Source organism: Pseudomonas sp. KH_046_1, assembly GCF_057839025.1.
On the sequence record NZ_CM174481.1, the window covers coordinates 227,049 to 342,391 of the forward strand.

Genomic DNA, 115,343 nt, shown 5'->3' on the forward strand with positions numbered 1-115,343 from the left:
CGGACTTCAGTGTCGGCACCCAGCTCCGACTGCATCTGCCGCTGGTAAATCTCGCTGTAAGGCCAGTGCTGTTCGCCTTCCGGCACGCCGGCACCCACCACCCGGATCAGGGTCGCGGCCTCGGCGATCTTGCCGCGGTTTTCTTCATCGGCAGCCCAATAGGCGCGCAGCGTCAGGGCGACACCGTGGCTGTACTGGCGGTCCACCAGAACGTCTTCGTTCATCAGCAGATAAACCAGGGTCAGCGCTTTGGAGAAGAGTACGACGATCAGCACCAGCCAAAGGGTGCGGGAGAAGAAGCTCTGGGGAAACCAAACGGGGGTTTTCATGGATAACCGTTAAACACTTGCAGGAGCGAGCGATGCTCGCATATTGCGGATCGCGAGTCTGCGGACAGGATCGATTGACCCGCTGTCCGCGTGACCCGCTCCTACAAATCGCCAATCACTTGGTGGCGGTACCATCCGGTACAAACACGTAACCCACGCCCCAGACAGTCTGGATGTAACGCGGTTTGGACGGATCGGGCTCGATCATCCGGCGCAGACGGGAAATCTGCACATCGATGGAGCGCTCCAGGGCATCCCACTCGCGGCCACGGGCCAGGTTCATCAGTTTGTCGCGGGTCAACGGTTGACGCGCGTTCATCACCAGGGCCTTGAGTACAGCGAACTCACCGGTGGTGAGCATGTGCACTTCTTCGCCGCGCTTGAGCTCGCGGGTAGCCAGGGACAACTCGTAGTCACCGAAGGTCACGCTTTCGTCTTCGCTGCCTGGCGCGCCCGGCACCGGAGCCGACTGGCGACGCAGGACCGCTTTGACGCGAGCCATCAGCTCATCGGGGTTGAACGGCTTGGCCAGGTAATCGTCGGCGCCCAGCTCCAGGCCCTTGATGCGGCTCAGCTCATCGCCCTTGGCGGTCAGCATGATGATCGGAATCTGGTTGTTCGCATTGCGCAGACGGCGGCAGGCGGTCAGGCCGTCTTCGCCGGGCAACATCAGGTCGAGGACGACCAGGTTGAACACTTCGCGCGCCAGCAGGCGATCCATTTGCTCGGTGTTCGGTACGGCGCGGGCGCGGTAGCCCTTGCTGACGAAAAAACGCTCCAGCAGGCTGCTGAGCCCCGGATCGTCGTCAACGATAAGAATTTTTTCGCCTTCAGCAGTTTGTGCAGTGCTGCTCATTGGATGCTCCTTTGATCTCGGCGCGCATTATGGCGTAGCTGCCGTTATACGCACCGTGTGCATTGTTAGCAGATTTTTCCTTTAGTGCCAGAAAACCGGCCATTGCACCGGCAACCCGCGATGCCCCCGAATGCCGTAACGCTGGTTATAATGCGCGGCCTTTTGTGTCAGGCAACATCAGACAGGTACTACAGACGGACACCATTTTTTTTCATGGCGTCGGCAGTAATTGTTCGATTTCACGGGTCAACGGGATACCTTTTGATCCAGGTAGCGGCGCAGGTCAGGCCGCTCAACCAGACTCGCCGAGGCCCTATCCCTGCGCCTGCGAGCCTGCTTTCACAATTTGTCAGGTGGTTTTATGGACAGCATCAACAGCCGCATCGCCGAGGAACTCGGTGTACGCCCACAACAGGTCGAAGCGGCCGTCGCGCTACTCGATGAAGGCTCTACCGTTCCCTTCATCGCCCGTTACCGGAAAGAAGTGACCGGCAGCCTCGACGATACGCAATTGCGTCATCTGGAAGAGCGCCTGCGCTACCTGCGAGAACTCGACGAACGGCGTATCAGCATCCTCGCCAGCATCCAGGAGCAGGGCAAGCTGACCCCGCAACTTGAACGCGACATCAAGCTCGCCGACACCAAGACCCGTCTCGAAGACTTGTACCTGCCGTACAAGCAGAAGCGCCGCACCAAGGGCCAGATCGCCCTGGAAGCCGGCCTGGGCGAGCTGGCCGACGGCCTGTTCAACGACCCGTCCCTGAGCCCGGAAACCGAAGCCGCACGCTTCATCGACGCGGAAAAAGGCGTGGCCGATGTGAAGGCTGCCCTCGAAGGCGCCAAGTACATCCTGATGGAACGCTTCGCCGAAGACGCAGGCCTGCTGGACAAGCTGCGCAACTACCTCAAGCAGGAAGCCACCCTCAGTGCCCGCGTGATTGCCGGCAAGGAAGAGGAAGGCGCCAAGTTCCGCGATTACTTCGAACACGACGAACCGCTGAAAAGCATGCCGTCGCACCGCGCGCTGGCGATTTTCCGTGGTCGCAACGAAGGCATCCTCAGCTCCGCACTGAAAGTCGGCGACGAACTGCCGGGCACCATGCACCCGTGCGAAGGCATGATCGGCCAGCAATTCGGCATCCAGAACCAGAACCGCGCCGCCGACAAATGGCTGGGCGAAGTGGTGCGCTGGACCTGGAAGGTCAAGCTCTACACCCATCTGGAGACTGATTTGCTGGGCGAGCTGCGCGATGGCGCGGAAACCGAAGCGATCAACGTGTTCGCCCACAACCTGCACGACCTGCTGCTGTCGGCCCCGGCCGGCCCGCGCGCCACTCTGGGCCTCGACCCGGGCCTGCGCACCGGTTGCAAGGTCGCCGTGGTCGACTCCACCGGCAAGCTGCTGGATCACGCCACGGTTTACCCGCACGTGCCGCACAACAAGTGGGACCAGACCCTCGCCGTGCTCGCCGCCCTGTGCGCCAAGCACTCGGTGGACCTGATCGCCATCGGCAACGGTACCGCCAGCCGCGAGACCGACAAGCTGGCTGCTGAACTGATCAAAAAATACCCGGCCATGAAGATGACCAAGGTCATGGTTTCCGAGGCCGGTGCATCGGTTTACTCGGCATCGGAGCTGGCTTCCAAGGAATTCCCGGACCTCGACGTGTCGATCCGTGGCGCCGTGTCGATTGCCCGACGCCTGCAAGACCCGCTGGCCGAGCTGGTGAAGATCGATCCGAAATCCATCGGCGTCGGCCAGTACCAGCACGACGTGTCGCAGCTGAAACTGGCCCGTGGCCTGGATGCAGTGGTCGAGGATTGCGTGAACGCCGTCGGCGTCGACGTGAACACTGCTTCCGTGGCGCTGCTGGCACGGATCTCCGGCCTCAACGCAACCCTGGCGCAGAACATCGTCAGCCACCGCGACGAGCACGGTGCGTTCAAAACCCGAGCAGCCTTGAAGAAAGTCGCGCGCCTGGGCGAGAAAACCTTCGAACAGGCCGCCGGATTCCTGCGCGTCATGAACGGTGAAAACCCGCTGGACTCGTCGGCGGTTCACCCGGAAGCCTATCCGCTGGTTCAGCGCATCGCCGCCGAAACCGACCGAGACATCCGCTCGCTGATTGGCGATGCCGCGTTCCTCAAGCGTCTCGATCCGAAGAAGTACACCGATGAAACCTTCGGTCTGCCAACCGTGACCGACATCCTTCAGGAGCTTGAAAAGCCTGGGCGCGACCCGCGCCCCGAGTTCAAGACCGCCGAGTTCCAGGAAGGCGTCGAAGACCTCAAGGACCTGCAACTGGGCATGATCCTCGAAGGCGTGGTGACCAACGTGACCAACTTTGGCGCGTTCGTCGATATCGGCGTGCATCAGGACGGTTTGGTGCACATCTCCGCACTTTCGGAGAAGTTCATCAAGGATCCACGGGAAGCGGTGAAGGCCGGTGACGTGGTGAAAGTAAAGGTCATGGAAATCGACATCCCGCGCAAACGCGTGGGCCTGTCGATGCGCATGAGCGACACTCCGGGCGAGAAAATCGACGGCGCTCGCGGCGCGCGTCCGGGATCGGCGCCACGCCAGTCCCAGAACAGCGCACCGCGCAAGGAAACCACGGCGGCAGCACCGAGCAACAACGCCATGGCTTCGCTGTTCGCCAATGCCAAGCAGTTGAAGAAACGCTGATGGACATTCCCGCCGGGCTGACCGAAAGCGCGTTTTTCAAGCTGCTGGGCTGCCGCTTGCACAGCCTGGAAACCGGGGTGGCGCAAGTCGCCCTGGCGCTGGAACCGGAGCTGCGCAATCGCGGTGGCAAGCTGCACGGCGGGGCCTTGTTCAGCCTGGTGGACATTGCCATGGGGCTGGCCTGTTCCAGCACCCACGGCTTTGACCAGCAGAGCGCGACCATCGAGTGCAAGATCAACTACATCCGCGCCGTCTCTGACGGCGAGGTGATGTGCACGGCGCGGGTGATCCACCCGGGCCGCCGCACATTGGTGGTCGAGGCCGATGTGATGCAGGGCGACAAACTGGTCGCAAAAGCACAAGGCACGTTCGCTGTCCTGTAGCTAGATGTCATCGATTTGAGTTAATTTCGGCGCTAAGACCTGTAGGAGCGAGCTTGCTCGCGATGAACGTCAGGGCGCCGTTTTCATTCAGGCACCCCGCGTTATCGTTAACCTCCATCGCGAGCAAGCTCGCTCCTACAAAACCAGGCGAAAACGCCAGTTTTAACCTCACCCTTGTAGACCGTCTTGCCCACCCCCATATTGGGGCGACTGACGCGTGAAGGAATCCAACTTGAGCGAACTTCTCAACCGCCGCCTGGCTCTGCTCGGCGAGCGCGCTAACCTCTCTCTGCTCGAACAGTGCCTTCACGGCATCGAACGTGAATGCCTGCGCGTGAACGGCGAAGGTCGCCTGGCGCAAACGCCGCACCCGGAAGAATTGGGTTCCGCGCTGACCAATGAACAGATCACCACCGACTATTCCGAGTCGCTGTTGGAGTTCATCACCCCGGCCCTGCCCGATCCTGCCGATACGCTGGCGAGCCTGGACAGCATTCACCGCTTTGCCTACAGCAAGCTCGGCAACGAGTACCTGTGGAGCCCATCGATGCCGTGCCCGTTGCCGGCCGAGGAAGACATCCCGATCGCCTATTACGGCACGTCCAATATCGGGCAGCTCAAGTATGTCTACCGCAAGGGTCTGGCCCTGCGTTACGGCAAGACCATGCAATGCATTGCCGGCATCCACTACAACTTTTCCCTGCCGGAAAAACTCTGGCCGTTGCTCAAACAGGCCGAAGGCTTTGTCGGTACCGACCGCGATTTCCAGTCGTCGTCCTACATCGCGCTGATCCGCAACTTCCGCCGCTACAGCTGGCTGCTGATGTACCTGTTCGGTGCTTCACCGGCACTGGACGCCGGCTTCCTGCGCGGTCGTTCGCATCAGCTGGAACAACTGGACCCACAGACTTTGTACCTGCCGTACGCCACCAGCCTGCGCATGAGCGACCTGGGTTACCAGAGCAACGCCCAGGCCGGCCTGACGCCGTGCTACAACGATCTGAACAGCTACACCGACAGCCTGCGCAAAGCGGTGGCCACGCCGTATGCGCCGTACGTCGAAGTCGGCACCCACCAGGATGGCGAGTGGGTACAGCTCAACACCAACATCCTGCAGATCGAAAACGAGTACTACTCCAACATCCGCCCGAAACGCGTGACCTACACCGGCGAGCGCCCGATCCAGGCACTGATGGCCCGTGGCATCCAGTACGTCGAAGTACGCTGCCTGGACATCAACCCGTTCCTGCCAATGGGCATCGACCTTACCGAGTCGCGCTTCCTCGATGCGTTCCTGCTGTACTGCGCGCTCAATGACAGCCCGCTGCTGACCAACACCAGTTGCGGCAACGCGACCTCGAACTTCCTCAGCGTGGTCAAGGAAGGTCGCCGTCCGGGCCTGCAACTGCAACGGGATGGCCAGCCGGTTGACCTGAAGGAATGGGCCGGCGAGCTGCTGGAAAAAATCGCTCCGCTGGCGGCGATGCTCGACCAGAGCCATGGCGGCGATGCCCACAGCAAGGCCCTGGACGCCCAGATGTCCAAGGTTCAGGACCCGTCCCTGACGCCGTCGGCCCAGGTATTGGCGGCGATGGCCGAACACAAGGAAAGCTTCGCCCAGTTCTCCCTGCGCCAGAGCCAGGCCCATGCCGAGTTCTTCCGCAGCGAGCCGTTGCCGGCGGAGGAACAGGCGAAATTTGAAGAGCGGGCGCGTTCGTCGCTGGCTCAGCAGGCTGAGCTGGAACAGAACGAAGTCGGCGATTTCGATGTGTTTGTCGGGGCGTACCAGGCGAGCATTCTGGCGATCAGTAACTAACCGCAGACTATTGTGGCGAGGGAGCTTGCTCCCGCTGGAGGCCGTAGGACTCCCATTTTTGCGGCTGCTACGCAGCCGAGCGGGAGCAAGCTCCCTCGCCACAAAAAGCGGTACGCGGTAACTCCTGTCTAAAGTTTTCCCCTCATAAGCTAATTCGAAAAAGTTATTTATTTTATAATTCTTAGATCATTTAGTCTCTTTATCACGCCGACATTCGGTCGCCTGACAAGGAGCTTTCTGATGAAACTGACTTTCCCTCTACGCTTGCTGGCGGCCGCGTCCTTGGCTACCGCGAGCTTTTTTGCCCAGGCGGCCGACTTCACCGTCGCCTACCAGACCACCGTTGACCCGGCGAAAGTCGCCCAGGCTGACGGCGCCTACGAAAAGGCCACCAAGGGCGATATCAGCTGGCGCAAATTCGACAACGGTGCCGATATCATCGCCGCCATTGCCTCGGGCGACGTACAGATCGGCTACCTCGGCTCCAGCCCCCTGACCGCCGCCATCACCCGCAAAGTGCCAGTGGAAACTTTCCTCATCGCCACCCAGATCGGCGCCGCCGAAGCCTTGGTCGCCCGCGACGGTTCCGGGATCAAGACCCCGCAAGACCTGATCGGCAAGAAGATCGCCGTGCCGTTTGTATCCACCGGCCACTACAGCCTGCTCGCCGCGCTGAAGCACTGGAACATCGATCCGTCGAAAGTCACCGTTCTCAATCTCGCCCCACCCGCGATCGTTGCCGCCTGGAAACGCGGTGACATCGACGCCACGTACGTGTGGGACCCGGCCCTCGGTGTCGCCAAGGAAAACGGCAAGGTACTGATCACCTCCGGCGAGCTGGCCAAGTTCGGCGCACCGACCTTCGACGCCTGGATCGTGCGCAAGGATTTCGCCGAGAAGCACCCGGAGATCGTCACCGCGTTCGCCAAAGTGACCCTGGACGCCTACGCCGATTACCGCAAAAACCCACAGGCCTGGCTCGCCAACCAGGGCAACGTCGACAAGCTGGTAAAACTGTCTGGTGCCAAGGCCAGCGACATTCCGCTGCTGCTGCAAGGCAACGTCTACCCGCTGGCAGCTGACCAGGTCATCACCCTCGGCGCACCGACTACCAAAGCCATCACCGACACCGCGGCGTTCCTCAAGGAACAAGGCAAGGTCGAGGCCGTACTGCCGGACTACGCGCCGTACGTCAGCGCCAAGTTCATCACCCACTGATCGGGAGTCAACGCGATGGCCTTGCTACAGCTGGAGCGCATCAGCGCACAGTACCCCGGCAACCCGGAACCGGTGTTGGCGGATATCTCCCTGAGCCTGGGGCCCCGGCAATTGCTGGTCGCCCTCGGCCCGTCCGGCAGTGGAAAGACTTCGCTGCTGAACCTGATTGCCGGTTTCGTCGAACCCAGCGCCGGGCGCATCACCCTCGATGGCGTACCCGTCAAAGGCCCGAGCGCCGAGCGCGGCGTGGTGTTCCAGGACGACGCGCTGCTGCCGTGGCAAGACGTGTTGGCCAACGTCGGGTTCGGCCTGGAGCTGGCCGGTGTCGCCCGGGACAAACGCGAAGCTCGCGCCAGGGAAATGCTCGCCCTGGTCGATCTTTCCGGTTTTGAACAGCGTCGCATCTGGCAGCTTTCGGGCGGCCAGAAGCAGCGTGTCGGCCTGGCCCGCGCCCTCGCCGCCGACCCGCGCGTGTTGTTGATGGACGAACCTTTCGGTGCCCTCGACGCCTTCACCCGCGAGCAGATGCAGGAGCTGTTGCTGCAAGTCTGGCAACGCACCGCCAAACCGGTGTTCCTGATTACCCATGACATCGAAGAAGCCGTGTTCCTCGCTACCGACCTGATTCTGTTGGCGCCCAACCCAGGACAAATCGTCGAGCGCCTGAGCCTCGATTTCGGTCAGCGTTATGCCGCCGGTGAGTCGGCCCGCTCGATCAAATCCGACCCGAGTTTTATCGAAACCCGCGAACACGTACTCGCCAAAGTGTTCTCCCAACGCAGCGCCGCCCAGCGGCAGGAGCGCGCATGAGCACCTACGAAATTCCCGTCGCGGCGATAACGCCAGGCTCAGCCGTGATTCCGGCAAGTCGCCGTTTGAGCACTCGCTGGATCAGTGTGCTGACGCTGGTCGCTCTCGTTGCCATTTGGTGGGCCGTGACGGCGACCGGCTTGATCGAGCCGCTGTTCCTGCCGCCGCCCTCCGCCGTGCTGCAAAAAGGCTGGCTGCTGGCGACCTCGGGTTACATGGATTCAACCCTGTGGCAGCACCTGGGCGCGAGCCTGAGCCGTATCGGCCTGGGCCTCGGCTTCGCGATTCTCACCGCCGTGCCGGTGGGCATCGCCATCGGTGCCAACCGTATCGCTCGTGGTGTGCTCGACCCGCTGATCGAGTTCTACCGGCCGATTCCGCCGCTGGCTTATCTGCCGTTGATCGTGATCTGGTGCGGCATCGGTGAATTGTCGAAAGTGCTGCTGATCTACCTGGCGATTTTCGCCCCGATTGCCATCGCCACCGCCACCGGCGTGCGCACGGTCGATCCGGCCAAATTGCGTGCCGCGCAGTCGCTGGGCGCAACGCGCGTGCAGTTGATTCGCCACGTCATCTTGCCGAGTGCCTTGCCGGACATTCTGACCGGTGTGCGCATAGGCCTGGGCGTGGGTTGGTCGACGCTGGTCGCCGCCGAATTGATCGCCGCCACCAGCGGTCTGGGCTTCATGGTGCAATCGGCCGCGCAGTTTTTGGTCACCGATGTGGTGGTACTGGGGATTCTGGTGATCGCACTGATCGCCTTCGCGATGGAGTTGGGCCTGCGTGCCCTGCAACGCAAGTTGGTGCCGTGGCATGGCCAGGCCCACTGAATAATTGTTCTATGCAAAACCCTGTGGGAGCGAGCTTGCTCGCGATTGCATAGTGTCAGACACCACGGCTGTAACTGACAAATCGCTATCGCGAGCAAGCTCGCTCCCACAGTGGTCAACAGCCCGAATTTGAAGAGAACCACCATGAGCCAGTTGACCATCGTCCCCCTAAGCTCCGCCCTCGGCGCACAGATCAGTGGCATCGACATCAGCCAGCCGCTGAACCTTGAACAGCGAGATGCCATCGAACAGGCCCTGCTCAAGCATCAGGTGCTGTTCTTCCGCAACCAGCCGATCACGCCACAGCAACAGGCGCGATTCGCCGCGAATTTCGGCGACCTGCACATTCATCCGATCTACCCGAATGTGCCGGAGCAACCCGAAGTGCTGATCCTCGACACCGCCGTCACCGACGTGCGCGATAACGCGATCTGGCACACCGACGTCACCTTCCTGCCGACCCCGGCCATGGGCGCGGTGCTCAGCGCCAAGCTGCTGCCGGAGTTTGGTGGCGACACGTTATGGGCCAGCGGGATTGCGGCGTATGAAGCCTTGTCGGAGTCGCTGAAAACCTTGCTCGAAGGTCTGACCGCCACCCATGACTTCACCCGTTCGTTTCCGCTGGAGCGCTATGGCAACACGCCTGAGGCACTGGCCCAGTGGGAAGAAGCACGGCGCAAGAATCCGCCGCTGTCGCACCCGGTGATCCGCACGCACCCGGTCAGCGGGCGCCGCTCGCTGTTCGTCAACGAAGGCTTCACCTCGAAGATCAACGAGTTGTCGGAAACCGAGAGCGAGGCGATTCTGAAATTCCTGTTCGCCCATTCAACGCGGCCTGAGTTCACCATTCGCTGGCGCTGGCAGCAGGATGACATTGCGTTCTGGGACAACCGCGTGACCCAGCATTACGCGGTGGACGATTACCGACCGGCGCGGCGGGTGATGCAGCGGGCGACGGTGTTGGGGGATGTGCCTTTCTTTCGCTGACCCCTGAAATCTTTACTGTCAGGGCTGGCCCCATCGCGAGCAAGCTCGCTCCCACAGGGTCCGTGTCGTACACAAAATTTGTGAACACCGCCGAACCTGTGGGAGCGAGCTTGCTCGCGATGGCGATCTGAAAGGCGCCGAACAATCCGGCGCCAATCACTTATTCAGCAGTAGAAGGCTTCTCCCAAAGATTGATCCCGCCCTCCTGGGCAAACCGGTCAATCTCCGCCAGTTCCTCTGCACTGAAACTCAGGTTCTTCAACGCCCCGACGTTCTCGATGATCTGCTCCGGCCGGCTCGCGCCGATCAAGGCCGAAGTGACCCGAGGATCGCGCAGGGTCCAGGCCAGTGCCAGTTGTGCCAGGCTCTGGCCACGACGCCTGGCGATTTCGTTGAGTGCCCGCACCTGGGCGATGTTGGCCTCGGAAAAATGCGACGCCTGCAACGAACCACCGCCCGGACGGTTGACCCGCGCATCCGACGGCACGCCGTTGAGGTATTTGTCGGTCAGCAAGCCCTGGGCCAGCGGGGTGAAGGCGATCACGCCGGTGCCGAGTTCGTCAGTGGTGTCCAGCAAGTCTTTTTCCACCCAGCGATTGAGCAGGTTGTAGGCCGGCTGATGAATCAGCAGCGGCACTTTCCACTCTTTGAGCAGCAAAGCCATTTCGCGGGTTTTCACCCCGGAATAGGACGAGATGCCGATGTACAACGCCTTGCCCTGCTGCACTGCTGTGGCAAGTGCGCTGGCGGTTTCTTCCAGCGGGGTGTCTGGATCGAAGCGGTGGGAGTAAAAGATGTCGACATAGTCCACGCCCAGGCGTTGCAGGCTCTGGTCGAGGCTGGCCAGCACGTACTTGCGCGAACCGCCGCCCTGACCGTAAGGGCCGGGCCACATGTCCCAACCGGCCTTGCTGGAAATGATCAGCTCGTCGCGGTACTGCTTGAAGTCTTCACGCAGTAAACGGCCGAAGTTGATCTCGGCGCTGCCATACGGCGGGCCGTAGTTGTTGGCCAGGTCGAAGTGGTTGATGCCCAGGTCGAATGCCGTGCGCAACAACGCGCGCTGGGTATCGATCGGCGTGCTGTCGCCGAAGTTGTGCCACAGGCCCAACGACAGCGCCGGCAGCACCAGCCCGCTGCGGCCCACACGGCGGTAGGGGATGGAGTCGTAGCGGTTTTCGGCAGCGGTGTAGGTCATCGAATCCTCTCTTGTCGGTCTTGAATCTGGTATCGACTGCTTCGCCAGTCGTCCAGCATACGCCCGGACAAACACCAGAAAACCCCTGATTCGACTAATGACTGAAACGTTTCACGTGTTTCCCCGCCAACAAGCTACCGTGCCCCCGCAAACACCTCTCCCAACCAGTCCACAAACACCCGGACCCTGGGCGACATGTGTCGGTTGTGCGGGTACAACACCGATACCGGCATCGATGGCGGAGGGGTGTCGACGAGGACTTCCTGCACCAGGCCTTGGGAGATCTGCGTTTCCATTCGGTAGTGCGGGCACTGGATCAGGCCCAGTCCGGCAATCGCCGAGGCGGCGTAGATTTCTGCGCCGAACACCGAGACCGCACCGTCGATGACCACTTCCTTGAGTTCACCGTCCACCATGAATTCAAACGGGAACAACTTGGCCGTCGTACGCGAAACGTAGTTCACCGCACGGTGCCGGCTCAGGTCGGCGAGGCTTTTCGGTTCGCCGTATATACGTAAATAGGCGGGGCTGGCGCAGGTGATCTGACGCAGGTTGGCGACACGTTTGCCGATCAGCGTGGAGTCGCCCAATGTTCCTGCGCGCAACACGCAATCGATACCTTCGGTGATCAGGTCGACCTGGCGGTCAGCCTCGCTGATGGACAGCTCGATGTCGGGATAACGCGCCATGAATTGCGGCAACGCCGGGATCACGAAGTGCTTGGCCAATGTCCCGTGCAAGTCCACCCGCAGCCGCCCCTTCGGGGCCACGCCGCGAAACGCCAATTCCGCGTCTTCCAGCTCTGCCAGCAATTGCACGCAACGCAGGTAGTACGCCTCGCCATCCAGCGTCGGACGCACTTTACGCGTGCTGCGTTCCAACAAACGCGTACCCAGCCAGGCCTCGAACTGATTCAAGGTGTGGGTCAGCGTCGCGCGTGGCAGGTTCAGGTCATCGGCCGCCTGCGTGAAGCTGCTGCGCTCGTAGATCCGCACAAAAACCTTCATCGCTTTGGCTTGGTCCACAGCTCACTCCAGACACTCGATTGTTGGTGATTATTGAACAGTAAAGGCAACTCTCGTGCATTTATCGGCCTGAGTAAACATGTGAAATTGGCTTCATACCCCTTCAACAGGAACACCAACATGGCTCATCAAACTCCGAAAGTCGCCATCGTGACCGGCGCCTCCCGCGGCATCGGCGCGGTCATCGCCAAACAACTGGCCAGCGAAGGTTTCGCCGTTGCCATCAACTACGCCAGCAGTGCCACCGAAGCCTCGAAACGGGTGGTGGAATTGCGTCAGGCCGGTCACCAGGCCATAGCGATCAAAGCCGATGTGGCCAATGCCGACGACGTGCGCCGGATGTTCGACGAGGTTGAAACCCAGTTCGGCAAGGTCGATGTTTTGGTGAACAACGCCGGCATCCTCAAGGTCCTGCCGTTGGCGCAACACAGCGACGAACTGTTCGACCAGAACTTCAACATCCACGCTCGTGGCACCTTCAACACCCTGCGTGAAGCCGCGACTCGCCTGAACAGCGGTGGCCGGATCATCAACTTCTCCAGCAGCACCGTCGGCATGAACCTGCCGGGCTACGCGGTGTACATCGCCAGCAAAGCGGCAGTGGAGTCCCTGACTCAGGTGTTCGCCAAAGAGATGCGCGGGCGCAACGTCACCGTCAATGCGGTGGCTCCCGGGCCGGTGGCGACTGAGCTGTTTTTGCACGGCAAGAGTGAGGAGCAGATTCAGAATTTCGCGAAGATGGCGCCACTGGAGCGTCTCGGTCAGCCAGAAGACATTGCCCGTGTCGTGTCCTTCCTCGCCGGACCGGAGTCGGCGTGGGTCAACGGGCAGGTTTTGCGGGTCAATGGTGGGTTGGTTTAACTATGCTCAGACAAATACCGCAGTGACCCTATCGCGAGCAGGCTCGCTCCCACAGAGCTCGCCGTGATCTTTGTAGGAGCGAGCCTGCTCGCGATAGCGGCCTCGATGGCAGCACACATCTGAAGGCAGAGCCCACCATGCACACCACCATCATCATCACCTTCGGCCTGATCCTCCTGGCGCTGATGCTCTACATCGGCGAGAACATCGGCTTCACCCGCCAGACCCTGGCCTACAGTTTTATCCTGCTGTGGCTGGCGCTGACGCTGATCAATGGCGCAGTCGGCATGGTGCATGCCGGCCAGCCATTGAGCACCGAACTGGTGGTTGGTAGCGCCGTATTCGGTGTCCCGGTGGCGGCGCTGGTGTTGTTCATGGTGTTGACCACCGAGACGTGAAGGCCTTGATCAACGCACCAGATGCAGGAACTGCATGTGCCGTTCGTACTGGTCGAGGATGTCGTTGATGATCTGCTCCTTGGTGTAGCCGACCAGATCGTAATCCTGACTGCCCTCGCTCAAATGCACTTCGGCCCGGTAGTAGCGGCGATTGTTAAGTTGCTTGGAACCCATGCCGCCACGGGCAAACGACGGCGTGAAGTAGCCACGCATCTGCACCTGATAAACGAACGGATGCTGGTCGCCATGGCCGATTTCCAGGCTGACGCTGTCATTGGCCGGGTCCGGGTGTGTCGCTACGTGCAAACCCTTTTCGATGAACACGGCAGACACTTCTTCAATCGCCGGACGCACCGTCGTGTCGAGGAAGCGGTAGACCTCATCCCGTGACGGGAAATGCACCGCCTGACTCAAACGCTGACGCCAACCGCCCCGGCGGGAACCGGACACCGGTGCCAAGGAATGCATCTGCGCAATCTGCTTCTGCGATTCCAGATAAAACGCCTTGTGCAGACCCCACATCATCAACAGCAAGATCAGCGAGAACGGCAGCGAGGTCAGGACCACCGCCGACTTCAACGCATCGATGCTGCCGGAAAACAGCAGCGCGCTGGTCACCAATGCGGTCATCGCGCCCCAGAACACCCGCAGCCATTTCGGTCCGTCTTCATCCGGGTTGCCGCCCTTGGCGGATAGCGTCGACAGCACCACAGTGCCGGAGTCGGCGGAGGTGACGAAGAACACGAAGCTGATGAACACCGTGACCGCGATGACGGTTTTGCTCCACGGGTAGGTTTCCAGCAGCAGGTAGAGCGTCATCGACGGATTGTCGATGGCCGACATGCCGAGCGCGCTCATGCCGTGGTTGAGCACTTGATCGATGGCGCTGTTGCCGAAGATCGACATCCACGCCAGGGTGAAGCCGAGCGGAATCAACAGCACGCCGAAGACGAACTCGCGGATGGTGCGGCCACGGGAAATCCGTGCGATGAACAGACCCACGAACGGCGACCATGCAATCCACCAGGCCCAGTAGAACACTGTCCAGCCGCCCAGCCAGTCGCTGGGTTTGTCGTAGGCGTAGAGGTCGAAACTCTTCATCGGCAAGGCGCCGAGGTAATCGCCGAGGTTCTGGATCAGGGTGTTGAGCAAGTGCTGCGTGGGGCCGGCGAACAACACGAACAGCAACAGCGCGCAGGCCAGCAGCATGTTGATGTCGGACATCACCCGCACGCCCTTGTCGACACCGGATACGGCAACGATGATCGCAGCGCCCATCATCAAGGTGATCAGGCCGACCTGAATCCATTGGGTGTGGGCGATGCCGAACAGATAGTCCAGGCCCGAGTTGAGGTGCAACACGCCGAAGCCCATATCGGCACCGAGGCCGAACACCGTGGCGATGATGCCGAAGCCATCCACTGCGTAGCCGATGGGGCCATTGATGCGCTTGCCGATCAGCGGATACAGCGCTGAGCGCAGGGCCAGTGGCAGGTTATGCCGGTAGGCAAAGTAGGCCAGCGCCATACCGACAAAGGCGAACACGCCCCAGCCATGCAGGCCCCAGTGCAGAAACAGAATCTGCATCGCCTGGCGCGCCGCATCCGCCGTACCGGCCTCGCCCTGGGGCGGTTGCAGCATGTGGGTCAGCGGCTCGGACACGCAGAAGAAAAACAGGGTGATGCTGATCCCGGCGGCGAACAGCATGCCGGCCCAGGACAAATAACTGAATTCGGGTTCGTCGTGGTCGGCACCGAGCTTGATCTTGCCGTAGCCGGACAAGGCGGTGACCACCACGAAGACCAGATACAGGGTCATCGCCAGCATGTAGTACCAGCCGACCGTGTTGGCCGCCCAGTTTTGCGCCGCCAGCAACCAGGCACCGGCCTGCTCGGGCATGGCGATGACAACGACACCAAACAACAGGATGAAACTCGCCGAGAACCAGAACACCGGCGGATTCATGCGGATCAGACCGCTTGGAGGGATGGACGATGCACTCATGTTCGGTGCACCTCGAAGGGGTAAAACGTGGCTGTAGAAATCGGACTCAGCAAAGGCAAGCCTCCTGTTGTGAGCGGGCAGCGAACCGCCGGTTTAACTTGAATGAACGTTCAAGTTAAACATGGATAGGGGGCTAAGGACTAATCGCAGGGCTCGGCGGTACTGGTTGTACGCTAGCTCAAGGGAGGAAATTTGCTGAAGACCAACAACTCGATTCGGCTTGAAATCCAATCGCGAGCAAGCTCGCTCCCACAGTGGATCCGGGTTGAACACAAAAGCTGTGAACGCCAGGAAACCCTGTGGGAGCGGGCTTGCCCGCGAAGAGGCCAGAACAGTCAACAAAGATTCAGGAGACTACTTCTGCGCCCCATCATCCAACTGCAAATTCGCCTGGGTCAGGTTGCTGCCCGCCGGCACGCTGCGGGTCAGCCAGACGTTACCGCCAATGGTCGAGCCCTGGCCGATGGTGATCCGCCCCAGAATCGTCGCCCCGGCATAAATCACCACGTCATCCTCGACAATCGGGTGCCGTGGCTGGCCTTTCTGCAACTGACCGTCTTCGTCCGCCGGGAAACGCTTGGCGCCCAAGGTCACCGCCTGATAAATCCGCACTCGCTCGCCGATGATCGCGGTTTCGCCAATCACCACACCCGTCCCGTGGTCGATGAAGAAACTGCGGCCGATCTGCGCACCGGGGTGAATGTCGATGCCGGTGGCCGAGTGAGCGATTTCCGCGCTGATCCGCGCCAGCAGCGGCAACCCGGCGCGATACAAATGGTGGGCCAGACGATGGTGAATCACCGCCAGAATCCCCGGATAGCACAACAACACTTCATCGACACTGCGCGCCGCCGGGTCACCGTGATAGGCGGCCAATACGTCAGTGTCCAGCAGGCTGCGCAACCCAGGCAAAGCGAGGGCGAAATCCTGAATGATCTGGATGGTTTTGGCTTCGACTTCAGTCTCGGCCTGGGCACTGTGGCGCGCGGCGTAGCGCAATTCGAGTCGCGCCTGGGCCAGCAGAGCATTCAACGCCACATCCAGGGTGTGGCCGACGTAAAAGTCTTCGCTCTCTTCGCGCAGGTCAACCGGCCCCAGGCGCATCGGGAACAACGCACCGCACAGGGCTTCGAGAATGTCCGCCATGGCTGCGCGGGACGGCAATTCGCGACCACCCTGCTCGCCGGTGGCCCGGCCGTTTTGTGCACGCCACTGTTCACGTGCCGTGCGCAGCTGGCTGACGATGGTCTGCAATTGCCAATGGCTGGAACGCTCACTCACGGTAAAAACTCCTCACGGGCGGCCGGACTGTCTGGCCGCACTGACCGCGATTACTTTACGGCAAGGGCCGCGAGGCAAATTAAGAACCAATAGTGCTGTGCTCAGTTCGATTGGCTATAAGCGATTGGCGGTTGCCCCAACTTTTTGGCGTGCCTATAGTCCTGAGATCTTCAACCGCCAGTACGGACTCATGATCAAACAACAGCTCGCCCGCTTTAACCGCCTCGACCTGCTCGGTCAGCCCACCGCCCTGGAAAAACTCGAACGCCTGTCGACCTGGCTGGGGCGCGACCTGTACGTCAAGCGCGACGACCTGACGCCGCTGGCGATGGGCGGCAACAAGCTGCGCAAACTCGAATACCTGGCCGCCGATGCCTTGGCCCAGGGCGCCGACACCTTGATCACGGCGGGCGCACTGCAATCGAACCACGTGCGCCAGACAGCCGCCATTGCCGCAAAGTTGGGGCTGGGCTGCGTAGCCCTCCTGGAAAATCCTCTCGGCACTGGCGACAGCAATTACACCGGCAACGGCAACCGCCTGCTGCTCGACCTGTTCGATGCCAAGGTCGAATTGGTGGAAAACCTCGACAACGCCGACGAGCAACTGCAAGCCCTGGCCAACCGACTGCGCAGCAACGGCAAGAAGCCGTACCTGGTGCCGATCGGTGGTTCCAATGCACTGGGTGCCCTGGGCTACGTGCGCGCCGGGCTGGAACTGGCCGAGCAGATCAAGGACACCGGCCTGAAGTTCGCCGCCGTAGTCCTGGCCTCGGGTAGTGCCGGTACCCACAGCGGCCTGGCACTGGCCTTGAGTGAAGCACTGCCGGATCTGCCAGTGATCGGCGTGACGGTTTCACGCAGCGATGAAGATCAGCGGCCAAAGGTTCAAGGCCTCGCCGAACGCACGGCCGAGTTGCTGGGCGTGAATCTGCCGGAGGCTTTCAAGGTCGAGTTGTGGGATGAATATTTCGCCCCGCGTTATGGCGAGCCGAATGCCGGGACACTGGCGGCGGTGAAGCTGCTGGCCAGTCAGGAAGGCTTGCTGCTGGACCCGGTCTACACTGGCAAGGCCATGGCGGGCTTGCTGGACGGGATCGGGCGTCAGCGTTTCGACAACGGTCCGATTATCTTCCTGCACACCGGCGGGGCACCGGCGTTGTTTGCCTATAAAGATTTTCTGTAGGCGATACAGAAGATCAAAAGATCGCAGCCTGCGGCAGCTCCTACAGGTGCATGCCGATCCCTGTAGGAACTGCCGCAGGCTGCGATCTTTTCCTATGAAGCACATATTCAATTAACGAATAACAAATAGTATATTTATTATTTTCCTATCTAACGGCATCATCTTATAGTCACGCCGCAGGCGAATTTGCAACGAGACGCATAAGCTGCTTTAGGGCAGGATATCGCAGTCGTCAAAATCCCGAATTTGCCAACTTTCCTAAAGCGTCTTCCATAAGAAAACACAGGGGCTTGTCATGAATTTTTCCGCACTACGTCGCAATCTGCTGATGGGTTCGCTGAGCCTGGCACTGAGCGCCGGCCTGATTGGCCAGGCGGTTGCCGGTGAGCAACTGCAACAAATCAAGGACAAAGGCGTGATCAACGTCGGCCTGGAAGGCACCTACCCACCGTTCAGCTTCGTCGACGCCGACGGCAAACTGACCGGCTTCGAAGTCGAGTTCTCCGAAGCCCTGGCCAAAGAGCTGGGCGTGAAGGTCAAACTGCAACCGACCAAATGGGACGGCATCCTCGCGGCCCTGGAATCCAAGCGCCTGGACGCAGTGATCAACCAGGTGACGATCTCCGAAGAGCGCAAGAAGAAGTATGACTTCTCCGAGCCGTACACCGTTTCCGGGATTCAGGCGCTGGTGCTGACGAAGAAGGCTGCCGAGCTGAACATCAAGTCCGCCGCCGACCTGTCCGGCAAGAAAGTCGGCGTAGGCCTGGGCACCAACTACGAAGAGTGGGTGAAAGCCAATGTGCCGACCGCTGACATCCGCACCTACGAAGATGATCCGACCAAGTTCCAGGACCTGCGTGTCGGCCGTATCGACGCCATCCTGATCGACCGCCTCGCCGCGCTGGAATACGCCAAGAAAGCCAAGGACACCACCGCCGCCGGTGATGCGTTCTCCCGTCAGGAAGCCGGCATTGCCCTGCGCAAAGGCGAGCCTGAACTGCTGGCCGCGGTGAACAAGGCAATCGATAAGCTACGCGCCGATGGCACCCTGAAAAAGCTCTCGGAAAAATACTTCAACGCAGACGTCACTCAATAATGGGAGAAGCTTTCCAACTCGCACTGGACTCCGCGCCCTTTCTGCTCAAGGGCGCGTATTACACGGTGATCCTCAGCCTGGGCGGGATGTTCTTCGGCCTGGTGATGGGCTTCGGCCTGGCGCTGATGCGCCTGTCGCGCTTCAAACTGGTGAGCTGGATCGCCCGCATCTACGTGTCGTTCTTTCGCGGCACGCCGTTGCTGGTGCAACTGTTCGTGATCTATTACGGCTTGCCGCAACTGGGTCTGGAACTGGATCCGCTGCCGGCGGCCCTGATCGGCTTCTCGCTGAACATGGCCGCCTACGCCTGTGAAATCCTGCGTGCCGCGATCAGCTCCATCGAGCGCGGCCAGTGGGAAGCGGCTGCCAGTATCGGCATGACCCGCGCGCAAACCCTGCGCCGGGCCATCCTGCCGCAGGCAATGCGCACTGCATTGCCGCCGCTGGGCAACAGCTTCATTTCGCTGGTCAAGGACACTGCGCTGGCCGCCACCATCCAGGTGCCGGAGCTGTTCCGTCAGGCACAGTTGATCACCGCTCGCACCTTCGAAATCTTCACCATGTATCTTGCCGCCGCACTGATCTACTGGGTCCTGGCCACGGTGCTTTCGCACCTGCAGAACCAGTTGGAAGCGCGGGTCAATCGGCACGACCAGGAGTCCTGACCCAATGATTGTCGTGGAAAAACTGACAAAGCAGTTCAAGGGTCAAGTCGTGCTCAACGGCATCGATCTTGAGGTCAAGGAAGGCGAGGTGGTCGCGATCATCGGCCCTAGCGGCTCGGGGAAGACCACCTTCCTGCGCTGCCTGAATTTTCTGGAAGAACCCACCAGCGGCCGGATCAAGGTCGGCGATATCGAGGTAGATACCAGCCGCCCCCTGAACCAGCAGCAGAGCCTGGTGCGGCGTTTGCGCCAGCACGTAGGTTTCGTGTTCCAGAACTTCAACCTGTTCCCCCATCGCACCGCCCTGGAAAACGTCATCGAAGGCCCGATCATCGTGAAGAAGATCGCGCACGCCGATGCCGTTGCCCTGGGTAAAAAGCTCCTGGCCAAGGTCGGTCTGGCGGGTAAGGAGGACGCTTACCCGCGTCGCCTCTCCGGTGGCCAGCAACAGCGCGTGGCGATTGCCCGGGCGCTGGCGATGGAGCCGGAAGTGATCCTGTTCGATGAGCCGACCTCGGCCCTCGACCCGGAGCTGGTGGGCGAGGTATTGGCGACCATCCGCGGCCTGGCCGAAGAGAAGCGCACCATGGTGATCGTCACCCACGAAATGGGCTTTGCCCGGGACGTGGCCAACCGTGTGGTGTTTTTCGACAAGGGCGTGATCGTCGAGCAAGGCGAAGCAAAGGCGTTGTTTGCCAACCCGAAAGAAGAACGGACGAAACAGTTCCTGAGCAAGTTCCTGAATAACGCTCACAACTAATAACCCTGCGCAACAACGGTGTAATCTTCCACGGATGGAAGTTACCCCCCCTCGAAATACGCGTCATCAATATCAAACTAAACCTATCTATTCGAGACGCATATCTTGTGTGCGCACACCGCACATACATATGCATCGCCACAATTAAACAGTGTCAACCAAACCAGATCACCCATCGCAAGACAGTGCTTGCGACTTGCACAAACCCTCCCGTATTTCCCCGATTTCAGTAGATAAATTCGACGCAACGGCGTGGTTTACTTACTTGGGAGCGTAGGAACTTTCTGAATAGCACCACACACCACCCACAACTAACAAATCTTATTGACACCTGATCTTCCTGGCTCTTATCTAGCCTCCAGCCAGCGACACTCATCACGCTTGAATCATTATTTAAACTCAAAGTAATGAATGGTTTTTCTGTTCAATTATTGGTTTTTGATATTCCAGAAACGGACTTCGTTGCAAGACTTCAAGGAGACTTCATGAACAGCACCTCGAACAAATCCGGGCTTGTGGCCCCGACCCTGGCGCAATCCAACAAGACCGGCATCAACGTCACTTGCGCGGCGCGCCTGCTGATCGAGGTAGCGCCCTACCCCGCCATGGACGAAGGCGACCTGATCGAACTGTTCTGGGACAACTGCTACGTGGCCTCCCGCGTGCTGACGGCCAGCGATGTCGGCCAACCGGTGCAGCTGCGGGTGCCTGAAAGTTTTGTCGCCAACGGTACTTCGTGCATTCACTACCGGGTCATGCAAGTTGGTCGAAGCCCGACGATATCGGCCAGCCGAAACGTGCAGATCAAACTCGACTGCCCGGGCGGCCAACCCTCCGCGCTGTGCGGCGATGAAAACCAGTGCCTGGCACCGGTGAGCATTCCCGAGGCGATTCGCCGTCAGGGGGTCAATCCGAGCCAGGTCAAGCGCGGTGTTCCCTTGACCATCGAGCCGTACCTGAACATGGCCGTCGACGATGAAATCACCCTGCGCTGGGGCGATGTGCGCATGGATCTGCCACGGCTCAAGTCCGCCGATGTGGGTCAGCCGGTTCAGGTCTGGATACCGCCGGCCATCATCCTCGAAGCCGGCGAAGACCTGCGGCTGGAAGTGACTTACTGCATCCTCGACCGGGTTGGTAATAACTCCCGCTGGGCGCCAGCACGTACGCTGAAGATTGGTTGTGCCAATCCCTATCTGAAAGTCCCGAAGAAACATCCCCTCAAGGCTGCTGAACCCCGCGAAAAATGATCACACCCCCTGTGGCGAGGGGGCTTGCTCCCTCGCCACAGGGGTCGGTGCACACCAGCGGAATCATCCTTCTATGCATATTCCTAAAAGTTAGTTCATAAAATATTTATACACGTTTAGGGTATATGCACCGGACCACCGGACATCCTTGTTTTCATGCGCGGCCACAAGCGGCGCTTCCATAAGATGTGAGGTAGGTATGGTCCGGAACACAATCACCCCAGTGCAGATCGCCAGGGCATTGCGTGCAGCCAAGGAGCGGCACTGATGTCCAGTCTGGCAGATGCAATCGTCCAGAGTGATCTGGACATCGCCCCGCTGTTGTTGCCCGCAAAAGTCTTGCGCAATGACGCTCAAGCCATCAAGGCGGCCCACGAACTGGCGCAAGTCGCCCGCCTGCAAGCGGCCAAACGTGACCGGCAGCGCAAGCTGCCATGGGCGGAAATCGAACAGTTCACCCGCAGCGGCCTGGGCAGCATTTCCATCCCCCGCGAGTACGGCGGCCCACAGGTTTCGTTCGTCACCCTGGCCGAGGTCTTCGCGATCATTTCCGCGGCCGACCCGGCGCTTGGGCAGATCCCGCAAAACCAGTTCGGCATTCTTAACCTGGTACTCGGCAGCGCCACCGAAGCGCAGAAAAATCTGCTGTTCAAAAGCGTTCTGGATGGCTGGCGCATCGGCAATGCCGGGCCGGAACGCGGCAGCAAAAACACCCTGGAACTGAAGGCTCGCATCACCGCTGACGGCGTCCTCAATGGCCAGAAGTTCTATTCAACCGGCGCACTGTTCGCCCATTGGGTCGCGGTCAAAGCGTTGAACGATGACGGCAAACAAGTGCTGGCGTTCATCCGGCGCGGTACACCGGGATTGCGCATCGTCGATGACTGGTCCGGGTTTGGTCAGCGCACCACCGCCAGTGGCACGATTTTGCTCAACAACGTGCAGGCCGACCCCGAACTGGTGGTGGATAACTGGCGGATCAACGACACACCGAACATCCAGGGTGCCGTCTCGCAGCTGATTCAAGCGGCCATCGACGCCGGTATCGCCCGAGGTGCCATCGACGACGCCATCGACTTCGTGAAAACCCGCGCCCGACCGTGGATCGACGCCAAGGTCGAGCGGGCCAGTGATGACCTGTACGTGATCGCCGATATCGGCAAGTTGAAAATCGAATTGCACGCCGCCGAAGCGCTGCTGCGCAAGGCCGGACAAGTGCTCGATGAAGTCAGCGCCACACCCTTCACCGCCGAGTCTGCCGCCCGCGCCTCGATTGCCGTGGCCGAGGCCAAAGTGCTGACCACCGAGATTTCGTTGCTGGCCAGCGAAAAGCTGCTCGAACTGGCCGGCAGTCGCGCGACCCTCGCCGAATTCAACCTCGACCGCCACTGGCGCAATGCCCGGGTGCACACCCTGCACGATCCAGTGCGCTGGAAGTATCACGCGGTCGGCGCCTATCGCCTCAACGGCACGCTGCCTAATCGCCATTCCTGGATCTGACGACCAGACATCTGGAGAAACACATGACAAGTTCTCACCCCGTCGCGGTCATCACCAGCGATGAGCAAGCCCTGATCGTCGCCAGCGACCTTGCCGAAGACTTCAAGCGCGACAGCGCCACACGCGACCGCGAGCGTCGTTTGCCACACCCGGAACTGGAGGTGTTTTCCCGCTCGGGCCTGTGGGGCATCAGTGTGCCAAAGGAATACGGCGGCGCCGGTGTTTCCAACGTCACCCTGGCCAAGGTCATCGCCTTGATCGCCCGGGCCGACGGCTCCCTGGGGCAGATCCCGCAGAACCATTTCTATGCCCTCGAAGTACTGCGGGTGAACGGCAGCCATGAGCAGAAGCAACGCCTGTACGCCGAGGTTTTGGCCGGTCAGCGCTTCGGCAATGCGTTGGCCGAACTCGGCACTAAAACCGCACACGATCGCGTCACCAGCCTGACTCGCGACGCCAGCGGCTATCGCATCAACGGTCGCAAGTTCTACGCCACCGGCGCGATCTACGCCCAGCGCATTCCCACTTCGGTGGTGGATGAAAATGGCGTGCAGCAACTGGCGTTCGTCCCGCGCAACAGCAAGGGCCTGAGCGTGATCGACGACTGGAGCGGCTTCGGCCAGCGCACCACCGGCAGCGGTTCGGTGGTGTTCGAAGATGTCTACGTCGCCGCCGAAGATGTCATCCCCTTTCAGAGTGCTTTCGAGCGCCCGACCCCGGTCGGCCCGCTGGCGCAGATTCTCCATGCCGCCATCGACACCGGCATCGCCCGCGCCGCCTATGAAGATGCACTGCACTTCGTGCGCACGAAAACCCGGCCGTGGATCGACGCCACCCACGAAAAAGCCACGGACGATCCGCTGACCCTCAAGAGCTTCGGCCACCTGAGCATTCGCCTGCACGCCGCCGAAGCACTGCTGGAGCGTGCCGGTGAATACCTCGACAAGGCCCAGGCCGACACCCATGCACAGACCGTCGCGGCCGCGTCGATTGCCGTCGCCGAAGCCCGCGCCCTCAGTACCGAAATCTCCCTGGCCGCCGGCAGCACACTGTTCGAACTGGCCGGCAGCCAGGCAACCCTGATCGAACACGGCCTCGACCGCCACTGGCGCAACGCCCGGGTGCACACCCTGCACGACCCGGTGCGCTGGAAGTACCACGCCGTCGGCAATTACTACCTCAACGATGAAAACCCGCCACTGCGGGGGACCATCTGAATGGCCGCCGTGAAAAAGAAAATCCTGCTCAATGCCTTCAACATGAATTGCATCGGGCACATCAACCATGGCTTGTGGACGCATCCGCGCGACACATCCACCCGCTACAACACGATCGAATACTGGACCGAACTGGCGCAGCTGTTGGAGCGCGGGCTGTTCGACGGCCTGTTCATCGCCGACATCGTCGGGGTCTACGACGTCTACCAGAACTCGGTGGACGTGCCGCTCAAAGAGTCGATCCAGTTGCCGGTCAACGACCCGCTGTTGCTGGTTTCAGCGATGGCGGCGGTAACGAAAAACCTCGGCTTCGGCCTGACCGCCAATCTCACCTACGAAGCCCCGTATCTGTTCGCCCGCCGCCTGTCGACGCTGGATCACCTGAGTCGCGGGCGTGTCGGCTGGAACATCGTCACCGGCTATCTCGACAGCGCCGCCAAGGCCATGGGCCTGAGCGAACAGGTCGAGCATGACCGCCGCTATGACCAGGCCGACGAGTACCTGGAGGTGCTCTACAAACTCCTGGAAGGCAGTTGGGAAAACGGCGCGGTACTCAACGATCCGCAGCAACGGATCTACGCGCAGCCGGACAAAGTGCACAAGGTCGAGCACAAGGGCGAGTTCTATCAGGTCGAGGGTTATCACCTCTGCGAACCCTCGCCGCAGCGCACGCCGGTGCTGTTCCAGGCTGGCAGCTCGGATCGCGGGTTGCTGTTCGCCGGGCGACATGCCGAGTGCGTGTTCATCAGCGGCCAGACCAAGGCATCGACCAAGGCGCAGGTGGACAAGGTGCGCACCGCGGCCGCCTCCGCCGGGCGCAATCCCGAGGACATCAAGGTGTTCATGGGGCTGAACGTGATCGTTGGCGCCACCGAAGAGCTTGGCTGGAAGAAGCACGCCGAATACCTGGGCTACGCCAGTGCCGAGGCGGGTGTTGCGCACTTCTCGGCGTCCACCGGGATCGATTTTTCCCAGTATGAAATCGACGAGCCGATCCAGTACGTGAAAAGCAACGCGATCCAGTCCGCCACCAAACACCTGCAAAACAACGACTGGACCCGACGCAAATTGCTGGAACAACACGCCCTCGGCGGTCGCTACATCACTGTGGTCGGTTCGCCGCAGCAAGTGGCGGATGAGCTGGAGTCGTGGATCGCCGAAACCGGGCTGGATGGCTTCAACCTGACCCGCATCGTCACGCCGGAAAGCTATGAGGATTTCATCGAACTGGTGATTCCCGAGTTGCAACGGCGGGGCTCGTACAAGACGGCGTACGACAGCGGCACCTTGCGCGAAAAGCTGTTTCAGCGAGAGGCGTTTTTGCCTGAGCAACATACCGGCTCGGCTTTCCGACGCTAAAAGCATCGCGAGCAAGCTCGCTCCCACAGGGGTTTTGTGAACACCCGAGATCCACTGTGGGAGCGAGCTTGCTCGCGATGAGGCCCGAACAGACACCACAAACTCTATGCACTGACTGGAAAACCTGATCATGAAAAAGAACTACCTCTCTCACCCAGTCAAAGCACTGGCCCTGACCCTCGGCCTGCTCAGCTCGGCAACCTTCGCCGCCGACGCGCCACTGAAAATCGGCACCACCGCCGCCTTCGCCATTCCCCTTGAAGCGGCCGTCGAAGAGGCCTCCAAACAAGGCCTGAAAGTCGAGCTGGTGGAGTTCAGCGACTGGATCGCACCGAACGTCAGCCTGGCTTCAGGCGACATCGACGTGAACTACTTCCAGCACATCCCGTTCCTGGAAAACGCCAAGGCTGCATCAGGTTTCGACCTGGTGCCGTTCGCACCGGGGATCATCAACAACGTCGGCCTCTACTCGAAAAAATACAAAAGCTTCGACGAACTGCCGCAAGGCGCCAGCGTGGCCATCGCCAACGATCCGATCAACAGCGGTCGTGGCTTGCAGCTGCTGGCCAAGGCCGGTCTGATCACCCTCAAGCCCGGCGTCGGCTACAAGGCCACCGAAGAAGACATCATCGCCAACCCGAAGCACATCAAGATCCTCCAGGTCGAAGCCGTGCAATTGGTTCGTGCCTATGACGATGCCGATCTGGTGCAGGGCTATCCGGCCTACATTCGCTTGTCGAAAACCTTCGACGCGGGCTCCGCGCTGCTGTTCGACGGCCTTGATCACAAGGAGTACGTGATTCAATTCGTGATCCAGCCGAACAGCAAAACCGACCCGCGCCTGATCAAGTTCGTCGACATCTACCAGCACTCACCGGCTGTGCGCGCCGCGCTGGATAAAGCTCACGGCAAGCTCTATCAAGCCGGTTGGGAAAGCTGAACATGATCGCCGCCATCCAACGGCGACTGGAGCTTCCAGAGCCTGCAAAAGCTGCACAAACGGAGCTGCATCCCGAGCTCAATCGTGCTCATGTGCGCTTCATCAATCTGGGTAAAACCTACAACGGCCAGCAAGGACCGGTGGCCGCGTTGCACGGCATCGACCTGGCGATCCAGCGCGGCGAAGTGTTCGGCATCATCGGCCGCAGCGGCGCCGGCAAGTCGTCGCTGATCCGCACCATCAATCGCCTCGAACAGCCGAGCAGCGGTCGGGTACTGATCGATCAAGTGGACATCGGCGAGTTCGACGAAGACCGCCTGGTGGCGCTGCGTCGGCGCATCGGCATGATCTTCCAGCACTTCAACCTGATGTCGGCCAAGACCGTTTGGCAGAACGTCGAGCTGCCGCTGAAAGTCGCCGGCGTGCCCAAGGAACAACGCGAGCAGAAGGTCCGCGAACTGTTGGAATTGGTGGGCTTGCAGGCCAAGCACAAGGCTTACCCGGCGCAGTTGTCCGGCGGGCAGAAACAGCGCGTGGGCATTGCCCGGGCGCTGGTGCATGACCCGCAAATCCTGTTGTGCGACGAAGCCACCTCGGCGCTCGACCCGGAGACCACGCAGTCGATCCTCGGCCTGCTGCGCGAGATCAATCAGCGCCTGGGCCTGACTATTGTGCTGATCACCCACGAGATGGCGGTAATCCGTGAGATCTGTGATCGCGTGGTTGTCCTGGAACACGGGCGCATCGTCGAGCAAGGGCCGGTGTGGGAAGTGTTCGGCAATCCACAGCATGAGGTCAGCAAGACATTGCTGGCACCCTTGCAACACACATTGCCGAAAGAGCTGCAAAGCCGTTTGCAGGCGCAGCCAAATTCCTCGGACGCCGCCGTGGTCCTGCGCTTGCAGTTCACCGGCAGCCAACGCGACGAACCGGACCTGGCGGCACTGTTCAGCGCCCTCGGAGGCCGTGTGCGATTGCTGCAAGGCGGCGTGGAACGGATTCAGGGCCATGCCCTCGGGCAACTGCTGCTGGCAGTGACCGGCTCGACTCTCGATGCCGAGCAATTGCGTCAACGCGCCGGCCATTGGGCGCAACAAGTGGAGGTATTGGGTTATGTGGTTTGATCGCTTGCTGCAGGGTTTCATCGACACGTTTTTGATGGTCGGCGTGTCGTCGTTGATCGCACTGTTGGCGGGCATTCCGCTGGCGGTGATCCTGGTCACCAGCTCCAAGGGCGGCATCTACGAAGCCCCGGCGCTGAACCGCGCACTGGGTGCGTTCGTGAACCTGTTTCGCTCGATTCCGTTTCTGATTTTGATGGTGGCGCTGATTCCGTTCACCCGATTGATCGTCGGCACCACCTACGGCGTGTGGGCGGCCGTGGTGCCGCTGACCATCGCGGCTACGCCGTTCTTTGCGCGCATTGCCGAGGTCAGCTTGCGCGAGGTCGATCATGGATTGATCGAAGCGGCGCAGGCGATGGGTTGCCGGCGTTGGCACATCGTTTGGCATGTGTTGTTGCCGGAAGCGCTGCCGGGGATTGTCGGCGGGTTTACAATTACGCTGGTGACCATGATCAACTCGTCGGCCATGGCCGGGGCGATTGGCGCGGGTGGGCTGGGGGACATTGCCTATCGGTATGGGTATCAGCGGTTTGATAGCCAGATCATGTTGACGGTGATTGTGTTGCTGGTGGTGTTGGTGGCGGTGATTCAACTCGGTGGGGATCGGTTGGCTCGGGGGTTGAACAAGCGTTGAACCGAAGGAAACCCTCACTCAATGGATCGCGCAAACAACTATCTAAGCCCAATAGATGCAACGAGCATGGCATATGAATCAGCATTATTTAACAACACGTTAGTCGTCAAATCAGGGCTTTTACTCAACGCTTCCCGGATGCCTTCTTCCTTCGATGTTTTAAAAAATTTTTCCCGCTTGCCCTTTGAAAGTGATTCCACGGATTGTCGAGCTATGTGCGCCTCTAACAGCTCTCTCTTCATCATTTTTTGATCCGACGCAGATTCGTCTACTACCACCTTTCTGAAGTCCAGGTATGCGAAATCCAGACTATTCAACCCAACTTTGTCATCGAGTGTTTTAAAATGCGTCCCTTCATGATATATCGACCATGCAACTTTATCAGGTGATTCATCTAGCAAGTCTTCAGAAATGAAAATACGCCTATGAGGGTCAATGGGAGTAGTGTGTGCCAGTTCAGCATTGCTCCTTGATTTAAACATAATAATATCTCTTTTACCTGTAGCGTATTCCTTAATAGCTGAGTCCATAAGCCTGATTTTTGGCAACAAAACTGACACAGGTACATCTCCGACAAACACAATGGAAACTAATTTTTTTACCCATTCATCGACTGTAGGCATTTCCAGAGCATTGGCGGCTTTTGTCGACCACTGAGACGCTATTTCTAGACCTTCAGTTAACCGCTGACCTTTTTCAGGGCTTTTACTCTTTATCTCGTCAATGCCCCGAGCGAGAAACTTTACGCCTTTAATCCTCTGGGCAATTTCAAATCTATCGCCACGCCCCCTTACCAACCCGAATTCATCACGATGGTTAATTGGGTTGTTGGCACAAAAACAATAAAAGTTTAAACCATCAACATCCCCGGCCGGATCAGTGCTGACCCAGCGCTGCAACCACGGCGCGTAATACCGGTAGCCATAGTAATAAAGCCCGGTCGCATCCCGCTCTTTACCCGAGTAGCGAATAGTTTTGTACTGCGCCACCAGCGCACTTTTCCCCGCCCAGCACGCCGTGCCGCCAAAGGGATAATAGTGTTCCTGGGTCAACACGCCCGCCTCGTCATCCAGTTCCAGGGTGCTGGAACCGAGGTGATCGCTGAGGCTGTAGCGCCATTGATCGTCATGAGCACCTTGGGGCCAGTGCAGTGCCCGCACGCTACTGCGCCCGGCTTCGACGCTGATGACGTGGTGTTCTTCACCGTCGGCCTGACGGTGGATTTCCAGACCGGGGAGGTAACGGACTTCGCTGCGCAGGGTGCGGCCGCTGCTGTGGGCGAATCCCGTTTTGCGCAAGCGGTGGCCGGGGCGGGCGTAGCGGTAGCATTCGTAGTCGTCGGGCTCGGTTTCGCGGTTGACCAACGTCACGCGGCTCAATTGATTGCGGCTGTCCCAGAGCATGGCTTGCCCGCGTTGCAGCTCCCATTGATTGCCACCGGCATCGAAACCCAAGGCGATTTCAGGCTCGCCCGGCAGTGATCCGTCGTCCCGTTGCGCGAGGCTGCGGTTGCTTCGTGCCGAGGTGAACATCGAGAAGCCGGGCGCGCCGTTGTGCTGGCGGCTAATCAAATTCCCGCCCCGGTCGTACTCGAAGCATTGGGTGTAATTGCGCCGCTGGTTGGGGTCCAGCGGCGTGGGCAGCAGTGTCGGCAGGGCCGGGCCATGACTCGGCTGGCTGACCTCCCAGCCCTGGGCTTCGACCAGTTGATACAGGCTGTCGTAGCGGTAGCGATTGATTGGCTCGATGCGCTGGTTGTTGAAATGGCTGACGGCTTGGGACTCGTCGTGCAGCTTGACGATATTGCCCACCGGGTCGTAGACGTAGTTCAGGTCCTGCAAGGGTTTCTGGTTTCCGACTGCCGCTACCAGCCGGATCAGCCGGCCGTCATCGGCAGCGTATTCGACTTGGGTCAGCACCCCATTGCCGGCGGTTTCGCGGTCGACCTGATCCTGGGCGTTGTAGCGAATGTCGTGGACCAAGGATTGCGGCTGCTTGCTCTCACCGGCCATTTGCAGCCAGACCTCACTCGGTTTGCCCGCCACGTCGTAACCAAAGGTGCGAACGTTGCCCATGGCATCGGTTTGTTCCTGAAGCTCACCGCCGGGATTGAAGATATGGCGGGTGATGAATGATTGGGCTTCCAGACACGCCTCGCGGTCATCGATATCCAAGGGCCAATCAGGTATTTCGAGGTCAGCGAGGAAGCGTCGATCTTCTACCAGCACCGCACCGGCAAGCCCATAGACGGGAAAGATTTGAGTACCCGCCGGATCGTCATGACGGATCAACTGCCCGCACTGGTTGTGTTCGGCGAATGCAGGATTGGAATCACCGTAGGTCAAGCGTTCCACCACACGAGGTCGTTCCCCCGCGGCCTGTTCCGTGACGGTGACGGGCCGCTGTTGGGCGTCAAACTCGGTGTGACGCTGACTGCCTCGTGCATCCCAGAATGAACAGGGCGAACCCGCCTGATCCAGCACACTCAACTGCCACCCGGCATCGACGCTGTCCGTCAGCACCGGCTGGCCAATCAAGCCGTAGACCGTGGTCAGGTTCGGCTTCGGCGCCGTGCCCCACAACCGAGGGTCCCACGACTCGACCAACCGCCCCGCCGCGTCGAAGCGTTGCCGGGTGATACGTGGGTCAATCTCCGGGCTGTCGGGATGGCGGCAATAGCCGACGTTGCGAACCAGCAAGGTGCGCGGATCGATGACCGACAGCGTCGGTGTCGCGGTGTGGTGATGAGCGTTCACGGCATTGACGGTCCTTCGCTTTGACTGAGGACAGACTGGGCCTTTTTTCGCCGGACCGAAACTGTAAGAAGTAACAGGTCGATGTCCGCGAAATGGCCATCGTCGGAACGCCGCCCGGAGCAAGCTCGCTCCCACAGGAGGTTGTGGTGGTGCTTCAGCCGGTGAGTTTCGGCAAACGCTGCCGGGCGATGTCGAGCAGGTCATTGCCGTCCTGGGTCAGCAGGTACAGCGCGCTGACGATCTTGGGGATGTCGCTGGCATTGGCCTGTTTGAAGCACATGCAATAGAGGGTTTCGAGCAGGTCGCTGGCGGCGTGGATGCGTTGTCGGGCGGCGTCGAGGATCTCGAAGGGGTCGGCCTCGGTATCGATGACCAGCACCGGGGTTTCGCTGTAGCGGGTCTTGAGAGGGTGGTAGCGGGTTGTCAGTGGGTCGGGGTTTTTCATTGAGTGGGTCCTGTGCGAAATCGGCAAGTGTTCCCGGCAGGCCGAGACACTGTTTTCAGCCGCGCTGGAAACTATAGGAGGGTATGGCGTTACGGGACAAGACGGCTGAGATCGACAGGCTTTGTAAGGGTTTTGTCATATTTTGAGGAAGGGGACTACACGTTGGTGCTGGGTTTTCAACGTGGAATGGCGAGAGGTAAAAATGCTTACAGCGTTTTCAGCCGCTTCGCAGTAAATCTCGGTAGAGGGGGCCCAGGACAATGTCGGCTATTTCGAATTTTGCGGTGGGTGTGCTGGCCTCTTCGCGAGCAGGCTCGCTCCCCCACTGATCTATGTTTGAGCATCAGAACCCTGTGCGCTGAAGATCAAATGTGGGAGCGAGCCTGCTCGCGAAAGCGATCTGCCAGTTACCCGATTCCTCAAGCCCTTTGAATCATCCGCTGTATCATCCCCTATCGTTTTTGCCCCCGACCTTTTCTCGACTCGCTGCGATCGCCGGCCAGGCTTTTGACTCCGCAGCGGTCAATGGAGTGACAGCTTATGCACAACACCCTGGAACAGGTTTTCGGTTATCCACAATTTCGACCCGGTCAGGAGGCGGCCGTCAGTGCCGTGCTGGCCGGGCGTTCGGCGGCGGCGATTTTCCCCACCGGCTCCGGCAAATCCCTTTGCTACCAATTGCCGGCGCTGTTGCTGCCGCACCTGACGCTGGTGGTCTCACCCTTGCTGGCGTTGATGCAGGATCAACTGGCGTTCCTGCAACGCCACGGCATCTCGGCGGGCAGTATCGATTCGGCGCAGAGCCGCGATGACGCCAGCGACGTCATGGCCCGGGCCAGATCCGGCGAACTGAAGATCTTGATGATCTCCGTGGAGCGCCTGAAGAACGAGCGCTTCCGGCATTTTTTGCAGCAAGTACCGATCTCGTTGCTGGTGGTGGACGAGGCGCACTGCATTTCCGAATGGGGGCATAACTTTCGCCCGGACTACCTCAAGCTTCCCGACTATCAACGCCAGTTCAACATCCCGCAGGTGTTGCTGCTGACCGCAACGGCGACGCCCAAGGTCATCGCCGACATGCAGGCGAAATTCGCCATCGCCGCCGACGATGTGGTGACCACCGGTTTCTATCGCCCGAACCTCAATTTGCTGGTGGAGCCGGTTCGCGGAGCGGACAAACGCCGACGCCTGGTCGAGTGGATGAGCCAGCGTCCGGACCAGCCGAGCATCATCTATGTGACCTTGCAGAAAACCGCCGAGCACATCGCCGAACACCTGAACCGCAACGGCATTCAGGCCGAGGCTTATCACGCCGGGTTGCCCCATGAGCAACGGGAAGCGATCCAGCGTCGCTTCATGGGCGGGCAGTCCAATTGCATCGTCGCCACCATCGCTTTTGGCATGGGCATCGACAAGAGTGACATCCGCAACGTGGTGCATTTCGACCTGCCAAAATCCATCGAAAACTACAGCCAGGAAATCGGCCGCGCCGGGCGTGACGGGCAGCCGTCGGACTGCCTGGTGTTGGCCAACCGCGACAGCCTCAACGTGCTGGAGAATTTCGTCTACGGCGACACGCCCGAGCTGGATGGCATCCGTTGCGTGCTTGACGAGATGCATGCCGCGGCAACTGAAGGGCAGTGGGAGTTTCTGCTGGGGCCATTGGCCGATCAGAGCAATATTCGCCAGTTGCCGCTCAAGACCTTGCTGGTGCAACTCGAATTGCGCGGGTTGATCGCCCCGCGCTACGCCTACTACGCCGAGTACCGTTTCAAGTATGTGCAGGAGCCCGAGGCGCTATTGGCGCATTTTGAAGGCGAGCGCAGGGATTTTGTCGCGGCGATCATCGAGACTTCCAGCCGCGCCAGGACCTGGGCCACGGTGAATTTCGAGGCGTTGTACGAGCAGCATCAGGCCGAGCGCAGTCGGGTGGTCAAGGCACTGGATTATTTCCAGGAGAAGGGCTGGGTGGAGCTCGAAAGCAAGCAGATGACCGAGGTCTACAGCGTGCTGCAAAGCGGGTTCGACAGCGTCGCATTGGGCGAAGAACTGCACGGCTATTTCACTCGGCATGAGCACACCGAGATCGCGCGGATTCACGCGATGCTGGATCTGTTCGCCACCGACCGTTGCCTGGGTTATCGCCTGGCCGAGTATTTCGGTGACCACAATGCCCCGCAGCAATGCGGGCATTGTTCGGTGTGTCATGGGCAAGTGGCGCGGCTACCGGCACCACCGGAGTTGCCGGCGCTTGTGGATAAGAATTTCGAGGCGCTGTGTGGCGGTTTTATCCACAGGCACGAACAGCACACGGGCAACTTGCCTTCGGCTGAACGCGTGACACGGTTTCTGTGCGGGATCAGCGTGCCGTTGTTCACCAAGCTCAAGGCGCGGTCGATTCCCGGGTTTGCGGCGCTGGAGGATTATCCGTATGCCAGGGTGCGGGAGTGGGCCGAGCAACATCTACCTGGTTGAAACACGGTCAGTGTAGGAGCGAGCCTGCTCGCGATGAGGCCGGCACATTCAACAGTGATGGCGACTGACACACCGCTATCGCGAGCAGGCTCGCTCCCACAGGAATCTCAGGGCCTGGCAGTGCTACATCCATCCGCTGAATGTTGCTCATCACAGGAATAAATTTCAAAAAAACCCGGTGGCTGACTATGGTGATGGCTGTCTTCGGATCGCCAACAAGAGAACAAAACATGAGCCAGACACCGTCGAATATTCAGCGCGCCGCCGTCATCGGCGCGGGCACCATGGGCCGTGGCATTGTCATGTGCCTGGCCAACGCCGGAGTGGCCGTGCAGTGGGTCGACAATAATCCGCAAATGCTGGAGCAAGCGCTGGTTACCGTAGCGGACACCTACGCCCACAACGTGCGCCAGGGCCGGATTGATCAGAGCGAAGCCGATGCCCGTGTCGCGCGCGTTACGGCGGCAGATAGTTATACGGCCATCCGCGATGTCGACCTGGTCATCGAAGCGGTGTACGAAAACCTTGAGCTCAAGCAGAAAATCTTCCGCGAGCTCGATGACCTGCTCAAACCCGAAGCCATTCTGGCCAGCAATACCTCGGCGCTGGACATCGACGCCATTGCTGCGGTCACACGCCGTCCGCAACAAGTACTGGGCCTGCACTTCTTCAGCCCGGCGCACATCATGAAGCTGCTGGAAATCGTCCGTGGTGCACAGACGGCGCCGGCGGTGCTCGACGCGGCACTGGCGCTCGGCCAGCGCATGGGCAAGGTCAGTGTGGTGTCGGGCAATTGCGACGGTTTCATCGGCAACCGCATGCTCAATACCTATGTGCTCGAAGCGCGAAAAATGCTGCTGGAAGGCGCTTATCCGTATCAGGTGGACGCAGCGCTGCAAGGCTTCGGTTTTGCCATGGGGCCGTTCCGCATGTTCGATGTGGTGGGCGTCGACCTGCAATGGCGCGCGCGCCAGTTATCCGGCATTGGACAGGATGCGCCGCAAGTTCAGGTGGATAACCGTTTGTGTGAGCAGGGACGTTTCGGCCAGAAGAGTGGCAACGGCTTTTACCACTATGAACCGGGCAGTCGTCAGGCCGAACATGATCCACTGGTGGATGCGCTGGTGCTGGAGGTCAGCGAAGGGCTAGGGTTCCATCGCCGCGAGATCGGCCCGGAGGAGATTCTCGAGCGCTGCTTGCTGGCACTGGTCAACGAAGGCGCGAAGATCCTGCAGGAAGGCATCGCCGGGTCGGCTCACGATATCGATCTGGTCTACCTCAACGGCTATGGTTTCCCGGCGGACAAGGGCGGGCCGATGGCCTGGGCGGATCAGCAAGGGCTGGCGGACATTCACCGGCGCTTGATGGACCTTGAGACGCGTCAGGGCGATCACTGGCAGCCAGCGCGGTTGATTGGGGAGTTGGCGGCGGCTGGCAAGGGCTTTGCTGACAAGTGATTGATGCGGCGCCTGTGAGGGCGCCTTCGCGAGCAGGCTCGCTCCCACAGGTGATCGGGTGAAGACAGCTAGTGCGTCTGGTCGAGATCCAATGTGGGAGCGAGCCTGCTCGCGATGAATACAACGCGGTTTCGCCTTAGACTGGCGAACCCACTCAGGAATCAACGCCAATGCCCCAACGCACCGACTACCCCCACTTCCAGCCCATCACCACCCGCTGGCACGACAACGATGCCTACGGTCACGTCAACAACGTTACCTACTACAGCTTCTTCGATACGGCGGTGAACACTTACCTGATCGAAGTTGGCGGCCTGGATATCCATGATGGTGAGGTGGTGGGGTTCGTGGTGAGCTCCTCCTGTGATTACTTTGCTTCCATTGCCTTCCCGGACCGCATCGAGATCGGTCTGCGGGTGGGCAAGTTGGGCAACAGTTCGGTGCAATACGAACTGGCCGTGTTCAAGCAGGGAGAAGACGAGGCCTGCGCGGCGGGGCGCTTCGTGCATGTGTTTGTCGATCGTGCGTCGAATCAACCCGTGGCGATTCCTGCAGGGTTGCGCGGGGCGCTGGAGCGTCTGGTGGATCAGTAAGGCAAAAAAAATCGCAGCCCTTGGGCTGCGATTTTTGTTGTACTTACCAGCGAGGTGCTCGAGGCCTTAGTCGCGGTAGTACTTGTGGTGCTTCTTGCGATGGCCATAGGCATGGCCACGGCCCGGATGGCCGTCACGGTAGTAACGACGATCACCATGGCCGCGATACGAACGACGATCGTCGTCGTCATCATTATCGTACTCTTTGCCCATGTAGTTACCCAGCGCGCCACCGGCGCCGCCGCCTGCTGCTGCGCCGATCAGGCTGCCGGTGGTGCCGCCCACGCTGCGGCCGACCACGTTACCGCCCGCGGCGCCCAACGCACCGCCAAGGGCTGCTTCGCCACGGCTGTGTTTGTTTGCACCGACGGCGCTACCACCCGCGCCACCCAGGGCCGCGCCGATGGTGGAACCTGTACTGCCGCCTAACGACTGACCGACGACCGAGCCTAAAACCCCGCCCAATGCGCCGCCTACACCGGCTTCGGTGGTGCCGCCAGCAGACGCGATACCGCTGACCAGGCCAAGGGACAACAAGAGAATCGAGGAGAACTTCATGGAGGAACCTCAAGGGGATGACGGCGCGATCCTGAGGCTCTGGAATGGGCGTGACAATCGAAATCCGACGAATAACACGACCTGTATACAATATTGCAAGTTACTGTTTTTTGGGCGGAACTTAACGTTTTTTTGCCGGTCTTTTACTACTTCGCAAAGGCCGTTTTCATAAGAAAGCGGCCTTTTTTGTGGGCGAAAGGAAAGTGCAGGGTCCGGAGTTTTTGGTGATTGGTCTGGCCCTATCGCGAGCAAGCTCGCTCCCACAGGGATTTCAGTCGAACGCAGATTATGTGAACAACAGAAAAAACCTGTGGGAGCGAGCTTGCTCGCGATGGGGCCAGTTCAGACAACATATTAAGCAGACCTGGCCATGATCAGCCCAGTCTCACTCGCCGCTTCCAACCGGATCGCCACAAACTTCGATGTCGGCGTATGGCTGTCATCGCCGGTGCTTTCCAGCGGCACCAACGGGTTCACTTCCGGATAGTAGGCCGCCGCTTGCCCGGCCGGGATATCAAACGCCAGCAGCGTGAAGCCTTTTACCCGACGTTCCACGCCATCGTCCCAGAGCGAAACGATGTCGGCCTTTTGCCCCGGCTTGAAGCCCAGGCGAATGATGTCGGCTTCGTTGACGAACAACACGTCCCGCTGACCCTTCACGCCGCGATAACGGTCGTTGAGGCCATAAATGGTGGTGTTGTACTGATCGTGGGAACGCATCGATTGCATGATCAGGTCCGGCAGCACACCGGTAGCGCGGGTGCGTTCGTGTACCAGGTCTTTGGGCAGTGCGTTCGAGCGGAAATTGGCCCGGCCCGAAGCGGTGCTCCACTTGCGTGCGCCAGCACTGTTGCCCAGGTAGAAACCGCCCGGGTTCTTGATCTTCTCATTGAAGTCCTTGAAGCCGGGAATGGTCTCGGCGATCAGGTCGCGGATGCGGCTGTAGTCGGCCACCATCCAGTTCCAGTCCACCGGGTGGCTGCCCAGGGTCGCGGCAGCGATGCCGGCCAGGATCGCCGGCTCCGAGCGCATCTGGTTCGACAGCGGCTGCAGCTGACCATTGGAGGCGTGGACCATGCTGAACGAGTCTTCGACGGTTATCGCTTGCGGGCCTTGGGTCTGGATATCGATGTCGGTGCGGCCCAGGCACGGCAGGATCAGCGCGTCTTTACCGTGGGTCAAATGGCTGCGGTTGAGCTTGGTGCTGATCTGCACGGTCAGGTCGCAGTTTCGCAGGGCCTGGAACGTGCGCGGGCTGTCCGGCGTGGCCTGGGCGAAGTTGCCGCCGAGGCCGATGAAGACTTTCGCCCGGCCTTCAGCCATCGCATGAATCGCCTCGACCACGTTGTGGCCGTTGCCGCGTGGCACCTTGAATTGGAAGCGCCGCTCCAGGGCATCGAGGAACGCGACAGGAGGGCGTTCATTGATGCCCATGGTCCGGTCGCCCTGCACGTTGCTGTGGCCACGCACCGGGCACAGGCCGGCACCCGGCCGGCCGATGTTGCCGCGCAGCAGCATCAGGTTGGCGATTTCCTGGATGGTCGCCACCGAATGGCGGTGCTGGGTGATGCCCATGGCCCAGCACATGATCACGTTCTTGCCTTTGGCGTACATGCGCGCGGCTTGCTCGATTTCCACCAGGCTCAGGCCGGACTGCTCGACGATCTGTTCCCACGGGGTGTTGTCGATGACGGCCAGGTAATCCAGCACGTTGACGCTGTGCTCGTTGAGGAAGTCATGGTCGAACACCGCCGGGGCACCGGTTTTCTGTGCGTCGCGCTCCCACAGCAGGAGGAATTTTGCCATGCCGCGCATGATCGCCATGTCACCGCCCAGGGCCGGGCGGAAGAACGCGGTGTTGGTCGGCTTGTCGCCGTTGGTGAGCATTTCGAGCGCGTGCTGCGGGTGCTGGAAACGCTCCAGGCCACGCTCCTTGAGCGGGTTGATGCACACCACTTGCGCGCCGCGTTTTACCGCTTCGCGTAGCGGTTCGAGCATTCGCGGGTGGTTGGTGCCGGGGTTCTGGCCCCAGACGAAAATCGCATCGGCGTGTTCGAAGTCGTCGAAGGTCACGGTGCCTTTGCCGACCCCGACGCTTTGCGACAACGCGACACCGCTGGCCTCGTGGCACATGTTCGAGCAGTCAGGGAAGTTGTTGGTGCCATAGGCGCGCACGAACAGCTGATAGAGGTACGCCGCTTCGTTGCTGGCACGGCCGGAAGTGTAGAACTCGGCCTGATCGGGGCTCGACAGGCCGTTCAGATGCCTGGCGATCAGGGCGAATGCGTCGTCCCAGCTGATCGGCTTGTAGCGATCGGTCTCGGCGTCATAGCTCATCGGCTCGGTCAGGCGGCCCTGGTATTCGAGCCAATAGTCGCTTTGCTCCAGCAGCGAAGTGACGCTGTGTTTGGCGAAGAACTTGGCGTCAACACGACGTTTGGTCGCCTCCCAGTTCACCGCCTTGGCGCCGTTCTCACAGAACATCACCATGCCCTTTTCCGGAGAATCACCCCAGGCGCAACCCGGGCAGTCGAAGCCACCGTTCTGGTTGGTCTTGAGCATTATGCGCAAGTTTTTCAGCGCGTTGTCGCTGGTCAACCAAGCCTGGGCCACGCTGATCAGTGCCCCCCAGCCACCAGCCGGGCCTTTGTAGGGCTTGTAGCGAGGGACGGGTTTCTGATCGGCTTGACGGTGTTGACTCACGCTTGATTCTCCAACGTTGGGCTGTAGACCCGCGGTGCATTCTTCTGTGGCAGATGGATGAGATTGAGGTTGTGGCGACGGGCCCATTGCACGGCAAGACCCGTGGGCGACGACAGGCTGACCAGGGTCTGGATGCCGGCGCGCAAGACTTTCTGGATCAATTCGAGGCTGCAGCGGCTGGTGACAATCGCCAGCCCGCCAGCGGTCGGGATCTTCTGGCGGATCAATCCGCCGATCAGTTTGTCGAGGGCGTTGTGCCGGCCGATATCTTCGCGGCCGAGCAACAACTCACCTTTGTCATTCATGAACACCGCGGCATGCACCGCACCGCAATGTTGGCCCAAGGGCTGGAAGGCGCCGATGCGCTCGCGCAGGCCATTAAGCCATTCGACCGGCGGCAACGGGGCGCCGGGCAATACCTGAAGGTCCGGCAACGCCTGCTCGAGCGCTTCCACGCCACAGAGCCCGCAACCGCTGGTACCGGCCAGTTGCCGACGCTGCTGCTTGAGGTTCCAGAAGGCGCGGTTGGCGATGGTCACTTGTGCGTATTGCGCCGAACCCGAGCCGCTGAGTTGCAGGTCATAGATGTCCGTGGCGTCCTGGATGATGCCGCTGCCCAGGCTGAAGCCGACGATGAAATCTTCCAGGTCCGTGGGCGTTACCAGCATGACTGCCTGGCTGATGCCGTTGAAGGCAATCGCCAGCGCGACTTCCTCGGCCAGCGCGGTGCTGGCCGATTCGGCGCTATCCGTTTCGGTACGACGCAGATTGCAGTAGCTGTAAGTCTGGCTGGCGGCGGGTGCGGGCGTTTCGAGGGCAGGCGCCGCGCAGGCTGGGCGCTTGGTGTTCATGGCATCACCGACGGATTGATCAGCTTTAAGACTAGGCGCGGCAAGTTGTCGCGTCTAATCGCTATTACTGATCTACCGATAGATGCCGTCGATCAAGCGCCGATCAATGATTGTTGATAGATCGCGAAACAGGCCTCAGCCAAGGCCGAGCGCGGTGCGCTGCGACGCATGATCAGCCCCAGTCGGCCAAGGGTCTGGGCGTTCTCGATCGGTTGCAGGCGCAGGTGTTCGGTCAGTCCTTCGAGGCCACCGTCCAGTGGCATCACGGCGCAACACAGGCCGCCGTGCACCGCTTGTAACAGTTGATGGACGGCGTCGGTCTGCAACAGCGGTTGTGGGGTGAGGCCGCGGCTGTGGAAGTTATGGTCGATGGATTGGCGAAAATGCATGCCGCTGGTGAGCATGCCCAGTGGCAGTTCGATCAACGATTCCCAACTCAATGGCGCTTCGCCAAAGGTGAAGAAGCGTTGGTCGTAGAGCAGGCCCATGCGGGTTTCGCTGAAGGCCAGGGAGTCGAAATGTTCGGTGTCGAGGCGTTCCAGGTAGGAAACACCGAGGTCCAGGCGATTGTTCGCCAGTTGCTCGAGGATCTGCTCGGAACTCAGTGCCGAGAGTTCGAAGCGCAGGTTCGGATGCTCCCCGTGCAGGCGTTGCAGCAGCGGCAGCGGATCGAAGCTCGACAGCGGCACCATACCCAGCCGCAACGTACCGACCAGACTGCCGCGACAGGCGGCCGCCTCGGCGTATAAGCCGTCGTAGGCCGCCAGTACGGTGCGCGCCCAGGCCAGCACCCGCTCGCCCGGCGCGGTGAAGCCTTCGAAACGCTGGCCGCGATTGACCAGCGGCAGGTCGAGTTCTTCTTCGAGGCTGCGCAGGCGCATGGACAGGGTTGGCTGGGTGATGTGGCAGCGTGCGGCGGCCTGGCCGAAATGACGGGTTTCGTCGAGCGCGATGAGGAATTTCAGCTGCTTGATGTCCATCTGCGCTCCAGGGGGTGGGAAGGTGCGGATTCTATCGCAAGCGGGGTCATTGGTCGGGTTGGATTCGCAGGTGACGACCGTGGTCTAGGCTTTGACGTCTGGAACCCGAAACCCAAGGAGAGTGCACCATGAGTCTTTTGAGCTTTGTGAAGGAAGCAGGCGAAAAATTGCTGGATTTGCTGACGCCAGGCAACGCCAATGCCAGTGAGCAATTGAAGGCGCACATCAGCAAGGTCGGTCTGGGTAACCCGAATGTGCAGGCGACGGTCGATGGCGACAAGGTCACGGTGACCGGTGAAGTGGCGAGCCAGGAAGAGAAGGAAAAGATCCTGCTGGCGGTGGGCAATATCGCCGGGGTTGGCAGTGTGGATGATCAGATTACCGTGACCGGGCCTGTCGTTGCTGCCGCGCGCTTCGTGGTCGTGAAAAAGGGCGACACCCTCAGCGCCATATCCCTGGCTGTGTATGGCAGTGCCAACCAGTACAACAAGATTTTTGAAGCCAACAAACCAATGCTGTCGCACCCGGACAAGATCTATCCGGGGCAGTCGTTGCGGATTCCTGAGTAAGTCGTCAAACCGCGTGATGGCCATCGCGGGCAAGCCACGCTCCCACAGGATCTGAGCCGTTCACGAAGGATGCGAACGACGCAGATCCTGTGGGAGCGTGGCTTGCCCGCGAAGCAGGCGCCTCGGTATCAAAGTCCTGCAATCAAATCCCGATAATCCCCGACCGCCGCAAACTCCGCCGTATCCTTCGGCCCCTTGCGGCTGTCCGGCTCGCGCACGGCCAGCAAATGCGCCACGCCAAAGTCCCGTGCGCTGCGCAGGATCGGCAAGGTGTCGTCGATGAACAGGCTGCGCGCCGGATCGAAATCGATATCGGCTTGCAGCGCATCCCAGAATTGTGGGTTTTCCTTGGGGAAGCCGTAGTCATGGGAACTGATCAAGCGTTCGAAGTAGGGCGCCAGTTCGATTTTTTCCAGCTTCAACGACAGCGCATCCCGATGGGCATTGGTGATCAGCACCACGTGCTTGCCGGCACGTTTGATCGCCGCCAGAAAGGTGTCGGCATCCGGGCGCAGGGCGATCAGATGCGCGGTTTCCAGTTTCAGGTCGCGCACCGACAGCTTCAGTTCGGCGCTCCAGAAGTCCAGGCAGTACCACTGCAACTGGCCGGCATTACGCTCGAACAACGGCTGCAATTCCATCTCGGCCATGGCCCGGCTGACCCCGTGCAGTTCGGCGTAACGCTGGGGCAGGTGCTCCATCCAGAAGTGATTGTCGAAATGCAGGTCCAGCAGCGTGCCGTCCATGTCCAGCAGAACGGTATCGATGTCGGACCAGGGTAATGAAGGCATGGCAACGTCTCGGGCAGTAGAAAGATTTCTGGCGTAAACAATCGGGAAAGCCGCGTTATAGTAGCGCGTTCACGCCAAGGAGCTTTGCATGCGCCAGAAACCCACCATACTCGCCCGCGAAATTGTCGCCACCAGTCGATTGTTCTGCGTGGAAGAGATGAAGCTGCGCTTTTCCAACGGCGTGGAGCGCACGTATGAACGCCTGGTCGGCAAGGGCGCCGGGTACGGCGCGGTGATGATCGTGGCGATGCTCGATGCCGAGCATGCGGTACTGGTCGAGGAGTATTGCGGCGGCACGGATGCATATGAAATGTCATTGCCCAAGGGTTTGATCGAGCCGGGTGAAGACGTTCTGGCGGCAGCCGAGCGCGAGCTCAAGGAAGAGGCCGGTTTTGGCGCGCGGCAACTGGAGCACCTGACCGAGTTGTCGCTGTCTCCCGGTTACATGAGCCAGAAGATTCAAGTGGTGCTGGCTACCGACCTCTACGAAGAGCGCCTTGAAGGCGACGAGCCAGAGCCGATGCGAGTGGACAAGGTCAATCTGCGTGAGCTTTCGGCGCTGGCGCAAAACCCGCAATTTACCGAAGGCCGTGCCTTGGCGGCGCTGTACCTGGCCCGAGACTTGTTGACTCAGCGCGGAGCGTTCCAGCCATGAATTTCCCGCATCCGTTGATGGCACCGGTCATTGAGCTGGCCTTGCAGGCCGGTGATGCGATCCTGCCGTTCTGGCGCACAGGCACGGCCGTTACGGCGAAGGCTGATGACTCGCCAGTGACCGCTGCCGACCTGGCTGCGCACCACCTGATTCTGGCCGGGCTGACGGCGCTCGATCCGAGCATCCCGGTGCTCTCCGAAGAGGACGCCAACATTCCCCAAAGCGTGCGGGCCGGATGGCAGCGCTGGTGGCTGGTCGATCCGCTGGATGGCACGAAGGAATTCATCAACGGCAGCGAAGAGTTCACCGTCAACATCGCGCTGATCGAAAACGGTCGGGTGGTGTTCGGCGTGGTGTCGATGCCGACCAACGGGCGCTTCTATGTCGGTGGCGCCGGCCTCGGTGCCTGGCGCGGCGATAAAGGTGGTACGCCCGTGGCGATCAAGGTGCGTGATGCGTTAGCGCCCGGCGAGTCGTTCACCGTAGTGGCCAGCCGTCGCCATTCGAGCCCGGAGCAGGAACGTTTGCTGACCGGGCTGAGCGCCAGCCTTGGCGAGCTGCAACTGGCCAATATCGGCAGTTCGTTGAAGTTTTGCCTGCTGGCTGAAGGGGCGGCGGATTGCTATCCGCGCCTGGCACCGACTTCCCAGTGGGACACGGCAGCGGCGCAAGGTGTGCTGGAAGGCGCAGGCGGTGAGGTGCTGGAGTTGAGCGGTGAGCCGTTCAGCTATCCAGCGCGGGAGTCGCTGTTGAACGCGTTCTTTCTGGCATTGCCGGCGAAGGCGGCCTGGCGGCAGAAGTTGCTGGAACTGGCACGCTCCTGAGACTCACACCTTTTTGTGGCGAGGGAGCTTGCTCCCGTCGGGTCGCGAAGCGGCCCCAATGCTTTCTAGCGGCTACTGCGTAGCCTAGCGGGAGCAAGCTCCCTCGCCACAGGGTTTCTTACCGATCTGAAGTTCAGCGGTGCAACACGTACTGCCCGACAAACCTCACCGCATCCTCATCACGGCCTTCATTGACGACCCGCGTATGCAGCGTCAACCGCGCTCGGCTGTATCGCTGGAAGGTGGTCAAAAATTTCTTCCAGATCACCGGGTCCGGCGCCTGGCAAATGGCGTTGGCATCCCCCGTCACCGGCAGCGGATAGCTGATCTGCCCCTCCTGAATCACGATGTGCCCGTCGGTAATGCCTTCTTCCTTGAGGCGCAAATGCAGCCAGCCCCAACCGGCCAGGACCGCGCCACAATACAGGCTGCCGCCGAACATGGTGCTCTTGTGGTTGACGTTGGCTTCCAGCGGCAAGTACAGGCGCAGTTGCTGGTCATGCCAGTCGAGCACTTTGAGGCCCATGTCCCGGGTGAGGGGAATGTCGTGATGAAGAACGGATTCCAGTTGTCGACTGTCGCGGCTCATTCAGGGGCCTCTGGCTTGAAGTGGATGATTGGACGGTAGCTCAGTCGAGATCGTCAGGGTGGGCCGAGGCGCCACTGTCGGTGAAACTCAGACCGTGCTTGCGCAGTTTGTCGTGCAGGGTCTTGCGCGGAATGCCGAGGGCTTCGGCGACGCTGCGCACCGAGCTGTGCGAGCGTGCCAGTTCGGCGGCGATGAGGGTTTTTTCGAAGTTCTCCACTTGCTCGCTCAAACCGCCGCTGACGACTTCGACCCTGTTGCCAGCGCCGCCATCCAGCGTGCTGTGGTCGAGATCCAGTTCCAGCCCGAGGGCAAAACGCTCGGCGGCATTTTGCAGCTCGCGCACGTTGCCAGGCCAGGTGTGGCGCAGCAGCAAGGCACGTTGTCCCGGTTGCAGTTCATGGGTCGGCAAGCCGTGGCGGGCACTGGCTTCATCGGCAAAATGCTGGAACAGCATCAGCGCATCTTCGCCCCGTTCGCGCAGCGGTGGAATCCGTAGCGGCGCGACGTTGAGGCGGTAATACAGGTCGGCACGGAAACGCCCTTGATCCGCCGCCTGACGCAGGTCTTCCTTGGTGGCGGCGATGATGCGGATGTCCAGCGGGATCAGTTGATTGCCGCCCAGGCGTTCGACCACCCGCTCTTGCAGCAAGCGCAGCAATTTGACCTGCACATCCAGGCTCATGCTTTCGATTTCATCGAGGAACAGCGTGCCGCCATTGGCGAATTCGAACTTGCCGATGCGACGTTTCTGCGCGCCGGTGAAGGCTCCGGGCTCGTGGCCGAACAACTCGCTTTCGACCACTGATTCGGCCAGGGCACCGGCGTTGATGGCTACGAACGGTCCGTTACGGCGACTCGACAAATCATGCAGCGCCCGGGCCACGACTTCTTTGCCAGCACCGGTTTCGCCGAGGATCAGCACGTCGGCCCTGGTTGCCGCCAGTGCACCGATCTGCTCGCGCAAGCGCAGCATCGAAGGTGAGTGGCCAACCAGCCGCGTGCTCAGCTCGTTGCGGTCGCTCAAGGCCAACCGCAGGCTGCGGTTGTCCAGCACCAAACGGCGCAGGGCCAATGCGCGGCGCACGCTGTCGAGCAGGGCGTCGCTGGCGAAGGGTTTTTCCAGGAAGTCATAGGCCCCGGCGCGCATGGCCTGCACCGCCAGCGGCACATCGCCGTGGCCGGTGATCAACAGCACCGGTAGCTCAGGGTCCTGGGCGTGCAGTTCGGTCAACAGTTCGAGGCCGTCCATCCCGGGCATGCGGATGTCGCTGACCACCACTCCTGGCCAATCACGTTCAAATTGCGCGGCCAAGCCCTTGGCTTCGGCCAGTGGCAGGATTTTCAGGCCGGCCAGATCCAGCGTCTGGCTCAAGGCCTGGCGCAAGTGGGGATCGTCGTCGATCAACACGACCTGAATGCGGTTGTCGATGGTCATGCACTTCGGTCCTCGGACGGTTGCAGGCTCACGCCCGGTGCGCCTGCGCGCAGCTTCAAGGTAATCAGGGCGCCACCCTCCTTGTGATTGGCGAACGACAGTTCACCGCCGAAGGCGCGCATCAGGGTTTCGCAAATCGCCAGCCCCAAACCGAGACCCTGGGTGCGGGTCTTGGTGGTGTAGAACGGCTCGCTGGCGCGCCCAAGGGCTTCCATGCAAAAGCCGGGACCATTGTCGCGAATGTACAGGTTGACGCCATCGGCCGTGGATTGGGCACTCAACCAGAGTTTTCGTGGCGGGCCTTTTTCCGTCAGGGCGTCCAGGGCATTGGCCAACAGATTGCCGAGTACCTGGCGCAGGCGGGTTTCCCCGGCTTCGACCCACAGGGTGGCGGCGGGCAAGTCGCGGATCAGCTCGACTTCCATGCTGCGTCGACGCTTGGCCAGCAAGGCCAGGGCATCGTCCAACGCCGGTTGCAGGGCGACGCTTTCCGGAGCATGCCGGTCGCGCCGGGCAAAGGCGCGCAGGTGAGCGATGATCGAGGCCATGCGACCGGTCAATTCGCTGATCAGCTTGAGGTTGCCGCGGGCATCGTCGGTGCGCTGGTGATCCAGTAACACTTCGGCGTTTTCCGCGTAGCTGCGAATCGCTGCCAGCGGCTGATTGAGTTCGTGGCTGATGCTCGCCGACATGGTACCCAGTGCCGACAATTTGCCGGCCTGTACCAGATCATCCTGGGCGCGGACCAGCTCCTGCTGGGCCTGTTCGCGTTCCAGCACTTCCTGTTTCAGGCGCCGGTTCAGGCCTTCGAGATCGCTGGTGCGCTCGGCGACCCGACCTTCCAGTTCGCGGCGGGCCTTGGCTTCGAAAGCGATGCGTTCGAGGTAATGGCGACGGCGCTGCATCATCAGGCCAAGCAGCAGCATCAACACCAGCAACGCTGCGCCACCGATGGCCACCACCGTGCGCACCGGGCGATCGATCAAGGTGCGCGGGGCGAGGATGCTGACGTCCCAGCCGGTTTCGGCGATCTGCTGGGTTTGGGTCAGCCAGGCATTGGGATTGAGCTTCAGCGGTTTTGGATCGCGGGTTGGATAGGGTTGGATCGCCGTGATGGCTTTGCTTTCGTCCTCGCTCAACGGGCGGGTCGAGCGGAATCGCCACTCCGGTCGCGAGGTGAGAATGACCACGCCGTTGTGGTCGGTCAGCAGCAGTTGTTCCGGGGTTTTGCCCCACAGGCTTTCGGTGTGGTCGAGGTCGACCTTGACCACCAGCACGCCGACGATTTTTTCGCCGTTGCGCACGCCGGCGGCGAAAAAGTAACCGCGCTTGGCGGAGGTCGTGCCCAGGCCGAAAAAGCGCCCGAGCCGCCCGGCCATGGCTTCGCTGAAATACGGCCGGAAGGAAAAGTTGCGCCCGACGAAACTGTCGTGTTTGTCCCAGTTGGAAGCGGCCAGGGTCTTGCCGGTGGCGTCCATCAGGTACATGACCTCGGCACCGGTCTGGGTGGCGATGTTTTTCAGCAGGCGATTGGCGTTGCCTTGGGTGACGCCATCGTCCGGCGCACCGAGCACGGCACGCAAGGCCGGCAGGTCGCCGAGGATCTGCGGCAACACTTCATAGCGGTGCAGGGTACCCAGCAGGTTAGCGACGTAGAGGTCGAGGGTCTGACGATTCTGACTGGCCAGCTCGCTGCGGTAGTAACGCTCGGCGAGATGCTCCAGCGGCCACAGCAACGGCGCCAGGCACAGGGCCAGCAGGGCCAGGCTGCGCCAACGGGGTCTGGGGGGAAGAGTCGGTTTCATGAGCAGCATGCGCCTGTGGGTACAGGCGCATTATGCCTAGGCTTGCCCGCCTTGGGTCAGCTGCATCTTGATCGGCGAGCTTCAGCCGGCCTTTCAGGCAAAGACGTCGGCATCCTTGAAAAATACCCCGGCCTGATCTTTCGCCGACAGTTGCGGCGTGCCTTCCAGTTGCCAGTCGATGGCCAGGTCCGGGTCGTCCCAGCGAATGCTGCGCTCGGCCGATGGCGTGTAGTAGTCGGTGGTTTTGTAAAGGAACTCGGCAAATTCGCTCAAGACCACGAACCCGTGGGCGAAGCCTTCCGGGACCCAGAGCTGGCGATGATTGGCGGCAGACAGGCGCACAGCGACCCATTTACCGAAGTGCGGTGAGCTGCGGCGGATGTCTACGGCTACATCCAGCACTTCACCGACCGTGACGCGAACCAGTTTTCCCTGGGTATTTTCCAGTTGGTAATGCAGACCGCGCAGCACGCCCTTCTGCGAACGGGAGTGGTTGTCTTGAACGAATTCAGTGTCCAGTCCGGTGGCCTCTTTGAAAGCCCTGGCGTTGAAGCTCTCGTAGAAGAAACCACGTTCGTCACCAAAGACCTTGGGTTCGAGGATCAGAACACCGGGCAGGTCGGTGGTCACTACATTCATGGTGTTTCTCCATTAACAGGCGTTTGATGGCCGCCATTCTTGCGCAAAGTGCTGATCGAGGCGAGTACGCAGGGATAAAACGCTCAATACCGCCCTGACAAACGACCAGCGCCGGCCCCGGGGGGTTGCGTATCGCCCGAACCAGTGGCGATATAGGCGCCTAATAAAATTTCAGGGGTCGTTGTATGCCGCTCGCCACGTTGATTCATCGCGCCAGTTTGCCCAGCCCGCAGGTGTCTGCGGAGCAAGCGCTAGGGCTGCTGGAGGAACATTACGGGTTCAGCGGCAGGTTGCAGGCCCTTGGCAGCCAGCAAGACCTGAACTACCGCGTCGACAGCGAGCGGGGACGTTTCGTCCTGAAAATCTGCCGTGGCGACTACTCGGTACTGGAGCTTCAGGCGCAACATGCCGGGCTCAAGCATCTGGGCGAACATCCCGATGTACAGGTGCCGCGTGTTATCGCGGCGAAAAACGGTGCAGACCTGCTGTCGCTGGACGTTGATGGCCAGGCGGTACACGTTCGCCTGCTCGACTACATCGAAGGCCAGCCGTTGACGAGCCTCGGCCATTTCAACCCGACGGTGGTGTCCGGCTTCGGGCGCCTGTGCGGTGAAATGGACCTGGCCCTGGCGGATTTCGACCATCCGGGGCTGGTGCGAACCCTGCAATGGGACGCCCGCCATGCTCACGCCCTGATCGCGCACTTGCTACCGGTGATCAAGGACGAAGCCCGGCGCAAACTGATCGTCGAAGCGTCCGAACAAGCCGAGCGGCATTTGCAGCCACTGCAGGACAAGCTGCCGGTGCAGGCCATTCACATGGACATCACTGACGACAACGTGGTGTGGCAGCGTGATGCGCAGCGCCATTGGCAGCTGCAGGGCGTGATCGATTTCGGCGACCTGGTGCGCACCTGGCGCATTACCGATCTGTCGGTGACCTGCGCCGCGCTGCTGCATCATGGCGAGGGCGATCCGTTCTGCATTTTGCCGGCAATCCAGGCCTATCACGCGGTCAACCCGTTGCAACACGAAGAACTGTTGGCGCTGTGGCCGCTGATCGTCGCCCGCGCGGCGGTGTTGGTGCTCAGCGGCGAACAGCAGGTCAGCATCGATCCGGGCAATGCCTACAGCCGCGACAACCTGGTCCATGAATGGGAAATCTTCCGTGTGGCCACTTCGGTGCCGTTGGCGTTGATGGAGGCGGCGATCCTCACCGCCGTCGGCCAGAACCTGCCCACCATCGGCAGCGAAGGCTTCGCGCCGCTGTTGCCGAGCCTGGTGGGGCGTGAGTTCGCGCTGATCGACCTGGGTGTGCTCAGTCCGCATTTCGAGGCCGGGAACTGGGAGCAGGAAGGCGTCGATCAGCGCCTGCTGGACGAAGCGGCCGCGGCACATGGTCTGGCGGCCAGTCGTTATGGGCAATACCGCTTGTCCCACACCCGCCCGGACAGCGCTGCTGAGCCGGACACTTGCCCGTTGCACGTCGAGTTGCGTGTGCCGCTGAGCACGACGGTCGAAGCGCCGTTTGCCGGGGTGGTGCATCACCCATCGGCGGGCGTGCTGCAACTGGACGGCCCGCAACTGAGTGTGCGGCTTTGGGGCGTCACGCCGTCGCTGCACAGCGGCGCGGCACTGGTCAAAGGCCAGGTACTGGGTTCGGTCAGCGGGCCATTGATCGTGCAGTTGTGCCGTGGCGCATCGATCAATGCGCCGTTGTTCTGTACACCTTCGCGCGCGGCGGCCTGGCAAGCGTTGTGCCCTTCGCCGGCAGCGTTGCTGGGGCTGGCCTGTGATGCCGAAGCCGAGCTCGACGGCCCGACCCTGCTGGCCCGGCGCGATGCCAGCTTCGCCCGCACGCAAAAACACTATTACGTTGATCCGCCGCGCATCGAACGCGGCTGGCGCAACCATTTGATCGACATGCAGGGCCGTTCCTACCTCGACATGCTCAACAACGTCGCGGTATTGGGCCACGGCCATCCACGCATGGCCGCCGTCGCCAGCCGCCAGTGGTCGTTGCTCAACACCAACTCGCGCTTCAACTACGCAGCCGTGGCCGAGTTCTCCGAACGTTTGCTGAAGCTGTCCCCTGACGGCATGGACCGGGTGTTCCTGGTCAACAGCGGCAGCGAGGCCAACGACCTGGCGATCCGCCTGGCGTGGGCCTACAGCGGCGGCCGCGACATGCTCAGCGTGCTGGAGGCCTATCACGGCTGGACGGTGGGCGCGGATTCGGTGTCGACCTCGATCGCCGACAACCCCAAGGCGTTGAGCAGCCGCCCGGACTGGGTGCACCCGGTGACCGCGCCAAACACCTATCGCGGTGAATTCCGCGGCCCCGACAGCGCGCCGGATTATGTGCGCAGCGTCGAACACAACCTGGCGAAAATCGCCGAGCAGAAACGCCAACTGGCCGGATTCATTTGCGAACCGGTGTACGGCAATGCCGGCGGTATCTCGCTGCCACCAGGTTATTTGAAACAAGTCTATGCCATGGTCCGGGCCAGGGGCGGCGTGTGCATCGCCGACGAAGTGCAAGTCGGCTACGGGCGCATGGGCGATTTCTTCTGGGGCTTCGAAGAGCAGGGTGTGGTACCGGACATCATCACCATGGCCAAGGGCATGGGCAACGGCCAGCCACTGGGCGCGGTCATCACCCGCCGGGAAATCGCCGAGGCGCTGGAGGTCGAGGGTTACTTCTTCTCGTCCGCCGGTGGCAGCCCGGTCAGTTGCCAGGTCGGCATGGCCGTGCTGGATGTGATGCAAGAGGAAAAACTCTGGGAGAACGCCCAGGTCGTTGGCGGGCACTTCAAGAATCGTCTCGAAGCGTTGATCGATATTCATCCGTTAGTGGGCGCGGTGCACGGTTCCGGCTTCTACCTGGGCGTCGAACTGATCCGCAACCGCGAAACCCTGGAGCCGGCCACCGAAGAAACCACCGCACTGTGCGATCGCTTGCGCGAGCTGGGGATATTCATGCAGCCGACCGGCGATTACCTGAACATCCTCAAGATCAAGCCGCCGATGGTCACTTCGCGCCAGAGCGTGGATTTCTTCGTGGACATGCTGTCGAAGGTGCTCGCGGAAGGGCTGTAAACACATCCCCCCTGTGGGAGTGAGCCTGCTCGCGATAGCGGTTTTTCAGTCGAAAAAACTGTGACTGAAATGGCCTCATCGCGAGCAAGCTCGCTCCCACAGGGGTGGTAGTCTTAGTTCGATTGATATCGGCTTTTTATCCGCTGCTTTTGTAACTGTGGATGTAAGGTGCTTTAAAAGCCGATATTTATCGGATATAAAGTGGCCAGTCCACGGCGTGTACCCATACGCTTCCATTTCTGTCAGGTATCAAAGTCACTCCGGAGTCCTGAGCCATGACCACGTTGAACAGCACCCCTCGCGCCGACGGCTTCTACATGCCAGCCGAATGGGCACCCCAAACCCAGACCTGGATGATCTGGCCCGAGCGCCCGGACAACTGGCGCCTGGGGGGCAAACCGGCACAAGCCGCCCACGTGGCAGTGGCCAAGGCCATCGCCCGTTTCGAACCGGTAACCGTGGCGGTTTCCGCCGGCCAGTACGAAAACGCCCGTGCCCGTCTCGACGTGCCGAATATTCGTGTGGTGGAGATGTCCAGTGACGACGCCTGGGTCCGCGACACCGGCCCGACCTTTGTCATCAATAACAAGGGTGAAGTCCGTGGCGTGAACTGGGACTTCAACTCGTGGGGCGGCTTCGACGGCGGCCTGTATTCGCCGTGGAACCGTGACTCGCAGGTCGGCGGCAAGATCCTCGAGATCGAGCGCAGCCCGCGCTACCGCACCGAAGGCTTCGTGCTGGAAGGCGGTTCGATTCACGTCGACGGCGAAGGTACCTTGATCACCACCGAAGAATGCCTGCTCAACCGCAATCGCAACCCGCACATGAATCGCGCAGAAATCGAAGCGGTGCTGAGTGCGAACCTGGCTGTGGATAAAATCATCTGGCTGCCGGATGGCTTGTTCAACGACGAAACCGATGGCCATGTGGATAACTTCTGCTGCTACGTGCGTCCGGGTGAAGTGCTGCTGGCCTGGACCGATGATCCGCAGGACCCGAACTACCCGCGCTGCCAGGCGGCAATGAACGTGCTGCAAAACAGCACCGACGCCAAGGGCCGCCCATTCACAGTGCACAAGATGCCGATCCCGGGTCCGCTGTTTGCGACCGAGCAAGAGTGCGCCGGTGTCGATCCGGTCGATGGTACGCAGGAGCGTAATCCTACTGTTCGTCTGGCCGGTTCCTACGTGAACTTCCTGATCGTCAACGGCGGCATCATCGCGCCGAGCTTTGACGACCCGCAGGATGGCCCGGCGAAAGAGATCCTGCAGAACCTGTTCCCGCAGCATGAAGTGGTGATGGTGCCTGGTCGCGAACTGTTACTGGGGGGCGGCAATATTCACTGCCTTACCCAGCAACAACCCGCGCCGCACAAGGAGTGAGTGAGGTCGTAACAGCTTGAGTTGATTGCGAAATTCCTCAGGCTGTCGATCAGCCACCAGCGTTGCACGGAGCCCGCGGCCCTACAGGCCTGCGGGCTTTTTTGTATCCGCTTGGCCACACTTCAGAAACCTTGGCACAGCTCTTGTATCTCTGCTGTTGTAACTCGGGGTGGGGAGGACTTCGATGTTCTGTCATAAACCTTGGATAAGTTAGCCGCTCACAAACCGGGAGAGAGCGCTGAAATGAACGCCGAAGTGAACGTAGTGAGCGACAAGGCGTTGCATCCCCTGGCAGTAAATAGCGAATCGCTCCAGATCCTGGCGCACTGGTTCAAGTCCAATGGAATGCGTCAGATCAGCGAAACTGATCCGCGCCGGACGATGATCGAGCGTTACCCTGCTGGTTTATTCAGCGAGGCGGAACTGGATGCGTTGTGGGATGTGATGGAAGGATAAGAAGAACAACAACGGATTGAACAAAAAAAGCGCTGCCGGGATGGCAGCGCTTTTTTTTGCGCAGGTTCATGCAATCACCGCGATCCTCTGTGGGAGCGAGCCTGCTCGCGATGGCGCCCGACCAGTCAGCATTTATATTGACTGACCCACCGCTATCGCGAGCAAGCTCGCTCCCACAAGGGAATGGTGTGAACCAGTGTTATTGGTTCACACCGGGATAAGTGGTGCTTAGAAACTATAGGTACCCGTCACCACCAGGCTACGCGGTGCCCCCGGCTGGATCTGGAAGGCACTGGTCGCCGACTCGTAATACGTCTTGTCGCTGATATTGTTCAGCGCTGCGCGCAAATCCCAATCCTTCTGACGGAAGCCCGCCAAGGCGTCCCAGCGGCCATAACCCGGTAACACGGTGGTGTTGAGGTTGTCGGCGTAACGGTCGCCGACCAGGGTCAAGCCGGTTTCGGCGTACCAGCCCATTTCCGGTTTCCAGGTCAGGAACAGGCTGCCGTTATGCTTGGCCACGTTGTTGATGCGTTTGCCTTCCAGGCCGTTGTTGTCCTTTTCGATGGTTGCGTCCTGCAGACCCACGCCACCGCGCATGTACCAGTTGCCGGTAATCTTGCCGGCGGCGGTCAACTCGATCCCGCGAGAGCGTTGCAGACCTGAAAGCAGGGTAATGGTCGGGTTGTTCGGGTCGCTGGTGCGGCGGTTGTAGAGCTCCAGCTCATAGATGGCCAGCGTGGTGCTCAGGCGATCATCGAGCCAGTCACTCTTGACCCCGATTTCCTTCTGCTTGGTCAGCTCGGGGCTCAGGTCATTACTGTTGCCCGCCGCGCCCGGGGTGATGCCGATCAAGCCACCGCCGGCCGGTGAGAACGTCTTGCTCCAGGAGGCGTAGAAGGAGTGATTTTGCAGCGGCGTCCAGACCACGCCAACGCGGGGGCTGGTGCTATGGCTGTCACTGTCTTTGGAAATGTTGCGCACTTTGTTCTTCGACTCGATATCGAACGTGTCGTAGCGCAGGCCGGCGAGAAATTGCCATTGATCGTTCAGGCGCAATTGATCCTGTACATACACCGCGCGGCTCTCGACCTCAGTGTGGGTATTGCTCGACACCACCATGCGCCCGGTATGACGCAAGTTGCGGTCGGGGTTGTACAGGTCCAGCGCCGGCACCGATGAACTGCCCGGTCCGGAAGTGGCGGCGGTGTACAACAGGGGGTCGCGGCGCTGGCTGCCGATTTCGATGCCGGTGAGCAGGCGGTGCTCCAGGCCGAAGGTATCGAAGCCGCCTTCCAGCTCGACGTTGTTGTAGATGTTTCGAGTGTTCAGGTCCTGCTGCCAGTGCTGGCGCGTGACCTTGTTGGTGGCCGGGACGTAGCCGCTCAGGTAGGTATTGTCGAAATCACTGTTTAGCTTGAACACACCCAGGGTCTGGCGCAGTTGCCAGTTGTCACTCAGTTCATAAGTGAGTTTCGAGCGCAGGGATTGCGCTTTATCGTCGATGAAATCGTTTTCGCTGCCGTAGGTCGTATCGCGTCCCACGTCTGCCGGGCGACCGTTTACACCGGGAATGCCGCGATCCGGCGTTCGGTTATAGCGACTGTATTCGTACTGCACCAACCAGTTCAGGTCGGGGGTCAGCTGCCAGCTGATCGAGGGCGCGAACAACTGACGATTGCCACTTACGCCATCGCGGAAACTGTTCTCGTCCATGTTGCCCATGTTCAGGCGCAGGCTGATGTTCTCGGAAGGGTCGGTGCTGAGGTCGGCATAGAGGCTGCGCAAGTCCTCACTACCGCCCTGGGCTTCAATGGTCGAGCGGCGACCGAACTCAGGCAGTTTGCTCACCCGGTTGACGATGCCGCCCTGGCTGCCACGGCCATACAACACGGCGGCGGGGCCTTTTAACACGTCGATGCGTTCGATGTTGTGCAGGTCGCGAACGTACTGGCTGTCGTCGCGGATGCCATCAAGATAGAAGTCGTTGCTGGCGTCGAAGCCGCGGATGCGCAGGCTGTCGAAACGAGTGTCGGCGCCGCTGCTGACGTTGGGGATACCACTGAGCGCCGTGCCCAGATCGTTGGTGCCGTAATCCATGACGTTCGAGGTTTTGATCGAGTCGATGGCTTGTGGCACGTAGCGCACCGGTGTGGCGGTCCGGGTTGCCGTGCTGGTTTGGGTTACGCGCGGGTCGTCGGCTTCAGCTTCGGCGCTGATCGATGTGGCAGGTAGGGTGGTCGGTGCAGCGTAGGAAAAACCGGCAGACAACAAGGCAGAGAGCCCAAAGCTATAGGGCGCAAGACGAAAAGGGGCAGGCATTGAAGAGCGCATCCGTAGGATTTTAGATTGAAGCGTGTAGGAGGGCGCGGATAGTAATGCTTGTCATTTACTGTCGTTAGTTGTTATTGAGAATTTGTCTCATTTGATTGTTTCGAATTGTGTCGGAATTAATACAAAATGCCGACGCATTCATTCGACCGATTCAAGCAACAAACTGAAAGCCAATCCGGCGTTTTTCCGGGGCCGCTGCGGCACTAACCTGCCGACATCGAATTTTCCTGAATTTCTGTCGGAGCTTTCCCATGATCCTGCATTACATCTACGACCCCTTGTGCGGTTGGTGCTACGGCGCCAAACCGCTGGTGCAGGCCGCCCAAGCTGTGCTGCCCGTGATTGCCCACGGCGGCGGCATGATGACGGGGGCCAATCGGCAAAAGGTTTCGCCACAACTGCGCAATTACGTCATGCCTCACGACCGGCGCATCGCTGAATACAGCGGGCAGCCGTTCGGTGAAGCCTATTTCGAAGGTTTGCTGCGTGATCACACCGCCGTGTTTGACTCGGCGCCACCTATCGCTGCGGTGCTGGCTGCCGAGCAAATGACCGGTCGCGGGCTGGAGTTGCTGGGGCGTTTGCAAAGTGCTCACTACGTGGAGGGGGCCCGCATCGCCGACGAGTCGGTACTGTTTGAACTTGCCCACGGCATGGGGCTGGACCGCGAAGCCTTCGAAAAAGCCTTCAGGGCGGCCGACACCGAAGGCCATATCAAGAACAGCCGGGCTCTTTTGGCCAAGGTCGGCGGGCAGGGCTTTCCGACCCTGGCACTTGAGCACAATGACCAATTCACCCTGATCGATATCGGGCCATGGCTGGGCAAACCCCAGGCATTTGCGCAGTGGCTGGGTCAGTCGCTGCCCGATCAGGGATCATCCATTTCCGCAGCAGCCTGTGGCCTCGAAGGCTGCGCTGATTGAATATTCCTGCCGCGTAAAGCAATTTCTTAGACGATTTTCGCTTGTTTTTAGACGATTCATGAAATTGACACATCGTTGAGGGCGCGGCTACGATTCGGCCCAACGCCTGTGGCCGACCGCCACGATCAAAAATTATAAGAAGGCCCGCCGCGAGAAATCGTGGGCGGGCCTTTTTGTTTTTGTCATGAAATAAGAGCGCGATAGCGCCGTTTCGGCCGTTCAACACAGCGCGTATCAACCGGAATTAAGGAAAAGAACAAAATGTTGAACAAGCGAATCAGCCTGATCGCTCTGGGGATGTTGAGTGCGACACAGGCCATGGCGAACGACCAGGCCGAATCCAAGGGTTTTGTTGAAGACAGCAGCCTCAAAGTGCTGCTGCGCAACGCCTATATGAACCGTGACTTCAAAGACGGCAACCCGGATAAATCCGAGTGGGGCCAGGCCGCCATCGGCACGTTCTCGTCCGGCTTCACCCAAGGCACCGTGGGTGTGGGTGTGGATGCTTTCGGGCTGTACGCACTGAACCTGGAGCGCAGCGAAGACCGTAGCGGCGCGCAAGGCATCGATTTCTTCAAAAAGGGCGACAGCGGCCAGCCCGCGGACGACCTGTCCAAGGGCGGCGCAGCAATCAAGTTCCGCCTGTCCAGCACCACCCTGACCTACGGCGACCAGATGCCGGCCCTGCCGGTGCTGAACTACGACAACTCGCGCCTGCTGCCGGAAAGCTACACCGGCACCTTGATTACCTCCAAAGAGATCAACGGCCTGCAACTGGACGCGGGTCGCTTCACCGCCGAATCGCGCAAAAGCGCCGAAGGCCATGACAGCGGTGGCTTGAAGTCGATCAACGTATTGGGCGGTAGCTACCAGTTCACCGAGCAATTCAAGGCCGCGCTGTACGCTTCCGACGTCGAAGACGTGCTGAAGAAACAATACGTGAACGCCAACTACGTGTTCCCGATCGACAAGGATCAGTCCCTGACTCTGGACTTCAACGGCTACCGCACCAAGCTGGAAGATTCCTACGTCCGCGAAAACGGTATCACCGGCGACGACAACAAGATCTGGAGCCTGGCGGCCACCTTCATCACCGGCCCGCACTCGTTCACCCTCGCGCACCAGCGCAGCACCGGCGACAGCAACCTGGGCTACGCCTACGGCGGCTACCAGAAAGACCAGGGTCGCATCGGCGACGGCGGCAACACCATCTACCTGGCGAACTCCTACTGGTCCGACTTCAACGCCGAAGACGAACGCAGCTGGCAACTGGGCTACGGCCTGGACTTCAGCACCTTCGGTGTACCGGGCCTGAGCTACAACGTGGCCTACGTGCGCGGTGACAACATCACCACGTCCACCAGCGAAGGCGGCACCGAGCGCGAGATCTTCAACCAGATCAAATACGTCGTGCAAAGCGGCCCGGCCAAAGACCTCAGCGTGAAACTGCGCAGCTCGGTCCTGCGCGTGTCGCAGAAGTCGAGCGAATACAACGTCAGCGGCAACGAAGTGCGTGTGTTTGTGGATTACCCGATCAACGTCTTTTGATGATGGGTTGTGGTTTCGAGGCCTGATGCAAGGCTGAGAAAAAAGAAGAAGTCCCGACTGGTTCGGGGCTTTTTTTGCTTTTGATGTACTCATGTCGCCGAAACTCGATTTCGGTAACACGTCTTTCGAACGTGTCGTCCGCGGCGACATGTTCGGAAGACGTGTCGCAAAAAGTGGAAAATTGCGACACGTCTTAGCACTTCAAATCGATTGCTCGAATATACGGCAATGCCGTATAGTCGGGTCCATGTTCACGATTATCGAAACCGAAATTTTCAAGCGTTATGCTGAATCCATCTGGGACGATGGCGAACGTCATGAATTCATTACCTGGCTGGCGGCTAATCCGTTGGCTGGCGACGTGGTTCCTGGCAGCGGTGGTCTACGCAAGGTTCGTTGGTCCCGAAGCGGGATGGGCAAACGAGGCGGTACCCGTGTCATTTACTACAACACGCTTTCTGAAGGCTCAATCTGGTTGTTAATCGCCTACACCAAGGCGAAGTTCGACAATTTACCCGCAGCCTTCCTCAAGCAACTGAAGGAGGAAATCAGCAATGGTCAATGAACTGGAGCAATTCCAGCAGGACTTGCTGGACTCTGTGCGTCAAATGAAAGCAGGCAAAGCCGCTCGTGTGACTGAGGTGCCGTTGTCTGCGGCAGCTGAAGCGCGGGCAAAAGTCGGTGTATCTCAAAGTGCATTCGCCAAGCTGATTGGAGTCAGTTTGCGAACGTTGCAGGATTGGGAGCAGGGGCGGCGGCAACCGACGGGAGCGGCGCAGACACTATTGCGTGTGGCGAGTCAGCATCCTGAGGCATTGCGTGACCTTCAAGCGATTTAGCTAAGAAGGCAAACTCCATTCTCAACACATCGCCGAAATTGAGAAAGTCGGCAGGTTTCTCGATGGGCGCCAGTACTTTGCATGCTTTCTCTTTAATTCATTACGCCACGTAACGAATGAAGTTCCCGCCCCCACCTTTATCCCCTCCCGCCAACCCCATACATTCAGCTCCAACGCCTCTCCCATCATTCCGACGGGAAGGTCACTGGAGTTTCCCTCATGCCTTTCGTAACCGTACGCATCACCCGCGATGGCGTTACCACTGAGCAGAAAGCTCAGGTGATTGCCGAGATCACTGAAACACTGGAGCGCGTCCTCAACAAACGCCCTGACCTGACCCACATCGTGATCGAGGAAGTCGATACCGATAACTGGGGTTACGCCGGCATCACCACCACCCAGTACCGCAAGCAGCTGGCCGAGGCGGAGGGGCAGTCATGACGTCCTCCGTCACCATCGATTTCATTTCCGATGTGGTGTGCCCCTGGTGCGCACTGGGGGCGACGGCGCTGGAGCAAGCGATCGAGAACGTGGCCGGGGACGTCTCGGTCGAGCTGACCTACAAGCCGTTCGAGTTGAACCCGGATATGCCGGCCGAAGGTGAGCAAGCGGTCGAGCACTTGATGCGCAAGTACGGGAGAACGGCCGACGACGTCGCCGCCGGCAAGGCCATGCAAATCGCTCGCGGCGAGGCCATTGGCTTCAAGTTCGATCTGGAGAAGCGCACGCACTTCTACAACACCTTCGATGCGCACCGTTTGTTGCTGTGGGCGTTGCAGGAAGGCCGGCAGGTCGAGCTGAAGAAGGTGCTGCTACAGGCTTACTTCAGCGAAGGCCAGAACCCGAGTGATCACTCGACGCTGGTGCGTCTGGCGACTGAAGCGGGGCTGGATGCGACAGGGGCGAGAGAGGTGCTGGCGTCCGACGCATTCGCCAGCGAAGTGCGTGAACTTGAAATGTATTACCGCCAGCACGGCATCAACTCGGTCCCGGCCTTGGTGCTGAACGGTCGCCACCTGGTGTCCGGTTCGCAATCGGTCGAGTACTACGAACAGATGTTGCGACAAATGGCGAACGCCCCGGCCGAAGCCTGATTACAGATTTCTACCCCACTTTTTATTGTCAGAGGTCTTCATCATGAGCATTTCGAAAAAAGTCATCGTAATCACCGGCGCATCCCAAGGTCTCGGCGACGGTATGGTCAAAGCCTTTCGTGAACTCGGTTACCGGATCGTCGCCACTTCGCGTTCGATCAAACCGTCCACCGATCCGGACATTCTCACCGTGGCCGGTGACATCGGCGAGCCGGAAACCGCCCAGCGCGTCATCCGTGAAGCGATGTCCCGTTTCGGTCGCATCGACACCTTGGTCAACAACGCCGGGATCTTCATCGCCAAGCCGTTCACCGAGTACACCGCAGAAGACTACGCCAATGTGTTGTCGGTGAACGTCAATGGCTTCTTCTACATCACCCAACTCGCCATCGCCGAGATGGAAAAACAGGGCCGCGGCCACGTCGTCAACATCACCACCAGCCTGGTGGACCACGCCATCGACGGCGTGCCATCGGTGCTGGCTTCGCTGACCAAGGGCGGCCTCAACGCGGCAACCAAATCCCTGGCCATCGAATACGCCAAGCGCGGGATTCGGGTGAACGCAGTCAGCCCCGGCATCATCAAGACCCCGATGCACGGCGAAGAAACCCATGCCGCGCTGGGCAATCTGCACCCGGTCGGGCACATGGGTGAGATCGATGATATTGCGCAGGCGGTCGTGTATCTGGATGGCGCCAAGTTCGTTACCGGCGAAATCCTGCACGTGGACGGTGGTCAGAGCGCGGGACACTAAAAGCGCTTTTTCAAACCCCGGAAACAACAAAGCCCCTGCATTTCTGCAGGGGCTTTGTTTTGTATGGTGCCGGCACCAGACGAACGGTATGTTTCGGCGAGAGTAGGTTTTTCGGGCATCTGGAGTTCGCTGGAAAATTCGGCGTACCCCAACTAGTAACTATAAACAAATCAGCTAGTTATGGCGTTCGGTGGAATCGAACGCGGGATTTTTTAGATGTCAGCACGTTGTCGGTCTGCAAGTAATTCAGAGCCGCATACGGAATGGTAAACCTCCCGAATTCGAACGTTGTTGATCATCCCCTCCGTCGAGAATAGGTAGGAATCCGCCAAAAGCTGCCGTGGCGACAGGCAGCAGACGGCCAATAGCTGACGCTCAAATGTGTCCATAGAAACTGGGAGGATTCGCATCCTATCTTTATGGATGGCGCTAAACTGCGGCAATAGGTAGATTGTGGACACACTGCTTACGACTCCGTAATCTGAGCAAGAGATTACCGTAGCGCTTCGGAGGCTCCAATAGCGCGACTTAAGCCTGGATCTACTGAATTCTACATAAGGGAAATGAGTATGGCCGTCGGTCTAGATGAAGCTGAAAAACAAATTCTCGGTGCACTTTTAGCTGATTTTTCCGAGCGCACGCTAAACGCTGATGATTTGAGTCGGGGATATGAAGGTCCTCAAGTATCTGCTCTCACTGCCGCCATATGTGTTGGTGGGGATATTACAAAGGTCGACTTTGACATTGCCTTTTCGGATCTTGAAAAGAAAAAGCTGATTAGAACAGGTCCATATGCAGTTTTTGAGAATAACCCTAACAGCAGCGTGGTACTGATTGGTGGATACAGCAAGCGAGAATATGCAGGGTTGACTGCGCTGGGATACAAAACTTCCAGGCTTTCTCCCAATCGACCAAGCAGTGTTCAGCGATTCATTAATAATGTGCACATTTCCGGTGGGCAGTTTTCTAACTTACAACTTGCCGCAGGCAATAACGTTGCGCAAAGGATGGACTCCACCTCCGGTGCTGATGGTGACATTTTAATGAAACTGATAGCCATACTTGAAAGCCAGGGGCAGTCGATTTCTTTGGATGAACGCAAAGACTTGACCTTGGCCATCGAGTCGGCGAACGAAGGTGATGGGAAGGAGGCTAAGAGCTTACTTGAAAAAGTATGCGGACCTGCATGGAGTTCAGTTCAGCCCGTTATCTGGCCTATTTTCGGCGAACTTCTTAAGAAAAGCTTAGGCCTATAATCAAGCTGAAAATTTATCATTCCTGACCGGAGAACCCTTTAGTTTTCATTTCTGTCGACTGACCGCCTTTGGCCGAAAGCGCCAGTCATTAAAATCCGCTATCGGCCAACAGGACACATTCGGCGGAGCCACAATATTGGGGGCGATTTAGCAAACCAAGTCGTGGACGTTAGGCTTCGCTCACTGCTAGGTCTAAAGTGCTAGCAAATAAAATAAGGGGCGCATTTTGCGAAAGGCTTACGCGGCAATAATTTTAGCGTGCATCGTTTACTTCATTGGCGGATGGATTGCCACCAGATTCGGAGTCGTGACCAGAGACGACTACTTTGCATACGCAGGTATCGTAGGCGGGCTTGCATCGGTTGCAGGGCTCCTGGCCCTTACGCGTCCTGCAATTACTCAGTCGGACCTCAAAAGTGTTGAAATTGAAACACTGAAATCGATGGTGGCGACTGCCGAGCAGCTTGATAAACTTCAGTCTGCACGCGCCCAAACCGTACAAGAGATCGACGAATTAGCCATCAAAAAGAAAGCGATGGAACTCCTTGTCAAAAAAGCTAGCCTTGCGCTGTTCTTAAAGGAGCAGTATTCGCACCACGAACGCCAGGTACTTGAGGAGCTAGCAAAAAACGATAATTTGCGAAACGCATTATCAAATGCATCAGAAAGTGCTGAGAAGATTCGAGCATTGGACGAGGAAATTTCTATCGACCCAAATGTGAGCCAGCTTCGCGAGATTATCAGAACGGCGTCTCGTCGTGAGCCGACTTTTGAAGAAATGCTCGAGAGCCTACCAACACTGCCGAGAATGATGTTCATAGTTATCAACTCTATCAATCGAAGCATTGCCGAAGCAGTTCGCATCCTTGGTAAGAGCCTCTAGATACCGTTTTGAGCTAGAGGTTCTGTCTCGACAGACTTAAGTCAACTAATCGTAGCCAGTGGCGGTAAGCTGAAATCGGCCAGTCTATGCGTTTCACGATAGGAAGAGCGGGCTCGCAGCCGCCGGTTGGAATGGCAGAATCGGTGTCATTGCTACAACTGTAGCATCGTGCTCTACTCAGAAGCTCAATTTTGAAATCTTGGACTGGAGAAAGCAGCGAATGGATTCAAAAAGAAAAAAGGAAAGCGCACGTGTCGTCTCTGTATTGAATATGAAAGGCGGAGTAGGAAAAACCACAATTAGCGCACATCTTTTCCGTCACATGCTTACATTCAACAAATCTGTTTTGTTAATAGATTTTGATCCGCAGTTCAACTTAACGCAAACGTTGATGACGCAGAGGGAATATAAAAAATTTAGAGAGGAGGACAAAACCATTTTTTCGGTAATGGAACCACCCTCCGCTTCATCGCTGTTCAGCGTAACAAAAAACATGGGGCCACCCCCTCTAGCAAATGATATTGAGAAACAATTGAGGTGGTGGGTTAAAGATCAAAAAACAGCATTGGGGTTGGTTGCTGGCGACTTTAGGATGACTAAGTATACGCTTGTAGACAATCCTAAGATACTGCAGCCAGCCCAGAAACGTTTTCTCGAATTTGTCGAACAAGCAAAAGAGCATTACGATCTAATATGTATAGACTGTAATCCAAGCAGCTCTTTTATGACGCTCTGTGCGTTGATAGCATCTACTCACTTGCTGATTCCAGTTCGGCCCGATAGATATTCCATGCTAGGGCTAGAAATGCTAGATGAATTTGTCGCTGGGGTGCCGTCCATTGTGTCCAAACCAAAACAAATCGTATTAATAAATAGCGGCCCAGGAAACTCTATTGATCCAAGCTTTGAAAGTACATTAAGGGCAAATTCAAAGTTTGGGCCAGTCACGCTACCTACAGCATTTAGATTCTCAAGTCTGCTTGGTGCTAAAGAAGGTAAGGTGGGTTCTGCAACTGACAAAAAAGCTCCTTATGTGAATACCTTAAAAGCAAATTTTGACCAAATCATTACAGAACTAAAGGGGCCGCTAGGGTGGCATTGATGAAAAGTGATCTGCAAAGCTTTTATCTACTTATGGCGGGCGCAGGACTCACGCCTGACAGGGTTGAGGAATTGATTTGGGAGATTAGTAAAAAATCCCCTCAAAAAATAGCTATTGAATACGAGAAACAACTTAAACAATGGGGAGTCCCGGGAAGTGGTTCCGGAACCTATTACAGAAAAAAACAGGCACCCACCCACGATATGAAAATGGATGCGCAATCCAAGGCAATAAATCTGATAATGAGCGGGTCAGACTTAACTGTTAAGGAAAGCCTTGAAATGGTTAACCAAATCTTGATGGAAACTTTTCCTGATAGAAATTTTAGTGCCCCTAATCCTAAAGCAGGAATAGCATCGTGGGTCCGATCATTAAGTAGAAAACTAACAGAATCAGAGCTGTTGCATGTCGCGACAAAATTCAGAAACCAATCAGCTCATTTCAATTCTGATCAACAAGATTGGGTGTTAAAGGAAAAAAATGCCAGTAGCCAAACAGATTGACGATTTATTAGCGAGCGTTCAGAAATTTTCAGCAGATCATGGGGTCCCAATCGTTAAGGGCGTTGACGGAAACTCTAAGCTCTTCATTGCTTGGATTGCGTATCTTAATAACCTTAAGACGGGAACAGCTGACGAGTTGTTGGATGGAGCAGTTTCCTCTCTTCGGGAGTCTGCTGCATGTGCTGCGCTTGGATTAATAAGACCGGCACTTCTAGCAATGAGAACCGAAATTGATCTTATTTTTGGTTGGCTTTATTTTAAAGATCATCCGGTAGAGTGGGAATACGTCAACTCAAGAAGCGACGGATTCAAACTAAAAAAAGAAATTTTGGATTATCTTCTAAAACACTATGAGTCATTCGGGTCCAGATTTGGCACATTAAAAGATATTAAAACTCGGGTCGAACAAGACCCCTATCGGATATTATCAGCGCATATACACTCTCAAAGTTTGAGCACCATGCCTCTAGTTAACATATTGGCAGATGTGGTAGATCCGAAAAATGTGGCCATGGAAATCATTAAGATCTCATACGAAGTAGATGAATTTATTAGTGATATACTTTTTTCTGTATTCGGTGAGAATTGGACTCAAATACCTAAGCTGCTTCTGTCATCATTAGATAGTAGGTTCAAAACCCCAAATCAAAAAAAGGTATTTTTCAGCCCTTAAAGCAGAGTGGCATCGTAATAATTACCCGTCACTCTTATGGCGGCTTAATAATCGGTCGGTTTCCCGACAATTTATTGATGAAGCTTTTGTTCGCTTTATGCCTTAGCGCCATGCAGGACGGTCTGCTTTTGGCCGTTTTCTGACCTTCGTTTAGCGGTTGAACTGCCAGGGTTTTCCTAAACGATGAGTGAGTAATTGCATGGTCAGCAAATAGTAATAGCGTGTCGATTCAGCGTGCTGGTTTAGGTGGTGATTCAAAAACCACGCAAGGTGTTTTCTCTGCCAAGTCCATGGATTGTCGCGTTGCCAGCGCTCAGCGATCGCTGTTTGGATAGCCTTCGCCTGACGTAGGTGGCGTTGGCGCGTGGTATGCGACCCGGTCAGGACGCCCGCCAGGAACAGATCCATATCGAATGCCGTGCTCATGCTCGACCACCAATGTAAGCGGCCACCACGACGATACGGTTGTGCCCCAGCTCATAGCTGATTTGTACTCGGGCATCCTGATCTAGGCGTCGGTCGAGTTGATAGCAATGACCACCGTTGATGGGGGCGGGATGGTGGGTGATTTGCTCATAGCGTTCGCACGCATAGGCTGCCCGCAATTCGTGGAAGCCTTTGAGGTTGTGCTTATGGAGGATGTCCCGTGCGGGGCGGACGATTCCCTGCAAGAAATCGAGGTAGCGTTCGTTCGGTGCAAGCAGGTTGCGGCTATCGTCGGGCGAGACCTTTTCGGCAAACCTCAGTGCGTCACGAATATGACCATCTACCGTAATCCAACGAGGTGCTGACGCGCCTGAACGGCCACCTTTGGTGCCGTCCTGGATGTTGATCTTGCCGAATTGCTTGGCTTCACGTTTTAGACGGGGAAGGTCGGCCAAAATCGCCTCGCGCAAGCGCATACCGGTGACTCGCGCTAACTGAGCGATGGCCGCGGCGCGCGGCTGCTGGTGTTCGCAAAGCACCTCTACGATCCGCTTCAACTGTTCGCGGTCTTGGCCTTGCGGCACTGAATGACGAACACTGGTGCGCCGCATTCCCAGCGCCTTACTCGGGCTCGGCACTTTCACATATTGATCACCGCGAAGCGCAGCCATGGTCCGATTCACACTGGACAACCGGTTTTGCGCAGTGGCGATGGCTAGCTCACCTTGTTCAACTTGTTGACGCAGATGTTTGGCGTAGTCCAGCAAGGTCTGCCAATTAATCTGCCGCGCATCGTTAAACCCTGGCCCATCCTGCGAGCGACACCAGCGCACAAACGCCTGCCAGCGCTCACTGTGTGCTTTGACGGTGCCGTAATGCCCGCCGCCAAACAGATCTTTCAATGCCTGTGGCCCGGCATAACTCAGTTGCCGTCCATAGCCAAAATTGCGTCCATCCCGTCGACCCACCAGTGCCATGATCAAATTCCTCTCGAAGCCAAAACGTTGAAGCTTTTCCCCACGTCATCCCGCCAAGAATGTTGAGTGTTATCAGGGATCAAGGCCCCTGCGACCTGTGAGGGTTGTCCACTTACGCGGGACTGGCGGCTCCTTACGGCCGGGAGCTTGGGCATCTCATGATCTGGTCTCCTGAACACTTCCGAAGAAGTGGGCGGGTGGAGGCTACGCTGGCTGACGAGACCGGCGCCGCGAGATCCTGAGTCGGGTGAAGGCAGCTATGCGATGACCGGGGCATACCTGACTGTCAGTCAGGTGCAGTCCATTCCCTGGGCTGCGGCACCATCATCTGCATCGCTGTTGCTGGTGACTTCGGTGTTTGTCGCGCCGATTGTCACGAGGGGGAATGCCGCAAAGCCTGGTACGAGGTGGGCTGCAGCAGTGGTAGGAGCGCCCGTCTCTTTCCGGGAGAAAGAGACGGGCGCAGGTTGGCGCAAGGAAATGGCCACGCGGATAGGTTGCTGCAGCGCAGCCATGAAAGGGGATGAATTGCCGCAGTGGGCACACTGGTAAAAGTAGGCATCCATCACATCACTGTGACTGTGCGAGCCGCCGGACGCTAATCGCACTTTGGGAGAACCACCACGGTGTGGCGTAGCCTTAAAGGTTCTGGCTACCTGGGTTGCTGTCGACGACAGCGCTTTGCCCGATCTTTTCTACGCCTGTGGATAATTCGGGTCAAGACTCCAATTTTCGGGAGTTCTGCGGCTGTGGATGAAATTATCCACCGGTGGAAATCAGTGGTTTTCCACAGACAGTTGCGTGGGCTTTGGATTTTTTAAGTGAGGTCCATCCAAACAGGGCGGCTTTGCAGCCCTGTTTGGATGGACCCGCGTGGAAGGGCGGACTGCGGTGATCTCATTGGCTTACCCACGTTTGGATGCGCCACGGCTATTTTGTAGGGCGGTAATGTTGTCGCCGACGGGGTGAGCGAATTCGTGAGGCGTTACATGTCCGCTACGGTTGGCATCGATGTAGTTGCTCCACCACGCCATGATCAGCCGGCGCTGCTCCAGAAATTCAGCTTTGTGAATATACGCGGCGCGCACGCGGTTGCGTTCCTTATGGCTCATTTGTCTTTCGATGGCTGCGTCGGTCCATAACCCGGACTCCAGTAGGGCGCTACAGGCCATGGTCCTGAAGCCGTGGCCGCACACGTCCTTGCTGGTGTCATAGCCGACGTTGCGGAGCATGGTGTTCACAGTGTTCTCAGACATAGGCTTCCAGTACTTGTGGTCGCCCGGTAGCACCAACTCTGAAAAGCGACTGAGGCTGCGCAGGCGCTCCAGTATTTCGATGACCTGCGGCGACAGTGGGACCATTTGAATGTCGCCGTTCATCTTGGTCCCTCGTGTGGAGTTGCGTACCCCTTCAATCGGTGCGCGCGTGTCGGGGATTTCCCACATGGCACGTTGGAGGTCGAACTCACTCCATCGAGCGAAGCGCAGTTCGCTGGAGCGGACGAATACATGCAACGTCAATAGGACGGCGAGGCGCGTCAGTTCGCGGCCGTTGTAGTTGTCGATACGGTGCAGCAGTTCGGGTAGGCGACTGAGGGATAGGGCCGGGCGATGGACTGTGCGCGGCGCGTGAAGCGAGCCTGCCAGATCCAGTGCAGGATTCATGGTGATCTGCCGAGCCCTTTTGGCCCCGCGCATGATGGTGGATAAGTAGTTCTGTACCCTTAACGCCACATCCATGGTGCCGCGTTCCTTGATGCGCTGGGTGATCTCTAGCAGGTCATGGGTATCGAGTTCAGCGATGGGTCGTTGACCGATCAGCGGGAAGACGTGGGTACGCAGTCGGCTCATCACGGTTTTTGCGTGTCCTTCGGTCCAGCGACGGGACATGTCGGCGTGCCACTCCAGAGCAACGGTTTCGAAAAGCAGTGCCGCCCGTTGGGCTACGATCTTGGCCTTCTTCTTTTCTTCCATTGGGTCGAGGTTGTCGAGCAGCAACGCCTTGGCTTCGTCTCGCTTACGTCGTGCGACGGAAAGGGTAACGATGGGGTAATTGCCGATGATGAGCGTGCCTTCCTTGACGCTGGGCTTGGTGTACTTCAAGCGCCAGGTCTTCACGCCATTGGGTTTGACGAAAAGGTACATGCCTCCGCCGTCGAACAGTTTGTAGGCGCGTTCGCGGGTTTTGGCCGTGCGGCATTGCAGGTCGCTGAGGGGGATCGCTAGACGTGGCATAGGGGGTACGCGCTCCTGACCGGGAAATCGCAGTACCCCTAACATACCCTCGGGGAAGGGGGATTTTGTTGGATCCCGACGGAGGGTCCTGGAACGAAAAAACCCGCCAAAGGGCGGGTTTTCGGGGCTTCCAGAGCATTCGGTGGAATGCAATGGAGCCTAATGTGGTGCCGGCACCAGGAATCGAACCCGGGACCTACTGATTACAAGTCAGTTGCTCTACCATCTGAGCTATACCGGCGTGTCAGGGCGACGATTATAGCGATTGGTTGGCTTCTGTAAACCCCTGAATTTTGACTATTTTTGTTCGGGCTTCAGGTCAGGCGCGCAGCAGGGTTTTCTTGAGTTTCTGGATGGCTTGCCAGGTTCGACTGTTTTGCATCGCGCGCAGCTGTGCTTCGGCCTGTTCGGCGCGTTGCAGGGCGGCGGCGAGTTGGTGTTCGGCGTCGCTGACGGGGTGGCTGAAGTTGTGGCCTTTGCAGAACTGGAACTCGTCCAGGTTGCACGGCGGGATGTCGAAGGCGGGTTTGAGGTTCAGGTGTTCTTCGGCGAGGTAGTAGGTATTGATGCCGTCGAACAGGATGGATTGGTAGCCGGCGTCGGTGACGAGGCTTTCCCAGGTCTGGTCGCGCTCCCACGGGGTTTCGATGAGGATCACCCACGGCCGCCACTGGGTGAAGTCCATGCCGCGCAGCACGGTCTCTTCGTGGCCTTCGACGTCGATCTTCAGGAAGTGGATAGCGCGGCCCTGGGCGTGTTCTTCGCAGATGGAGGTCAGGGTGCGGGACTTGATCGTTTGGCTGCGCACGTCCATGCCGGCGTCTATGTGCATTTTGGCCATGGCCGGGTCGAGGGTCGAGAGGCCGGTGCCGGCGATGCCGTAGAAGGTCAGGTCGTCAGCACTTTCCCCGGCCGCGCACTGCAGGTTGGTGTCTTTGGGACGTTGCTGGCACAGGGCTTCGTAGTAGTTGGGCATCGGTTCGACGTTGATGCCGGTCCAGCCGTTGTCGTAGAACGCCTTGGTGACGGAGTCATGGGTGGGATGGTTTGCCCCGACGTCGATGTAGAAGCCGTTCTCGACGGTTTTGAGGGCGCGCCACAGGCGGATGTCTTCGAAATTCTGTGCGTAGGAAATGAACGTCACTGGCGCATCCTGTCGGAGAAATGTTCTTGTTTGTGGCCGCGCTGCCGGCGCCCTTGCGTGTGTGTATATCAAGAGTAATGAAAGGGTGCAATTTCCCCTGTCCGCGGTCCGGGATTAGGCATTTATGTCGTTTTGATTAAATGCTTATGCACAATGCCATTGGCAGCGCACTGGGTTTAGGCCGAATTTGTGGATCCGTTCTCATTTGTCCGCAAATACCTGTTTTTTCGATTTTTTATGCAGGTGTATAAAAAATGAACAGTATGGATTTTGCCCTGAAACCGGCGTGGATATTGGATCCACGATAATTCCATCAACAGAGTTATCCACAGGTCGGGTGCGTTTAGGCGCGTTCGGCCAGGAGCAGGAAATTTCGCGGCGTGAGCGGGGTTTCGCAGAAGGTGCCGACGCGGACGCTGTAGCCCTGCTCGGCGAGGAAAAGTGCCCGGTCAAGGACCAGCCAAAGCTCCAGCGGGCGTCGGAAAAGTCCGCGCATTAGTTCAAGGTTGCGCACTTCGGCCAGTCGCTGCCAGCCGGCGGCTTCGAGACTTGGCCAATCCTGCGGGCCGATTGTGGATAACTCTTTGAGTGCGGCCAGGTGATGGCAGTAATCGGCGAAGGGTTTGTCCAGCCAGGCGCTGGGCAGGGAAGGGGTTGGCAGGTACTCGTCCATGCCGCGCAGTTGCCGTTGCAGCAAGTCGAAGCCCAGGCGCCGGGCCATGGAGGTGTCGCGTTGACGTCGCACGCGGGCACCGGCGGTAACGGTTTCGCTCATGGGCAACGCGAGGTCGTCGAGGGAAAGCTGTAGGCCGGAGCCTTTGGCGGCCGAGGAAATCGGCGAATATTGGGCAAGACTGATCCGGTTGTAGCAACACGGCGCAATGGCGAGTTGTTTGCAGCCTGTGGTGCTGGCGAGTTGAATCAGCCGCACATGCAAATCACCGCAGGCATGAAGCGCGACGGGCGTGTGATGCGCACTCAGTAGACAAGCGGCGCCTGCCGCGAGCACATCCTGTTCGATATGCAGTGCATGCAGGTGATGACGCTGGCTGAGTGCCTGGCCGCTGGTTACCAGTGCCGGGTCGTATTCCAGGCACGTCAGTTGTTGCCCCGGTTGCAGCAGGCGGCGGCCCAGATGTCCCTTGCCCGAGCACCAGTCCAGCCAATGCTGCGGTGCTTCGGAAAACTGCAATCGACTGGCGAAGGCTTCGATCTGTTGCCATTTGCGCCCCGGTACATCGACGTTCAATCGATGGCCCGCCACTTCAAGCGCGCGTGCGGGCAATTCATCCACGGCACTCAAGGCAACGGACATCGTTGCCAGTGAAGCAAAGGGTTCCGGTGCATTCAGGAGGGCAGGTTGGTTGTGAGCGTTTTCCGCGTCCTCCAGCGTTCGCTCACGTAGCCATGCAGCCAGCTCCGGGTAGGACGCTTCCCAGGGTAGCTGTAGATGAGTGAACGGCCGAGGTTTCCACAGTGCCTGATGCTCTGTCAGAAAAGCATCCAGCGCGGTGAAACGGGCGAGCAGGGCCTCGCCCGTCAACACGCAATCCTCAACGCCCTTGGCAGGCATCGACGCGCAACCAGCGCTCCAGCAACTTGAAGCCACGCACAAGCACGTAAGCCATTACCAAGTAGAACATGCCCGCGGCGAAGAAGATCTCCACCGGCAGGTAGGTTCGGGCAATGATGGTGCGGGCCATGCCGGTCAGTTCCAGCAGGGTCACGGTGCTGGCCAGGGCGCTGGCCTTGAGCATCAGGATCACTTCGTTGCTGTAGGCCGGCAGGCCGATGCGCGCAGCGCGCGGCAGGATGATGTAGAACAGCGCTTTGGGTCTGGACATGCCCAGCGCCCGTGCCGCTTCGATCTCGCCCGGTGGAATCGCCTGGATGGCGCCGCGCAGGATTTCCGCAATGTAGGCCGCAGTGTGCAGGGTCATGGTCGCCGTGGCGCACCAGAACGGATCGCGCAGGTACGGCCACATCGAACTGTTACGGATCGCGTCGAACTGCGCCAGGCCGTAGTAGACCAGGAACAGCTGAACCAGCAGCGGCGTTCCACGGAAAAAGAAGATGTAGCCGTAGGGAAATGCCCGTACCCACCACAGGCGCGACGAGCGGGCGATGCCCAGAGGAATGGCCAGCAGCAAACCGGCGATCACGGCGATGGCCACCAGTTCCAGGGTCAGGGTTGCGCCCTGGGCCAGTTTCGGCAGCCACTTGATGATGACTTCCCAGTTCATTGGGTGCTCCTCGCAAAGCCGCGAGCGGCACGTTTTTCCAGGAAGTGCATGCCGGTCATCGCCAGCACCGTCAGGCTCAGGTACATGAACGCGGCCACCATATAGAAGGTGAACGGCTGTTTGGAGACGGTCACGCCGATTTGCGCATGACGCATGATTTCTTCCAGGCCGATCACCGACACCAGCGCGGTGTCTTTCATCAGGATCATGAACAGGTTGCCCAGGCCGGGCAGGGCGATGCGCCACATCTGCGGCATGATCAGCTTGGTAAAGATGCGCCACTTCGACAGGCCCAGGGCCACGCCGGCTTCACGATGGCCTTTGGGGATGGCGAGGATCGCGCCACGAAACACTTCGGTGGCGTAGGCGCCGAAGCACAGGCCCAGCGCAATCACGCCAGCGGCGAAGGCGTTGAGTTCAAGGTCGGGGTTGCCGAAGAACTCGCCCAGGGCACGCATCAGGTTGACCGTGCCGAAGTAGATCAACAGCACCCAGAGCAATTCCGGGATGCCGCGAACCAGGGTCGAATAAGTGCCGCCAAGCCATTGCAGCGGCTTGTACGGGGAAGTCTTGGCCAAGGCGCCGAGCAGACCGAGCACCAGCCCCAGGCACAGGGCCGAGAGTGCCAGTTTCACAGTCATCAGCGCGCCAGCGGCGAGCGCCGGGCCGAATCCGTAGAGGTCGATAATCATGGATTTCTTTTCAAATCGCGGCAGGCAAGGCCGAGAACCGGCGCCATCAGGCGCCGGTCAGGCAGGTCAGTATCAATAGATGCTGAACGGGAAGTACTTGTCGTTGATCTTCTTGTAGGTGCCGTCAGCGACGATTTCTTTCAGCGCAGTGTTCAGCTTCTCGCGGATCGGGTCCTTCTTGCGCACGGCAATACCGATCTTGTCGCTTTCCTCCACTGGGTCGCCCTTGAACTCGTAGCTACGGCCAGCGTCGCTTTTCAGCCATTCGTAGTTGACGTACTTGTCGGCCAGGATGCCGTCCAGGCGGCCGGAAGTCAGGTCGAGGTAGGCGTTTTCCTGGGTGTCGTAGAGCTTGATGGTGATGTCGTCACCATAGTGGTCTTCCAGGAAGGTGCCGGCCAGGGTCGCGCGCTGGGCGCCGATGATCTTGCCTTTGAGCGCCGCCTTGTCGGTTTTGAAGTCGATGTCTTTCTTGGCGATGAACTGCAGCTTGTTGGAGTAGTACGGGTCGGTGAAGTCCACCGCTTGCTTGCGCTCGTCGGTGATCGACATCGAGGAGATCAGGAAGTCGAACTTCTTGGCGTTCAGGGCCGGGATGATGCCGTCCCAGTCGGAGGTCACGACGGTGCACTCGACTTTCATCTTGGCGCACAGCGCGTCGCCGATTTCTTTGTCGAAGCCGACGACATTGCCACTGGCATCTTTATTGTTGAACGGCGGGTAAGCCGCCTCGATGCCCATCTTCAGGGTTTCGGCCATGGCACCGGCGCTGAACGCCAGGGTGACGGCGGCAGCCAGGAAGACCTTTTTGTAGTTCTGCATGTGGGTAGCTCCGTTAGCGGTTGCTGGACATGAATTGTTTGCAGCGCGCCGAAAGCGGGTTTTCGAACACCTGCTGTGGCGATCCTTGCTCTTCTACCAGGCCCTGGTGGAGGAACACCACTTCGCTGGAGACCTGACGGGCGAAGCCCATTTCGTGGGTCACGAGCAGCATGGTGCGGCCTTCTTCGGCCAGCGCGCGGATGACATTAAGTACTTCCTGGACCATTTCCGGGTCAAGCGCCGAGGTCGGCTCGTCGAACAGGATGACCTTGGGCTGCATGGCAAGGGTGCGGGCGATGGCCGCCCGTTGTTGCTGGCCGCCGGACAACTGCGCCGGGTAGGCATGGCGCTTGTCGGCGATGCCGACCTTGGCCAGCAGGGCTTCGGCCACTTCGATGGCTTCGGCTTTGCTCTGGCCGAGCACGCGGCGCGGCGCTTCGATGATGTTGTCGAGCACGCTCATGTGCGGCCACAGGTTAAAGTTTTGAAACACAAAGCCGATTTCGCTGCGCAGGCGATTGATCTGTTTGCCGTCGGCGGCCACCAGTTCACCGTTCTTCGCGGCCTTGAGCTTGAGTTCTTCGCCGGCGACCAGGATCTGCCCCTGGTGCGGGTTTTCCAGCAGGTTGATGCACCGCAGGAACGTGGACTTGCCGGAGCCGGAGGAACCCAGGATCGAGATCACATCGCCGTCGCGGGCGGTCAGCGAGATGCCTTTGAGCACTTCCAGCGAACCGTAGCGTTTGTGCAAGTTGCGGATTTCAAGCGCGGGCGTGGCCTCAGCCATGTGCGTTCCTCATATATGTTGCGCTCCTGCTGTTGGCGGCCTTCCTGGCGAGGCGGCCAACCTAGCATAGCGTTTCAATGGCAGCCAACAGCGCTACGGACGGTAAATGGCTGGTGCGTGGCAGGTTGTCGCATCGGCGCAGCAGACTGTCGCCCCATCAACAACCGAACAGCCGTTTGAACCTTGCCTGTCGATAAAAAGCGCGGTGGCTGCCGCAAAAAAAGGCGCGATGTTGCCAGCTTTGCCAGGGTGTTGGAAGCGCTATCCGGCCAAATGCACCGCTTGTGCACTTTTAATGTGCGCGGAGTCATTTTCAGGTGTGTTTCCGGTGCGCTGACTCACCACACAAAGTGGGTCGCAGGGTAACGCTCTGGCAAAGTGCCATTGAATTCAATGGGTTGCGATGACTGTCCGGTCTGGTCGGAATCACCGGGCTAGAAGGATTTGAAATATTTTGGCGCAATTATTGCGTGCAGAATCCAGAACGCCCTGTTGGCTTCTTTTTACGAGAAGGTCCGCCGAACGGGATGCACGCATTCGCTTCTCCTTACAAAGGTAGTTTTAATGAGCAGTACCCAAAGCTCTAATGGCCTCGAACAGGGGCTCAAACCGCGCCACGTGACCATGCTGTCGATTGCCGGGGTTATCGGCGCCGGCTTGTTCGTTGGCTCGGGTCACGCCATCGCCGCTGCAGGTCCGGCTGTTCTGTTGGCTTACGCCGCCGCCGGCATGTTGGTGGTGCTGGTGATGCGCATGCTCGGCGAAATGGCCGTTGCCTCGCCGGACACCGGTTCGTTTTCGACTTACGCCGACCGCGCGATCGGTCACTGGGCCGGTTTCACCATCGGCTGGCTCTACTGGTGGTTCTGGGTGCTGGTGATTCCGCTGGAGGCCAACGCCGCCGCGACCATCCTGCATGCCTGGTTCCCTGGCGTGGACATCTGGGCCTTCGCCCTGGTCATCACGATGCTGCTGACCGTGACCAACCTCTTCAGCGTAAAGAACTACGGTGAGTTCGAGTTCTGGTTCGCCCTGCTCAAGGTTGTGGCAATCATTGGTTTCATTGTTCTCGGCGTCCTGGCGATCTTCGGCTTCCTGCCGAACAGTCAGGTCAGCGGTGTTTCGCACCTGTTCGACACCCAAGGCTTCCTGCCAAACGGCATGGGCGCAGTGTTGGGCGCGATCCTGACCACCATGTTCTCCTTCATGGGCACCGAAATCGTGACCATCGCGGCCGCGGAATCGAAAGATCCGGGCAAGCAAATCTCCAAGGCCACCAACTCGGTGATCTGGCGGATCGGCTTGTTCTACCTCGTATCGATCTTCATAGTTGTGGCCCTGGTGCCATGGAACGACCCGATCCTGGCCAGCGTTGGTTCCTACCAGACTGTGCTTGAACGCATGGGCATCCCGAACGCCAAGATGATCGTCGACATTGTGGTACTGGTTGCTGTGACCAGCTGCCTGAACTCGGCGCTCTACACGTCGTCGCGCATGATGTTTTCCCTGGGCAAGCGCGGCGATGCGCCAGCGATTTCCACGCGCACCAACAAAAGTGGCACGCCTTACTGGGCAGTGATGCTGTCCACTGGCGCCGCGTTCCTGGCAACATTCGCCAACTACGTGGCTCCGGCTGCGGTGTTCGAATTCCTGCTGGCCAGCTCCGGTGCCATCGCACTGCTGGTGTACCTGGTGATTGCGATTTCGCAACTGCGCATGCGTAAGCAGCGTATAGCGCGCGGCGAGAAAATCGCCTTCAGCATGTGGCTGTTCCCGGGCCTGACCTACGCGGTGATCGTCTTCATCGTCGCGGCCCTGACCATCATGCTGTTCCAGGATGCCCATCGCGTGGAAATTCTCGCGACCGGCTTGCTCAGTGCTTTGGTGGTAGCGGCCGGCTTGCTGGTGGCTCGCCGCCGCAAGCTGGAAAAACGTGGCGCGGTAGTGCTGAACTGATCCATACCGTGTAATGCAAAACGGCCGCTGTCAGTGATGACAAGCGGCCGTTTTTGTTTCTGTCGATTGTTCTGTGTTCAGTCGACATGAACCCAGTCTTCTACGCGTAACCCCGGAACGCGCTCAAACTCCCGCAGGTTGTTGGTGACCACGATAAACCCGCGTGAGCGTGCGTGCCCGGCAATCATCTGGTCATACGGGCCTATGGGTGTGCCGGCTTTTGCCAGCTCGGATCGGATCATCCCGGTGTGCGCTGCAGCTTCATTGTCGAAGGGCAGGACTTCAAGTCGGGCGGAGAAGCCCTCGATGACCGCCAGGTTTTTTTCGGGGGCAGCTGATTTTTCCGCGCCGTAAATCAGCTCCATCAGCGTGACCGCACTGATGCACAGTTGGCCGTGATGACGGTTGAACGCCTCCCGTACCACCTGTGGTTTGTTCTTGATGGTGAAGATGCAGATGTTGGTATCGAGCATGTACTTGATCATCAGAACGACTCACGCTCCTGATCGGCAGGTTGCTCGCGATCGGTCATGAAGTCTGCCGTGATGCTTTCGCCATCGAACCAACTGTCCCAGGTTTCACCGGCGGGCGTGATGATTCGGCTTCGACCTACGGCGACGACGTCGACTCGTTTCACGTCGCTTGGCATGGCTACAGCTTTCGGCAGGCGAACGGCCTGGCTTCGATTGCTCATGAAAAGGGTTGTCTGTTCCATCTGGGCCTCCTGCGCTTTTGCTGGCGCGATGAGTCCAAAGGATAGGTTTTGCGTTGGATATGTCAATGGGATATACGCGGTGCCTGACGGAAGGAAAGCGCTCGATTCAGAACTAAAAAAGGCCGCTGTCAGTGATGACAAGCGGCCGTTTTTGTTTCTGTCGAAACCTTTACTCGGCTTTTTCTTCCGGCGCTTCCAGCGACTCGCGGTAGACATCCAGTGCAGCGCTGAAGGCAGCAATGAACTGCGGCTCGCTCAGCCAGGCCTGGGCGGTCTCGCGATCCATGCCGTCAGCCCACATGCGGTAGTCGATCAGCATGTCGGCGGCCAGGTGGGTGGCGGCCATGCCTTCGTCGTCGGCGTTTTCCATGTCCAGCAGTTCTGGGTGGTCGATGATGATAAAGGCGAGGTTCGTCAGCAGCACCGAGAGCATTTCGTTGCGGCTGACGGCTTCCGCGTCGCGCATTTTGCTGAACATCGCCAGGGTGTATTCCGGGATCGGCTCGGCGAGGTGGTCAAGGTCATCGTCCAGCGCGGCGGGTTTGCGGCCGTGGATATTGATCTGCTTGGCTTTGGCTTTTGCGCGCTTGGCGCGTTTCTGTTGCTTGTTCAGGGAGGCCATGGGAACTCAGTTCGGTTTCTGTTGGGTTTGCACGGCAATGGCGTCGGACGCCGCCACGTAGTCGGCCTGGAAGGCCGGTGATTCGATCCACGCCAGGGCGCCGGCTTCGTCGGTTTCGGCCGACCATTGGCGATATTCGATCAGAGCAGCGAGGATGAAGTCTGTCGCTGTTTCCTCACCTTCCTGCTCCAGTACCAGTGCGATAAGCGGATGTTCCAGAAAGGCCGCGCACATGGCCTGCTGGCTGATCTTTTGTGCATCGATCATCTCTTTGAACATGTCGGTCAGGTCTACCGACTCGAAGTCGATGCGATCGTCGTTCGGGTCCAGTTCCACCGGCGCGGCAGCCCGCTGGGTGCGGTTCTGCTTGGCCTTGGCCTTGGCGCGGGAGGCGCGTTTGTGCTGCTTGTTGGCGGAGGCCATGGGCGTCGTTCCGTATTCGTTGAAGGGGCAAAAGGTCTAGCTACGTGGCACTCGCCGCCCGGGGGTATCGGGGGCCAGTTCGCCGTTTTGCAGCCAGGCCAATGCAATGGGCCATAGTGTGGCTTGGTATGCGCTGCGAAAAAAGGCGAAATGTCCGACTTCTTCTTCGCCGATGTCTTCGGGATGAATGCGCAGATGAGAGTTTGTGCTGCCGGTGAAGTAGCCAAGCAGGCGTTCGATGGCCGGGACCGTGCCGTAGGGATCGTCGCTGATGCTGATGGCCAGGGTTTGCGCGGTGACGCCGGCAAAGGGTAGCTGTCCGGCGGTTTTGCTGATTGTGCGGCCGCTGGGGCGTTTCTCGTAACGGGCAGTGGAGAGGCTCCAGTCACGGACCACACCGGCGGGTGTGTCTTCCAGCCAGCCAAGGCGTTTGCCCGGAAAGTAGCCGTAGAGCATTGTCACCAGTGGCATCAGCACATGCCACTTGCCGAACATGCGCCAGCGATGGGCCGGCGCATAGTCGCGCCAGTAGGCGAATTGCGCACCGACCGTCACCAGACGCCGGATCAGGTGCCCGGACGCCCCCAGGCCCGCTGCACAGCCGCCAAAGCTGTGGCCGACCACATCGATAGGCTGCCTTGGGAACTCACGCTGTGCGCGCTTGAGCATCGCCTCGAAATCCAGCGCTCCCCAATCGGTCCACGAGGCTTGAAGCCCCTTGAGCGATGCCGGCCGCGACTCGCCGATGCCGCGGTAGTCATAGGTGATGACATCGAAGCCGCGGGCGAACAGGTAGTCGGCGAAGCGCGAGTAATGGCGGCAACGGACCGAGGTGGCGGCATTGATGATCACGACCGGACGAGCGGCGTCCCGAGAAGGGTGTCGCCAGGTGAAGCCGCCGAGGATGAAACCGTCCGAAGCGGTTTCCTTGAATGGTTTGCCGGGGGTGGTATCCGGCAGCGGCAACTCGATGCGACTGGGGGCCAGTGGAGGTGTGTCCTGCAAATTCATCGGCGTCAGTCCTTTGCGGGTAGCTGCCAACGATAGTCTTGATGCCGTTGATGAACAATCCATTCGCCTCAACGCAGTTGTTGATCGAGCAGTCGTTCTTCAAGTGCTGCCCATTGCCGATCCAGTTCGTTACGCAGTTGCTCTACACTCGGCAGGACAAGCTTGTACTTGCTGGCGAGTAGTTGCTCGTTTCCTTCCTGCACTGAGTAACGCACCACGGATTGATCCTTTTGCGCACAGAGAATGATGCCGACGGTGGGGCTGTCTTGCGTGCCGCGCTTGAGGTCGTCGTACATGCGCACGTACATGTCCATCTGCCCCAGATCCTGATGGGTCAGTTCACCGCGCTTGATATCGAAGAGGACGAAGCACTTGAGCAAGTAGTTGTAGAACACCAGGTCGATGCAGAAATCTTTGCTGCCGATACTGATGCGTTGCTGGCGGGCAATGAACGCGAAGCCCTTTCCCAGTTCCAGCAGGAAGCCCTGCAATTGTTCGATCAGCGCTTGTTCGATCTCGCTTTCCTGAAGCTTGCCGGCATTGGGTAAACCAAGAAACTCCAGTACCACCGGATCACGGATGAAATCCCGAGGGCTGGCCTTCATGTTTTGAATGTGGGTGGCGGCCTCCTGCTTGACGCTGCCGCGATCGCGGCTCGCCAGCAGGCGTTCGTAGTACAACGTATTGATCTGGCGCTCCAGCGCTCGGCTTGACCAGTTTTGGGTGGCTGATTCGTTCATGTACCAGAGACGAGCGCTGTCGTTGTCGACCCGAAGCAGGCGGCGGTAGTGGGTCCAGCTCAATTCGTGACGCAGTGCGTCACGAATTGGAAAGGCTTGATAGAACAGACGCATATACCGAAGGTTGGAAGCGTCAAATCCCTTTCCGAACTCCGCAGTTAGCACTTTGGCCAAGGTCGACAGTAACTCTTTGCCATACCTGGCCCGGCGCGCGCCGTTCTGTTCGTATTCAACGATGTGCCGGCCAATTTGCCAACAGGTTTGCACTTGCACGGTATCGACCGCCCGAAGCACCTTCTGACGTGCCTGATGGATCATTTTTCCAAGGTTGCAAAGCAGTGATGCCAGATGTGGATCGTGAGTGTCATTGGATGTGAGGGCCGTCATGAGGTCTTCCGCAGCAGGTTGAACAGCGAAAGAGAATGACAAGTGAGCACCCTTCGAAGATGCCGGGAGTTACTGAAAAACAGGCAGGAAATACCGGGTCCTCTGGCAGGACGGGTCTGAATCTGGGCGAAGGCTGAGGAACAAATGGCGTAGTACGTTTCGTACTCAGGCCAAATCAATCTAAACCCCTCCCTCCGGCTGAAAATCCAATGAGTGTAACGATTGGGTTCTGCAGAACCCGGGAGTCGTCATCATGAAATACCTCCATACACTCCTGTTGCCCCTCACCGCTGTAGGCATGCTGATGTTTCCAGCGATGACACCTGCCGCCAGCCTTGAGCCCATCGACAGCTCGGGGGTACAGGTGCAAAGCCAGGAGCAAAACGGCATCACTTACCTGTCCGGCGGTATCGGCGAGGATGAGTCCAAGGCCATCCAGCAGACCACCGGCTATAACCTGCACATGACGTTCTCTGTCGGGACGGGAAATGAATACGCTCCTGACGTGAATGTGGTTATTCAGAAAGCCCCGGGGCAGACCGTGCTGACGCTCAATGACGCCGGTCCGCTGGTTTACGTGAAACTGCCTGCCGGTAAATACACGGTCATTGCTACGCGCAACGGCGAAACGCGGCAGGACGTTGCCGATGTTGGCAGTGGTGCAGCCCGTAACCTGGTTTTCCACTGGAATGATGCGAGTTAGTGAGAGGCTGCAAATCCAGGCGGGGAATCAACCCCTGAATCTTGCAGTTCAGGGTTCTTGGTGGGAGGCGTTTGGGTGTCTTCACTTTCCCGCAGGCATAAAAAAACCCTGAATCTTGCGATTCAGGGTTTTCGGTATTTGGTGCCAGAGACGGAATAGAACCTCTGGCTGTAGGCCGTGTATATAAAGGGCTTTTGTGGTTTGGGTAATTTGCTTGCCCCCAAATCTGCCCCCAAAAAGAAATATGCCAATGCCTGACGTAGGCAGATGGCACTTCGGGTGTCGTTTCTTCAAACGACACTCTATCGGAGCAAGCGCTCACATACGTTGCTTCTGAACCACCATTTGCATCTGAATTAACCAATGTGCACCGACGAAGTGGAAGGCAGCAGCCTGCCACAAAGCGCCGCTCCAAAGAACCTGCCCAGTTATGCATTCGGCTCGGCCAACAAACAACCGCCAGCGGCAACTCGGTACCGATCTGCATCGGCAAGCGCAGCTGGGGGGTAGGGCGATCATCTCAACCGCGATCAACGCCGAAGACTAGGCATTAAAAATGAGTCTGATTCACTTGAGTCATGCCCTTTTAGTGACGTCATGTGTTGGACTTATCATTACCTCCTCTGCGATCTGTTGATCGTAGGTGGTGCATTCGATCAACCTCACCCTTTAGTTTTTTTCTTGTATCAAAGCCACCACTTATTAGTATGGATACTTCGATCAATAGCCAAGCTGCCCATCTACTGACCGTGGTTACGTGCTGCCATTTTACGTGACCATGGTCTGCATTATGGACCGCATTGCAGCGCAGGCCGTATAAGTAATTTATTTCTCGGTCCATCTCTTCCAGCTTTTCGGGAGGTGAAAAATTAAATCCTCCATAGGTCAAAACCGCCGTCAGTCCTTTCCGAATTTTGTCAGTAGTTTTATCGTCTGAGTTTTGCTCCTTAATTGAGAAGACGCACTCAATACAGCTCCAAAATTTAACTAATTGCATTTCAAGGACACTATCTGACTGAGCATCAAAAAACCAATATATCCCGCGCCTAACTACACCTTCCATTTCATTGAAGCTTTCTAGATTTACAATCCTTGCGAGCTCTTTGAACCAATTGCAACTCGAAAGCCCTTCAGCGTGTTCTGTATTGAACGTCAAAGCTTGAAGGTTCTCCATGTTTACGGTACTCCGAAGAACCTTCGATTCAACCTCGAAGGAAAACCAATTAGCGGAGGAAGGTCTGGATCGACCAATCATCGCCGGCTGTAGCCGGACCGACATCGCACCGCGCTCCAGGACGGTAGTGAACGATACAGCCAACAGCCCACATGTCGCTCTCACAAGGTTGAAGAACTGATTTTCCGCATAGTCCACACTGCCCTCAACCTCTCCGGTAATCCAAAGGCCTCGCTCCATTTGCTTCCAAGTGCTTGACTTGTTGAAATCAGTTGCATTACAGCTTTCCAGCACCATCTGATCGGGTCGCTGAATGGTCAACTTACCAACGGGAAACTGATTTACGCCATCGAAAATAAGACCATCAAGTGCTGTATAAAACCTATACACTTTTACTTCTTTAGATATGATTTTTTCAACCGAATACATGAAGCTTTCGAAATCCTTAGAAGGATCGCTTTCGTCATAGATGCGTCCGAGAGCGGTTTTACATCCGGAGTCGATATCGGAACTTAACAAGAACTTTCGCTGGGGAAGAAGCTCCTCTGCCAATTTACAAATCTCTGTGAGGCTGGCAAAGGCTTTGTCATTCAAATATACGGCCCTCCCGCTAGGTGATGTTCTCACCTCTCGCCGGATTCGGTCTATGAAATCAAAGGTATAGAAAGCTGCGATTGGGTTTTTCAAATTCTTGGCATTAAGCACAGTAGAAAGATGGCTCTGGCCAATCCGCTTTTTCTTTGCCTGAATATCCATGTTATAGCCCAAAAATAAAGTTTTCCGAAACATGCCTCGCTGGATAAAATAATGCACCACCTTATTTTTACGAGCGAACTAGCGGCTCCTTTGCCTTCTTTTCTTACTGTAACTCTGCTCCAAGCTCAAATGGTAACGATGAAAGTCAGGTGAGTCCTCTTCGTCTGTCAGACTTACATACTCCATGCAGCGCCCCCTACGCCGCGGTCCGAATCGTCTAGCATACTCTCCCTGAAAAGCGTGGAAGCTGTCCCATTCTTGCAAATTTGTATTTTCACCTGAGAATCCACTTTGACCAGGTCGACGTCCATATCCATCGAAGACCTGAGAGTGGCCATTCTCATAACCGACCATTATTTGAGTAGTGAACGATACTGAGCGAGGATCAGGCATGAAAACATAATCATCACCAAACTCAGTCCAAGACTTATGAGTAAAATTATTTTCGGGATACAACCACTCTTTTTTTCGAGCTGCAACGTACCTATGCGCGCGACTTTTAGTAATGTGATTGATTTTGATAACCTCCAGCTCCTCAAGCTCGCGATGCGTCTGGATGGCCGTAAAGTTGAAGACCGTCTGCCTGAACAAATAAGGATTCGGACGGCTCTTCAGAGGATTTCCATAGGGCTGTCGAATCCAGGAAATATTTGTGAGAATCAAAACTCTAGTTTCAGATAGCGGAAAATATGTGTGAGTTCCTGAATACCATATTTCAGGGTCACCCATTTTATTTGCCATAGACGACGCAGGAAAGAAATTCTTGTTGTACACCGTAACCGGATGATCCGACACAATCAGCTTTGTTTCAGTATTAGTGCAATCAGCCAGCTGCCAAATACATTCAGACCAAAGCGCACAAAATACATTTCTGAACTCTTGTAGCTTAAACAAAAGCTCGTTCTTATCTGTTGTACGGGTCTTGGACTTAAGATAGTTTAAACCCTTTGGAGTCCTGAGCTTCTGGACGCTAATATAGTTCATTAGATCCATGAAAGCCTCTGTATTCACGTCTGGATGCTGGAAGTCAGAAAAGTACTCAACTGCCAGCTTCCCCTTCCTATCGATTTCTCCGAAAAATTTCTCTTCAATCTCCGTAGACTCGAAATTGCCAAATTTTGTTGTATAAAGATCATCCTCGGCGAAGCATTTCTGCGGCCCCCAATGCAACAATTCAGACCTTTTATAGCGGTGGCCGCTATCGGTTATTACTGTTTCTGGCTTCAAGTCAAGGTAATAGAATTTCCGCGCACCAGTGGTGGCAGGCAAAAAGCGCTTTTGATACCACTCTGGCACATAGTGGTTATGGCGATACTGTTTACTCATATCCAGTGATCCACCCGTTTCTAGGCACCAACCTTGTCAGTCTGTCTATCATCATTTCGCGAACGCCCTTCTAAACCGTTTCGCTCCCAATATGTGGGCATAACGAGGGTAGCTGAAAGATGGAGACTAGTGGCGCATTGAGATTGAACAGCTTCAGATTCTTCGCAAGCGCTCCATAAACCCAATGAGATTTCCCCATCCCAGCCACAGAATCCAGACAACGTAGGCGTTAGCGCGGACTTCCTTGATTGGATGTCACCGTGGCATGCGATCTAGGTCCACTCGTTTCGCCTATGCCCATCCCGAGCGTCCGCTATGGTCGATTGCTGTCCCTCGCTACAGGCGCAAATCAACCACCTCTATCTATCGCAATTGCCCGTCATCCAATGTGTGGCTGATTTCAAAAAACGGGGGAACGGGGGAACAGTGGGAACAGCCAATGTTTCCGGGGGGTTGAGCAGGGGAACGTGTACCCCAGTGTTTTTTTGGGGGAACAGTAACAGCCAGATCGGTTAAGAAGACAGCTGATCAGCAAAGCCAAAATGCCGCACAGTCTCCGCGTTGGTAGGGGGCGTTTTGAGGATGGCACCCCGAATACTCCCGTTGTAATTGGTCTAGATGACATGACGGATCACCTCCGTGTTTAAAACGAGGGAGCGAGCGTGAGCTATCACCTGTAGGGATTGGCGGATAGCCGAGCTAACCAGGTCAAATGCTTAGTTAACTGGGCTACAGGCCACGGCTCCCAAGGCATTTCACCTCAGTTAACCAACCGAGTTAACCAGTTAACCAGTTAACCAAGAGTTAACTGAGTGATTTAGTCGGTTAACTCTTGGTTAACTGCCATGAAAGCCTATGCCCGCCTGCCTCTCAGCCGATTTAACCGGCCAGTTCGAGCGGTTAACCAGTTAACCGAGTAATTTAGTCGGTTAACTTCTTAGTTAACCGCCCTGAAAGCCACGGCCCGCTTAGCTCTCAGGCGAATAGAAGGATAGCCGAGTTAACCAACCAAAATGCTTAGTTAACCGGGCTACAAGCCACGGCCCGTAAGGCTTTCAGCCCAGTTAACCAACTGAGTTAACCAGTTAACTAACTTTGGCGGGGTGCCGCTAACGAATTTGCGCGAGTCTTCGCACCCGTCTCCGGTCCAAATTGCCAGGGTCCCCCGCGTGTTTCGGAAGAGCGCCAACGCGGTGGGCCAACCCTAGCGGGTCATTTGTGCTTTACCGGAGTTGCAACTTGCAGCATCGTCTAGCCGATATGAAAAACTCTCGGATCGAGTTCGAGCCGAAAAGGCGAGTGGTCAAGGAATATGGCGTACGACAGTGAGCAGCCCGAAGAAAACGTAGCTGATAGCATCCCCGAGGGGGCAGCAGCTCCAGCTAGTCCGGAGTTGACTGGAGGCGCAGGATTCACCTTCGAAGATGGTGTGGCAGCCATTTATGCAACCGCGCTGCTGGCAGAGACGACAGCGCCTGGCCTTCCCGGAAAAATCGTCAAGCAGGTTTCGGTCCAGCAAGGCCCAATCGGACACCCACTGGACGATGTCATTGTGGGGGCCGAGGGACCTGATGAGGTATGCATGCGCCTCAGTCTTCAGGTTAAGCGCAAACTCACCGTCAGTGCAGCCGCCACGAACTCAGACTTCAAGGAAACCATCCAACGCGCGCATCTGACCATTGTCGGTGCGGAATTTCAGCTAGGCATTGACCGTGTAGGAGCCGTCGTCAATGAAATCGCCGACTCAAGCAAGCGCGACTTCGAAACCCTTTGCGAATGGGCTCGTAGTGATAGCGATACAGCTCGCTTCGTTGCCAAGCTTAGAACGAAGGGAGTTGCTGGAGCCAAAGCTGGGTATTTTGACATCGTCAAAGGATTGATTTCAGCAATATCAACTGGAGGGGACCCGGATGTAGCAACCCATACGCTATTAGCTCACTTCGTACTGATGCGCATGGAAATGCTACATGAAGGGTCGACGACCGAAGCTCAGGCCGTGGCTACCTTGGCAAATTGCCTCCAAGCAGTAGATCACCCCCGAGCCGATGATTTGTGGCGTCGTCTTCTTGCCCTGGTAAGGGTTGCGGAAGGTATGGCCGCATCGTTTGACAGAAAAACCTTAGTCTCAAGATTGAATGGAGCGTTCCGTCTTAACGGTGCACCGTCACTGCAAGGGGATATCCGGCGGATAACTGAAGAGTCAAGGCTGGCTGCAGCGGAGGTGCTCAATACTGTGGCTGGGGTGAGCATTCCCCGGCAGGGATACGTCAAGTCTTCACTAGATGCTTTGCAGCAGAGCCGCCTTGTACTACTCGGTGGGTTGCCAGGTACTGGTAAGTCAGTGGTGTTACGCGCGCTTGTGGAAGAGCAGTTGGCTCATGGGGCAGTACTTTTCATCAAGACCGACCGCTTGAACGGTATGTCTTGGGCGCAGTACGCAACCAGTACCGGGCTTTCGGGGGCAGCGCTTGAGGATCTTCTGGTTGAGCTAGAAGCGGCGGGTACACCGACTGTTTACATTGACGGTATTGATCGCGTTGAAGTGGGTAACCGGCGCATCCTCCAAGATATTTTCAACACCATCCTTACTTCGCCACTGTTGAGGAACTGGAGGATCCTCGCGACCTTGCGGGATACAGGTATGGAGCCTGTGAGAACATGGTTGCCAGTCGGGCTGATGGAAGGCGGAGTCCAAGTTATCCAGGTGCAAGAGTTCGACGAAGCCGAAGCCAGGACATTGGCTACGGCATGCCCGTTTATGGAACCCTTGCTGTTCGGCAACGAGCAAGTTAGAGCGATTGTGCGGCGCCCATTCTTTGCTGCAATTTTGGTTAAGCGCAATGGGGTCTCTACGCAATCACTGAACTCCGAAGTTGAGCTGGCAACTACATGGTGGCTCGCAGGTGGATATGGTGCAGAGGCGGCCAATGCGATCCGACGGCGAAACGCTCTTCTGCAATTGGCACGAAGGGGAGCCAACCAGCTGGGAAGAAAGATCTCTTCGCTTGATATTGATCCCGAGGCCCTGACTGGGCTGGAAACAGACGGAATTATTCGACCCATTCGTGCAGGGTTGACCGTGAAGTTTGTACACGACATCTACTTTGAGTGGGCTTTCCTGCAGTTTCTCGTTTCGCTAGAGGATCGCTGGATCGAGGTAATTCGCGAGATTGGAGAGCCTCCAGTGCTTGGTCGTATTGTCGAATTGTTATCCCAGGTTGAACTGACTCAAGGGGAGGAGTGGCATAAACATCTGGCTCAACTCGAGAGCACCCATACCATCCGCACTCAGTGGTTACGTGCATGGCTCCTGGGTCCCTTCGGTCTGCCTACTTTTGAAGCATACGAGCCAACCTATAATGCGGCCCTTTTACAGGATGGCACCAGGCACATTTCTCGGCTCGCTGTATGGTTTCAGGCAGACAAGACAAGACCGAATCCCATCCCATTTAATACCAAGCTTCTTCCTGACTTGAGTGAGGTGAAGCGGTGGGTGTGGGCAGACCTGATGGCCCTTCCTTCGGACTACCCCGCATGGCGCCGATTCTGCCTATGGCTTGTTAGCAAGGCTGAGCAAATACCGGTGTCAGTGCGCCCCGAGATGACGTCTGTTTTCGAGGTCTGGCAAAATGCACTTTCGGATTATCCAAATCCCGTTTCGGAAGCCATTCTGAAGCTCACCGACAGCTGGCTTGAGAGTATTGAGAGTTTTATCCATTCCGAACGATTCTCGCATTCAAGAGGGCCTTGGGAGGAACTTCGGTATGGGCAGGTTGAAGTATTGGAGTCGCGACTACGCCTCCTGCTGCTAAAGTCTGGAAGCGCCTATCCAGATATGGTTCGCGCATATCTGGATAAGTGGTCAACCAGAAAACGTCTCCCCAGAGAACTGATTTCGGAAGTCTTCCTGCACGCTTCTACTCTAAGTAAGGCCTGCCCGGACACACTGGTTGAATTTACGCTGAACGCACTGCTTGAGCCGTTACCTGACGATGTAGTGAAGAGAAACTCGCGGTCCCAATTACGAGTGGAGCCAGATTTTAGCTACCACGACTGGGAAAGTCTCAGTATCGACGATCCCCATATTTTCTTTCCGGCTGCACCGACCCGTGAGCCATTCCTTTCGCTGTTCCTGCATGCATCTGAGCAGGCACGAGAGCTCATCAAGCGATTAACAAACCATGCGAACGAGGCATGGCGACAACTGCACCTTCTTAGCTACCCCCGACGCGGCACTCCAATTCCTCTGATGCTGCAGTTCCCCTGGGGAGAGCAGGCATTTTGGGGGAGCGGACAGCAGTATGTCTGGAGTCGTGGTGCTTGGGGACCGAAAGCTGTCGTTTGCGGCCTAATGGCACTTGAAGCTTGGGCTTTCTCGCAGCTCGCAGAAGGCCGTGAAATGGATGTCATTCTTAGAGATGTGTTGGAAGGACATCAGAGTGTCGCCGTGCTGGGAATTGGTGTGGCATTGGTACTTGAAGCGCAACACTGCTCCGAGGTGAGTTTTCCACTTATGGGCTGTCAGCGTATTTGGGCGTGGGATATCCAAAGATACGGACAGGAGCTCACGTCGGGATTTGCCAACCTTATGGGTTTCGAACCACCTGAAAAGAATCATTACGAAGCTGTCAAATCCTCAAATGCACGGTTATCACGGCGGCATGAAATTCGATGGCTTTCATCATTCTGCGTCGCTCGCGGTGGCGACCTTGCGGCACGGTTGGCTACTACAATCCAGAGTTTTCCCTCTGACCTTCCTTTTAACTACGAAGAGGAGCGAACGGATGCTGATGTGAGGGCCAAGCTACAACGGACCGCTGAAATCTGGGCTGAGAGTGGGAAACCGGAAAACTACCGATTTGAGGTGACAGAGGAAGGGACCAAGGTTTCCATTCATATGGATAATCCCAAGGCCAAAGGAGCCGACATAGAGGCAATCAATCAGGAGCACGCCGAGTTGGTTGAGCACCTAGGGCTGCTTAACTGGGTCGATAGATGCTTCGAATTACGCTCTCTCGACACTTCGCTGGAGCTAAACGAGGCAATCAGGCACGCCAAGAAACTGGATACTCAGGATCTTTTTGAAAATGCTCAACCCCACGTTAGCTCGGGATACAGATGCCAAGGTATTGTTGCCGGAGTAGCAGCGCTTGTGCTGACGTATGGTTCGGCTGAGTCGAGTGATTTCAGTTGGGCGATTGATGTTTGCGACCGTGGCTGGGCCACTCCGGAAAGCCCGGAATATTTCGTCCGAAGCTCAGTTTTGCTTCATCACCCGGTGCTCTACATCACACGTGGCATGTCAGCACTGCTTGACGACTCACCGCTTGGAAAAGATGCCCAGACACTTCTGATTCAGCTAGCAGGGCATCCCTACGAACAGATTGGCATCGAAGCCCTCGCAGGGATATTGCGAGCATGGCAACGCATTCCAGAAGTTTCCTGGGTTGCACTTGAGCTTGCCATAGGGCTCGCAATGACCGAGATCCTTCCTTTCGGAACACCTCAAGAGGAACGAGTTAGCCATAGCGATAACCATGTTCAGCTATTGGTGCAATCTGCGTTGCAGAAGCTGGATCAGCGGGACCTATCCCCTACAACGCTGACGAAAATGCCGCCTGCCTGGGTGCCTGGCCGGAAGGGGGCTCCGATGAGGAAATCAAGACGGGGGCGGTCTGTTGCGGTGGAATGGGAGCACCCGTCGACAGAACCCGATACCGCATGGTTGGGGAAAATCTTAGGCCATATTCCTATCGATGCAATTTTGGCAGATTTTCCACGCAAGTTGCTTTTCCTAAATTGGTGTGATGATTTGGTTCAATGGACCATCGAAAGAATCTATCCGACATGGGCGAGGATGGAAGCAGGTAAATTCTACGAGGAAAGCTCTTCTGAGCTTTTTGAATGGCGTCGCGTCCTTTTCCGTTTTTTGGGACAGTTGTCTTTGCATCTCGGGGTGGAAGAAAGTGGTCGTCGATTTGTGGCGCCTGCAACCGCCACCGACGACAAGACGTTCACTTCCCTCGCTGGATATTACGTTAGCTGCTTGGCCTGTAGCGTGCTTGATGAGGTCGAACTACCGGAGGTTCCGATCCAGCTACTGAGTCTTCTCGTCGAGCGTATGGTGACGTGCGAGGGTTTCCGCCGTGCAAATGGACGTGACGGCTCACTCAACGATTCCGACCTATCGACCATGGTTAGAAATGTATTCTTTGTCGAAGTCGAACGGGCCGGTGGCGCCGCGCGTTTCGCTAATGGGGATTGGCGCGACTTGAAGGCTGTTGTGCCCATTGCGGCACCATTGCTGGAGCAACACGGGCAAGTAGCGGTCGTTACCGATGCGTTTCTAACCCGGTGTGAGCGTGCCTTTGAGCACTATCCACTTGATCAGTTTGTCGCGGAACTGTCTCACATCCTAAATTGCAGGGAGGGTATGCCGCCGGGATGGCGAGATAGAGCCTTGCCTACGAGGATCGCCAGTCTGATCCAACGGTTTTCTGAAAAGGTCCAGCCGCTTCCGCAAGATCATGCCCAAGTGCTCCTGCGCGGCCTCGATACCCTAGTTGACCTTGGTGATCGCCGCGCGGCTGCGGTACAAACAACGGAGGCCTTCAAGAATGTCAGGACTGAATGAACGATGGAGAAGGCGCTTTTCAATCCTTACCTATGGTTGTTTTCTGAAAGCCCTTGCAGCCCTTATTTTGCAAGGGCTCCAGAGGATTGCCAGAATCTCCGGATCTAGCACCTGTCTGCACGAGCCGTGGCCAAATTGACCCTGTATCTAACGACCCAATCGGTAATCGATCAGTCTGGTCATGCCGTTAATGGCTGTTTTCGCCATCCGCGGAAGCCCCTCGGCGATACACCAACCTAGGCCATTCAGGTATCGATATGGCTAGCCTGAGTCGTTGCGATGTACAGGCCAGCTAAACCCATAGGGGGCAGGGCTTGCAGTGAGCGACTAAACAACAACCAACCACCGAAAAAAGGTCATATATACCGAAGACGCGGGGCCCGAATTACCCCCTTGCCCCACCCCTTCGGGAGGACCCATTGTTTTTTTCTGGATGTCCCGCAAGGGCGTATGGCTTTCGAAGCTGCAAGTGCTGTTGTGCATCACCTCACTGGCCACTGGTATGAATGAGCCACGCTATGAAAGCCATGAAGGGAGCGAACAGCACCAAGCCGCCGACGGCGACTGCCCAGCCCCAGGCAAAACCGCTTTCTCCCTTGAAACGGCCGCCACTAAGTAAGCCCAGCACGTAAACGCCAATCCGATGAGCCAATAGGTTGATTACGACGTCGAAGATGAACTCCATTTTTGATCCTCGTGCCTTCTTGCCGATTGCTGTCTGTCGCGACCGGCTAAAAACGACCCTTTATAGCGGTCATCGCACTATGCTGTAACCGTGTTTTCCAGTTCGATGAGAAAGCAGTGACGGCGGCTCGAACCTGTTGTTGGGCCATACATTCATTGCGGATACGGATACTTTGGATCTTGGCAGTAGTCGTAATCAGCGAGCGCCTTGAAATCTCCAACTGCCTCGAGCACGTGGCACATTTGTTTCGGGTTCAGATCGACTAAACCAAATATCGTCGCGTTGCTTTTGACCTTTCTGGTCATGAGGGTTTTAACCGGGCCGACATGAGCTATAGCGCGATTGCCGGCATAGGTAAACGTGTATGCCAGCTCGTATAGGCGATTGCGCTCATCTATTGAAAGGGTGCGCTCTTGCGGTGTGGACGCTAGCCTTTGGCTCATCAGCATTTCAACCCTTCTCAGGTCGGAGTCGTCGCCCGCAGCGCCAGCAATCTGTGAGGCGCTCGTTCCAAGCGAGTCTTCGTCCGACATTTGAGCTCGTGCTACCTCAAGGTACTTCAGGGCGTGCTTACCGTAGTTTGCGAGGACGCTTCTTGCGACCGGTCGGATATCTCGGTAGGGCCACTCCCTTTCACTATGTGGCTCTTGCGAAAACGCTACTTCTCCGACCCTATCTACGATGTAGGGCGAGGGGTCTGGAATGCGTGCAGCGAGTTCGAGTTGGTATCGTTCAATATGACCTTTGAGCCCGCGACGTTGAGTAATGACTTTACCTGCTCTGGAATAGATGCTCTGCGGTGCGCATACCGGTATCGGCAGCCCCTTGTCTGTCGCCCGATAGAAGCCATGAGCAAGGAACCTCTCAACCCCAATGTCTAGCCAGAGCCCCTCAGTACGCAGATTTTGTTCCAAAACGTCCGCAGCCAGCGAAAACGTCTTGCCCTCTTCTGACGTAGGCTCAGCACACGACCGGATGCTCTTGTATAGCCGTGCCTGCTCCAACTCGGGTGTGTGTCCTTTTTTTCCATTGCCTTGTGAAGATAGCCATGCGCCGAGCGCTATCCCCACGCCAACTAGAAGGAATGCTTGAAGAAAGCGCTTCACGTTTTTTAGGCCCACCTACTATTAGGCGACATGCCATGTCGCGTTTCTTGTCGTGATGGCGTGTCGGATAACGTTCCTTGTCGTTTTGTAAGTCCTTATCTAGCTTAGAGGTGGTCGCGGCAAACGCAAAATCGCCCAGAGAGAAACACGATAAGGGTGACGGCAAGCCCTACAGCCTTCTAGATTCGAAAGCAGCATCGTGACGCAACCAATTTGCCATCGCTGTGTCCAGCGTCCGCTCCTGGCCGGTTAGCGACCATTGCTCTGGCTAGCCATCCTTGTACTCCCACACGTGGAGGACTTGCCATGTACATCATCGCCGTCTGCAGCCGTCAGCCTTGGAACAAGGGAAAATTGGTCGGGCAGAAAACCCCGCTTCGACTGAGAGATCTCTGGGCCATCCGAGTAAGGCTTCAAATTGCCGAAAGAACCCGGGATCTGGCTCTCTTCGATCTAGCCATCGACAGCAAGCTTCGAGCCTGCGACTTAACCAAGCTCCGTGTTCGCGACGTTGCCCATGGCGAGCACGTGTCATCACGAGCCATGGTGATGCAGCAGAAAACGCAGCGGCCAGTGCAGTTCGAGATCACTGAGCAAACACGGTCTGCTCTCGCGGCCTGGATACATCAAGCCCAACTCCGCAGCGAGGACTGCCTTTTTCCGAGCCGGTTGCATACCCCAGACCATCTATCCACTCGGCAATACGCTCGTATCGTCAAAGGCTGGGTGAAAGCCATTGGCCTTGATCCAGTCGGCACGGCTTAACGGCCATGATCCGTATGCGTATTTAAAGGGCGTGCTCACGCGACTGCCGATGCAACGGCCGAGTGAGATTATCGAGTTGCTGCCGCATAGATGGGCGCCCGTTTAACCACGCAAGGTCTTTTGGGTGGACGCTTACTGTCCAGGGACTGGCCAGAAGGTTTTAGAACATGCGTAAGCGATGGGCTTGAAACTGGAAGCAGGCTGCAGCTTCCGTTTCCCAGATGCTGACAGTTCAGTTGGAAGAGTTGTTCAGCTGCTGAAGCTCAAGTTGCTTGGCAGCACTGGCTTCGAGGTTTGCACGCTCTTCATCCAGATACCGATAAATGCTTTGGAAGTTGGCGATTTTCTGTTTGATTTCTGCCATCTTCTTTTCAATTAGCTTAGCGCCGTCAGCACAATCGATCAGCTTGTTCCGCTGCGCATCCAGAATCTCGCCTATTTCCCCCAGGGAAAACCCCATGCTTTGCGCGCGCTGGATAAAGTCCAGATCCTGCAGAGTTTGCGCTGTGTAAACGCGATAGTTGTTAGTTCCCCGCAGCGGCGAGATCAGGCCGATTTGCTCGTAGTAACGCAGCGTATGGCGGCTGGCGCCGCTGCGGGCCTCGAGTTCGCCGATTTTCATGAAAACACCGCTTGACTATAGAGTTGGGTCGATAGTTTACGCTTGATTTCTCACCTTAACCAGGAGCAGGGAAATGAGCGTGGAGTGCTTTGTCACGGGGGGTACCGGCTTCATCGGTCAACATTTGGTGGCGTACCTGAGTGCAAAAGGTCACACCATTCGGGTGTTGATGCGTCGCCCAGAGCGACTAGCCGCACTGCGGGAGCAAGTCGACAATTTGGGCGGGAGCGCAACCCGGGTATTTGCCGTAGCTGGCGATCTGGAACGGGACAACCTCGGGCTGAGTCTTGCTGACCGAGAAGTGCTAAGGCACGCCAGAGTCATATTCCACCTAGGCGCCCACTTCGCTTGGGGGCTTTCAGTGGAGCATTCTCGTGCGGTGAATGTAGAAGGGGCAAAGCGCGTGGCGCTGTTGGCGGCTGAGCAAAAAAGCCGGTTTGTGATGATCGGCGGCTACATGCTGAAAAATCATGAACATCTGCAACGCATCGGGATTGATCCTCGTTATCCGGAGCTGACGAATTGGCCTGCCGTCTACCGGCATGTCGGTGGTTACGAGGGGAGCAAACTGGAGGCGCATTTTGCGACCCTAGAGGTCATGTCCGCCAAGGGCGGGGAGATTACCGTTGTCCACCCCGCGACGGTTTGTGGCCACAGCCGCACGGGGCATATCCTTGACGGTCAGCCGCTGGTGGAGCTGATACGCAACCTTGTACAGGGAAAGCTGACTGCAGTGCCCGGTACCGCCGAGCACTGGCTACCACTGGTTACCGTGGATTACCTGGTTGAACTGGTGGCGGTTTGTGCTTTTGATCCTGCCATGGTGGGTCAGGAACTGCTGGCGCTTGATGACCAAACTCCCAACTTGCAAGAACTCCTGGTACAGGTGGCAAAACCCGTCGGCTTAAAGTCTCCCAAGCATTACATTTCGCTGCGATTTCTGAAGTTGCTACTGAGTATTCCTCCCGTCGCGCGTTTTTTGAATACAAAACCCGAAGCCTTGGACTTTATCCAGACCACTCGTTTTGATACAGCGGCGGTCGAGCAATTTGCCAACAGGCATGGAATAGCCAAACCGGATATACGCCAGTCTTTGCAGCACACCGCAACGTTCGTCAACTCATATTGCATAGCGAAGGGCAAGGCCCGCTGACTTCTCTTGGGGGCGACAAAGCCGTCAGCCCCGATTAAATGGACTTCCCTAAGGTAAGTAATGCGGATTCATCAACTTTCAAGTGCAACCATCGTGCTTGAAATCGGCCCTTGTCGAGTCATTGTCGATCCTATGCTGGGAGAACTGGGTGCATAATCGCCTCTAGCTTGGGGGTATGTTTAACTAACACTGAATCGCCTCAGCCATACGCTTGAGCATTACTTCACAGCGATGCATGGGAGTGAACGTCCACCTGATCCACCATCTTTTTTCTGCCATTTCGTACTGGAACTTCAAGAAGGCCTACAGCACCCTACTGGGCGATCCAGCTTATGCCACAATAAATACTGGGGTTGGTGGGATCTTCGTATCCTCAAACTTTGCGCCGTCGATGTGGGGCGGCATTCTATCGAACGACAAATCAGCGACAGGGATCGTCATCAATGCAATCTACTTTCAGCAAAGGCGTCATATTTGCACTCTCCGCTGCGGCACTGAACGCAACGATCGGTGTACTCAGCAAAGTACTCATGACGAATGGTTTCACCGCTAGCAGTGTCGCCGTCATCAAGACCGTACTTGGTTGCGTGCTTCTCTCGATCTTACTGTTTTTCCTCAAGCGCCCGGCGGCGTCGACCAAATGGACTCAGGCGGCTATCTGCGCATTCCTTGGCATCTTTGTGCTGTTCCATTTCGAAACGTCCGCCTATCGACACTACGCTGCAGCAGGTGTGGTGGTGGTGCTGATGGCCAGTGCCTCAATTTCCTCGATCATTCTGGGGCGCATTTTCCTCAAGGATGCCATCACCGCGAACGCTACCGTGGGCGCCGCACTGGCTATCGCTGGGATCTCGGTGATCTTCGGCGGCGACCTGCAGCAGGGCTTTACCCTGCAAGGTGCTGCGCTCGCCTCCATGGCCGGCTGCGGCTATGGTGCCTTTTCGGTTGCCATGAAGCGTATGGGTGTGTCGGGGGGGCTGCACTTCACCCGACAATTGTTGTTCTTTGGCAGCCTGTACCTGCTGATGCCGGCTGCGGCCGATGGTTTTGCGATGGGCGAGCTGTCGCCGCTGGCGATCGCCGCACTGCTGGCGCTGGCAACGCTGCCGACAATCCTGGGCTTCTTCTGCACCACCAAGGCCATCGAGTATCTCAAGCCATCCCAAGTGCAGGCGCTGGAGCTGACCGAGCCACTGTTCGCCGCGCTGCTGGCGTTTGTGGCGCTCAATGAAGTACCGCGCGAAAGCCTGTACGCGGGAGCGGCACTGATCATCGTCGGCCTGTGTTTCTCCAATGAACTAATCCGCTTGGGCAGCAAAGCATCCGTCCCTTCGACCGAGTGAGCTATTTTCGGATCCTGATTACTTTAGCAATCAGTGGTTTTTAAGTGTTTTGAGCGACTGACCGCTTCTGGCCGATTCTGTTGAAAAAGTAGCTCCCCTGTCTGGCCTGCGGCAAAATCTCTACATTGGCCAGCAGGGAAGCACGCAGCATGATGGGACAGTTATCGAGTGGGCAGGAACGACTCTTTTACTCGTTCAACCTTGAAGATCACATCCCGGCCAATCACCTTCTGCGCAGCATTGATCAGTGTCTCGATCTGAGCGACCTGCGCCATTACCTCGCCGATTTCTATAGCCCGATTGGGCGTCCGTCGATTGATCCCGAACTGATGATCCGCATGCTGATCGTGGGCTATTGCTACGGCATTCGCTCAGAGCGGCGGTTGTGCGAAGAGGCGCATTTGAACCTGGCTTATCGCTGGTTCTGCCGGTTGAGCCTTGAAGATGAAGTCCCCAATCATTCGACCTTTTCCAAAAATCGACACGGCCGCTTTCGGGACAGCGATCTCTTTCGCTGGCTGTTCAATGAAGTGCTGCGTCGTTGCATGAACGCAGGCTTGGTAAAAGGTGAAGGCTTTGCCGTGGACGCCAGCATCATCAAAGCAGATGCCAGCCGGCAGCGCGGTGTACCAGGAGATGAACCGGTCAACTGGAGCGATCCAGCCCTGAGCACCCGCGCCGTGCGTGAGTACCTTGAAGCCCTCGATGAAGAGGCTCTGGCCGAAACGCTACCGAAGCGCCTATCGCTGACTGATCCTCAAGCCCGCTGGACCGCAGCTCCAGGTGGCCCAGCGTTTTACGCTTACTCCACGAATTATCTGATCGATACCGAGCACGGAGTCATCGTGGATGTGGAACCCACACCAGCTCATCGCACGGCCGAAGTCGAGAGCACCAAGACGATGATCGATCGCGTTGAAGCGCAGTTCGACATCAAGCCGGAACGCCTCATCGGCGATACCGCGTACGGTACAGCGCCGATGTTGGCCTGGATGGTGGAGGAAAAAAACATCGAACCACACGTGCCGGTGTGGGACAAAACCGAGCGCAAGAACGACAGTTTTTCGAGCAACGACTTCCACTGGAATGAAGCGGCTGAGGAATACCGCTGCCCGGCCGGCAACCCATTGCGCAGCGAATGGCGAGCCTTCAAGAACGAGCGTTCGCACGTCACCAAAGCCAACACCGTCATCTTCCGATCCAGGCAGATCGACTGCGTTGCCTGTCCGATGAAAGCCAAGTGCTGCCCGAATACTGCGTTCCGCAAGATCGCTCGCAACGTCCATGAAGCCGCCCGCGATGTGGCTCGGCGAATCGCAGCGACACCTGCGTACGTGCGCTCTCGCCACGAACGTAAAAAGGTCGAAATGTTGTTTGCCCACCTCAAGCGCATCCTGAAATTGGATCGCCTGCGACTACGTGGCATGAGTGGCGCGACTGATGAATTCACGCTGGCCGCTGCGGTGCAGAACCTACGACGGCTAGCCAAATTTACATCTCAAGGGCCACCTGCCACGGGATAGGTGCGCCTGCACGAAGCAAAAAACCTCAAACCAACCCAATAACCGAGCTACAAAGCTCAACGAAGGGCCGAGAAACCACTCAATGTGGTGAGTAGGTTCTCCGGTGGTGGTCGTGTCTGAGTTCAGGCGAGCTGAAAATCCGACTTTTTCAACAGAATCGGCCGATTGCTGACGGTCATAACGTAGTTTTGGGGGCGCCGAACAGAGGCTAGGTTTGCCGATAAAATGCCCCCCGTTGAGGCCCGAGCCTGCCTCGGGTTCACTCGCTTCGTCGCTTTAAATCCTCTTATAAGATTAATTTCTGTTTTCAGCTCCAGGCCTTACACGGCGCTGTCTTCGGCGCATTCGGTCCTCTCGGGCATCTTGCTCCTGTCTTGCTCTGAACTGGGTTTTTTCAAGGTTTTAAACCTCGCCTTTAACAAATTGCGGAGCCACCTTGTAAGTCCCACCGTTCGCGGCTTGCAGGCTTTGTGTACTGCAGATTCCAACGCATTACAGCAAGAGGACGCGTGGTTTGTGTGCTGGCTCAGCGCGCTGTGCGAGCTTCTCGAGTGCGCCTGCGCCACCAGCATGTTTTCTTCTCTGGTCATGTCCCCGCTATTGATTGCAACCGTCTGCCGCCTCAGTTCGCCGTCAAGCTAATGCACATTTCTGGAAGCTCGGGACAGGTCTTTCTAAAAAACTGCGATATAAAAATGCCGCGTAACGGAGAAGCTGGTACACGACTCCGACGCGACATAAAGCCCTGTTTGACAAGAACTTCGATAACCCCGCAAAGGTTCGTTTCACATGGCCCAGTGCAGCATTGCCAGCACCAATGCGCCAAGGAATACAGTCTCCCCCACCATCAATAGAATGGGTTTGATCCCCACTGCGGCCAGCTCCTTGAGCTGTGTCTTCATTCCTAGTGCGCTGATGGCAATCACCAGGCACCAGCGTGACAGGCTGTTGCCGGCGTCCTGAACCACCTGTGGAATGAACCCGGTGCTGTTGGCTGCGGCAAGGATTACGAATCCCACTGCGAACCACGGCAGCAGCGGTGGTCGCTTGCTGCCAGGTTCGGCGCCGCGGGCACGGGTGATCATGGCAGCACACAGGATCACTGGTAGCAGCATCGCCACGCGCATCAGTTTCACAACCGTGGCGCTGTCGCCGGTCTCATGGGACATGCTGTAGCCGGCGCCAACCACTTGGGCGACGTCGTGAATGGTTCCGCCGAGGAAAAAGCCTGCATGGAGCGGGGTCAGGTTGAAAAACTGGGCGATCATCGGGTAAAGAATCATTGCCACGGTGGACAACGCCGAAACGCCTATAACCGTGAAAAGCGTCGCCTGCTCCTTCTTCGCATGGCCGGGCAGCGCTGCCGCCAAGGCAAGGGCCGCCGACGCGCCGCAAATCGCGGTGGCGCCTCCGGTAAGGAGGCCGAACAAGGTGTTGAAGCCCATGGCACGGGCCGCGACGATGGACACCAGGATAGTCACCACGACCGACATCACTACCATCACCACCGGCTGCCAGCCGAGGGCAACGATCTGCTCCAGCGTAATGCGGATGCCGAGCAGCGCAACACCGACCCGGAGGATCTCGCGGGCCGTGAACTCGATGCCCGGCTTGCACACCCCGTCACCGGATAGAAAATTCATCGCCATGCCGAGTAGCAATGCGAAGAGCATCACGGGTGCACCGTAGTGCTCGGAGAGGAACGTGGCCGCAGCGGCGACCATGGCGCTGACGATAAAACCGGGCATCAGCAATTGGCTGCGTACCCCCAGCGAGGCGATGGTTATGGAACTCATGCAAGACTCTCTTGGATACAAGGCAGTGGTTGTGTCATGGGCGGCTTGATTGGGGCGTTCATGACATCCTCCCGGCTGGCGTCGCACCTGCGACTGCCGGTACCCGTTTCTGGATATCGCGTTGGTAGTGGCGTTTGCCGTAGCAGAACACGAGGGCTGCGGCGATGCTGATCAGCGGGATCAACTGGAAGGCGCGGTCGAGGCCAAAGTTGTCGGCCAGCAAGCCCGTGATATAGGGGCCGGGCGCCTGGCCAAGCAGGTTATTGGCCAGAGACAGCGTAGCGAAGGCTGTGCCGTGCACCGAGGGGTGGGTCAAGTTGGCGACCATGGCGCCGGCTGGGCCGGATGTGCCAGTGACCACCAACATGGCCAGAGCGATGACCACCAGTTGCACCACGCCGGGGGGCAACAGCATGGCCACTGACAGCAATATGCTGGTGATCAGGCAGTAGGCGATGGCCAGGGAAATCTTGCGCTCGGGAGCTTTGCGGCACAGGCGGTCGCTGAGGATGCCGCAGAGGATCATGCCGGCGCCACCGGTCAGGATCAGTAGGGCGGAGATCATGCCAGCCTGATCGGTACCCATGTGGTAATAACGATTCAGGTAGCTTGGCAACCAGACTATCAACGAGCCGCCGATGAACATCTGCAGGCCGCTGCCGACGTAGGCGCTGATTACCGAACGACTAGAGTACAGCGTGCGCAGCGGGCTCTTGCCGCCTGACTCGGCGGATTGGCCAGCGGCCTGATTGCAGTTGCCAAGGCGCGCCTCCTTCACTACCAGTGGATAGATGACGGCGAGCGCCAGGCCGAATGTCGCCATGACGACGAAGGCAGAACGCCAGCCCAGGTGCTCGGCGATGAGGCCACCCAGTGCCATGCCCAGTACTGAGCCAAACATGCCGCCAGCCATGAAGGCGCTGATGAGGGTCGCACGCATGTGCTTAGGGAAAACCGAAAGCACCACAGCGACGCCGACGCTGCCATAGGCTGCCTCGCCGATACCAACCAACAACCTGGCTAGGAACATGTGCTCGTAATTTTGCGCAAGGCCGCAGCTCAGTGTAGCCAGGCTCCAAAGCGCGGCCATCAGCACCAAGCTGCGGACCCTCCCCCAACGGTCGGCCATCATTGACAAGGGTACGGCCAACAGGCCCACCATCAGAGCGACGATTCCGCTCAGCAGACCGAGTTGGGCGTCGCTCAGGGTCCACTCGGATTTGAGCAGCGGAAAGATTGCATTGAGCACTTGTCGCGACATGTAATCGGAAATCAGCAAGCCGAAACTCAGTGCGAAGACGACCCAGGCATACAGCCGGGGCGCGCTGACGGTCGAAGTTTCGATCTTGTCTGCATGGGCGTGGTGAACAGTCATGGCGTTTCCTTGAATCTGCGCTTCTTGTTGTTATTTGCACGGTCCTGATCGAACTCGTGAACCGGGCCTTGACCTGCGTGCAGCTCGGGCAAGCATGGGAACGTGTTGCTACTCGCCCGAGCGTTGAGGAAGGCCGGCCCTTAGGCGGTGGGCAGTCGGTAGTCCTGGAACCTCTCACGAAGTTTGTTCTTCAGCATCTTGCCGGTCGCGCCGAGCGGGATGCTGTCAACGAACACAACATCATCCGGAGCCCACCATCTGGCGATCTTGCCTTCATAGAAGCCAAGCAATTCGTCGCGCGAAAGTTCGCTGCCGGGCTTGCGGGTCACGATTAACAGCGGGCGCTCATCCCATTTCGGATGGTGGGCCGCAATACACGCGGCCATCGCAACTTCTGGATGAGCCATGGCGATGTTTTCCAGATCAATGGAGCCGATCCACTCACCTCCGGACTTGATGACATCCTTGCTGCGGTCAGTGATCTTCATGAAGCCGTCGGTATCGATGGTCGAGACATCGCCTGTCGGGAACCAGCCGTCCACCAGGGGATCACCACCGTCGCTCTTGAAGTAAGAGGAGATGATCCAAGGGCCGCGAACCATCAGTTCGCCCGAGGCTTTGCCGTCACGCGGAAGTTCCTTGCCATCCTCGCCGACGATCTTCATATCGACGCCGTATACGACCCGGCCCTGTTTGGTCTGCAGGGCGCGGCGTTCGGCGCTATCCATGGCGAGGTGCCTGGCCTTGGGGGTGCACACGGTCCCGAGCGGGCTCAGCTCGGTCATGCCCCAAACATGCAGCACCTGTACGTCGTAGCGGTCTTGGAAGGCCGCCATCATGGCCGGGGGGCAGGCCGAGCCGCCGATTACCGTCCGGCGCATGGTCGAGAATGTATTGCCGGTTGCTTCGACATGGGCAAGCAGGCCTTGCCAGACGGTGGGCACGCCAGCGGACAGGGTGACTTTCTCTGCCTCGAACAACTCGTAGAGCGATTTTCCATCGAGCAATGGGCCGGGGAATACAAGCTTGGCCCCGACCATGCAGGCCATGTACGGCAGCCCCCAGGCGTTGACATGGAACATCGGCACCACTGGCAAGATGGTGTCACGCTCCGAGCAGTTCAAGGCATCGGGGAGGGCGGCGGCATAAGTGTGCAGAAGCGTCGAGCGGTGACTGTAGAGCACGCCCTTGGGGTTGCCAGTGGTACCGGAGGTGTAGCACAGCGACGATGCGCTGTTCTCATCGAAGGTTGGCCATACGAAGTCATCGACATGCATTTCGATCAAATCTTCGTAGCAAAGTAGATCGGGGATCGAGGTAATCGCCGGCATATGCGCTCGGTCCGTCATGAGAACGAAGCGGGTGATGGTCGAGACTTCGCCAGCGATGGATTCGACCAGCGGCAGGAAGGTGAGATCGAAGAAGAGAACGCTGTCCTCGGCGTGGTTGGCGATCCATTTCACCTGGTCCGCATGCAATCGTGGGTTCAGCGTGTGGAGCACGGCACCCGAGCCGGATACGGCATAGTACAGCTCCATGTGGCGGTAGCCATTCCAGGCAAGCGTGGCGACGCGGTCACCAAAGCTGACGCCGAGCGAAGTGAGTGCATTGGCCAGGCGACGCGCACGCTGCCCGAGGTCGCGATAGGTTTGTCGGTGGATATCACCTTCGACGCGGCGGGAGACGACCTCCTGGTCGCCATGATGGCGCTCGGCATGGGTGAGGAGCGTCGAGATAAGCAGCGACTGCTGCTGCATCAGTCCATTCATGTTGGACACCTTCTTATTATTGTTCATGTGAAATACCTTGGCGCATAGCCAACGCGGGAGCGACTTAGTTGTTGTCCAGTTGTTCGAAGAACTCGAGAAGCAACGCGTTGATCTGCTCTGGCTTTTCTTCCGCCGCGCTGTGGCCTACACCGGGAAGCAGTACCTTCTTGCGCAGTCCGACCAGGTAGGAGTCGAGCTGCTCATACAGCCCGCGAACCTCCGGCGGCTCGAGGGATGGGTCATTGGCGCCACCGATGAACATGCTGGGCTGGCGTACCACCGCGCCATCGAGAAAGGCAGAAATCTCCCAGTTACGGTCACGGCAGCGGTAGTAGTTCAAGGGGCCGGTGAAGCCAGCACGGGTGTACTCATCCACGTAGTAGTCGATCGCTTCCGGGCTCAACCAGGCGGGGAACGCAACCGGATCGGTGAAGGCATTGAGGATGGGCTCATCCGGCTCGATGAACAGGCGCCAGCGCTCGGCACCGACTGCATCGCCCGAGATCGAGTAGTAGATGCTGCGCAAGGTCTTGCGCGTGTCGGCGGCCAGTTCACGGTCTGGCTTTTCCAGCTGCTGGAAGTATAGGTGGTGGTAGCCCTTGCCCTTGGCCATCGCCCGCAGGCCGTCTGTGGGTCGGATCTTGCCGCGCGGCGGCACCGGCGTGTTAAGCATGACCAGTGCGCGAAACAGTTCCGGACGCAGCATGGCGCAGGCTTGGGCTACCCAGGCCCCGAGGTCGTGACCAACGACGATTGCGGAGGTTTCGCCCAAGGCCTGCACCAGACCGACGATGTCACCCACCGCTTGGCTCATGTCGTAGTCCTCGACCGCAGCGGGACTGTCGGACATGCCGAAACCTCGCAGGTCAGGAACGACCACTCGGTAACCAGCTGACGCCAAGGCCGGGATCTGTCGTCGCCACATGTACCAGAGGTAGGGGAATCCATGCAGTAGGATGACCAGAGGCCCCTGGCCTTCCTCGACGTAGTGCATCCGGATGCCGTTGGTGTTAATGAAGTTGTGGGCGAACGTGTGCGCAGCGTCTACGTCCCGCAGGGACAGGTCGTGGATATGTTCCAAATTCATCGCAGTACTCGTCATATTGTTGTTTGTATGGGTTGAGCTTGACGAGATAGGGTTGGTTGAGTTTGGCTATTCAGGACACCAATTTATCCAAATGGGACAGAGGGCGACCGCATGTCCAACCTGATTCGCAGTGCCAGTTTGGCCAGCTACGAGTCCATCGCCCGAGCAGTCGGGCTGGATCCTTTCCGGATGTTGCGGCAGGCTAAATTGCCACTCCGTGTGCTTGACGATCCGAATCTGCTGGTCAGCAGTGATTCGGTCTGCTGGTTGTTGGAAGAGTCGGCACGCCTTTCCGGCCAGGAAGCCTTCGGCCTGCTGATGGCGGAACGCCGAGACCTGGCCGACCTGGGCATGCTTGCCCTGATGATGCGCGAGGAGCCCACCCTGCGCGCTGCGATGGAGTCGTCCGTGCGCTATATGCAGCTTCATAATGCCGGGGTGCAATTGCGCCTGGAGGACGCCGGAGACCTGGTGCTTCTACATGTGGATATAAAGCTGAAGCACCCGGGGCTTTTGCGCCAGGCGGTCGAAATGTCAACAGGCATTATTGTTCGGTCCTATCAGGCGCTGGCGCACGATGCTTTCAAACCGGTGACCATCTGCTTCAGTCATGACCGGCCCGCCAGGCTGGACGTCCATCGCCGAGTGCTCGGAACGGCAATCGATTTTGTGCAGGAGTTCAACGCCGTCGTCTGCCGAGCCCGCGACGTGGACTTGCCGATTGTCGCGGCCACACCCAAGTTCAATCGCGAAGTAAAGCGCTGGCTGGACATGCAATTGGTGGACCTGGGCGATCAACCTCTGGATCGGGCGCGCCAGGTCATCAGGATCCTTCTGCCCACCGGAACCTGTTCGGTAGAGCGCGTCGCCCAGCACTTGGGGATGCATCGCCGCACGCTTAATCGGCGCTTGGCGGAAGTCGGCGAGAGTGTACTTTCGGTGATCAATGCGGTGCGCGTCGAACTCGCTGAAGAGTACCTGATGACTAGCAAGCGCAAGCTCTACGAAATCGCCGACTTGGTGGGTTTTTCATCGGGCGCCGACTTCTCTCGCTGGTTCCGTTGCCAATTCGGCATGTCCCCGTCGGAGTGGGCCATGCAGCATCGTGAGCAGGCAGCAGCTGGGGCCTCCCATATGACACCGCCCCCTCCCGGGAAGCATTGACGAAGCCGGATACCCAGCCGTCTTCGCTGTCCCAAAATGAAAACATGTTGTCCTGTCTTGCAAAGGGCGCGACGACGGTAATCCCTAGCATCTCTCCAAGGGTCCGAAGCAATGCCATTGGCTCGCTTTGATCCTGTCTGATTTGCCAGACATGCGATCGCATGCCGGCGTACATCCAGAGACTGGAGATTTCAATGATAAAAACAACAGCATTTCAAGTCAGTTCTCCGCAATCCAAGCCTGAAGCACCGGCGATCATCCGACCTTCGGTTCTTCAACATTCGATCAAGGTCGAGCTTTGCACGCCTAACATCGGCGCCGAGATCAGCAACATCAGCCTGGCCGACGCTGCCCAGGACCCTGAGCTGATCGCAGAGATCCGGGCACTATGGCTCAAGCACAAAGTGCTGTTCTTTCGCGACCAAAATATCACCGCGATGGAGCAGCAGAAATTCGCAGCGCAATTTGGCGAACTGGAAGCCCATCCCATTGCTCCGAGCCATCCGGAGGCAGACAAGCTGTTGATGCTGTACCGCAATATCGATCCGAGCAAGCCTAATCTCGTCGAGAAAATCAGTCGTGAAAACTTCTGGCATGCCGATGTCACCTTCAAGAAGGCACCACCCCGCGGAGCCGTATTGCGTTTAGAAATGGGTCCGGATACCGGCGGGGACACCATGTGGTCCAACATGGTGATGGCCTACGAAAAGCTGCCCGAAAGCATCAAGCAACGGATCGATGGATTGTATGCAAAGCACAGTGCCGAGCAGACCTTTGGTGCCCAGTTGCCGCTCGAAGAGCGTCATGCGATGGCCGCGAAGACCCCCTCCGTTGAGCATCCGGTTGTGCTCACCCATCCTGAGACGGGCGAAAAGGTTCTGTTTGTCAACTCCGCGTTCACGACCCATTTCTCGAATTTCTACAACTTCGAGGATGCGCGATACGGCCAGGACTTCATGCCGGAGGCTCATCATTTGATGAACTACCTGACATCTCAGGCTGCGATTCCGGAATACCAGGTGCGCCTGAAGTGGCGACCTAATACCGTCGCGATGTGGGACAACCTGCTGTGCCAGCACTACGCAGTAGCCGACTACGGCAATGCGCCGCGCAAGATGCTCCGCGCGACGTTGACCGGTACCCCTCTTATCTGATCCACCCAATCTCCAGAAGTCTGCGCCTCGCGCTGGATCTGTCGTGCGCGTAGATCGCCGGTCAAGCCGAGCGGTCAGCTTCTGGTAAAAACAATAGCAATGGAGATAGTCATGCTTTTTCAACAAGTTGAAACTGCCGTTATGCACGGCGAATCGCTGCCTTGGGTTCCTTTCACCCCATATGCAGATAACGTCTTCCTGAAATATTTCAAGCTCGACCCAATCCGCGGCGAGATCATCGTTTTGATGAAGGCGCCCATCGACATGGAACTGCCGAGGCACCATCACTCCGGCACCGTCATCGTGTACACCCTGGAAGGCCAGTGGAAGTACAAAGAGCACGATTGGATCGCGGGGCCGGGCAGCATTGTCTACGAGACCGCCGCATCCACTCACCAACCGGAGGTAGTCAGCACTGAAGGTGGTGAATACATGCTGACACTGGTGATCGTGAGCGGAGACCTCATCTTCGTCGATGAGAACGACAAGGTCATTGCTATCGAGAACTGGAAAACCGCGCTTCAGCGCTACCTCGATCACTGCGAGGCGAACGATATCCAGCCACAGGATCTCACTGCCTTCCACTAAGGCAAAACGGGCCCTCGACACCGATAGCTATCCACGAAGCCGGTGTCGAGACCGCCTATCTTGGCCGAGCGGTTTAATTAACTGTTCGAATGTCAGGTTGCTATGTCCTTTTCCCCTGCTTTCCGGCAGCAGGTGTCAGGTTCGACGGCAGCGATCTCAGTTGTCGACCAGTCAGTTCCTGCTCATCAAGGCCGAGGGCGGATTCCGTCGGTCCAAGCATCCCCAACAATAATAAGAAATGGAGCTAACCATATGAAACATAGTCACCCCTTCACCCTGCGTCGCAGTCTGCTGGCCTCGGCCATTCTCGCGGCAACCGTACCCGTGGCCCATGCGGTCGAGCTCGATCTGGGTAACCCGGACTGGACCGCGCGTCTGGATAACACCGTGAAGTACAACTACGGCGTACGCACTGAAAGCGCCGACAAACGCATGCTGGGAACGCCGAACAACAACGACGGCGACTACAACTTCCGCAAGGCCGGTACCAACATCACCAACCGTATCGACCTGTTGACCGAAATGGACGTGGTCTACAAGAACGCCATGGGCTTTCGCGTCAGCGCCGCCAGCTGGTACGACAAGGCCTATGACAACACCGGTTCCAATTCCAACCCGTTCGTCAACGGCAACGATGCGCGTTCGGGCCTGATTGCCAACGACCCGCGCCTGGCCGGGGTCACCCGTGACAACGTCGGCAATGGCAGCCCGCACCTGAGCAACTATGCCCAGCGCTACTACAGCGGTCCTTCGGGCGAGATCCTCGATGCCTTCGTGTTCTACAGCACCGAAGTGGGCGAGGAGTCGATGTTCAGCGCCAAGGCCGGTCAGCACAACGTGTTCTGGGGCGAGACCATTCTCAACCCGGTGCATTCGGTCAGCTACGGCCAGTCCGGCCTCGACCTGGCCAAGCTTGCCGCGTCGCCGGGTACCGAGGCCAAGGAGCTGTTCGTTCCGCGTAACCAGTTGTCGATGACGTTCACCGTCAATCCCGAGCTGACCGTGGGGGCCCAGTACTTCCTGAATTGGGATGCCGCGCGCCTGCCGGAAGCGGGCACCTATTACGGTGGTTCCGACCTGGTCGGTTTCGGCGCGCAATCGTTCCTGTTGGGCAACACCAACGGCGTGGTACCGGGCAGCCCGCTGGGTTGTGGCCTGGCGCCGTGCAACGCCTTGACCAATGTGCGCCGTGGCCATGACCTGACGCCGCATGACAGCGGCGACTGGGGCGTCATGGCCAAGTGGTCGCCGGCCTGGCTGGATGGCACCCTCGGCGTTTACTACCGCGAAACCTCGGAAATCCTGCCGCAAGCCTGGCTGGACGCCCGGGGCATCACCTCGGCCAACCCGAACGGCACCCGGCCGGCAGGGCAAGTGCCGGCGGTGATCAACACCCTCAATTCGCTGGACACCGCCACCTATCAACTGGCCTATGCCGACAACATCAAGATCCTTGGCCTGAGCCTGTCCAAGGACGTGGGTGGAATCAGCGTGGGTTCGGACCTGAACGTTCGTCACAACATGCCGCTGGCCAGTATCCCGGCGATCGTCAGTACCCGCAGCCCGCTGGGCCTGGGGCAAGGGCTGGGTCTGCTGCCGGCGCGTACCGACGCCACCGGTGTGATCTACGACACCCCAAGCCGTGGCGACAGCATGAGTGCCACCGGCGACACCCTGCACTGGACCCTCAACGGTCTGATGACCCTGCCGAAAACGCCGGTGTTCGACCAGGCGACTGTGCTTGCCGAGTTGTACTACAGCAACCTGCTCAAGCTCGATGGCAAGAACGAAGCGCTCTACAAGGGGAAGGGCAGCTATCGCGGCATCGACGCACCGACCCGTGACAACTGGGGTCTGGCGGTCAACTTCACACCGACCTGGTACCAGGTGTTCCCGGGTGTCGACCTCAATGCGCCGATGTCGGTCAACGTCGGTCTCGCCGGCGTGTCGCCGGTCTCCGGTGGCGGTGCCAAGGACACCGGCAACTATGCCGTGGGCGTGGGCGCCATTGTGTACAACAAATACTTTGTCGACCTGAAGTACGTGGACTCCTTTGGCGAAACCGACAAGTGCAATGTCAGCGGTGTGAGTACCGGCCCAACCGGCGGTGACGGCGCTGCGCCGAACGCCTTCAGCGGCAACGAAAACTACGCCTGCTACGCCGGTGGCTACTCGTCCTTCTCCGGTGGTGGTGCCACGACTGAGGACCGTGGCGCGGTGTACCTGACGATGAAAACAACCTTTTGATTCACCACTGATTTGCTCAATGCAAGCAGGAGAATAACAAGATGAAATTTGCACAAACCGTGTTGGCCGCGTCGCTGGCCATGGTCCTTGCCGCCCAGGCACAGGCCGCTGTTTCACCTCAGGAAGCTGCCAAGCTGGGCACCAGCCTGACCCAGGTAGGGGCTGAAAAAGCCGGGAACGCTGATGGTTCCATTCCTGCCTACAACGGTGGCCTGACCACGCCGCCGGCCAGCTTCAAGGCCGGCGACAGCATGCGCCCGGATCCGTTTGCCAGTGAAAAGCCGGTGCTGGTGATCGACGGCAAGAACGTCGATCAGTACAAGGGCCTGCTCACGGCGACCACGGTAGAACTGGCCAAGCGTTTCCCGACGTTCCGGGTCGACGTGTTCCCGACGCACCGCACCGTTTCGCTGCCCCAGGCGATTCTGGATAACGGCGTGAAGAACGCCAGCGGCGCCAAGTCCCTGGAAGGTGGCCTGGCCATCGACAACGTGCTGCCGGGCGTGCCGTTCCCGATTCCGCAGTCGGGCAACGAAGCGATGTGGAACTTCCTGTTGCGCTACCAAGGCGTCAGCATCAGCTCCAAGTACGACTCCTGGAACGTTGACTCTGCGGGCGTCCCTAGTCTGGCGACCACCGGGCAAGCGAACATCTCCTACCCGATCTATGAAAACCTCTCGCAGCCGATCAGCAGCGCCGACGTGTACTACCAGATGAAACTGGCGTACACCGGCCCTGCGCGCCGGGCCGGCGAGGCGATCATGCTCAAGGACGCCGCCAACCCGTTGCAGCAACCGCGTCGCGCCTGGCAGTACTTGCCGGGGCAGCGTCGGGTCAAGCTGGCTCCGAGCCTGGCCTACGACACGCCTAACCCGGGTACCGCTGGCGCGGGCACCTACGATGACGTGTTCGTGTTCAACGGTGCGCTGGATCGCTACGACTGGAAGCTGGTCGGCAAGCAGGAAATGATCGTGCCCTACAACACCTACAAGCTGACCTACGTGCAGGATCCGAAGTCGCTGACCACCGCCAATCACCTGTCGCCTGACTTCGTACGCTGGGAAAAACACCGCGTCTGGGTCGTGGAAGGCAACCTCAAGGCCGGTGCACGTCACATCTACCAGAAGCGCCGCTTCTACCTCGACGAAGACAGCTGGACCGCTTTGGCCTCGGATCAATACGACGCCCGTGGTCAGCTCTATCGCGGTTCCTTCGCCTTCCTGAGCCAGAGCTATGACAAGCAGGTTCCGGACTCCACGCCGTTCATGATCTACGACCTGGTCGGCGGTTCCTACAACATCAACGGTGTAGTCGGCCCTTACGGCGGCATCAAGTACATCGAGCCGCTCTCCAAGGCCCAGTGGTCTTCGGAATCCCTGGCCGGCGCCGGTATTCGCTAAGCCAACCGCAATAAAACGTCCGCAGGGTCCGCTGCTCACAAGGTGGCGAGACCGAGCGGGTGTTCGGTTTGAACGTCTGGCACACGGATGTGTGCCCCGGCGCGGTTTCCCGAAGAGGACGCAGTATGTGTTCGTATAAAAATAATAGGTTGCAGCTGGCGTTTGGCGTTGTGCTCGGTCTGTCGCAGGGCATCGCCCAGGCGGCCGATTACGTCGATGTGCTGGACCTGCCCGCCAGGGTCAGTGCCTTGGCGATCAACAGCCCGTTGTCCGGCATGACCCACGCCGGCGGGCGGGTGATTACCGTTGGCCAGCGTGGCCATATTCTGTTTTCCGATGATGCCGGGAAGCACTGGCAACAGGCCGCCGTACCGGCCAGTGCCGACCTCACTGCGGTGAATTTTCCGACTGCCACCCAAGGCTGGGCGGTGGGTAATGACGGCGTGGTGCTGCACAGCAGCGACGCCGGCGCAACCTGGCAAAAACAGCTCGACGGCCGCCGAATCGGCGCCTTGCTGGTCAAGCATTACACGGCGCTGGCCAGCGCCGAACCGGGCAATGAGCAATGGCCGCTGTTGGTCGCCGAGGGCCAGAGGCTGGCCGATCAGGGCGCGGACAAACCGCTGCTCGGCGTCTGGTTCGCCAACGACAAGACCGGCTATGTGGTCGGCGTGTTCAACCTGATCCTGCGCACTGACGACGGTGGCCTGACCTGGACGCCATTCCAGGACCGCACCGACAACCCCCAGGGTTTCCACCTCAACGCCATCGCCTCCACCGGCGACGGTGTGTACATCGCTGGCGAACAAGGCCTGCTGCTCAAATGGGACGACAGCGCCCAACGCTTCAATGGCGTGCCGACGCCTTATCAAGGCAGCTTCTTCGGCGTGCTCGGCAAGCCGGGCGAAGTGCTGATCTACGGTCTGCGCGGCAACGTGTTGCGCAGCACCGACGGCGGCCAGAACTGGACTGCGCTGGACAGCGGCCTGCACGTCAGCATCACCGCGGGCCTGATCGATGCCCGTGGCAACTATCGCTTGTTCACCCAGGGCGGGCAGATGCTGGTCAGCCAAGGGACGGGCGCGCAGTTGCGTCTGAAGCAGCAACCGGCACCGACCCCGGTCGCCGGCGCCACCCAGTCCGCCGATGGCGCCTTGGTGCTGGCCGGCAGCCGTGGTGCCCGGACGCTGTCCGCCGATCCAGCCCTCGAACCCTAAGAGCGAGAACCCAGACATGGGCAATATCAAACAAGACGCCATGCCGGTGATCCGCGACCTGCGGGATTTCGACCAGCGCTCCGGCAACCTCCTCGAACGGCTGGTGTTCAACTACCGTCCGCTGTTCATGTTGCTGATGGCGCTCGCCACCGTGGTGCTGGGCTTCATGGCGGTGACTCGCCTGGAGTTGCGCCCCAGCTTCGAAAAAATGATTCCGCAGAGCCAGCCGTACATCCAGAACTTCCTGGAAAACCGCGCTTCGCTGCGCGGTCTGGGCAACTCGGTGCGCGTGGTGATCGAGAACACCCAGGGCGATATTTTCGATCCGCAATACCTCGACGTGCTCAAGCAGGTCAACGACCAGCTGTTCCTCACCGAAGGCGTCGACCGCGCGTGGATGAAGTCGCTGTGGAGCCCGGCCGTGCGCTGGACCGAAGTCACCGAGGACGGTTTCCAGGGTGGCCCGGTGATGCCCGACAGTTATCAGGGCTCGCCCTCCGACATTGAACAGTTGCGCCAGAACATCTCCCGCGCCGGTCTGGTGGGCAGCCTGGTGGCCAGCGATTTCAAGTCGACCATGCTGATCGTGCCGCTGATGGACAAAGCCGCCGCCGGTGGCCAGCGCATCAACTACCACGCCTTCTCGCAGATGCTCGAAGAGCAGTTGCGCGACAAGATCGAATACGCCGGCGACAGCGCGGCGCGTCAATCCGGGGTCGAAGGCAGCGGCCATTACAAGGTCCGGGTGATCGGCTTCGCCAAGCTCATGGGCGACCTGATCGACGGCCTGATCCAGGTGATGATGTTCTTCGGCCTGGCCGTGGTCACCTCGCTGATCATCATCTACGCCTACACCCGTTGCGTGCGCAGCACCCTGCTGGTGGTCGGCTGCTCGCTGATCGCGGTGGTCTGGCAGCTGGGCATCGTCGCCTGGCTCGGCTACGCCATCGATCCGTACTCGGTGCTGGTGCCGTTTTTGATCTTCGCCATCGGCGTGTCCCATGCCGCGCAGAAGATGAACGGCATCATGCAGGACATCGCCCGTGGCACCCATAAACTGATCGCTGCGCGCTACACCTTCCGCCGTCTGTTCATCGCCGGGGTCACCGCGCTGCTGGCCGACGCCGTGGGCTTCGCCGTGCTGATGCTGATCGACATCCCGGTGATCCAGGACCTGGCGATCACCGCCAGCATCGGCGTCGCGGTGCTGATCTTCACCTCGCTGTTGCTGATGCCGGTGGCACTGTCCTACGTCGGCGTCGGCGCGAAAGCCGCCGAGCGTGCGCTGAAGATCGACAACCGCGCCGAGAAGCACAAAGGCTTCGGCAAACTGTGGGACGCGCTCGATCGCTTCACCACTGCCAAGTGGGCCACGGGCGCCGTTCTGGTCGCGGTGTTGATGGGTATCGGCGGTTTCATGGTCAGCCTGAACCTGAAGATCGGCGACCTCGACAGCGGGGCGCCGGAGTTGCGCGCCGACTCGCGCTACAACCGCGACAACGCCTACATCACCCAGCATTACGCGCTGTCCAGCGACCTGTTCGCGGTGATGATCAAGACCGCGCCGGAAGGCTGCCTGAATTACAAGACCCTGGTCCTCGCCGACCGCCTGGCCTGGGAGCTGCAACAGTATCCGGGCGTGCAGGCGACCGCGTCCTTGGTCAACGCGGTACGCCAGATCACCGCCGGCACCTACGAAGGCAACCCCAAGCTCAACAGCATCCAGCGCAACCAGGACGTGCTCAACTACGCTGCCCAGCAAGCCTCGGTCAACTCCCCGGAGCTGTTCAACACCGACTGCTCGCTGATGCCGGTGATCACCTTCCTCAAGGATCACAAGGCCGAAACCCTGGACGCGGTGGTGGCGATTGCCGACCAGTTCGCCAAGGACAACAGCACCGCGGATCGCCAGTTCCTGCTCGCCGCCGGCACCGCCGGTATTGAAGCCGCGACCAACATCGTGGTCCGCGAAGCCAACCGCACCATGCTGCTGTACGTGTATGCAGCGGTGACGCTGTTCTGCCTGATCACCTTCCGCAGCTGGCGCGCCACGCTGGTGGCGCTGTTGCCGCTGGTGCTGACCTCGATCCTCTGCGAAGCCTTGATGGTGGCCATGGGCATCGGCGTGAAAGTCGCGACCCTGCCGGTGATCGCCCTCGGCGTGGGCATCGGCGTCGACTACGCCCTGTACCTGCTCAGCGTGCAGTTGCACTTCCAGCGTCAGGGCTTGCCGCTGTCCGAGGCCTACCGCAACGCCGTGTCCTTCACCGGCCGGGTGGTCGGGCTGGTGGGCATCACTCTTGCCGCTGGCGTGGTGTGCTGGGTCTGGTCGCCGATCAAGTTCCAGGCCGACATGGGCATCCTGCTGACCTTCATGTTCCTGTGGAACATGCTCGGCGCGCTGATCCTGATTCCGGCCCTGTCCTACTTCCTGCTGCGCGAACGGGCCCCTCAGCCCGGTTCTGTCGCGGCCACCGAAAACGCTGAATCCACTGAACGTCCCGGCATGCCGCATGCCGTGACCACTTCCGAGTAAGCCAAGATGTCTGATTACAAAGCTCCCCTGCGCGACATGCGCTTCGTCCTCAACGAGGTTTTCCAGGTGTCCCGGCTCTGGGCACAATTGCCCGGCCTGGCCGACGTGATCGATGAAGAAACCGCCGCCGCCATTCTCGAAGAGGCCGGCAAGATCAGCGCAGATATCATCGCCCCTTTGCTACGCAGTGGCGACGAGCAAGGCTGCACCTGGAACGACGGTGCAGTGACCACGCCGGAGGGTTTCCCGGCGGCCTACCATGCCTTTGCCGAAGGTGGCTGGGGCGGTATCGGTGGCGACCCGGAGTTTGGCGGCATGGGCATGCCCAAAGCGATCTCCGCCCAGATTGAAGAAGTGGTCAACTCGGCCAATCTGTCGTTCGGCCTGTACCCGATGCTGACGGCGGGCGCCTGCTTGGCGCTCAAGGCCCACGCCAGCCAGGAGCTCAAGGAACGCTATCTGCCAAACATGTACGCCGGCACCTGGACCGGTTCGATGTGCCTGACCGAAGCCCACGCCGGCACCGATCTGGGTTTGATCCGCACCAAGGCCGAGCCCCAGGCTGATGGCAGCTACTCCATCAGCGGCAGCAAAATTTTCATCAGCGGTGGCGAACACGATCTGAGCGAAAACATCATCCACCTGGTGCTGGCGCGTCTGC

At 58.4% G+C, this 115,343-nt stretch carries 97 protein-coding genes, 1 tRNA gene and 3 pseudogenes (2 of these 101 cut by a window edge); 58 read left to right on the forward strand and 43 right to left on the reverse strand.

The annotated features are described in order from the left end of the window. Positions 1 to 329, reverse strand: the beginning of a protein-coding gene (locus AC3IT9_RS01020) for an ATP-binding protein (protein ID WP_150726446.1). The gene continues 985 nt to the left of window position 1, outside the view; 329 of the gene's 1,314 nt are visible here — the first part of the coding sequence; it begins with the start codon at positions 327 to 329; its stop codon lies off the left edge, out of view. Positions 330 to 444: 115 nt separating this feature from the next. Continuing rightward, positions 445 to 1,185, reverse strand: coding sequence for an osmolarity response regulator transcription factor OmpR (gene ompR / locus AC3IT9_RS01025; RefSeq protein WP_007972873.1), 741 nt, complete (start codon positions 1,183 to 1,185; stop codon positions 445 to 447). A 361-nt stretch (positions 1,186 to 1,546) separates the two neighbouring features. Here ompR and AC3IT9_RS01030 point away from each other — a divergent pair, with 361 nt between their 5' ends. From AC3IT9_RS01030 to tauD, 7 genes are all read left to right on the forward strand, one after another. Beyond that, complete coding sequence (locus AC3IT9_RS01030) at positions 1,547 to 3,871, forward strand: Tex family protein (protein ID WP_489271715.1); 2,325 nt, start codon at positions 1,547 to 1,549, stop codon at positions 3,869 to 3,871. Next, a complete protein-coding gene (locus tag AC3IT9_RS01035; protein WP_007972875.1) occupies positions 3,871 to 4,254 on the forward strand; it encodes a PaaI family thioesterase in 384 nt (127 codons plus the stop codon). Before AC3IT9_RS01030 ends, AC3IT9_RS01035 begins: the two co-directional genes overlap by 1 nt. 232 nt (positions 4,255 to 4,486) lie before the next feature. After that, positions 4,487 to 6,070 (forward strand): glutamate--cysteine ligase, encoded by a 1,584-nt coding sequence (gene gshA / locus AC3IT9_RS01040; protein WP_489271717.1) that lies wholly within the window; start codon positions 4,487 to 4,489, stop codon positions 6,068 to 6,070. 240 nt (positions 6,071 to 6,310) lie between these two features. Continuing rightward, a complete protein-coding gene (tauA, locus tag AC3IT9_RS01045) occupies positions 6,311 to 7,288 on the forward strand; it encodes a taurine ABC transporter substrate-binding protein (protein WP_489271718.1) in 978 nt (325 codons plus the stop codon). A 15-nt stretch (positions 7,289 to 7,303) separates the two neighbouring features. Next, complete coding sequence (gene tauB / locus AC3IT9_RS01050) at positions 7,304 to 8,098, forward strand: taurine ABC transporter ATP-binding subunit (RefSeq protein WP_489271720.1); 795 nt, start codon at positions 7,304 to 7,306, stop codon at positions 8,096 to 8,098. After that, a complete protein-coding gene (gene tauC / locus AC3IT9_RS01055; RefSeq protein ID WP_150726451.1) occupies positions 8,095 to 8,928 on the forward strand; it encodes a taurine ABC transporter permease TauC in 834 nt (277 codons plus the stop codon). Before tauB ends, tauC begins: the two co-directional genes overlap by 4 nt. A 144-nt stretch (positions 8,929 to 9,072) precedes the next feature. After that, positions 9,073 to 9,915, forward strand: coding sequence for a taurine dioxygenase (gene tauD, locus AC3IT9_RS01060; protein WP_489271721.1), 843 nt, complete (start codon positions 9,073 to 9,075; stop codon positions 9,913 to 9,915). Positions 9,916 to 10,075: 160 nt separating this feature from the next. On the opposite strand, the gene mgrA is transcribed toward tauD, so the two are convergent. Further along, positions 10,076 to 11,113, reverse strand: a complete 1,038-nt coding sequence (gene mgrA / locus AC3IT9_RS01065; protein ID WP_489271723.1) for an L-glyceraldehyde 3-phosphate reductase — start codon at positions 11,111 to 11,113, stop codon at positions 10,076 to 10,078. 134 nt (positions 11,114 to 11,247) lie between these two features. Then, the gene (locus AC3IT9_RS01070) at positions 11,248 to 12,138 is read right to left on the reverse strand and encodes a LysR family transcriptional regulator (protein ID WP_489271724.1); all 891 of its coding nucleotides are present in this window, start codon (positions 12,136 to 12,138) and stop codon (positions 11,248 to 11,250) included. Between the two features lie 120 nt (positions 12,139 to 12,258). On the opposite strand from AC3IT9_RS01070, the gene AC3IT9_RS01075 reads away from it, so the two are divergent. Then, complete coding sequence (locus tag AC3IT9_RS01075; RefSeq protein ID WP_489271725.1) at positions 12,259 to 12,999, forward strand: SDR family oxidoreductase; 741 nt, start codon at positions 12,259 to 12,261, stop codon at positions 12,997 to 12,999. Between the two features lie 137 nt (positions 13,000 to 13,136). Continuing rightward, positions 13,137 to 13,397: a hypothetical protein gene (locus tag AC3IT9_RS01080; protein WP_489271726.1), complete on the forward strand. Its 261-nt coding sequence runs from the start codon at positions 13,137 to 13,139 to the stop codon at positions 13,395 to 13,397. 9 nt (positions 13,398 to 13,406) lie between these two features. Here AC3IT9_RS01080 and betT read toward each other — a convergent pair whose 3' ends face one another. Both betT and epsC read right to left on the reverse strand, forming a co-directional pair. Then, positions 13,407 to 15,362 (reverse strand): choline transporter BetT, encoded by a 1,956-nt coding sequence (gene betT, locus AC3IT9_RS01085; RefSeq protein WP_191624864.1) that lies wholly within the window; start codon positions 15,360 to 15,362, stop codon positions 13,407 to 13,409. Between the two features lie 393 nt (positions 15,363 to 15,755). Then, positions 15,756 to 16,682: a serine O-acetyltransferase EpsC gene (epsC, locus tag AC3IT9_RS01090; protein ID WP_150673687.1), complete on the reverse strand. Its 927-nt coding sequence runs from the start codon at positions 16,680 to 16,682 to the stop codon at positions 15,756 to 15,758. A 190-nt stretch (positions 16,683 to 16,872) separates the two neighbouring features. On the opposite strand from epsC, the gene AC3IT9_RS01095 reads away from it, so the two are divergent. The 11 genes from AC3IT9_RS01095 to AC3IT9_RS01145 all read left to right on the forward strand — a co-directional run bounded on the left by AC3IT9_RS01095 (position 16,873) and on the right by AC3IT9_RS01145 (position 28,410). Next, entirely contained in the window at positions 16,873 to 17,865 is a 993-nt protein-coding gene (locus AC3IT9_RS01095) for a D-cysteine desulfhydrase (RefSeq protein ID WP_150755942.1), read from the forward strand. A 295-nt stretch (positions 17,866 to 18,160) separates the two neighbouring features. Further along, positions 18,161 to 18,961 (forward strand): cystine ABC transporter substrate-binding protein, encoded by an 801-nt coding sequence (gene tcyJ, locus AC3IT9_RS01100; RefSeq protein ID WP_150755943.1) that lies wholly within the window; start codon positions 18,161 to 18,163, stop codon positions 18,959 to 18,961. Next, a complete protein-coding gene (gene tcyL, locus AC3IT9_RS01105; RefSeq protein ID WP_046040764.1) occupies positions 18,961 to 19,626 on the forward strand; it encodes a cystine ABC transporter permease in 666 nt (221 codons plus the stop codon). The genes tcyJ and tcyL overlap by 1 nt, the downstream gene beginning before the upstream one ends. Before the next feature lie 4 nt (positions 19,627 to 19,630). Further along, the gene (tcyN, locus tag AC3IT9_RS01110; protein ID WP_150726462.1) at positions 19,631 to 20,386 is read left to right on the forward strand and encodes an L-cystine ABC transporter ATP-binding protein TcyN; all 756 of its coding nucleotides are present in this window, start codon (positions 19,631 to 19,633) and stop codon (positions 20,384 to 20,386) included. 485 nt (positions 20,387 to 20,871) lie between these two features. Further along, on the forward strand, positions 20,872 to 21,636 hold the full coding sequence (locus AC3IT9_RS01115; RefSeq protein WP_150726463.1) for a hypothetical protein: 765 nt from the start codon (positions 20,872 to 20,874) through the stop codon (positions 21,634 to 21,636). A 267-nt stretch (positions 21,637 to 21,903) separates the two neighbouring features. Further along, positions 21,904 to 23,136 (forward strand): SfnB family sulfur acquisition oxidoreductase, encoded by a 1,233-nt coding sequence (locus AC3IT9_RS01120; protein WP_489271730.1) that lies wholly within the window; start codon positions 21,904 to 21,906, stop codon positions 23,134 to 23,136. 23 nt (positions 23,137 to 23,159) lie between these two features. After that, positions 23,160 to 24,353 (forward strand): SfnB family sulfur acquisition oxidoreductase, encoded by a 1,194-nt coding sequence (locus AC3IT9_RS01125; protein WP_489271732.1) that lies wholly within the window; start codon positions 23,160 to 23,162, stop codon positions 24,351 to 24,353. Further along, positions 24,354 to 25,712: an LLM class flavin-dependent oxidoreductase gene (locus AC3IT9_RS01130; RefSeq protein ID WP_489271733.1), complete on the forward strand. Its 1,359-nt coding sequence runs from the start codon at positions 24,354 to 24,356 to the stop codon at positions 25,710 to 25,712. Positions 25,713 to 25,842: 130 nt separating this feature from the next. Beyond that, positions 25,843 to 26,652, forward strand: coding sequence for a MetQ/NlpA family ABC transporter substrate-binding protein (locus tag AC3IT9_RS01135; RefSeq protein ID WP_489271734.1), 810 nt, complete (start codon positions 25,843 to 25,845; stop codon positions 26,650 to 26,652). Positions 26,653 to 26,654: 2 nt separating this feature from the next. After that, a complete protein-coding gene (locus AC3IT9_RS01140; protein WP_489271735.1) occupies positions 26,655 to 27,776 on the forward strand; it encodes a methionine ABC transporter ATP-binding protein in 1,122 nt (373 codons plus the stop codon). After that, the gene (locus AC3IT9_RS01145) at positions 27,766 to 28,410 is read left to right on the forward strand and encodes a methionine ABC transporter permease (RefSeq protein ID WP_030128490.1); all 645 of its coding nucleotides are present in this window, start codon (positions 27,766 to 27,768) and stop codon (positions 28,408 to 28,410) included. The genes AC3IT9_RS01140 and AC3IT9_RS01145 overlap by 11 nt, the downstream gene beginning before the upstream one ends. Before the next feature lie 38 nt (positions 28,411 to 28,448). Here AC3IT9_RS01145 and AC3IT9_RS01150 read toward each other — a convergent pair whose 3' ends face one another. After that, entirely contained in the window at positions 28,449 to 31,166 is a 2,718-nt protein-coding gene (locus tag AC3IT9_RS01150) for an RHS repeat domain-containing protein (protein WP_489271737.1), read from the reverse strand. Positions 31,167 to 31,320: 154 nt separating this feature from the next. After that, entirely contained in the window at positions 31,321 to 31,611 is a 291-nt protein-coding gene (locus AC3IT9_RS01155) for a hypothetical protein (RefSeq protein ID WP_150726470.1), read from the reverse strand. A gap of 540 nt (positions 31,612 to 32,151) precedes the next feature. On the opposite strand from AC3IT9_RS01155, the gene AC3IT9_RS01160 reads away from it, so the two are divergent. From AC3IT9_RS01160 to AC3IT9_RS01170, 3 genes are all read left to right on the forward strand, one after another. Beyond that, positions 32,152 to 34,086, forward strand: a complete 1,935-nt coding sequence (locus AC3IT9_RS01160; protein ID WP_489271739.1) for a RecQ family ATP-dependent DNA helicase — start codon at positions 32,152 to 32,154, stop codon at positions 34,084 to 34,086. 230 nt (positions 34,087 to 34,316) lie between these two features. Beyond that, a complete protein-coding gene (locus tag AC3IT9_RS01165) occupies positions 34,317 to 35,543 on the forward strand; it encodes a 3-hydroxyacyl-CoA dehydrogenase (RefSeq protein WP_353741861.1) in 1,227 nt (408 codons plus the stop codon). 170 nt (positions 35,544 to 35,713) lie between these two features. Continuing rightward, positions 35,714 to 36,136 (forward strand): acyl-CoA thioesterase, encoded by a 423-nt coding sequence (locus AC3IT9_RS01170; RefSeq protein WP_150726473.1) that lies wholly within the window; start codon positions 35,714 to 35,716, stop codon positions 36,134 to 36,136. Between the two features lie 66 nt (positions 36,137 to 36,202). On the opposite strand, the gene AC3IT9_RS01175 is transcribed toward AC3IT9_RS01170, so the two are convergent. From AC3IT9_RS01175 to AC3IT9_RS01190, 4 genes are all read right to left on the reverse strand, one after another. Beyond that, positions 36,203 to 36,694, reverse strand: a complete 492-nt coding sequence (locus AC3IT9_RS01175; RefSeq protein ID WP_150726474.1) for a glycine zipper domain-containing protein — start codon at positions 36,692 to 36,694, stop codon at positions 36,203 to 36,205. A gap of 354 nt (positions 36,695 to 37,048) precedes the next feature. Beyond that, the gene (locus AC3IT9_RS01180) at positions 37,049 to 39,397 is read right to left on the reverse strand and encodes an FdhF/YdeP family oxidoreductase (protein ID WP_489271741.1); all 2,349 of its coding nucleotides are present in this window, start codon (positions 39,395 to 39,397) and stop codon (positions 37,049 to 37,051) included. Next, on the reverse strand, positions 39,394 to 40,248 hold the full coding sequence (gene fdhD / locus AC3IT9_RS01185; RefSeq protein ID WP_423505518.1) for a formate dehydrogenase accessory sulfurtransferase FdhD: 855 nt from the start codon (positions 40,246 to 40,248) through the stop codon (positions 39,394 to 39,396). Before fdhD ends, AC3IT9_RS01180 begins: the two co-directional genes overlap by 4 nt. Positions 40,249 to 40,340: 92 nt before the next feature. Further along, complete coding sequence (locus tag AC3IT9_RS01190; RefSeq protein WP_423505516.1) at positions 40,341 to 41,228, reverse strand: LysR family transcriptional regulator; 888 nt, start codon at positions 41,226 to 41,228, stop codon at positions 40,341 to 40,343. Between the two features lie 128 nt (positions 41,229 to 41,356). Here AC3IT9_RS01190 and lysM point away from each other — a divergent pair, with 128 nt between their 5' ends. Next, positions 41,357 to 41,797 carry a peptidoglycan-binding protein LysM gene (gene lysM / locus AC3IT9_RS01195; RefSeq protein ID WP_150726478.1) on the forward strand — a complete coding sequence of 147 codons (441 nt, stop codon included), beginning with the start codon at positions 41,357 to 41,359 and terminating at the stop codon, positions 41,795 to 41,797. A gap of 128 nt (positions 41,798 to 41,925) precedes the next feature. Here lysM and yrfG read toward each other — a convergent pair whose 3' ends face one another. Further along, complete coding sequence (yrfG, locus tag AC3IT9_RS01200; protein ID WP_489271742.1) at positions 41,926 to 42,588, reverse strand: GMP/IMP nucleotidase; 663 nt, start codon at positions 42,586 to 42,588, stop codon at positions 41,926 to 41,928. Positions 42,589 to 42,676: 88 nt separating this feature from the next. Between yrfG and nudE the strand changes: the two genes are divergently transcribed. After that, positions 42,677 to 43,243, forward strand: coding sequence for an ADP compounds hydrolase NudE (gene nudE / locus AC3IT9_RS01205; RefSeq protein WP_056726899.1), 567 nt, complete (start codon positions 42,677 to 42,679; stop codon positions 43,241 to 43,243). Continuing rightward, positions 43,240 to 44,067 (forward strand): 3'(2'),5'-bisphosphate nucleotidase CysQ, encoded by an 828-nt coding sequence (gene cysQ / locus AC3IT9_RS01210; RefSeq protein WP_489271743.1) that lies wholly within the window; start codon positions 43,240 to 43,242, stop codon positions 44,065 to 44,067. Before nudE ends, cysQ begins: the two co-directional genes overlap by 4 nt. 133 nt (positions 44,068 to 44,200) lie before the next feature. On the opposite strand, the gene AC3IT9_RS01215 is transcribed toward cysQ, so the two are convergent. The 4 genes from AC3IT9_RS01215 to rfbC form a co-directional block, all read right to left on the reverse strand. Further along, complete coding sequence (locus AC3IT9_RS01215) at positions 44,201 to 44,656, reverse strand: YiiD C-terminal domain-containing protein (protein ID WP_008046584.1); 456 nt, start codon at positions 44,654 to 44,656, stop codon at positions 44,201 to 44,203. 40 nt (positions 44,657 to 44,696) lie between these two features. Further along, positions 44,697 to 46,091 (reverse strand): sigma-54-dependent transcriptional regulator, encoded by a 1,395-nt coding sequence (locus tag AC3IT9_RS01220; protein ID WP_489271744.1) that lies wholly within the window; start codon positions 46,089 to 46,091, stop codon positions 44,697 to 44,699. Continuing rightward, on the reverse strand, positions 46,088 to 47,896 hold the full coding sequence (locus AC3IT9_RS01225) for a sensor histidine kinase (protein WP_095942365.1): 1,809 nt from the start codon (positions 47,894 to 47,896) through the stop codon (positions 46,088 to 46,090). Before AC3IT9_RS01225 ends, AC3IT9_RS01220 begins: the two co-directional genes overlap by 4 nt. A gap of 93 nt (positions 47,897 to 47,989) precedes the next feature. Beyond that, a complete protein-coding gene (rfbC, locus tag AC3IT9_RS01230) occupies positions 47,990 to 48,535 on the reverse strand; it encodes a dTDP-4-dehydrorhamnose 3,5-epimerase (protein ID WP_150726483.1) in 546 nt (181 codons plus the stop codon). Between the two features lie 185 nt (positions 48,536 to 48,720). Between rfbC and AC3IT9_RS01235 the strand changes: the two genes are divergently transcribed. The 3 genes from AC3IT9_RS01235 to AC3IT9_RS01245 all read left to right on the forward strand — a co-directional run bounded on the left by AC3IT9_RS01235 (position 48,721) and on the right by AC3IT9_RS01245 (position 53,471). Further along, positions 48,721 to 51,633 (forward strand): aminotransferase, encoded by a 2,913-nt coding sequence (locus tag AC3IT9_RS01235; protein WP_489271745.1) that lies wholly within the window; start codon positions 48,721 to 48,723, stop codon positions 51,631 to 51,633. 275 nt (positions 51,634 to 51,908) lie between these two features. Beyond that, complete coding sequence (aguA, locus tag AC3IT9_RS01240; RefSeq protein WP_489271746.1) at positions 51,909 to 53,015, forward strand: agmatine deiminase; 1,107 nt, start codon at positions 51,909 to 51,911, stop codon at positions 53,013 to 53,015. Between the two features lie 243 nt (positions 53,016 to 53,258). Beyond that, entirely contained in the window at positions 53,259 to 53,471 is a 213-nt protein-coding gene (locus AC3IT9_RS01245) for a hypothetical protein (protein WP_007972820.1), read from the forward strand. Between the two features lie 228 nt (positions 53,472 to 53,699). Here the strand turns inward: AC3IT9_RS01245 and AC3IT9_RS01250 are convergent, their stop codons facing one another. Continuing rightward, on the reverse strand, positions 53,700 to 55,793 hold the full coding sequence (locus AC3IT9_RS01250) for a TonB-dependent receptor (RefSeq protein WP_489271747.1): 2,094 nt from the start codon (positions 55,791 to 55,793) through the stop codon (positions 53,700 to 53,702). Positions 55,794 to 56,056: 263 nt separating this feature from the next. Between AC3IT9_RS01250 and AC3IT9_RS01255 the strand changes: the two genes are divergently transcribed. From AC3IT9_RS01255 to AC3IT9_RS01310, 12 genes are all read left to right on the forward strand, one after another. Further along, positions 56,057 to 56,728 carry a DsbA family protein gene (locus tag AC3IT9_RS01255; protein ID WP_489271748.1) on the forward strand — a complete coding sequence of 224 codons (672 nt, stop codon included), beginning with the start codon at positions 56,057 to 56,059 and terminating at the stop codon, positions 56,726 to 56,728. A gap of 261 nt (positions 56,729 to 56,989) precedes the next feature. Further along, the gene (locus AC3IT9_RS01260) at positions 56,990 to 58,276 is read left to right on the forward strand and encodes an OprD family porin (protein ID WP_489271749.1); all 1,287 of its coding nucleotides are present in this window, start codon (positions 56,990 to 56,992) and stop codon (positions 58,274 to 58,276) included. A 247-nt stretch (positions 58,277 to 58,523) separates the two neighbouring features. Further along, positions 58,524 to 58,841 (forward strand): hypothetical protein, encoded by a 318-nt coding sequence (locus tag AC3IT9_RS01265; RefSeq protein WP_046040827.1) that lies wholly within the window; start codon positions 58,524 to 58,526, stop codon positions 58,839 to 58,841. Then, positions 58,831 to 59,115 carry a helix-turn-helix domain-containing protein gene (locus AC3IT9_RS01270; RefSeq protein ID WP_008003166.1) on the forward strand — a complete coding sequence of 95 codons (285 nt, stop codon included), beginning with the start codon at positions 58,831 to 58,833 and terminating at the stop codon, positions 59,113 to 59,115. The genes AC3IT9_RS01265 and AC3IT9_RS01270 overlap by 11 nt, the downstream gene beginning before the upstream one ends. Before the next feature lie 219 nt (positions 59,116 to 59,334). Beyond that, positions 59,335 to 59,556 carry a tautomerase family protein gene (locus AC3IT9_RS01275; RefSeq protein WP_008046542.1) on the forward strand — a complete coding sequence of 74 codons (222 nt, stop codon included), beginning with the start codon at positions 59,335 to 59,337 and terminating at the stop codon, positions 59,554 to 59,556. Next, positions 59,553 to 60,209 carry a DsbA family oxidoreductase gene (locus tag AC3IT9_RS01280; RefSeq protein ID WP_489271751.1) on the forward strand — a complete coding sequence of 219 codons (657 nt, stop codon included), beginning with the start codon at positions 59,553 to 59,555 and terminating at the stop codon, positions 60,207 to 60,209. Before AC3IT9_RS01275 ends, AC3IT9_RS01280 begins: the two co-directional genes overlap by 4 nt. Positions 60,210 to 60,252: 43 nt before the next feature. Continuing rightward, positions 60,253 to 60,963 (forward strand): SDR family NAD(P)-dependent oxidoreductase, encoded by a 711-nt coding sequence (locus tag AC3IT9_RS01285; RefSeq protein WP_489271753.1) that lies wholly within the window; start codon positions 60,253 to 60,255, stop codon positions 60,961 to 60,963. Between the two features lie 569 nt (positions 60,964 to 61,532). Then, a complete protein-coding gene (locus tag AC3IT9_RS01290) occupies positions 61,533 to 62,219 on the forward strand; it encodes a hypothetical protein (protein WP_489271754.1) in 687 nt (228 codons plus the stop codon). Positions 62,220 to 62,526: 307 nt separating this feature from the next. Further along, positions 62,527 to 63,102 carry a hypothetical protein gene (locus tag AC3IT9_RS01295; protein WP_489271756.1) on the forward strand — a complete coding sequence of 192 codons (576 nt, stop codon included), beginning with the start codon at positions 62,527 to 62,529 and terminating at the stop codon, positions 63,100 to 63,102. Positions 63,103 to 63,322: 220 nt separating this feature from the next. Then, entirely contained in the window at positions 63,323 to 64,204 is an 882-nt protein-coding gene (locus AC3IT9_RS01300; protein ID WP_489271757.1) for a ParA family protein, read from the forward strand. Beyond that, the gene (locus AC3IT9_RS01305) at positions 64,204 to 64,707 is read left to right on the forward strand and encodes a hypothetical protein (protein ID WP_489271759.1); all 504 of its coding nucleotides are present in this window, start codon (positions 64,204 to 64,206) and stop codon (positions 64,705 to 64,707) included. The genes AC3IT9_RS01300 and AC3IT9_RS01305 overlap by 1 nt, the downstream gene beginning before the upstream one ends. Further along, on the forward strand, positions 64,685 to 65,380 hold the full coding sequence (locus tag AC3IT9_RS01310; protein WP_489271761.1) for a hypothetical protein: 696 nt from the start codon (positions 64,685 to 64,687) through the stop codon (positions 65,378 to 65,380). Before AC3IT9_RS01305 ends, AC3IT9_RS01310 begins: the two co-directional genes overlap by 23 nt. A gap of 150 nt (positions 65,381 to 65,530) precedes the next feature. On the opposite strand, the gene AC3IT9_RS01315 is transcribed toward AC3IT9_RS01310, so the two are convergent. The 10 genes from AC3IT9_RS01315 to AC3IT9_RS01360 all read right to left on the reverse strand — a co-directional run bounded on the left by AC3IT9_RS01315 (position 65,531) and on the right by AC3IT9_RS01360 (position 74,705). Further along, a complete protein-coding gene (locus AC3IT9_RS01315) occupies positions 65,531 to 65,806 on the reverse strand; it encodes a hypothetical protein (protein WP_489271763.1) in 276 nt (91 codons plus the stop codon). Continuing rightward, the gene (locus AC3IT9_RS01320) at positions 65,803 to 66,783 is read right to left on the reverse strand and encodes an integrase domain-containing protein (RefSeq protein ID WP_489271764.1); all 981 of its coding nucleotides are present in this window, start codon (positions 66,781 to 66,783) and stop codon (positions 65,803 to 65,805) included. Before AC3IT9_RS01320 ends, AC3IT9_RS01315 begins: the two co-directional genes overlap by 4 nt. A 905-nt stretch (positions 66,784 to 67,688) precedes the next feature. After that, entirely contained in the window at positions 67,689 to 69,017 is a 1,329-nt protein-coding gene (locus tag AC3IT9_RS01325) for a tyrosine-type recombinase/integrase (protein ID WP_489271766.1), read from the reverse strand. A 165-nt stretch (positions 69,018 to 69,182) separates the two neighbouring features. Continuing rightward, positions 69,183 to 69,258, reverse strand: a tRNA-Thr gene (locus AC3IT9_RS01330). A gap of 78 nt (positions 69,259 to 69,336) precedes the next feature. After that, on the reverse strand, positions 69,337 to 70,161 hold the full coding sequence (locus AC3IT9_RS01335; protein ID WP_353741870.1) for an FkbM family methyltransferase: 825 nt from the start codon (positions 70,159 to 70,161) through the stop codon (positions 69,337 to 69,339). A 343-nt stretch (positions 70,162 to 70,504) separates the two neighbouring features. Continuing rightward, on the reverse strand, positions 70,505 to 71,734 hold the full coding sequence (locus AC3IT9_RS01340; protein ID WP_150755624.1) for a methyltransferase: 1,230 nt from the start codon (positions 71,732 to 71,734) through the stop codon (positions 70,505 to 70,507). After that, positions 71,715 to 72,404, reverse strand: a complete 690-nt coding sequence (locus AC3IT9_RS01345) for an ABC transporter permease (protein WP_008046525.1) — start codon at positions 72,402 to 72,404, stop codon at positions 71,715 to 71,717. The genes AC3IT9_RS01340 and AC3IT9_RS01345 overlap by 20 nt, the downstream gene beginning before the upstream one ends. Then, positions 72,401 to 73,096, reverse strand: a complete 696-nt coding sequence (locus AC3IT9_RS01350; RefSeq protein WP_057712425.1) for an ABC transporter permease — start codon at positions 73,094 to 73,096, stop codon at positions 72,401 to 72,403. The genes AC3IT9_RS01345 and AC3IT9_RS01350 overlap by 4 nt, the downstream gene beginning before the upstream one ends. A 72-nt stretch (positions 73,097 to 73,168) precedes the next feature. Next, positions 73,169 to 73,918 carry an ABC transporter substrate-binding protein gene (locus AC3IT9_RS01355; RefSeq protein WP_046040845.1) on the reverse strand — a complete coding sequence of 250 codons (750 nt, stop codon included), beginning with the start codon at positions 73,916 to 73,918 and terminating at the stop codon, positions 73,169 to 73,171. A gap of 13 nt (positions 73,919 to 73,931) precedes the next feature. Further along, positions 73,932 to 74,705, reverse strand: coding sequence for an ABC transporter ATP-binding protein (locus AC3IT9_RS01360; RefSeq protein ID WP_007972784.1), 774 nt, complete (start codon positions 74,703 to 74,705; stop codon positions 73,932 to 73,934). A gap of 564 nt (positions 74,706 to 75,269) precedes the next feature. Between AC3IT9_RS01360 and gabP the strand changes: the two genes are divergently transcribed. Next, entirely contained in the window at positions 75,270 to 76,661 is a 1,392-nt protein-coding gene (gene gabP / locus AC3IT9_RS01365) for a GABA permease (protein ID WP_150755625.1), read from the forward strand. Between the two features lie 77 nt (positions 76,662 to 76,738). Here gabP and vapC read toward each other — a convergent pair whose 3' ends face one another. The 6 genes from vapC to AC3IT9_RS01395 form a co-directional block, all read right to left on the reverse strand. After that, positions 76,739 to 77,146: a type II toxin-antitoxin system tRNA(fMet)-specific endonuclease VapC gene (gene vapC, locus AC3IT9_RS01370; protein ID WP_489271767.1), complete on the reverse strand. Its 408-nt coding sequence runs from the start codon at positions 77,144 to 77,146 to the stop codon at positions 76,739 to 76,741. Continuing rightward, a complete protein-coding gene (vapB, locus tag AC3IT9_RS01375; protein WP_056725827.1) occupies positions 77,146 to 77,376 on the reverse strand; it encodes a type II toxin-antitoxin system VapB family antitoxin in 231 nt (76 codons plus the stop codon). The genes vapC and vapB overlap by 1 nt, the downstream gene beginning before the upstream one ends. 169 nt (positions 77,377 to 77,545) lie before the next feature. Further along, entirely contained in the window at positions 77,546 to 77,998 is a 453-nt protein-coding gene (locus tag AC3IT9_RS01380; protein WP_489271768.1) for a hypothetical protein, read from the reverse strand. A 6-nt stretch (positions 77,999 to 78,004) separates the two neighbouring features. Beyond that, a complete protein-coding gene (locus tag AC3IT9_RS01385) occupies positions 78,005 to 78,421 on the reverse strand; it encodes a hypothetical protein (RefSeq protein WP_489271769.1) in 417 nt (138 codons plus the stop codon). 36 nt (positions 78,422 to 78,457) lie between these two features. Next, a complete protein-coding gene (locus tag AC3IT9_RS01390; protein ID WP_489271771.1) occupies positions 78,458 to 79,432 on the reverse strand; it encodes an alpha/beta hydrolase family protein in 975 nt (324 codons plus the stop codon). 68 nt (positions 79,433 to 79,500) lie between these two features. Further along, positions 79,501 to 80,559 (reverse strand): PDDEXK nuclease domain-containing protein, encoded by a 1,059-nt coding sequence (locus tag AC3IT9_RS01395; RefSeq protein WP_489271772.1) that lies wholly within the window; start codon positions 80,557 to 80,559, stop codon positions 79,501 to 79,503. 253 nt (positions 80,560 to 80,812) lie between these two features. On the opposite strand from AC3IT9_RS01395, the gene AC3IT9_RS01400 reads away from it, so the two are divergent. Together AC3IT9_RS01400 and AC3IT9_RS01405 are read left to right on the forward strand one after the other, a co-directional pair. Continuing rightward, positions 80,813 to 81,262, forward strand: a complete 450-nt coding sequence (locus AC3IT9_RS01400) for a carboxypeptidase regulatory-like domain-containing protein (RefSeq protein ID WP_489271774.1) — start codon at positions 80,813 to 80,815, stop codon at positions 81,260 to 81,262. Between the two features lie 393 nt (positions 81,263 to 81,655). Continuing rightward, a pseudogene (locus AC3IT9_RS01405) lies at positions 81,656 to 81,809 on the forward strand (tail assembly protein); the annotation flags it as partial. A 48-nt stretch (positions 81,810 to 81,857) separates the two neighbouring features. On the opposite strand, the gene AC3IT9_RS01410 reads toward AC3IT9_RS01405, so the two are convergent. Both AC3IT9_RS01410 and AC3IT9_RS01415 read right to left on the reverse strand, forming a co-directional pair. Then, entirely contained in the window at positions 81,858 to 83,192 is a 1,335-nt protein-coding gene (locus tag AC3IT9_RS01410) for a hypothetical protein (RefSeq protein WP_489271775.1), read from the reverse strand. 78 nt (positions 83,193 to 83,270) lie between these two features. Further along, positions 83,271 to 84,518, reverse strand: coding sequence for a DUF4238 domain-containing protein (locus tag AC3IT9_RS01415; protein ID WP_489271776.1), 1,248 nt, complete (start codon positions 84,516 to 84,518; stop codon positions 83,271 to 83,273). Positions 84,519 to 85,947: 1,429 nt separating this feature from the next. Between AC3IT9_RS01415 and AC3IT9_RS01420 the strand changes: the two genes are divergently transcribed. Beyond that, positions 85,948 to 91,152, forward strand: coding sequence for a hypothetical protein (locus tag AC3IT9_RS01420; RefSeq protein WP_489271778.1), 5,205 nt, complete (start codon positions 85,948 to 85,950; stop codon positions 91,150 to 91,152). A gap of 487 nt (positions 91,153 to 91,639) precedes the next feature. Here the strand turns inward: AC3IT9_RS01420 and AC3IT9_RS01425 are convergent, their stop codons facing one another. Both AC3IT9_RS01425 and AC3IT9_RS01430 read right to left on the reverse strand, forming a co-directional pair. Continuing rightward, positions 91,640 to 91,837 (reverse strand): hypothetical protein, encoded by a 198-nt coding sequence (locus AC3IT9_RS01425; protein ID WP_151214065.1) that lies wholly within the window; start codon positions 91,835 to 91,837, stop codon positions 91,640 to 91,642. A 152-nt stretch (positions 91,838 to 91,989) separates the two neighbouring features. Beyond that, complete coding sequence (locus tag AC3IT9_RS01430; RefSeq protein WP_489271779.1) at positions 91,990 to 92,943, reverse strand: hypothetical protein; 954 nt, start codon at positions 92,941 to 92,943, stop codon at positions 91,990 to 91,992. 306 nt (positions 92,944 to 93,249) lie between these two features. On the opposite strand from AC3IT9_RS01430, the pseudogene AC3IT9_RS01435 reads away from it, so the two are divergent. Together AC3IT9_RS01435 and AC3IT9_RS01440 are read left to right on the forward strand one after the other, a co-directional pair. Continuing rightward, positions 93,250 to 93,693 (forward strand): annotated as a pseudogene (locus AC3IT9_RS01435) (tyrosine-type recombinase/integrase); the annotation flags it as partial. Beyond that, positions 93,680 to 93,814, forward strand: a pseudogene (locus AC3IT9_RS01440) (transposase domain-containing protein); the annotation flags it as partial. The pseudogenes AC3IT9_RS01435 and AC3IT9_RS01440, both read left to right, overlap by 14 nt. A gap of 126 nt (positions 93,815 to 93,940) precedes the next feature. On the opposite strand, the gene AC3IT9_RS01445 reads toward AC3IT9_RS01440, so the two are convergent. After that, on the reverse strand, positions 93,941 to 94,330 hold the full coding sequence (locus AC3IT9_RS01445; RefSeq protein ID WP_489271781.1) for a MerR family transcriptional regulator: 390 nt from the start codon (positions 94,328 to 94,330) through the stop codon (positions 93,941 to 93,943). Positions 94,331 to 94,403: 73 nt separating this feature from the next. Between AC3IT9_RS01445 and AC3IT9_RS01450 the strand changes: the two genes are divergently transcribed. The 3 genes from AC3IT9_RS01450 to AC3IT9_RS01460 all read left to right on the forward strand — a co-directional run bounded on the left by AC3IT9_RS01450 (position 94,404) and on the right by AC3IT9_RS01460 (position 98,349). After that, positions 94,404 to 95,483 carry an SDR family oxidoreductase gene (locus tag AC3IT9_RS01450; protein ID WP_489271782.1) on the forward strand — a complete coding sequence of 360 codons (1,080 nt, stop codon included), beginning with the start codon at positions 94,404 to 94,406 and terminating at the stop codon, positions 95,481 to 95,483. A gap of 443 nt (positions 95,484 to 95,926) precedes the next feature. Beyond that, on the forward strand, positions 95,927 to 96,826 hold the full coding sequence (locus AC3IT9_RS01455) for a DMT family transporter (protein ID WP_489271784.1): 900 nt from the start codon (positions 95,927 to 95,929) through the stop codon (positions 96,824 to 96,826). 149 nt (positions 96,827 to 96,975) lie between these two features. Then, a complete protein-coding gene (locus AC3IT9_RS01460; RefSeq protein ID WP_489271786.1) occupies positions 96,976 to 98,349 on the forward strand; it encodes a transposase in 1,374 nt (457 codons plus the stop codon). A gap of 785 nt (positions 98,350 to 99,134) precedes the next feature. Here the strand turns inward: AC3IT9_RS01460 and AC3IT9_RS01465 are convergent. The 4 genes from AC3IT9_RS01465 to AC3IT9_RS01480 form a co-directional block, all read right to left on the reverse strand. Continuing rightward, positions 99,135 to 100,145, reverse strand: a complete 1,011-nt coding sequence (locus tag AC3IT9_RS01465) for a YeiH family protein (RefSeq protein WP_489271788.1) — start codon at positions 100,143 to 100,145, stop codon at positions 99,135 to 99,137. A gap of 58 nt (positions 100,146 to 100,203) precedes the next feature. Then, positions 100,204 to 101,520, reverse strand: coding sequence for an MFS transporter (locus tag AC3IT9_RS01470; protein WP_489271789.1), 1,317 nt, complete (start codon positions 101,518 to 101,520; stop codon positions 100,204 to 100,206). 140 nt (positions 101,521 to 101,660) lie between these two features. After that, entirely contained in the window at positions 101,661 to 103,316 is a 1,656-nt protein-coding gene (locus AC3IT9_RS01475) for a 3-(methylthio)propionyl-CoA ligase (protein WP_489271790.1), read from the reverse strand. Positions 103,317 to 103,353: 37 nt separating this feature from the next. Further along, a complete protein-coding gene (locus AC3IT9_RS01480; protein WP_489271791.1) occupies positions 103,354 to 104,376 on the reverse strand; it encodes an alpha/beta fold hydrolase in 1,023 nt (340 codons plus the stop codon). A 111-nt stretch (positions 104,377 to 104,487) separates the two neighbouring features. Here AC3IT9_RS01480 and AC3IT9_RS01485 point away from each other — a divergent pair, with 111 nt between their 5' ends. The 8 genes from AC3IT9_RS01485 to AC3IT9_RS01520 all read left to right on the forward strand — a co-directional run. Further along, positions 104,488 to 105,540, forward strand: coding sequence for an AraC family transcriptional regulator (locus AC3IT9_RS01485; protein WP_489271793.1), 1,053 nt, complete (start codon positions 104,488 to 104,490; stop codon positions 105,538 to 105,540). A gap of 284 nt (positions 105,541 to 105,824) precedes the next feature. After that, on the forward strand, positions 105,825 to 106,694 hold the full coding sequence (locus AC3IT9_RS01490) for a TauD/TfdA dioxygenase family protein (RefSeq protein ID WP_489273473.1): 870 nt from the start codon (positions 105,825 to 105,827) through the stop codon (positions 106,692 to 106,694). Between the two features lie 111 nt (positions 106,695 to 106,805). Further along, positions 106,806 to 107,282 (forward strand): 2,4'-dihydroxyacetophenone dioxygenase family protein, encoded by a 477-nt coding sequence (locus AC3IT9_RS01495; protein ID WP_223516303.1) that lies wholly within the window; start codon positions 106,806 to 106,808, stop codon positions 107,280 to 107,282. A 252-nt stretch (positions 107,283 to 107,534) separates the two neighbouring features. Beyond that, positions 107,535 to 109,529 (forward strand): DUF1302 domain-containing protein, encoded by a 1,995-nt coding sequence (locus AC3IT9_RS01500; protein ID WP_489271795.1) that lies wholly within the window; start codon positions 107,535 to 107,537, stop codon positions 109,527 to 109,529. Positions 109,530 to 109,570: 41 nt separating this feature from the next. Then, positions 109,571 to 110,929, forward strand: a complete 1,359-nt coding sequence (locus AC3IT9_RS01505) for a DUF1329 domain-containing protein (protein ID WP_489271796.1) — start codon at positions 109,571 to 109,573, stop codon at positions 110,927 to 110,929. A gap of 125 nt (positions 110,930 to 111,054) precedes the next feature. Beyond that, entirely contained in the window at positions 111,055 to 112,146 is a 1,092-nt protein-coding gene (locus tag AC3IT9_RS01510; RefSeq protein WP_489271798.1) for a WD40/YVTN/BNR-like repeat-containing protein, read from the forward strand. A 16-nt stretch (positions 112,147 to 112,162) separates the two neighbouring features. Beyond that, a complete protein-coding gene (locus AC3IT9_RS01515; protein ID WP_489271800.1) occupies positions 112,163 to 114,682 on the forward strand; it encodes an efflux RND transporter permease subunit in 2,520 nt (839 codons plus the stop codon). A gap of 6 nt (positions 114,683 to 114,688) precedes the next feature. Next, positions 114,689 to 115,343, forward strand: the beginning of a protein-coding gene (locus tag AC3IT9_RS01520; RefSeq protein WP_489271802.1) for an acyl-CoA dehydrogenase C-terminal domain-containing protein. The gene runs 1,124 nt beyond the window's last position; only the first 655 of its 1,779 coding nucleotides appear in the window; the start codon lies at positions 114,689 to 114,691; the stop codon falls past the right edge of the window.

What these genes read in the sequence shown, in the direction of transcription:
- ompR (WP_007972873.1), bottom strand. Translation starts at nt 1,185, where the DNA reads ATGAGCAGCACTGCACAAACTGCTGAAGGCGAAAAAATTCTTATCGTT.
- AC3IT9_RS01030 (WP_489271715.1), top strand. Translation starts at nt 1,547, where the DNA reads ATGGACAGCATCAACAGCCGCATCGCCGAGGAACTCGGTGTACGCCCA.
- AC3IT9_RS01035 (WP_007972875.1), top strand. Translation starts at nt 3,871, where the DNA reads ATGGACATTCCCGCCGGGCTGACCGAAAGCGCGTTTTTCAAGCTGCTG.
- tauA (WP_489271718.1), top strand. Translation starts at nt 6,311, where the DNA reads ATGAAACTGACTTTCCCTCTACGCTTGCTGGCGGCCGCGTCCTTGGCT.
- tauB (WP_489271720.1), top strand. Translation starts at nt 7,304, where the DNA reads ATGGCCTTGCTACAGCTGGAGCGCATCAGCGCACAGTACCCCGGCAAC.
- tauC (WP_150726451.1), top strand. Translation starts at nt 8,095, where the DNA reads ATGAGCACCTACGAAATTCCCGTCGCGGCGATAACGCCAGGCTCAGCC.
- tauD (WP_489271721.1), top strand. Translation starts at nt 9,073, where the DNA reads ATGAGCCAGTTGACCATCGTCCCCCTAAGCTCCGCCCTCGGCGCACAG.
- mgrA (WP_489271723.1), bottom strand. Translation starts at nt 11,113, where the DNA reads ATGACCTACACCGCTGCCGAAAACCGCTACGACTCCATCCCCTACCGC.
- AC3IT9_RS01075 (WP_489271725.1), top strand. Translation starts at nt 12,259, where the DNA reads ATGGCTCATCAAACTCCGAAAGTCGCCATCGTGACCGGCGCCTCCCGC.
- AC3IT9_RS01080 (WP_489271726.1), top strand. Translation starts at nt 13,137, where the DNA reads ATGCACACCACCATCATCATCACCTTCGGCCTGATCCTCCTGGCGCTG.
- betT (WP_191624864.1), bottom strand. Translation starts at nt 15,362, where the DNA reads ATGAATCCGCCGGTGTTCTGGTTCTCGGCGAGTTTCATCCTGTTGTTT.
- AC3IT9_RS01095 (WP_150755942.1), top strand. Translation starts at nt 16,873, where the DNA reads ATGATCAAACAACAGCTCGCCCGCTTTAACCGCCTCGACCTGCTCGGT.
- tcyJ (WP_150755943.1), top strand. Translation starts at nt 18,161, where the DNA reads ATGAATTTTTCCGCACTACGTCGCAATCTGCTGATGGGTTCGCTGAGC.
- tcyL (WP_046040764.1), top strand. Translation starts at nt 18,961, where the DNA reads ATGGGAGAAGCTTTCCAACTCGCACTGGACTCCGCGCCCTTTCTGCTC.
- tcyN (WP_150726462.1), top strand. Translation starts at nt 19,631, where the DNA reads ATGATTGTCGTGGAAAAACTGACAAAGCAGTTCAAGGGTCAAGTCGTG.
- AC3IT9_RS01115 (WP_150726463.1), top strand. Translation starts at nt 20,872, where the DNA reads ATGAACAGCACCTCGAACAAATCCGGGCTTGTGGCCCCGACCCTGGCG.
- AC3IT9_RS01120 (WP_489271730.1), top strand. Translation starts at nt 21,904, where the DNA reads ATGTCCAGTCTGGCAGATGCAATCGTCCAGAGTGATCTGGACATCGCC.
- AC3IT9_RS01125 (WP_489271732.1), top strand. Translation starts at nt 23,160, where the DNA reads ATGACAAGTTCTCACCCCGTCGCGGTCATCACCAGCGATGAGCAAGCC.
- AC3IT9_RS01130 (WP_489271733.1), top strand. Translation starts at nt 24,354, where the DNA reads ATGGCCGCCGTGAAAAAGAAAATCCTGCTCAATGCCTTCAACATGAAT.
- AC3IT9_RS01135 (WP_489271734.1), top strand. Translation starts at nt 25,843, where the DNA reads ATGAAAAAGAACTACCTCTCTCACCCAGTCAAAGCACTGGCCCTGACC.
- AC3IT9_RS01140 (WP_489271735.1), top strand. Translation starts at nt 26,655, where the DNA reads ATGATCGCCGCCATCCAACGGCGACTGGAGCTTCCAGAGCCTGCAAAA.
- AC3IT9_RS01145 (WP_030128490.1), top strand. Translation starts at nt 27,766, where the DNA reads ATGTGGTTTGATCGCTTGCTGCAGGGTTTCATCGACACGTTTTTGATG.
- AC3IT9_RS01155 (WP_150726470.1), bottom strand. Translation starts at nt 31,611, where the DNA reads ATGAAAAACCCCGACCCACTGACAACCCGCTACCACCCTCTCAAGACC.
- AC3IT9_RS01160 (WP_489271739.1), top strand. Translation starts at nt 32,152, where the DNA reads ATGCACAACACCCTGGAACAGGTTTTCGGTTATCCACAATTTCGACCC.
- AC3IT9_RS01165 (WP_353741861.1), top strand. Translation starts at nt 34,317, where the DNA reads ATGAGCCAGACACCGTCGAATATTCAGCGCGCCGCCGTCATCGGCGCG.
- AC3IT9_RS01170 (WP_150726473.1), top strand. Translation starts at nt 35,714, where the DNA reads ATGCCCCAACGCACCGACTACCCCCACTTCCAGCCCATCACCACCCGC.
- AC3IT9_RS01175 (WP_150726474.1), bottom strand. Translation starts at nt 36,694, where the DNA reads ATGAAGTTCTCCTCGATTCTCTTGTTGTCCCTTGGCCTGGTCAGCGGT.
- fdhD (WP_423505518.1), bottom strand. Translation starts at nt 40,248, where the DNA reads ATGAACACCAAGCGCCCAGCCTGCGCGGCGCCTGCCCTCGAAACGCCC.
- AC3IT9_RS01190 (WP_423505516.1), bottom strand. Translation starts at nt 41,228, where the DNA reads ATGGACATCAAGCAGCTGAAATTCCTCATCGCGCTCGACGAAACCCGT.
- lysM (WP_150726478.1), top strand. Translation starts at nt 41,357, where the DNA reads ATGAGTCTTTTGAGCTTTGTGAAGGAAGCAGGCGAAAAATTGCTGGAT.
- yrfG (WP_489271742.1), bottom strand. Translation starts at nt 42,588, where the DNA reads ATGCCTTCATTACCCTGGTCCGACATCGATACCGTTCTGCTGGACATG.
- nudE (WP_056726899.1), top strand. Translation starts at nt 42,677, where the DNA reads ATGCGCCAGAAACCCACCATACTCGCCCGCGAAATTGTCGCCACCAGT.
- cysQ (WP_489271743.1), top strand. Translation starts at nt 43,240, where the DNA reads ATGAATTTCCCGCATCCGTTGATGGCACCGGTCATTGAGCTGGCCTTG.
- AC3IT9_RS01215 (WP_008046584.1), bottom strand. Translation starts at nt 44,656, where the DNA reads ATGAGCCGCGACAGTCGACAACTGGAATCCGTTCTTCATCACGACATT.
- AC3IT9_RS01220 (WP_489271744.1), bottom strand. Translation starts at nt 46,091, where the DNA reads ATGACCATCGACAACCGCATTCAGGTCGTGTTGATCGACGACGATCCC.
- AC3IT9_RS01225 (WP_095942365.1), bottom strand. Translation starts at nt 47,896, where the DNA reads ATGAAACCGACTCTTCCCCCCAGACCCCGTTGGCGCAGCCTGGCCCTG.
- rfbC (WP_150726483.1), bottom strand. Translation starts at nt 48,535, where the DNA reads ATGAATGTAGTGACCACCGACCTGCCCGGTGTTCTGATCCTCGAACCC.
- AC3IT9_RS01235 (WP_489271745.1), top strand. Translation starts at nt 48,721, where the DNA reads ATGCCGCTCGCCACGTTGATTCATCGCGCCAGTTTGCCCAGCCCGCAG.
- aguA (WP_489271746.1), top strand. Translation starts at nt 51,909, where the DNA reads ATGACCACGTTGAACAGCACCCCTCGCGCCGACGGCTTCTACATGCCA.
- AC3IT9_RS01245 (WP_007972820.1), top strand. Translation starts at nt 53,259, where the DNA reads ATGAACGCCGAAGTGAACGTAGTGAGCGACAAGGCGTTGCATCCCCTG.
- AC3IT9_RS01250 (WP_489271747.1), bottom strand. Translation starts at nt 55,793, where the DNA reads ATGCCTGCCCCTTTTCGTCTTGCGCCCTATAGCTTTGGGCTCTCTGCC.
- AC3IT9_RS01255 (WP_489271748.1), top strand. Translation starts at nt 56,057, where the DNA reads ATGATCCTGCATTACATCTACGACCCCTTGTGCGGTTGGTGCTACGGC.
- AC3IT9_RS01260 (WP_489271749.1), top strand. Translation starts at nt 56,990, where the DNA reads ATGTTGAACAAGCGAATCAGCCTGATCGCTCTGGGGATGTTGAGTGCG.
- AC3IT9_RS01265 (WP_046040827.1), top strand. Translation starts at nt 58,524, where the DNA reads ATGTTCACGATTATCGAAACCGAAATTTTCAAGCGTTATGCTGAATCC.
- AC3IT9_RS01270 (WP_008003166.1), top strand. Translation starts at nt 58,831, where the DNA reads ATGGTCAATGAACTGGAGCAATTCCAGCAGGACTTGCTGGACTCTGTG.
- AC3IT9_RS01275 (WP_008046542.1), top strand. Translation starts at nt 59,335, where the DNA reads ATGCCTTTCGTAACCGTACGCATCACCCGCGATGGCGTTACCACTGAG.
- AC3IT9_RS01280 (WP_489271751.1), top strand. Translation starts at nt 59,553, where the DNA reads ATGACGTCCTCCGTCACCATCGATTTCATTTCCGATGTGGTGTGCCCC.
- AC3IT9_RS01285 (WP_489271753.1), top strand. Translation starts at nt 60,253, where the DNA reads ATGAGCATTTCGAAAAAAGTCATCGTAATCACCGGCGCATCCCAAGGT.
- AC3IT9_RS01290 (WP_489271754.1), top strand. Translation starts at nt 61,533, where the DNA reads ATGGCCGTCGGTCTAGATGAAGCTGAAAAACAAATTCTCGGTGCACTT.
- AC3IT9_RS01300 (WP_489271757.1), top strand. Translation starts at nt 63,323, where the DNA reads ATGGATTCAAAAAGAAAAAAGGAAAGCGCACGTGTCGTCTCTGTATTG.
- AC3IT9_RS01305 (WP_489271759.1), top strand. Translation starts at nt 64,204, where the DNA reads ATGAAAAGTGATCTGCAAAGCTTTTATCTACTTATGGCGGGCGCAGGA.
- AC3IT9_RS01310 (WP_489271761.1), top strand. Translation starts at nt 64,685, where the DNA reads ATGCCAGTAGCCAAACAGATTGACGATTTATTAGCGAGCGTTCAGAAA.
- AC3IT9_RS01315 (WP_489271763.1), bottom strand. Translation starts at nt 65,806, where the DNA reads ATGAGCACGGCATTCGATATGGATCTGTTCCTGGCGGGCGTCCTGACC.
- AC3IT9_RS01320 (WP_489271764.1), bottom strand. Translation starts at nt 66,783, where the DNA reads ATGGCACTGGTGGGTCGACGGGATGGACGCAATTTTGGCTATGGACGG.
- AC3IT9_RS01325 (WP_489271766.1), bottom strand. Translation starts at nt 69,017, where the DNA reads ATGCCACGTCTAGCGATCCCCCTCAGCGACCTGCAATGCCGCACGGCC.
- AC3IT9_RS01340 (WP_150755624.1), bottom strand. Translation starts at nt 71,734, where the DNA reads ATGCCTGCCAAGGGCGTTGAGGATTGCGTGTTGACGGGCGAGGCCCTG.
- AC3IT9_RS01345 (WP_008046525.1), bottom strand. Translation starts at nt 72,404, where the DNA reads ATGAACTGGGAAGTCATCATCAAGTGGCTGCCGAAACTGGCCCAGGGC.
- AC3IT9_RS01350 (WP_057712425.1), bottom strand. Translation starts at nt 73,096, where the DNA reads ATGATTATCGACCTCTACGGATTCGGCCCGGCGCTCGCCGCTGGCGCG.
- AC3IT9_RS01355 (WP_046040845.1), bottom strand. Translation starts at nt 73,918, where the DNA reads ATGCAGAACTACAAAAAGGTCTTCCTGGCTGCCGCCGTCACCCTGGCG.
- AC3IT9_RS01360 (WP_007972784.1), bottom strand. Translation starts at nt 74,705, where the DNA reads ATGGCTGAGGCCACGCCCGCGCTTGAAATCCGCAACTTGCACAAACGC.
- gabP (WP_150755625.1), top strand. Translation starts at nt 75,270, where the DNA reads ATGAGCAGTACCCAAAGCTCTAATGGCCTCGAACAGGGGCTCAAACCG.
- vapC (WP_489271767.1), bottom strand. Translation starts at nt 77,146, where the DNA reads ATGATCAAGTACATGCTCGATACCAACATCTGCATCTTCACCATCAAG.
- vapB (WP_056725827.1), bottom strand. Translation starts at nt 77,376, where the DNA reads ATGGAACAGACAACCCTTTTCATGAGCAATCGAAGCCAGGCCGTTCGC.
- AC3IT9_RS01380 (WP_489271768.1), bottom strand. Translation starts at nt 77,998, where the DNA reads ATGGCCTCCCTGAACAAGCAACAGAAACGCGCCAAGCGCGCAAAAGCC.
- AC3IT9_RS01385 (WP_489271769.1), bottom strand. Translation starts at nt 78,421, where the DNA reads ATGGCCTCCGCCAACAAGCAGCACAAACGCGCCTCCCGCGCCAAGGCC.
- AC3IT9_RS01390 (WP_489271771.1), bottom strand. Translation starts at nt 79,432, where the DNA reads ATGAATTTGCAGGACACACCTCCACTGGCCCCCAGTCGCATCGAGTTG.
- AC3IT9_RS01395 (WP_489271772.1), bottom strand. Translation starts at nt 80,559, where the DNA reads ATGACGGCCCTCACATCCAATGACACTCACGATCCACATCTGGCATCA.
- AC3IT9_RS01400 (WP_489271774.1), top strand. Translation starts at nt 80,813, where the DNA reads ATGAAATACCTCCATACACTCCTGTTGCCCCTCACCGCTGTAGGCATG.
- AC3IT9_RS01410 (WP_489271775.1), bottom strand. Translation starts at nt 83,192, where the DNA reads ATGGATATTCAGGCAAAGAAAAAGCGGATTGGCCAGAGCCATCTTTCT.
- AC3IT9_RS01415 (WP_489271776.1), bottom strand. Translation starts at nt 84,518, where the DNA reads ATGAGTAAACAGTATCGCCATAACCACTATGTGCCAGAGTGGTATCAA.
- AC3IT9_RS01425 (WP_151214065.1), bottom strand. Translation starts at nt 91,837, where the DNA reads ATGGAGTTCATCTTCGACGTCGTAATCAACCTATTGGCTCATCGGATT.
- AC3IT9_RS01445 (WP_489271781.1), bottom strand. Translation starts at nt 94,330, where the DNA reads ATGAAAATCGGCGAACTCGAGGCCCGCAGCGGCGCCAGCCGCCATACG.
- AC3IT9_RS01450 (WP_489271782.1), top strand. Translation starts at nt 94,404, where the DNA reads ATGAGCGTGGAGTGCTTTGTCACGGGGGGTACCGGCTTCATCGGTCAA.
- AC3IT9_RS01455 (WP_489271784.1), top strand. Translation starts at nt 95,927, where the DNA reads ATGCAATCTACTTTCAGCAAAGGCGTCATATTTGCACTCTCCGCTGCG.
- AC3IT9_RS01460 (WP_489271786.1), top strand. Translation starts at nt 96,976, where the DNA reads ATGATGGGACAGTTATCGAGTGGGCAGGAACGACTCTTTTACTCGTTC.
- AC3IT9_RS01465 (WP_489271788.1), bottom strand. Translation starts at nt 100,145, where the DNA reads ATGAGTTCCATAACCATCGCCTCGCTGGGGGTACGCAGCCAATTGCTG.
- AC3IT9_RS01470 (WP_489271789.1), bottom strand. Translation starts at nt 101,520, where the DNA reads ATGACTGTTCACCACGCCCATGCAGACAAGATCGAAACTTCGACCGTC.
- AC3IT9_RS01475 (WP_489271790.1), bottom strand. Translation starts at nt 103,316, where the DNA reads ATGAACAATAATAAGAAGGTGTCCAACATGAATGGACTGATGCAGCAG.
- AC3IT9_RS01480 (WP_489271791.1), bottom strand. Translation starts at nt 104,376, where the DNA reads ATGAATTTGGAACATATCCACGACCTGTCCCTGCGGGACGTAGACGCT.
- AC3IT9_RS01485 (WP_489271793.1), top strand. Translation starts at nt 104,488, where the DNA reads ATGTCCAACCTGATTCGCAGTGCCAGTTTGGCCAGCTACGAGTCCATC.
- AC3IT9_RS01495 (WP_223516303.1), top strand. Translation starts at nt 106,806, where the DNA reads ATGCTTTTTCAACAAGTTGAAACTGCCGTTATGCACGGCGAATCGCTG.
- AC3IT9_RS01500 (WP_489271795.1), top strand. Translation starts at nt 107,535, where the DNA reads ATGAAACATAGTCACCCCTTCACCCTGCGTCGCAGTCTGCTGGCCTCG.
- AC3IT9_RS01505 (WP_489271796.1), top strand. Translation starts at nt 109,571, where the DNA reads ATGAAATTTGCACAAACCGTGTTGGCCGCGTCGCTGGCCATGGTCCTT.
- AC3IT9_RS01510 (WP_489271798.1), top strand. Translation starts at nt 111,055, where the DNA reads ATGTGTTCGTATAAAAATAATAGGTTGCAGCTGGCGTTTGGCGTTGTG.
- AC3IT9_RS01515 (WP_489271800.1), top strand. Translation starts at nt 112,163, where the DNA reads ATGGGCAATATCAAACAAGACGCCATGCCGGTGATCCGCGACCTGCGG.